Source organism: Wolbachia endosymbiont (group A) of Sturmia bella (genome assembly GCF_964030905.1).
Taxonomy (GTDB): domain Bacteria; phylum Pseudomonadota; class Alphaproteobacteria; order Rickettsiales; family Anaplasmataceae; genus Wolbachia; species Wolbachia pipientis.
This window is the reverse complement of the sequence record NZ_OZ034988.1, coordinates 979,835-1,095,177: the sequence shown is the minus strand read 5'-3', so window position 1 is coordinate 1,095,177 and position 115,343 is coordinate 979,835. Positions and strand designations below refer to the sequence as shown.

The 115,343-nt window shown below is 34.6% G+C and carries 111 protein-coding genes, 1 tRNA gene, 1 other RNA gene and 4 pseudogenes (2 of these 117 running past the window's edge); 40 read left to right on the top strand and 77 right to left on the bottom strand.

Annotated elements, in window-relative coordinates; all coding sequences use genetic code 11:
• Positions 1 to 145: the 5' end (the start) of a hypothetical protein gene (locus ACQH3L_RS05165; protein ID WP_012673225.1), read on the bottom strand. 779 nt of this gene lie to the left of the window's left edge; only the first 145 of its 924 coding nucleotides appear in the window; it begins with the start codon at positions 143 to 145; its stop codon lies beyond the left edge, outside the window.
• A gap of 198 nt (positions 146 to 343) precedes the next feature.
• On the opposite strand from ACQH3L_RS05165, the gene ACQH3L_RS05160 reads away from it, so the two are divergent.
• A complete protein-coding gene (locus ACQH3L_RS05160; RefSeq protein ID WP_012673224.1) occupies positions 344 to 1,426 on the top strand; it encodes a hypothetical protein in 1,083 nt (360 codons plus the stop codon).
• A 136-nt stretch (positions 1,427 to 1,562) separates the two neighbouring features.
• Here the strand turns inward: ACQH3L_RS05160 and ACQH3L_RS05155 are convergent, their stop codons facing one another.
• The 7 genes from ACQH3L_RS05155 to ACQH3L_RS05125 all read right to left on the bottom strand — a co-directional run bounded on the left by ACQH3L_RS05155 (position 1,563) and on the right by ACQH3L_RS05125 (position 6,667).
• Positions 1,563 to 1,934 carry a helix-turn-helix domain-containing protein gene (locus ACQH3L_RS05155; RefSeq protein WP_041582616.1) on the bottom strand — a complete coding sequence of 124 codons (372 nt, stop codon included), beginning with the start codon at positions 1,932 to 1,934 and terminating at the stop codon, positions 1,563 to 1,565.
• 34 nt (positions 1,935 to 1,968) lie between these two features.
• Positions 1,969 to 2,301 carry a helix-turn-helix domain-containing protein gene (locus ACQH3L_RS05150; protein WP_041582615.1) on the bottom strand — a complete coding sequence of 111 codons (333 nt, stop codon included), beginning with the start codon at positions 2,299 to 2,301 and terminating at the stop codon, positions 1,969 to 1,971.
• Between the two features lie 103 nt (positions 2,302 to 2,404).
• Complete coding sequence (locus ACQH3L_RS05145; protein ID WP_012673223.1) at positions 2,405 to 3,064, bottom strand: JAB domain-containing protein; 660 nt, start codon at positions 3,062 to 3,064, stop codon at positions 2,405 to 2,407.
• Between the two features lie 294 nt (positions 3,065 to 3,358).
• Complete coding sequence (gene lgt, locus ACQH3L_RS05140) at positions 3,359 to 4,150, bottom strand: prolipoprotein diacylglyceryl transferase (RefSeq protein WP_010962823.1); 792 nt, start codon at positions 4,148 to 4,150, stop codon at positions 3,359 to 3,361.
• A gap of 6 nt (positions 4,151 to 4,156) precedes the next feature.
• Positions 4,157 to 4,606 (bottom strand): SsrA-binding protein SmpB, encoded by a 450-nt coding sequence (smpB, locus tag ACQH3L_RS05135; RefSeq protein WP_007548863.1) that lies wholly within the window; start codon positions 4,604 to 4,606, stop codon positions 4,157 to 4,159.
• A 120-nt stretch (positions 4,607 to 4,726) separates the two neighbouring features.
• On the bottom strand, positions 4,727 to 5,026 hold the full coding sequence (locus tag ACQH3L_RS05130) for a hypothetical protein (RefSeq protein ID WP_274979368.1): 300 nt from the start codon (positions 5,024 to 5,026) through the stop codon (positions 4,727 to 4,729).
• Positions 5,027 to 5,182: 156 nt separating this feature from the next.
• Entirely contained in the window at positions 5,183 to 6,667 is a 1,485-nt protein-coding gene (locus ACQH3L_RS05125) for an ankyrin repeat domain-containing protein (RefSeq protein ID WP_425384712.1), read from the bottom strand.
• A 169-nt stretch (positions 6,668 to 6,836) separates the two neighbouring features.
• Between ACQH3L_RS05125 and ACQH3L_RS05120 the strand changes: the two genes are divergently transcribed.
• Complete coding sequence (locus ACQH3L_RS05120) at positions 6,837 to 7,367, top strand: Na+/H+ antiporter subunit E (RefSeq protein WP_010962821.1); 531 nt, start codon at positions 6,837 to 6,839, stop codon at positions 7,365 to 7,367.
• Here the strand turns inward: ACQH3L_RS05120 and ACQH3L_RS05115 are convergent.
• On the bottom strand, positions 7,360 to 7,776 hold the full coding sequence (locus ACQH3L_RS05115; protein ID WP_010082489.1) for a hypothetical protein: 417 nt from the start codon (positions 7,774 to 7,776) through the stop codon (positions 7,360 to 7,362). The genes ACQH3L_RS05120 and ACQH3L_RS05115 overlap by 8 nt on opposite strands.
• 304 nt (positions 7,777 to 8,080) lie before the next feature.
• Here ACQH3L_RS05115 and purN point away from each other — a divergent pair, with 304 nt between their 5' ends.
• On the top strand, positions 8,081 to 8,641 hold the full coding sequence (purN, locus tag ACQH3L_RS05110; RefSeq protein WP_010082490.1) for a phosphoribosylglycinamide formyltransferase: 561 nt from the start codon (positions 8,081 to 8,083) through the stop codon (positions 8,639 to 8,641).
• Positions 8,642 to 8,650: 9 nt separating this feature from the next.
• Here the strand turns inward: purN and ACQH3L_RS05105 are convergent, their stop codons facing one another.
• From ACQH3L_RS05105 to ribF, 4 genes are read right to left on the bottom strand one after another with little or no spacing between them, the layout of a single operon-like run.
• Positions 8,651 to 9,970, bottom strand: a complete 1,320-nt coding sequence (locus ACQH3L_RS05105) for a M16 family metallopeptidase (RefSeq protein WP_425384711.1) — start codon at positions 9,968 to 9,970, stop codon at positions 8,651 to 8,653.
• Positions 9,957 to 11,297, bottom strand: coding sequence for a M16 family metallopeptidase (locus ACQH3L_RS05100; RefSeq protein ID WP_425384710.1), 1,341 nt, complete (start codon positions 11,295 to 11,297; stop codon positions 9,957 to 9,959). Before ACQH3L_RS05100 ends, ACQH3L_RS05105 begins: the two co-directional genes overlap by 14 nt.
• 29 nt (positions 11,298 to 11,326) lie before the next feature.
• On the bottom strand, positions 11,327 to 11,803 hold the full coding sequence (gene lspA / locus ACQH3L_RS05095; protein ID WP_006279329.1) for a signal peptidase II: 477 nt from the start codon (positions 11,801 to 11,803) through the stop codon (positions 11,327 to 11,329).
• A complete protein-coding gene (gene ribF / locus ACQH3L_RS05090) occupies positions 11,800 to 12,732 on the bottom strand; it encodes a riboflavin biosynthesis protein RibF (protein ID WP_010082493.1) in 933 nt (310 codons plus the stop codon). Before ribF ends, lspA begins: the two co-directional genes overlap by 4 nt.
• Positions 12,733 to 12,800: 68 nt before the next feature.
• Here ribF and grxC point away from each other — a divergent pair, with 68 nt between their 5' ends.
• From grxC to ACQH3L_RS05065, 5 genes are all read left to right on the top strand, one after another.
• The gene (grxC, locus tag ACQH3L_RS05085; RefSeq protein WP_425384709.1) at positions 12,801 to 13,139 is read left to right on the top strand and encodes a glutaredoxin 3; all 339 of its coding nucleotides are present in this window, start codon (positions 12,801 to 12,803) and stop codon (positions 13,137 to 13,139) included.
• A 115-nt stretch (positions 13,140 to 13,254) separates the two neighbouring features.
• Positions 13,255 to 14,127: a hypothetical protein gene (locus ACQH3L_RS05080; RefSeq protein ID WP_070356897.1), complete on the top strand. Its 873-nt coding sequence runs from the start codon at positions 13,255 to 13,257 to the stop codon at positions 14,125 to 14,127.
• A gap of 948 nt (positions 14,128 to 15,075) precedes the next feature.
• The gene (locus ACQH3L_RS05075; protein ID WP_012673206.1) at positions 15,076 to 15,675 is read left to right on the top strand and encodes a peroxiredoxin; all 600 of its coding nucleotides are present in this window, start codon (positions 15,076 to 15,078) and stop codon (positions 15,673 to 15,675) included.
• Complete coding sequence (trxB, locus tag ACQH3L_RS05070) at positions 15,662 to 16,609, top strand: thioredoxin-disulfide reductase (protein ID WP_038199041.1); 948 nt, start codon at positions 15,662 to 15,664, stop codon at positions 16,607 to 16,609. Before ACQH3L_RS05075 ends, trxB begins: the two co-directional genes overlap by 14 nt.
• Before the next feature lie 91 nt (positions 16,610 to 16,700).
• Positions 16,701 to 18,335, top strand: a complete 1,635-nt coding sequence (locus tag ACQH3L_RS05065) for an ankyrin repeat domain-containing protein (protein ID WP_425384708.1) — start codon at positions 16,701 to 16,703, stop codon at positions 18,333 to 18,335.
• On the opposite strand, the gene ACQH3L_RS05060 is transcribed toward ACQH3L_RS05065, so the two are convergent.
• From ACQH3L_RS05060 to ACQH3L_RS05050, 3 genes are read right to left on the bottom strand one after another with little or no spacing between them, the layout of a single operon-like run.
• Positions 18,332 to 19,261 carry a tyrosine recombinase XerC gene (locus ACQH3L_RS05060; protein ID WP_208571627.1) on the bottom strand — a complete coding sequence of 310 codons (930 nt, stop codon included), beginning with the start codon at positions 19,259 to 19,261 and terminating at the stop codon, positions 18,332 to 18,334. The genes ACQH3L_RS05065 and ACQH3L_RS05060 overlap by 4 nt on opposite strands.
• A 2-nt stretch (positions 19,262 to 19,263) precedes the next feature.
• On the bottom strand, positions 19,264 to 20,643 hold the full coding sequence (gene lpdA / locus ACQH3L_RS05055; protein WP_010082459.1) for a dihydrolipoyl dehydrogenase: 1,380 nt from the start codon (positions 20,641 to 20,643) through the stop codon (positions 19,264 to 19,266).
• Positions 20,636 to 21,745 carry a PQQ-binding-like beta-propeller repeat protein gene (locus ACQH3L_RS05050; protein ID WP_038228167.1) on the bottom strand — a complete coding sequence of 370 codons (1,110 nt, stop codon included), beginning with the start codon at positions 21,743 to 21,745 and terminating at the stop codon, positions 20,636 to 20,638. Before ACQH3L_RS05050 ends, lpdA begins: the two co-directional genes overlap by 8 nt.
• A gap of 359 nt (positions 21,746 to 22,104) precedes the next feature.
• Here ACQH3L_RS05050 and ACQH3L_RS05045 point away from each other — a divergent pair.
• Positions 22,105 to 23,023: pseudogene (locus tag ACQH3L_RS05045) on the top strand (IS5 family transposase).
• A 106-nt stretch (positions 23,024 to 23,129) separates the two neighbouring features.
• On the opposite strand, the gene ACQH3L_RS05040 reads toward ACQH3L_RS05045, so the two are convergent.
• The 18 genes from ACQH3L_RS05040 to ACQH3L_RS04955 all read right to left on the bottom strand — a co-directional run bounded on the left by ACQH3L_RS05040 (position 23,130) and on the right by ACQH3L_RS04955 (position 40,095).
• Positions 23,130 to 23,216, bottom strand: a tRNA-Ser gene (locus ACQH3L_RS05040).
• 31 nt (positions 23,217 to 23,247) lie between these two features.
• On the bottom strand, positions 23,248 to 24,054 hold the full coding sequence (locus ACQH3L_RS05035) for a DUF2163 domain-containing protein (RefSeq protein WP_010962809.1): 807 nt from the start codon (positions 24,052 to 24,054) through the stop codon (positions 23,248 to 23,250).
• 436 nt (positions 24,055 to 24,490) lie between these two features.
• Complete coding sequence (locus tag ACQH3L_RS05030) at positions 24,491 to 26,470, bottom strand: WD0745 family porin (RefSeq protein WP_425384707.1); 1,980 nt, start codon at positions 26,468 to 26,470, stop codon at positions 24,491 to 24,493.
• Between the two features lie 207 nt (positions 26,471 to 26,677).
• Positions 26,678 to 27,499 carry a 3'-5' exonuclease gene (locus ACQH3L_RS05025; RefSeq protein ID WP_425384706.1) on the bottom strand — a complete coding sequence of 274 codons (822 nt, stop codon included), beginning with the start codon at positions 27,497 to 27,499 and terminating at the stop codon, positions 26,678 to 26,680.
• Complete coding sequence (gene era, locus ACQH3L_RS05020; protein WP_010082484.1) at positions 27,492 to 28,376, bottom strand: GTPase Era; 885 nt, start codon at positions 28,374 to 28,376, stop codon at positions 27,492 to 27,494. Before era ends, ACQH3L_RS05025 begins: the two co-directional genes overlap by 8 nt.
• A 250-nt stretch (positions 28,377 to 28,626) precedes the next feature.
• Positions 28,627 to 28,887: a hypothetical protein gene (locus ACQH3L_RS05015; RefSeq protein WP_425384705.1), complete on the bottom strand. Its 261-nt coding sequence runs from the start codon at positions 28,885 to 28,887 to the stop codon at positions 28,627 to 28,629.
• Between the two features lie 25 nt (positions 28,888 to 28,912).
• The gene (locus ACQH3L_RS05010; protein WP_425384704.1) at positions 28,913 to 29,281 is read right to left on the bottom strand and encodes a head decoration protein; all 369 of its coding nucleotides are present in this window, start codon (positions 29,279 to 29,281) and stop codon (positions 28,913 to 28,915) included.
• A gap of 77 nt (positions 29,282 to 29,358) precedes the next feature.
• Complete coding sequence (locus ACQH3L_RS05005) at positions 29,359 to 30,414, bottom strand: S49 family peptidase (RefSeq protein WP_425384703.1); 1,056 nt, start codon at positions 30,412 to 30,414, stop codon at positions 29,359 to 29,361.
• Between the two features lie 14 nt (positions 30,415 to 30,428).
• Complete coding sequence (locus ACQH3L_RS05000) at positions 30,429 to 31,832, bottom strand: phage portal protein (RefSeq protein ID WP_425384702.1); 1,404 nt, start codon at positions 31,830 to 31,832, stop codon at positions 30,429 to 30,431.
• Positions 31,833 to 31,934: 102 nt separating this feature from the next.
• Entirely contained in the window at positions 31,935 to 32,216 is a 282-nt protein-coding gene (locus ACQH3L_RS04995; RefSeq protein WP_010962706.1) for a type II toxin-antitoxin system RelE family toxin, read from the bottom strand.
• Positions 32,207 to 32,467: a hypothetical protein gene (locus tag ACQH3L_RS04990; protein WP_012673197.1), complete on the bottom strand. Its 261-nt coding sequence runs from the start codon at positions 32,465 to 32,467 to the stop codon at positions 32,207 to 32,209. Before ACQH3L_RS04990 ends, ACQH3L_RS04995 begins: the two co-directional genes overlap by 10 nt.
• Positions 32,468 to 32,507: 40 nt before the next feature.
• A complete protein-coding gene (locus tag ACQH3L_RS04985; RefSeq protein ID WP_155968603.1) occupies positions 32,508 to 32,741 on the bottom strand; it encodes a gpW family head-tail joining protein in 234 nt (77 codons plus the stop codon).
• Between the two features lie 13 nt (positions 32,742 to 32,754).
• Complete coding sequence (locus tag ACQH3L_RS04980) at positions 32,755 to 34,098, bottom strand: IS110 family transposase (RefSeq protein ID WP_262986668.1); 1,344 nt, start codon at positions 34,096 to 34,098, stop codon at positions 32,755 to 32,757.
• Positions 34,099 to 34,451: 353 nt separating this feature from the next.
• On the bottom strand, positions 34,452 to 36,296 hold the full coding sequence (locus ACQH3L_RS04975; protein ID WP_425384701.1) for a phage terminase large subunit family protein: 1,845 nt from the start codon (positions 36,294 to 36,296) through the stop codon (positions 34,452 to 34,454).
• Positions 36,293 to 37,777: an ankyrin repeat domain-containing protein gene (locus ACQH3L_RS04970; protein WP_425384700.1), complete on the bottom strand. Its 1,485-nt coding sequence runs from the start codon at positions 37,775 to 37,777 to the stop codon at positions 36,293 to 36,295. Before ACQH3L_RS04970 ends, ACQH3L_RS04975 begins: the two co-directional genes overlap by 4 nt.
• Positions 37,778 to 37,795: 18 nt before the next feature.
• Positions 37,796 to 38,287, bottom strand: coding sequence for a hypothetical protein (locus tag ACQH3L_RS04965; RefSeq protein WP_425385017.1), 492 nt, complete (start codon positions 38,285 to 38,287; stop codon positions 37,796 to 37,798).
• A 16-nt stretch (positions 38,288 to 38,303) separates the two neighbouring features.
• Positions 38,304 to 39,515: a DNA modification methylase gene (locus ACQH3L_RS04960; RefSeq protein WP_425384699.1), complete on the bottom strand. Its 1,212-nt coding sequence runs from the start codon at positions 39,513 to 39,515 to the stop codon at positions 38,304 to 38,306.
• Between the two features lie 103 nt (positions 39,516 to 39,618).
• A complete protein-coding gene (locus ACQH3L_RS04955; RefSeq protein ID WP_425384698.1) occupies positions 39,619 to 40,095 on the bottom strand; it encodes a crossover junction endodeoxyribonuclease RuvC in 477 nt (158 codons plus the stop codon).
• A 217-nt stretch (positions 40,096 to 40,312) separates the two neighbouring features.
• On the opposite strand from ACQH3L_RS04955, the gene ACQH3L_RS04950 reads away from it, so the two are divergent.
• Together ACQH3L_RS04950 and ACQH3L_RS04945 are read left to right on the top strand one after the other, a co-directional pair.
• Positions 40,313 to 41,545 (top strand): hypothetical protein, encoded by a 1,233-nt coding sequence (locus ACQH3L_RS04950; RefSeq protein ID WP_425384697.1) that lies wholly within the window; start codon positions 40,313 to 40,315, stop codon positions 41,543 to 41,545.
• Complete coding sequence (locus ACQH3L_RS04945) at positions 41,511 to 42,626, top strand: hypothetical protein (protein WP_425384696.1); 1,116 nt, start codon at positions 41,511 to 41,513, stop codon at positions 42,624 to 42,626. The genes ACQH3L_RS04950 and ACQH3L_RS04945 overlap by 35 nt, the downstream gene beginning before the upstream one ends.
• A gap of 761 nt (positions 42,627 to 43,387) precedes the next feature.
• Here the strand turns inward: ACQH3L_RS04945 and ACQH3L_RS04940 are convergent.
• From ACQH3L_RS04940 to ACQH3L_RS04910, 7 genes and pseudogenes are all read right to left on the bottom strand, one after another.
• Complete coding sequence (locus tag ACQH3L_RS04940) at positions 43,388 to 45,514, bottom strand: AAA family ATPase (protein WP_425384695.1); 2,127 nt, start codon at positions 45,512 to 45,514, stop codon at positions 43,388 to 43,390.
• Positions 45,515 to 45,545: 31 nt separating this feature from the next.
• Positions 45,546 to 46,034 (bottom strand): helicase RepA family protein, encoded by a 489-nt coding sequence (locus tag ACQH3L_RS04935; RefSeq protein WP_264707835.1) that lies wholly within the window; start codon positions 46,032 to 46,034, stop codon positions 45,546 to 45,548.
• Between the two features lies 1 nt (position 46,035).
• Entirely contained in the window at positions 46,036 to 47,751 is a 1,716-nt protein-coding gene (locus ACQH3L_RS04930; protein WP_264707833.1) for a recombinase family protein, read from the bottom strand.
• Positions 47,745 to 47,921: a hypothetical protein gene (locus ACQH3L_RS04925; protein ID WP_182319925.1), complete on the bottom strand. Its 177-nt coding sequence runs from the start codon at positions 47,919 to 47,921 to the stop codon at positions 47,745 to 47,747. Before ACQH3L_RS04925 ends, ACQH3L_RS04930 begins: the two co-directional genes overlap by 7 nt.
• Positions 47,922 to 48,067: 146 nt before the next feature.
• A pseudogene (locus ACQH3L_RS04920) lies at positions 48,068 to 48,268 on the bottom strand (AAA family ATPase); the annotation flags it as partial.
• Between the two features lie 23 nt (positions 48,269 to 48,291).
• Complete coding sequence (locus ACQH3L_RS04915) at positions 48,292 to 49,104, bottom strand: ATP-binding protein (protein ID WP_264707821.1); 813 nt, start codon at positions 49,102 to 49,104, stop codon at positions 48,292 to 48,294.
• A 52-nt stretch (positions 49,105 to 49,156) separates the two neighbouring features.
• Entirely contained in the window at positions 49,157 to 49,645 is a 489-nt protein-coding gene (locus ACQH3L_RS04910; RefSeq protein ID WP_264707737.1) for a sigma-70 family RNA polymerase sigma factor, read from the bottom strand.
• Positions 49,646 to 49,896: 251 nt separating this feature from the next.
• On the opposite strand from ACQH3L_RS04910, the gene ACQH3L_RS04905 reads away from it, so the two are divergent.
• From ACQH3L_RS04905 to ACQH3L_RS04835, 15 genes and pseudogenes are all read left to right on the top strand, one after another.
• Positions 49,897 to 50,580 carry a hypothetical protein gene (locus tag ACQH3L_RS04905; protein WP_425384694.1) on the top strand — a complete coding sequence of 228 codons (684 nt, stop codon included), beginning with the start codon at positions 49,897 to 49,899 and terminating at the stop codon, positions 50,578 to 50,580.
• A 6-nt stretch (positions 50,581 to 50,586) separates the two neighbouring features.
• Positions 50,587 to 52,524 carry a DUF4815 domain-containing protein gene (locus tag ACQH3L_RS04900; RefSeq protein WP_425384693.1) on the top strand — a complete coding sequence of 646 codons (1,938 nt, stop codon included), beginning with the start codon at positions 50,587 to 50,589 and terminating at the stop codon, positions 52,522 to 52,524.
• A gap of 11 nt (positions 52,525 to 52,535) precedes the next feature.
• A complete protein-coding gene (locus tag ACQH3L_RS04895; protein WP_425384692.1) occupies positions 52,536 to 53,717 on the top strand; it encodes a hypothetical protein in 1,182 nt (393 codons plus the stop codon).
• A 4-nt stretch (positions 53,718 to 53,721) separates the two neighbouring features.
• Positions 53,722 to 53,916, top strand: coding sequence for a hypothetical protein (locus ACQH3L_RS04890; RefSeq protein ID WP_214303255.1), 195 nt, complete (start codon positions 53,722 to 53,724; stop codon positions 53,914 to 53,916).
• A pseudogene (locus ACQH3L_RS04885) lies at positions 53,913 to 55,329 on the top strand (hypothetical protein). The gene ACQH3L_RS04890 and the pseudogene ACQH3L_RS04885 overlap by 4 nt, the downstream one beginning before the upstream one ends.
• 6 nt (positions 55,330 to 55,335) lie before the next feature.
• Entirely contained in the window at positions 55,336 to 55,896 is a 561-nt protein-coding gene (locus ACQH3L_RS04880) for a hypothetical protein (protein ID WP_425384691.1), read from the top strand.
• Positions 55,889 to 57,064: a phage tail sheath subtilisin-like domain-containing protein gene (locus ACQH3L_RS04875; RefSeq protein ID WP_425384690.1), complete on the top strand. Its 1,176-nt coding sequence runs from the start codon at positions 55,889 to 55,891 to the stop codon at positions 57,062 to 57,064. Before ACQH3L_RS04880 ends, ACQH3L_RS04875 begins: the two co-directional genes overlap by 8 nt.
• Before the next feature lie 11 nt (positions 57,065 to 57,075).
• Complete coding sequence (locus ACQH3L_RS04870) at positions 57,076 to 57,582, top strand: phage major tail tube protein (RefSeq protein ID WP_253303116.1); 507 nt, start codon at positions 57,076 to 57,078, stop codon at positions 57,580 to 57,582.
• 46 nt (positions 57,583 to 57,628) lie between these two features.
• Complete coding sequence (locus tag ACQH3L_RS04865) at positions 57,629 to 57,886, top strand: phage tail assembly protein (protein ID WP_425384689.1); 258 nt, start codon at positions 57,629 to 57,631, stop codon at positions 57,884 to 57,886.
• A gap of 109 nt (positions 57,887 to 57,995) precedes the next feature.
• The gene (locus ACQH3L_RS04860) at positions 57,996 to 60,311 is read left to right on the top strand and encodes a phage tail tape measure protein (protein ID WP_425384688.1); all 2,316 of its coding nucleotides are present in this window, start codon (positions 57,996 to 57,998) and stop codon (positions 60,309 to 60,311) included.
• 1 nt (position 60,312) lies between these two features.
• Positions 60,313 to 60,660, top strand: a complete 348-nt coding sequence (locus ACQH3L_RS04855; protein ID WP_208571688.1) for a phage tail protein — start codon at positions 60,313 to 60,315, stop codon at positions 60,658 to 60,660.
• On the top strand, positions 60,657 to 60,866 hold the full coding sequence (locus ACQH3L_RS04850; RefSeq protein WP_208571687.1) for a tail protein X: 210 nt from the start codon (positions 60,657 to 60,659) through the stop codon (positions 60,864 to 60,866). Before ACQH3L_RS04855 ends, ACQH3L_RS04850 begins: the two co-directional genes overlap by 4 nt.
• On the top strand, positions 60,867 to 61,817 hold the full coding sequence (locus ACQH3L_RS04845) for a phage tail protein (RefSeq protein ID WP_425384687.1): 951 nt from the start codon (positions 60,867 to 60,869) through the stop codon (positions 61,815 to 61,817).
• Positions 61,818 to 61,829: 12 nt separating this feature from the next.
• Positions 61,830 to 62,367 (top strand): annotated as a pseudogene (locus ACQH3L_RS04840) (ankyrin repeat domain-containing protein).
• A 214-nt stretch (positions 62,368 to 62,581) separates the two neighbouring features.
• Positions 62,582 to 62,803, top strand: a complete 222-nt coding sequence (locus ACQH3L_RS04835; RefSeq protein WP_143688910.1) for a hypothetical protein — start codon at positions 62,582 to 62,584, stop codon at positions 62,801 to 62,803.
• On the opposite strand, the gene ACQH3L_RS04830 is transcribed toward ACQH3L_RS04835, so the two are convergent.
• On the bottom strand, positions 62,804 to 63,325 hold the full coding sequence (locus ACQH3L_RS04830) for a phospholipase D family protein (RefSeq protein ID WP_425384686.1): 522 nt from the start codon (positions 63,323 to 63,325) through the stop codon (positions 62,804 to 62,806). It abuts the gene before it with no gap.
• On the opposite strand from ACQH3L_RS04830, the gene ACQH3L_RS04825 reads away from it, so the two are divergent.
• A complete protein-coding gene (locus ACQH3L_RS04825) occupies positions 63,324 to 64,238 on the top strand; it encodes a patatin-like phospholipase family protein (RefSeq protein ID WP_425384685.1) in 915 nt (304 codons plus the stop codon). The two genes, ACQH3L_RS04830 and ACQH3L_RS04825, sit on opposite strands and share 2 nt — an antisense overlap.
• A gap of 78 nt (positions 64,239 to 64,316) precedes the next feature.
• On the opposite strand, the gene ACQH3L_RS04820 is transcribed toward ACQH3L_RS04825, so the two are convergent.
• The 5 genes from ACQH3L_RS04820 to ACQH3L_RS04800 all read right to left on the bottom strand — a co-directional run bounded on the left by ACQH3L_RS04820 (position 64,317) and on the right by ACQH3L_RS04800 (position 68,975).
• The gene (locus ACQH3L_RS04820) at positions 64,317 to 64,649 is read right to left on the bottom strand and encodes a WD_0736 family protein (RefSeq protein ID WP_425384684.1); all 333 of its coding nucleotides are present in this window, start codon (positions 64,647 to 64,649) and stop codon (positions 64,317 to 64,319) included.
• Positions 64,650 to 65,077: 428 nt separating this feature from the next.
• Positions 65,078 to 65,983: a WO male-killing family protein Wmk gene (gene wmk / locus ACQH3L_RS04815; protein ID WP_425384683.1), complete on the bottom strand. Its 906-nt coding sequence runs from the start codon at positions 65,981 to 65,983 to the stop codon at positions 65,078 to 65,080.
• A 38-nt stretch (positions 65,984 to 66,021) separates the two neighbouring features.
• Positions 66,022 to 66,936, bottom strand: a complete 915-nt coding sequence (wmk, locus tag ACQH3L_RS04810; protein WP_425384682.1) for a WO male-killing family protein Wmk — start codon at positions 66,934 to 66,936, stop codon at positions 66,022 to 66,024.
• 78 nt (positions 66,937 to 67,014) lie between these two features.
• Positions 67,015 to 68,211: a hypothetical protein gene (locus ACQH3L_RS04805; protein WP_425384681.1), complete on the bottom strand. Its 1,197-nt coding sequence runs from the start codon at positions 68,209 to 68,211 to the stop codon at positions 67,015 to 67,017.
• 107 nt (positions 68,212 to 68,318) lie between these two features.
• Entirely contained in the window at positions 68,319 to 68,975 is a 657-nt protein-coding gene (locus tag ACQH3L_RS04800) for a JAB domain-containing protein (protein WP_425384680.1), read from the bottom strand.
• Positions 68,976 to 69,440: 465 nt separating this feature from the next.
• On the opposite strand from ACQH3L_RS04800, the gene ACQH3L_RS04795 reads away from it, so the two are divergent.
• Positions 69,441 to 70,310: an Rpn family recombination-promoting nuclease/putative transposase gene (locus tag ACQH3L_RS04795; protein WP_208571569.1), complete on the top strand. Its 870-nt coding sequence runs from the start codon at positions 69,441 to 69,443 to the stop codon at positions 70,308 to 70,310.
• On the opposite strand, the gene ACQH3L_RS04790 is transcribed toward ACQH3L_RS04795, so the two are convergent.
• Positions 70,294 to 81,762 carry an ankyrin repeat domain-containing protein gene (locus tag ACQH3L_RS04790; RefSeq protein ID WP_425383801.1) on the bottom strand — a complete coding sequence of 3,823 codons (11,469 nt, stop codon included), beginning with the start codon at positions 81,760 to 81,762 and terminating at the stop codon, positions 70,294 to 70,296. The genes ACQH3L_RS04795 and ACQH3L_RS04790 overlap by 17 nt on opposite strands.
• Positions 81,763 to 81,964: 202 nt before the next feature.
• Positions 81,965 to 83,212, bottom strand: coding sequence for a hypothetical protein (locus ACQH3L_RS04785; RefSeq protein WP_208571571.1), 1,248 nt, complete (start codon positions 83,210 to 83,212; stop codon positions 81,965 to 81,967).
• Positions 83,213 to 84,002: 790 nt separating this feature from the next.
• Here ACQH3L_RS04785 and ACQH3L_RS04780 point away from each other — a divergent pair.
• The 3 genes from ACQH3L_RS04780 to ACQH3L_RS04770 are packed head-to-tail and all read left to right on the top strand — an operon-like array spanning position 84,003 to position 86,513.
• Positions 84,003 to 84,929, top strand: a complete 927-nt coding sequence (locus tag ACQH3L_RS04780) for an ABC transporter substrate binding protein (protein WP_208571533.1) — start codon at positions 84,003 to 84,005, stop codon at positions 84,927 to 84,929.
• 6 nt (positions 84,930 to 84,935) lie between these two features.
• Positions 84,936 to 85,775, top strand: coding sequence for an ABC transporter permease (locus tag ACQH3L_RS04775; RefSeq protein WP_208571534.1), 840 nt, complete (start codon positions 84,936 to 84,938; stop codon positions 85,773 to 85,775).
• A gap of 9 nt (positions 85,776 to 85,784) precedes the next feature.
• Positions 85,785 to 86,513 carry an ATP-binding cassette domain-containing protein gene (locus tag ACQH3L_RS04770; RefSeq protein WP_208571703.1) on the top strand — a complete coding sequence of 243 codons (729 nt, stop codon included), beginning with the start codon at positions 85,785 to 85,787 and terminating at the stop codon, positions 86,511 to 86,513.
• A gap of 606 nt (positions 86,514 to 87,119) precedes the next feature.
• Here the strand turns inward: ACQH3L_RS04770 and ACQH3L_RS04765 are convergent.
• The 21 genes from ACQH3L_RS04765 to ACQH3L_RS04665 all read right to left on the bottom strand — a co-directional run bounded on the left by ACQH3L_RS04765 (position 87,120) and on the right by ACQH3L_RS04665 (position 101,338).
• Positions 87,120 to 87,707 carry a hypothetical protein gene (locus ACQH3L_RS04765; RefSeq protein ID WP_341813300.1) on the bottom strand — a complete coding sequence of 196 codons (588 nt, stop codon included), beginning with the start codon at positions 87,705 to 87,707 and terminating at the stop codon, positions 87,120 to 87,122.
• A gap of 31 nt (positions 87,708 to 87,738) precedes the next feature.
• Entirely contained in the window at positions 87,739 to 89,229 is a 1,491-nt protein-coding gene (locus tag ACQH3L_RS04760) for a recombinase family protein (protein WP_425384679.1), read from the bottom strand.
• A complete protein-coding gene (locus tag ACQH3L_RS04755; RefSeq protein ID WP_236514648.1) occupies positions 89,222 to 89,662 on the bottom strand; it encodes a DUF2924 domain-containing protein in 441 nt (146 codons plus the stop codon). Before ACQH3L_RS04755 ends, ACQH3L_RS04760 begins: the two co-directional genes overlap by 8 nt.
• A 5-nt stretch (positions 89,663 to 89,667) precedes the next feature.
• Positions 89,668 to 90,120: an ankyrin repeat domain-containing protein gene (locus tag ACQH3L_RS04750; protein ID WP_236514651.1), complete on the bottom strand. Its 453-nt coding sequence runs from the start codon at positions 90,118 to 90,120 to the stop codon at positions 89,668 to 89,670.
• A 33-nt stretch (positions 90,121 to 90,153) separates the two neighbouring features.
• The gene (locus ACQH3L_RS04745; protein WP_425384678.1) at positions 90,154 to 90,849 is read right to left on the bottom strand and encodes an ankyrin repeat domain-containing protein; all 696 of its coding nucleotides are present in this window, start codon (positions 90,847 to 90,849) and stop codon (positions 90,154 to 90,156) included.
• 168 nt (positions 90,850 to 91,017) lie between these two features.
• Entirely contained in the window at positions 91,018 to 92,184 is a 1,167-nt protein-coding gene (locus ACQH3L_RS04740; protein WP_425384677.1) for a phage tail protein, read from the bottom strand.
• A 271-nt stretch (positions 92,185 to 92,455) separates the two neighbouring features.
• Positions 92,456 to 93,247, bottom strand: coding sequence for a baseplate assembly protein (locus tag ACQH3L_RS04735; RefSeq protein WP_425384676.1), 792 nt, complete (start codon positions 93,245 to 93,247; stop codon positions 92,456 to 92,458).
• Between the two features lie 2 nt (positions 93,248 to 93,249).
• Positions 93,250 to 93,585 carry a GPW/gp25 family protein gene (locus ACQH3L_RS04730; protein ID WP_264376986.1) on the bottom strand — a complete coding sequence of 112 codons (336 nt, stop codon included), beginning with the start codon at positions 93,583 to 93,585 and terminating at the stop codon, positions 93,250 to 93,252.
• A 2-nt stretch (positions 93,586 to 93,587) separates the two neighbouring features.
• On the bottom strand, positions 93,588 to 93,842 hold the full coding sequence (locus ACQH3L_RS04725) for a PAAR domain-containing protein (RefSeq protein WP_425384675.1): 255 nt from the start codon (positions 93,840 to 93,842) through the stop codon (positions 93,588 to 93,590).
• A complete protein-coding gene (locus ACQH3L_RS04720; protein WP_047759504.1) occupies positions 93,839 to 94,303 on the bottom strand; it encodes a phage baseplate assembly protein V in 465 nt (154 codons plus the stop codon). The genes ACQH3L_RS04725 and ACQH3L_RS04720 overlap by 4 nt, the downstream gene beginning before the upstream one ends.
• Complete coding sequence (locus ACQH3L_RS04715) at positions 94,290 to 94,769, bottom strand: hypothetical protein (protein WP_425384674.1); 480 nt, start codon at positions 94,767 to 94,769, stop codon at positions 94,290 to 94,292. The genes ACQH3L_RS04720 and ACQH3L_RS04715 overlap by 14 nt, the downstream gene beginning before the upstream one ends.
• Positions 94,770 to 94,778: 9 nt before the next feature.
• Complete coding sequence (locus ACQH3L_RS04710; protein WP_425384673.1) at positions 94,779 to 95,270, bottom strand: phage tail protein; 492 nt, start codon at positions 95,268 to 95,270, stop codon at positions 94,779 to 94,781.
• Positions 95,255 to 95,569, bottom strand: coding sequence for a head-tail joining protein (locus tag ACQH3L_RS04705; RefSeq protein WP_425384672.1), 315 nt, complete (start codon positions 95,567 to 95,569; stop codon positions 95,255 to 95,257). The genes ACQH3L_RS04710 and ACQH3L_RS04705 overlap by 16 nt, the downstream gene beginning before the upstream one ends.
• Before the next feature lie 97 nt (positions 95,570 to 95,666).
• Entirely contained in the window at positions 95,667 to 96,671 is a 1,005-nt protein-coding gene (locus tag ACQH3L_RS04700) for a major capsid protein (protein WP_425384671.1), read from the bottom strand.
• 37 nt (positions 96,672 to 96,708) lie between these two features.
• A complete protein-coding gene (locus ACQH3L_RS04695) occupies positions 96,709 to 97,080 on the bottom strand; it encodes a head decoration protein (RefSeq protein ID WP_425384670.1) in 372 nt (123 codons plus the stop codon).
• Positions 97,081 to 97,147: 67 nt separating this feature from the next.
• The gene (locus tag ACQH3L_RS04690) at positions 97,148 to 98,197 is read right to left on the bottom strand and encodes a S49 family peptidase (RefSeq protein WP_425384669.1); all 1,050 of its coding nucleotides are present in this window, start codon (positions 98,195 to 98,197) and stop codon (positions 97,148 to 97,150) included.
• On the bottom strand, positions 98,194 to 99,612 hold the full coding sequence (locus ACQH3L_RS04685; RefSeq protein ID WP_070356858.1) for a phage portal protein: 1,419 nt from the start codon (positions 99,610 to 99,612) through the stop codon (positions 98,194 to 98,196). Before ACQH3L_RS04685 ends, ACQH3L_RS04690 begins: the two co-directional genes overlap by 4 nt.
• Positions 99,613 to 99,714: 102 nt before the next feature.
• A complete protein-coding gene (locus tag ACQH3L_RS04680; RefSeq protein ID WP_010962706.1) occupies positions 99,715 to 99,996 on the bottom strand; it encodes a type II toxin-antitoxin system RelE family toxin in 282 nt (93 codons plus the stop codon).
• The gene (locus ACQH3L_RS04675; RefSeq protein WP_012673197.1) at positions 99,987 to 100,247 is read right to left on the bottom strand and encodes a hypothetical protein; all 261 of its coding nucleotides are present in this window, start codon (positions 100,245 to 100,247) and stop codon (positions 99,987 to 99,989) included. Before ACQH3L_RS04675 ends, ACQH3L_RS04680 begins: the two co-directional genes overlap by 10 nt.
• 40 nt (positions 100,248 to 100,287) lie before the next feature.
• Complete coding sequence (locus ACQH3L_RS04670) at positions 100,288 to 100,509, bottom strand: hypothetical protein (RefSeq protein WP_425384668.1); 222 nt, start codon at positions 100,507 to 100,509, stop codon at positions 100,288 to 100,290.
• Positions 100,506 to 101,338, bottom strand: a protein-coding gene (locus ACQH3L_RS04665) for an IS5-like element ISWpi1 family transposase (RefSeq protein ID WP_425384643.1) whose coding sequence is annotated in 2 segments (ribosomal slippage) — positions 100,506 to 100,969 and positions 100,969 to 101,338 — 834 coding nt in all. Because the reading frame shifts where the segments join, the coding sequence is not laid out codon by codon here. Before ACQH3L_RS04665 ends, ACQH3L_RS04670 begins: the two co-directional genes overlap by 4 nt.
• A gap of 344 nt (positions 101,339 to 101,682) precedes the next feature.
• Here ACQH3L_RS04665 and ACQH3L_RS04660 point away from each other — a divergent pair.
• Complete coding sequence (locus ACQH3L_RS04660; protein ID WP_010082437.1) at positions 101,683 to 102,303, top strand: superoxide dismutase; 621 nt, start codon at positions 101,683 to 101,685, stop codon at positions 102,301 to 102,303.
• Positions 102,300 to 103,571: a M16 family metallopeptidase gene (locus ACQH3L_RS04655; protein WP_425384667.1), complete on the top strand. Its 1,272-nt coding sequence runs from the start codon at positions 102,300 to 102,302 to the stop codon at positions 103,569 to 103,571. The genes ACQH3L_RS04660 and ACQH3L_RS04655 overlap by 4 nt, the downstream gene beginning before the upstream one ends.
• 6 nt (positions 103,572 to 103,577) lie before the next feature.
• Here ACQH3L_RS04655 and ACQH3L_RS04650 read toward each other — a convergent pair whose 3' ends face one another.
• From ACQH3L_RS04650 to nuoE, 3 genes are all read right to left on the bottom strand, one after another.
• Positions 103,578 to 103,895 carry a WD_0736 family protein gene (locus ACQH3L_RS04650; protein ID WP_010082444.1) on the bottom strand — a complete coding sequence of 106 codons (318 nt, stop codon included), beginning with the start codon at positions 103,893 to 103,895 and terminating at the stop codon, positions 103,578 to 103,580.
• A 191-nt stretch (positions 103,896 to 104,086) separates the two neighbouring features.
• Positions 104,087 to 105,301, bottom strand: coding sequence for a tRNA guanosine(34) transglycosylase Tgt (gene tgt, locus ACQH3L_RS04645; RefSeq protein WP_010082445.1), 1,215 nt, complete (start codon positions 105,299 to 105,301; stop codon positions 104,087 to 104,089).
• Positions 105,302 to 105,802: an NADH-quinone oxidoreductase subunit NuoE gene (gene nuoE, locus ACQH3L_RS04640; RefSeq protein ID WP_010962799.1), complete on the bottom strand. Its 501-nt coding sequence runs from the start codon at positions 105,800 to 105,802 to the stop codon at positions 105,302 to 105,304.
• A gap of 224 nt (positions 105,803 to 106,026) precedes the next feature.
• Between nuoE and ACQH3L_RS04635 the strand changes: the two genes are divergently transcribed.
• Both ACQH3L_RS04635 and rnpB read left to right on the top strand, forming a co-directional pair.
• A complete protein-coding gene (locus ACQH3L_RS04635; protein ID WP_095742742.1) occupies positions 106,027 to 108,153 on the top strand; it encodes a hypothetical protein in 2,127 nt (708 codons plus the stop codon).
• A gap of 157 nt (positions 108,154 to 108,310) precedes the next feature.
• Positions 108,311 to 108,660: RNase P RNA component class A (gene rnpB / locus ACQH3L_RS04630), an RNA gene on the top strand.
• 51 nt (positions 108,661 to 108,711) lie between these two features.
• Here rnpB and ACQH3L_RS04625 read toward each other — a convergent pair.
• The gene (locus ACQH3L_RS04625) at positions 108,712 to 109,482 is read right to left on the bottom strand and encodes a response regulator transcription factor (RefSeq protein ID WP_010962797.1); all 771 of its coding nucleotides are present in this window, start codon (positions 109,480 to 109,482) and stop codon (positions 108,712 to 108,714) included.
• A gap of 325 nt (positions 109,483 to 109,807) precedes the next feature.
• Between ACQH3L_RS04625 and ACQH3L_RS04620 the strand changes: the two genes are divergently transcribed.
• From ACQH3L_RS04620 to ACQH3L_RS04605, 4 genes are read left to right on the top strand one after another with little or no spacing between them, the layout of a single operon-like run.
• The gene (locus ACQH3L_RS04620) at positions 109,808 to 110,791 is read left to right on the top strand and encodes an NAD(P)H-dependent glycerol-3-phosphate dehydrogenase (protein WP_010962796.1); all 984 of its coding nucleotides are present in this window, start codon (positions 109,808 to 109,810) and stop codon (positions 110,789 to 110,791) included.
• A gap of 19 nt (positions 110,792 to 110,810) precedes the next feature.
• Complete coding sequence (locus tag ACQH3L_RS04615; protein ID WP_425384666.1) at positions 110,811 to 111,293, top strand: phosphatidylglycerophosphatase A family protein; 483 nt, start codon at positions 110,811 to 110,813, stop codon at positions 111,291 to 111,293.
• Positions 111,283 to 112,062 (top strand): GNAT family N-acetyltransferase, encoded by a 780-nt coding sequence (locus ACQH3L_RS04610; RefSeq protein ID WP_006280097.1) that lies wholly within the window; start codon positions 111,283 to 111,285, stop codon positions 112,060 to 112,062. Before ACQH3L_RS04615 ends, ACQH3L_RS04610 begins: the two co-directional genes overlap by 11 nt.
• Positions 112,063 to 112,104: 42 nt before the next feature.
• Entirely contained in the window at positions 112,105 to 113,241 is a 1,137-nt protein-coding gene (locus tag ACQH3L_RS04605; RefSeq protein WP_010962793.1) for a hypothetical protein, read from the top strand.
• Between the two features lie 3 nt (positions 113,242 to 113,244).
• On the opposite strand, the gene ACQH3L_RS04600 is transcribed toward ACQH3L_RS04605, so the two are convergent.
• Both ACQH3L_RS04600 and ybeY read right to left on the bottom strand, forming a co-directional pair.
• The gene (locus tag ACQH3L_RS04600) at positions 113,245 to 114,033 is read right to left on the bottom strand and encodes a succinate dehydrogenase iron-sulfur subunit (protein ID WP_425384665.1); all 789 of its coding nucleotides are present in this window, start codon (positions 114,031 to 114,033) and stop codon (positions 113,245 to 113,247) included.
• 86 nt (positions 114,034 to 114,119) lie between these two features.
• On the bottom strand, positions 114,120 to 114,572 hold the full coding sequence (ybeY, locus tag ACQH3L_RS04595) for an rRNA maturation RNase YbeY (RefSeq protein WP_010082473.1): 453 nt from the start codon (positions 114,570 to 114,572) through the stop codon (positions 114,120 to 114,122).
• A 24-nt stretch (positions 114,573 to 114,596) separates the two neighbouring features.
• Here ybeY and ACQH3L_RS04590 point away from each other — a divergent pair, with 24 nt between their 5' ends.
• Positions 114,597 to 114,728: a hypothetical protein gene (locus ACQH3L_RS04590; protein WP_255322244.1), complete on the top strand. Its 132-nt coding sequence runs from the start codon at positions 114,597 to 114,599 to the stop codon at positions 114,726 to 114,728.
• 228 nt (positions 114,729 to 114,956) lie between these two features.
• Here ACQH3L_RS04590 and ACQH3L_RS04585 read toward each other — a convergent pair whose 3' ends face one another.
• On the bottom strand, positions 114,957 to 115,343 hold the 3' portion of the coding sequence (locus ACQH3L_RS04585; RefSeq protein ID WP_007549395.1) for an EVE domain-containing protein. The gene runs 12 nt beyond the window's last position; the window shows 387 of its 399 coding nt (coding positions 13–399); its start codon lies beyond the right edge, outside the window — the gene reads right to left on this strand; it ends in the stop codon at positions 114,957 to 114,959.

The following is a 115,343-nucleotide window of genomic DNA, read 5'->3' as shown; positions in this document are numbered from 1 at the left end:
TCAACTTTGCAATATCATCTCTTGAGTTTTCAAGTATATCTTTAGCCTTGTCTAGCAGCTGCTCATATAGAACTATTTTTTCTTCATCATCAAGTAGCTGACAATGCTTTTTCAGCTTTTCAGTAGAGTAAGATAGGATATCCATTTTTTTCAATTTTACGATTACGATACCCCATTTTTGTTGAAACTGAAATAATTTTTATAGGATGTGTTTTTCTAGTGTAGATGCCCGCAAAACTTGTTATTATAATATACAGTAAATCAATAAGTCGTATAATATTAACAATTAAATAATATTTATCACGATATGATCGAATAGTAATGAAATTAAGTGAGGGTTACAATGAAAAAAATAAATGGTAAAAAATTGTCTAGTAAAATGTTAAAAGCGGTAGAGCGAATAGCAAAAGAAGGGTTATTACCTAATTTTATAAAAGCTGCTCCAACAGCAAATAAAAAGATTAGTAAATTACCTGTCTTAACATATCCTGAGGAGCTCAATCCATTTCGATCAGCTTTATGCAAGATAAGGCTAAGTGAATATGAAAATGTGAAATTAAATGAATTCTTGGAAAAAGCTATTGCAGCTGAAAATCTAGACAAATTAAGTAAAATCGTCGATGAAGCTTTGGATTTAGGAATAAGAGTAAACGCTCGCAACGAAGATGGCTTTAGCTTCACTAACGTTACAATGTTTAAGATGTATCGTGATGAATTCAAAGAAAATAAACAAGAAGATATAATCAGAAAGTTAGCCTTACATGGAGCAGATTTTAATGTACAAGTTGATAAGAAAATAGCTGAAATGTATCAAAAAGTGCAAAAAGAAATTGAGCCACAAATATATAGTAGGCTCAAGAAACTTAGGGAAGTTGGAGAAGACGCTACTATAGAAGGAACTGTTGAAGATGTAGAAATCGATAATAAGACCTTCTATATTGAATTTTCACATAGCTGCATAGTTGATGTTGCCAAAGTTGTAGAAGGTGCAAAAAATTTGGGCTTAAGTAAAGGAGACTTAAACCTTGGCGGTAGTATCATAAAAATAGGTGATGGTGAAGTTGAGGTCAAAACTGGGAAAGACGGTAAAAGAAATTACGTAGATATATCCGATAACAGCGCTTTTACAGTAACACTTTGCACTAGCCTAGGAGAGCTAAATTTAATGGTATATCATGACACAGAAGACTATCATCAAGTACAAGTTGAGGTAGAAGATGAAGAAATGTGGAACGAGTTGCAAGAAATAGGAGAAATCGTAGGAAAGGGTTGTTTATTTGGTGGAATGTCTGTTAAAGAAGTAGTGGAAAAAGGCAGCTTTACTAGATGTGGAAGGTGGGGCGACCAAAATTCTAAAAGTAGTGAGACCTTTTCTTGGGTGAGCAAATTAAAAGATACCAAAACGACATCTGTAGGACGTTCTTGATTGGTGGCTATGTTTTTACATAGCCATAATTATTGCAAAGTAAAGTAGTTCTTGAAATTTAATCAAAATTACCATAAAAAATTTACCTTAACTAGCATTGCTTGTAGAAGTGGATTGAAGATATATTCAGGCAATATTATTTATTGGCAAGCGCTTTTATCACTGAATGCACAATATCACGCAACGTTTCATCCTTAATTTTCCTGTATTCCCTCACTAGCCTTGATATTTCTTCACTACCCACATCGCTACAAAAGGCCTTATCGTGTAAGTCTTCAGAAGCTTTGGTAAAAAAATATGACATATCAACGGACAAAGCTTCTGCCAAATTATACAATCTATCAATTACAAGCCTTACCTCTCCAGTTTCATATCCTTGTATATGCTGAAATGAAATTCCGAGCTTTTTTCCTAAGTCTCTTTGGCTAAAACCGCATATTAACCTTCTCTTCCTTATTCTTTCACCTATTTGTTTATCAATAGGATGTTGTTCATCTTGTACAATCATTTATTAATATATTAACTGAGGTATTGAAGCAATACTAACTCTCATTGTAACTTTGAGAAAAAGATTTTACCAATATATAAACTACGCTACGTAACCTTTTGCTTTTAATTTCATTATATCCTTTGACTAATTTTAGTATTTCTTCATCATAAGTTTCATGTGAGTCGACATGCACATCAGTAAAAAAATCAGCCACATTAATCGATAGTGCTTTTGCTAAGTCGTATAGCCTACTGGCCAAAATTTGGTTTGAACTATTTTCGTACCTTTGTATTTGTCTATACGAAACGCCTATTTTCTTTCCCAACTCAGTTTGTGTTAAACCACAGTATAATCTAAGTTCTTTTATTTTTTTGCCTAATTCCACCTTTCATTACTAATTTTAGCTGCTCAAGCTTATATTGAATTTTTTAATTTATGAAGTGAAAAAAAAGAAGGAGAGCTAGAGAACTCTCCTTCCAGTCTACAGATTACAATAAACCACTGTCATAAAAACTAAAGTGGCTCTTCTGTGTTACGATTATATGATCTATCAATTTCATCCCTACATTTTCACAGGTTGCAGCTAATGTAAGTGTGTTATCCTCATCCTCCTTTGATGGTTCTGTATCTCCACTTGGATGATTATGTGAAATTGCAATAGATGATGCATCGATCAGTAATCCCTGTTTGATTATTTCTCTCACATATAGAGGTACTCTGTCTATAGTTCCACAGTCTTGAATATACTCGTATATCAAATGACCACTTCGATCTAAGTATATTACTCGCAAGCTTTCCTTTCGTGACTGCCCTATTGCTGTTTTAAAGTATTTTAGTAGCTCTTCTCTGTTATCAAGAATCGACAGCTTTTTTAACTTACCTTTCAGTATCCTATCGAAAATCTCTTTCAGACAAAAGATACTTGCTATTGCTCCATCATTCATTCCTGTAACATTTTTTAGCTCATGAAAGTCAGCGTTAATTACCCTTCCTAAACTACTAAAGAGCTCTATTAGCTTTTTGGCCACTTCTCTTCCTTCTTCACATTCAGATAGAGTACGTTCCAGTAGCTCATGGTCAAGTAAAGACCTGCCTCTACTTGATAAAATGCGAGTTTCCAATTTTTCTTTTCTCTCACTATTATTCATAAAAACCTCCAAGGTCAACATTATATACAAATTCAACGCCAGCTTTCTGACGCAGTAGTTCTCGAGGAATAACCCTTTTGAACTCTAAATTTGCAATGTTGTCCTTGTTGCTTTCTTGTTATAAATACCAGAATAATAAGCTACTGATATTCTCCACCTTTTTTATCTTTAATCCATCATAGCTAGCGATGCAACAAAGCCCACCGATTCATTCTACTGCAACGCAGAAAATTCGTACAATTGTGCATAATGTGGGGCTTCTGGCTACATTTTTCTATTGAACTCACCTTTTCTCTATGTGACAGATTTCGTATTAAATTTTAAATTTAATGCGCCTAGATATACAAGCATTCCTAGCAAAACCATAGGTATAGAAAGCAACTGCCCCATAGTTAAATCAAGCCACAAATAGCCAATTTGATAGTCTGGTTCGCGAAAAAACTCAACGAAAAAACGTGCTATTCCATACCACATAACTGCAATACCAGTTAACGCACCGTGATACAGTCTTATTCTAGTTAAGAAAAACAGTGAATTTGCAACTGCAAAAAGTAGCAGTCCTTCAAAAAGTGCCTCATAAAGCTGGCTTGGATGATGCAGCAAATTATCACCACTCTCTGGAAATACCATACCCCATGGCATAGTTGTAACTCTGCCAAATAACTCTCCGTTTATAAAATTGCCTATGCGACCTAAAAATAAACCTATGGGAACTCCGCAAGAAACTAGGTCCAGTGCATAAAATGTAGGGATATTATGTCTTTTACACGAAATTATTACTGCAAGCAAAACTCCTATAGCACCACCATGAAATGACATCCCTCCTTCCCAGGTCTTCAATATCTCAATAGGGTTGCTTATATAAAGAACTGGATCATATATCAATACGTAGCCAAGTCTACCTCCAAGGATAATACCTACAATAGTGGCTGTTAATAACGAATCGTAAAAATTCTTAGTAAATATTTTTTGGTCATCTAGCTTATGTAAATACCAATATGCAAACACTATACCCAAAACGTAGGCTAAGGAATACCAATATATAGAAACAGGACCGATGCTGAAAATTACTGGATTTAAAGACATATTTTGCTATAAATTATTCTTAGACAATCTACTTTTTTCACGATCCCACTCTCTCTGTTTTATGGTTGCTCTCTTATCGTAGAGTTTTTTTCCTTTTACAATGGCAATTTTAGTTTTTGCAAATCCTTTATCGTTAAAATAGACCGAAAGCGGCACAACAGTTATCCCAGCAGTCTTGATTTGACCAATTAGTTTATTTATCTCCTTTTTATGCAAGAGTAATTTACGTTCCCTTTTTGGTTTATGATTTTTTCGGTTCGCAGCTTTATATTCTGCAATATGCATATTGTGCAGCCATACTTCGCTATTCTTTTCAACAACGTAGGCGTCGGAAATATTTACTTTTCTTTCTCTTAGCGATTTAACTTCACTGCTTAATAAGACCATACCCGCTTCAAATTCTTCTAAGATGAAATATTCAAACCTTGCTTTCCTATTTTCTGCAATAACTTCCATATCTAAAGATATCTTTAAGCTTCAATATATTACAGAGTTTTTGACTTAATTCATAATAAAACAGTTATCCCAATAAATATAAGGTGCCAGGCTAGTCTGATAGCAACAGGATAACAAAAATCAAGTAAGTGCTTTTTCTGTCTCTCTAGGCACAGGTTCCTTTACTTCTTTCATTTCAGGTTTAGGCTTTGACATTATATATTGACCAGCACCAACTATGAGCGCAGATCCTGCAGCTAGTCCAATTATTGCTGGTACAGATAGGGCAGTAGCAAATGCAAGTGCAACACCAACTATCACTGCAGTTACAAAACACACAATAACACCTTTTACAATTGCATTTTTTGCAGATTGTTCTTTTTCTTTCACAATTGCATTTTTTCCAATTTGTTTTTCTTCCTTTTTCTCTGGAAGCTGCATTACATCTTTATTTTCAGTAAGATCCTTTGGCGTTTTTTTATTCTCATTTTTTAACGTTTGCTTTTTTTCCGCTTCCTCTAAAAGCTGAATTATACCTTGATCTTTAGTGAGGTCTCTTGGCGTTTTTCCATCAACATCTTTTAATGAAGGGTCTGCTCAAGCTTCTAGCAGAACTTTTACTATACCTTCGTGGCCATTTTTAGCAGCAAGATGTAAAGGAGTACGTCTATCACCATTTTTTGCCTTAACCTTTGCTCCTTTTGCGATTAGAGTTTTTACTACATCTTCGTGGCCATTTGCAGCAGCAACATGCAAAGGAGTCCATCTATCAGCATCCTTTATATTAACATCTGCTTTCTCAACTAGAATTTTTACTACCTCTATGTGGTTCCCTTCAGCAGCAAGATGTAAAGGTGTACATCTATCATCATCTTCTGCATTAACATTTACTTTGTTTGCAATTAGAGTTTCTACTACATCCTTATGGCCCTTTGCAGCAGCAAGATGTAAAGGAGTCTTGTCCTCAATACCTTCTGCATTAACATCTGCTTTCTCAACTAGAATTTTTACTACTTCTATGTGGTTCTTTTCAGCAGCAATATGTAAAGGAGTATATCTTTTATTATTTTGTGCATTAACCGTTGCTCCTTTTGCGATTAGAATGTCTACTACATCTTTATGGCCCCCTCTGGCTGCAAGATGTAAAGGAGTCTCGTCCACAATACCTTCTGCATTAACATTTGCTCCTTTTGCAATGAGAGTTTTTACTACATCTTCGCAGCCCTCTCTGGCAGCAAGATGTAAAGGAGTACATCCATCATCATCTTTTGCATTAACGTTTACTCCTTTATTTAATAGGTTTTTCACCTCCTCCTCATTATTATGTTTAACAGCTGAATGCAAAGCTTTGATGTTCTCTTGTGCCTTTAATAGAGCTCCTTTTACCACTTCATGGCCTTTTTGAGAAGCAAATGTTAAAGGAGTCCATTTATAATGATCTTTCGCATTAACATCTGCTCCTTTTTCAATTAGAGTTTCTACTATATCTTCGCGGCCATTTGCAGCAGCAAGATGTAAAGGAGTCCACCCATCACTATTTTTTGCATCAACGTTGATTCCTTCTGCTTTTGATAGAACTTGTACTATCTCTTTGTGGCCATTTGTAATAGCAAGATGTAAAGGAGCCCATCCTTTATCATTTTCTGCATTAACATTTGCTCCTTTTCCAATTAGAGTGTTTACTACATTTTCGTGGTTCTTTTCAACAGCAAAATGTAAAGAAGTCCATCCATCACCATTTTTTGCATCAACAATTGCTCCTTTTCCAGTTAGAATGGTTACTACATCCTCGTGGCCATAGTGAGCAGCAATATGTAAAGGAGTAATTTTATTATCATATTCTGCATTAATATCTGCCCCGTTTTCAATCAGAGCTTTTGCTACATTTGCACAGTTCCAATAAGAAGCAAGATGTAACAATTTGACTTCCTTAGAATTTTGACCACGAGATATAGTAAATATGTAATTTATGCCAGATCCACTATCGTTGTCAGGTTTACTCTTTTCCCACTCTTGACATAAATCTGGATCTTCTTCTTGTAACTTAGCTTTTATTTTTTCAACTATATTGTCCTTGCTCAAATCTGAAAGGTCATTTATTTTTTTAATATTTCCATAAATTTGTCATATTTCATAACTTCCTCACTTAAAATACATAACTTAGTTGTTATATCTTTTAACATAGAAGTCAAGAACCTAAATATTCGTTATTATCTTTCCTTAAAGAGTCATTTAAGTTATATTACAGACTATGAAAAACCTCAACTTTAGGAAGGAAATCAAGTTTTTTTCTCTGTCATTTATAATTTTATTTGTTCTATGGACTGTATTGTCTGGTTATTTTGAGCCGTTTTTTATTTTTTGTGGAGTGTTTTCCTCTATATTCACATCGTTTATCTTTAGAAGGTTGATAAACGCTGAAAGAGCTCTTAGCCAGATTTTAAATAGTACGAGTAGACTGTCGTTTTATAAGTTAGTAAGTTATATACCATGGTTAATGTACCAAATCATTTTATCAAGTGTTTATGTAACAAAAAAGGTGCTACAACTCAAATCTAAGCTTGAGCCAATCATTATTCTAAGAAAATGCAAAGGGCATAATGATGAAAGCATTGCGTTATTTGCCAATTCAGTCACAATCACTCCCGGAACTTTAACTATCAATGTTGAAAGTAAGCAGAAAACATATTTCTCTACCATGTATTTGATAGATAAAGATCTTGAAAGCGGCATTTCTGAAATAGAAAATAAAATCTTAAAAATACTACGTTCAGTTAAGTAATTGCTTTAAATAAGTTAACAGCATCCTTATATTCCCTTACAAGACTTTCAAGCATTTCTTTTGGAAGGCTATTGTTAACAATAGAACATAAATAATTATACAAATCTTCTAACCTTAATACGTTATTTCTCTTCTTGCTGTTGAATTTATACGGAAAAATACCTTCCATAACTTCAATAGTAGTAGCCTTGTTTAAAAATACATTTTCACTTGTCACGCTTATTCTTGCTAAAACAGTGTTAATTTCAGGTTCGTCACTCGTATAAAAATCTGATAGCTGAGTTATTCTAATAACGTACAAAGTTACTATTTTTGACAAGCAATTATCAGCATATTCACAATTTTTTATTACCTCCCACTGAGTAACCTGAGATTTACCTATTTTTGCATTGTTCGGTAATTTACTCATTGAACTTTCTCCATTTAATCCAGTGTAATAAATTATACTAATACTTTGTTAAATAAATAATAACGCGATTACAAAAATATATACTTATAGTAGTATATTATACAAAAATAGCACAATATCTAAGCATTAAAGCTAGTTTTAGCTGGGTACATGGGGCTATTCGTTATTTTGTGTTGTCCAGTGAGGTCCAAAATTAGAGGTCCACTTATATAAAGAGTTTAGTCTGCCTTCTTTGCTATAAAATAAGTTTTCCTTTTGAGCTGTTTTGTTAGTATTAACTAAATTCTAAACTAACTGTGCTATAATGAAAAAGATAAAACTCGGAATACTAATTTCAGGTAGGGGGTCGAATATGCAGGCCTTAATAGAAGCATGTCAAGATCAGAATTTTTCCGCAGAAGTTGCATGTGTTATCACAAATAATAGCGAAGCTGCTGGTCTGAAAATAGCAGAGCAAGCAGGAATCTCAGCGTTTATTGTTAAAGATAAACCGCTTGATGCTGGTAAAATTCACGAAATACTTGTTCAACATAAGGTTGATTTAATTTGCCTTGCAGGGTTTATGAGAATTCTCAAAGCTGATTTTCTGAGTAAATGGCATAACAAGGTGATAAATATTCATCCCTCTTTACTTCCGTCTTTTAAAGGCCTAAACGCTCAAGAGCAAGCTCTAAAAGCAGGTGTAAAAATTACAGGTTGTACTGTACATTATGTCACTCCTGAAGTTGATGCTGGAGCCATAATTGCTCAAGTTGTTGTACCAGTGTTACCAGCTGATGATATTCAAAGCCTCTCAGAACGCATTCTAGCTGAGGAGCATAAGTGTTATGTAGAAGCAGTAAGGTCAATAGCAGAAGATATATGACTGTAATAATTATTGACCTTGAGCGTTTTTTCCAACTTCAACAAAAAATAAATTTTCAGGTTCCAGTAAAGAACTTGCCAGTTCGTTTACTTCCTCTAATTTAACATCATTAATGATATTCGCATAATTATTTATACGGTTAACATCACGATCATTTATCTGCATATTATCTAGCAGCGTTGCTGTATTTGTGTTATTGGACAGGAAAAGGACAAGATTATTTACCAAGCCAATTTTTGCATCCTTGAACAATTGTTCGTCAATTCCTTGCTTTTTTATTCTGCTAAATGTATCTCTTACTGCTGATATAGCTTTGCCAGCAGTAGAACTATCAGTACTTATAAATCCAGATATAATATTTCCATGTTTATTGGAAATAATACTTGCATAAACACCATAAGTAATACCCAAGTTTTGCCTCAGTTCTGTCATTAATATTGAATTCAGCCTCATGCCACCAAGTGCATCAATTAAGACACCAGCGTTATAATAATTAGGATCTTCATAAGCTATACCTTTTTGAGCAAAAAGTATCACACTCTGTGGTATATCCATAAAAATATTCTTACTTTCTGCAGAACCAAAATTATTTTTTACAGGTATTTTTCTAACTTTTGATCTTTTTGACGGCAATTTAGATAAATATTTATCTAATAGCGTAATAATTTCTTCTTTTTTTGTACAACCAGCAACACTGATAACTATGTTATCTTTAGCAAAATTACGCTTTATGTATGTTAAAACATCGTCTCTAGTAATGCTCATTATAGTATCAAGAGTACCGTACACACTTTTTGAGTAAGGATGTTTTTTAAACAATAACGTATCTAATTCTTTTCCAGCAACAAAATAAGGATTTTTTTCAAGATTATTAAAATCAACTTTGGCTTTCTCGAAAACTCTATTCAACCCTTCAGGGTCAACTTTAGGACGCATTATAGTATCGCTCAGTAATGAAATTGCTTCCTCTAGATTGTCAGACAAAGTATTTAATGAAACCCTAAATGCTTCTAAATCAGCAATAAAATTTAAACTAATCCCTTTATCTTCAAGCTTTTTCGCAAAATCTTTGGCATCATTTTTTCCTGCCCCTTCTTGGATTACAAGAGAAGTAAACCAAGCAAGCCCCTGTTTTTCCTTATTCTCATACACATAACCTGCATCCTTGAACGATATATTTAGTGAAACTTTTGGCAAATCATGATTTTCTACAAATAAAAACTTAAATCCTTTACGGGTAGTGACCTCCTCTATATTTAGGTTACCACTTGCTTGTAAATTAAAGCCTAGACAGAAAAAAAATAGAAATATAATTTTACTTATTCTCATTATTATCTCCTTTTGGTAATAAACGACCAATTAACTTATTAGCAGAAAAAATAGCACGGATTTTATTATTTACATCCTCTAGATTGACATCATTAATCTTGCTATATGAAATATCTATTTCATCAAGTGGAATACCAAGTGCAAGGTGTGGCACATAGAACATCGCTATATGAGTTAAGTCAGATAGATTATCAAACTGTGCTGCCTTATACCTATATTTTGAGCTTTGTAATTCCTCGCTCGTCACCCCTTTAGATACGAAGCCATTAATAGCATTATCTAACTCTCTTTCAACAATATCTAAATTAGCGCCACTTTTTGGAATTATCATAATATCAATGTAGCCATCACTAAAAGCTAGGCTATTATAATAAGCAAACACTGATACTGCCACATCTTTATCTAAAACCAAATCTTTATACAGTTTGCTGGATTTGCCGCCACCTAAAATGTCAACCGCTAAATGATAAGCAGAGGCTTCATTTATGTGATCAAATAAGGGAACACGATAACGAAAATATAAAACTGATTCTTTTACTTCAGTGCTCTCTAAGGTCACCGATAGACCTGCATTATGCACTGGATCCTGATTTGGGTAATTTCTCATTACAGGCTTAGCTTTAATTTCGCCATATTTTTCTTCTGCTAATTTCACTACTTCATCAAGTTCCACATCACCCACAATCAGTAATATTGCATTGCCGGAGTGATAATAGTTATCATGAAACCTCGTTATGTCATCCAAATTGTAAGTTTTGATATCGCTCTCCCAGCCGATAACAGACCTACCATAGCCAGTACGGTAAAATGCACTATCCATTTCTTCCCATAACAAGTTATGAGGTTGGTTATCAAATCTCATCTTTCTTTCTTCTAATACGATGTTTTTTTCTCTATCTATTTTGTCTTGAGTAACATTAAAGCTGCCCATTCTATCTGCTTCAACTTCCATTGCAAGTGGTAAATCTTTTTTGGGGATCAACTCAAAATAACAGGTATATTCTTTAGTGGTAAATGCGTTAAATTGAGCCCCAATGCTACTCATAGTGGCTTCTATATCTGTGAACTTCCCTGTAGTTTCAAACATTAAATGTTCAAAGTAGTGAGCCAATCCTGCTTTGCCGATTGGATCATCCATTCCCCCAACTTTGTATATTACTGCATGTAAAACGGCTGGAATCCGATGATTAGAAACAACATAAACATCTAGTCCGTTACTGAGTTTAGTATATTTTATGTTGTGCTCTATGTTTAAAGCATTCGAAGAAATTGGGTAAGTAAAAAAAAGTACAGGTAGTATAAGAAAACTAAAAAACTTATGAAGCATTATTTCGACCTAATATAAAAACAATTATTTTATTCCTCATTTTGTTTGGAAATAAGCATATCGTATATATACCACTTATATAACAATGTAAACATTCCACAAACTATAGATAAATCTGCTAAATTAAAGGCTGGCCAATACCAATCATCAATATGAAAATATATGAAATCATATACAGCTCCCCAATAGATCCTATCAACTACGTTTCCGATTGCTCCACCAATCATCAGAGAAAAACCAAGGTAAGTTGACTGATCGTCAGACTTGTATATCAAATATGCAAGTATACCAATTATTAGTATTGAAAATGCTGAAAAAAAGAAACCGCCATGTGGTAAAGCGCTACACATTCCAAAACTAATACCTGAATTCCAAACTTCAACTAGTTTTATAAAACTAGCGATCTCAATTGATTCTCCTTCATCAATCAATGAGTTTATGTACAATTTGCTCGTTTGGTCAATCAATACTATAATTAATATAACAACTAAGCATAACTTTTTCATAAATTTGCCTTTAACCTATAAACTTTAAGTATATCATAATTTATCTGTTTTGTTAACTCCTCAATACTATGGAATTTTTTTTCTGACCTTATGAATTTTAAAAGTTGTATATTGACTTTATGACTATATACGTCTTCATCAAAATCGAATATGTGCATTTCTATTATAGGCTTTTTCAGATCCTTAAAAGTAGGTCTCATACCAATATTGACTACTCCATATAACCAATTTGGATTACTATCAGGAAAAGTCACTCTAGCGTAATATGTGCCAAACTTAGGTTTTATCATGCAATCTTCTATAGGAATATTTATGGTTGGAAATCCTATTTCTCTACCTCTACATGCACCTTTTGTCACAACACCAGAAACTTGATAAGGCCTGCCGAGCAATTTATTAGCAATTTCTATTTCGCCCCTTTGTACATACTCCCTTATTGAAGAAGAAGAGCAAATTTTGCCGTCAATTGTTAATGGCTCTAATTTAGTCAAAGAGTATCCATATATTTCAGAATATTTCTCTAGAGTTAATATATTACCCAATCGTTTATGACCAAAAGTGCAATTTTCTCCGACAATTATGTGTTTAGCGCCATATTTATCTATTAAAATCTCACTGATAAAGTCATCGCAGCTAACCTCAGAAAAACCTCTATTAAAATTAATAATATATAAGTAATCTATACCATAGCTGCTGATTAGTTCCTTTTTTTGTTCTTGGTCTATTAACCTAAAATTGTTTCTACCAAATAAAACAGTTGATGGGTGAGGCTCAAAAGTTAAAACTGCAGAGGGTAATCCTCTTTCTTGTGCTACCTTCTTTAGAGTAGAAATTGCAAACTCGTGTCCTAAATGAATGCCATCGAAATTTCCGAAGGTTAGTGCTATATTATTTTCTATTCCTTGCTCACAATTATAAATAATTTTCATACAATTTGATGTTTTTACATGTTTCTTATATATAATAACTATATTTTAGTAAGCTACGGAGATAAATTGTGAAAAATGTTGTGATATATGTAAAGAAGGGCTGTCCATACTGCATAAGGGCAAAGGATTTACTAGATAAAAAAGGTGTGAAGTATGAAGAAATTGATGTGCTCAAAAACTCAGATCTATTTAACGACATAAAATCAAAGTATAACGTTAGAACAGTTCCACAGATTTTTATCAACGATAAGCACATTGGGGGGGGTGACAAATTGATGGATCTTGAAAAAGAAGGAAAGTTGGATGATATGCTAAATAATAATGACAATCACACTGATGTCACAACCTACACAAACAGCAATGATGAATGTGGAGAGTGTGTTATACCACATGATGATTTTATGTAACTTTTTATCTTGTTTTGTCGTGTAATACGTAAATGAAAACTAGTATGCTCACTTTAAACAATTCTTAATGAATTAAAAATACAATTCATTCAGTGAGTTTTTTTAGTGGGAAAAAATGACAAAAAATATTTCAATTATTAGCAGAAACTTAATTAGTATCGAATTAGTTAACAAACAAGATTTAGAGAATTTCATCAAGATTTTCACAGTGCTTGATAAACATATAGCAGCTAAAACACTTTTTACAGAAGAAGTGAGAATAGAGTATAAACAACACAACGGCATAGAAGTTGTTGAATTGCTAAAAGATACAGACTTTACATATCATGAGGTTGAAAATGTATTGAACCACCTGAGTAAACATGGAATGAAGGTGCCCAGCAGTGTTATAGCACACACCCTTTTTGCTGCATACAATCATGCACTTGAATTTAAGGATGTAGCATTTTCCTTTTCTGAAGGCTCTCCACAATTTAACATCAGAGTGAGTAAGAACACCTTCATAATAACTCCTATGAGTGAAGAGAATTTGGAATTGAATTCACAAAATAGCAGAACGCTTATAGAGTCACTAAAGAGCGAAAAAAGTATTTATGATTGTATAGTAGAAGAAAATACCATTAAAGTTATAGTGCATTCTGAAATGCATCAAGCTATAAATTTGATTATAAAATCACTGATAAAGTCTCGCCTTTTAGCAAAAGAGGAAGAAGGAAAATTCAAAGAGAAATTGAGACAACTTGCTTTTAAGGATCAAGCTTTTGTTGAGTATTCTAGCATCAGAACCATCAATAGGTATCCACATAATCATCCTCTGAGGAAGCATGAAAGTGTTACTAAGGATATAGAAAATATTTTATGTGATTTCATAACAAATGAGAACAGCGAGTTTGCTATAGAGCGACTAAATAGGCTGAGCTCAGCAGTTTCTCCGGATACTCCAAGAATCATCACTAAAACTATAGATAAACTTGTTAAGTTTCACTAAGGTATACGAGAGCCAATAGACTTCTTATATTACCTTCTGTCATCCAAGTAGCTTGGCTACTTGGTTCTTTTTTTGGGTTCCAGCTATGTACATAGCTGTATGAACATTGTAGCCGTTATTCAAGTAGCCCGCAGAAGCGAAAAACTTACTTGACAAACTCCGCCAACTCCCTTATCATAAAACTGAAGCTATTTATTTATCTTCTCTGTACAGATTAAATGACAAAAAAACTCACGTATCTGGCGTCTCATGTTTAATTTTTTGCACTATGTGCACCTTATGTCTTTATGAAACTTCTAGGTTTTTACCTAATATAAGCTAAAATGCGCTTATAAAGCATTTAAAACATAAAAAAACGCCAACTTAAAAAATGGATAGTGAATAACTAGCTACCCTAGAGTTTCTTTTGCCTTTTTTTCTGTTTAGTAAATTTCTTAATGTTTATAATTTAGATTAGTTGCGGCTTAAAAGCAACTGAATCGCGGTTATTAAACGTTTAGAATAAAAAAACGCCATACTTGAAAGTATAATGTAAGTAATTAGCCAACCACGGGGCTTCTTTTGCCTTTTTTTTCGTTTGGCAAATTTTTTAACATTTATAGCTAAACGACAACCGTCATCCCGCTACTTGTTAGCGGGATCTAGAGATACCGCGAATGAATCGCGGTATGACGGTTCGTGGCGGTATGACGGTTCGCGGTGGCATGACGATAAGCTCGTCATCCCGCTACTTGTGAGCGGCTGAGATACCGTGGCGGTATGACGGTTCGCGGTGGCATGACGTAGAATTTTATACTCACCAACTCAGTATTCCAACCTGGATTGTATCTTATCGGTAAAAAAGAAGAGCTATTTTAGGAAGTTTTTATAGGACTAAAACCAAAGAAAACTTGCATATAAGTTTATCAAGATGTAAAATTAAAGTTATTTTAAAAGAATAGGTTAATTATGAATCTTGTAACAAAATCTGCTATCGATTTTACTGCTTCATCTGTTCTCTCTGACGGAGAAATTGTTGATGATTTCTGTCTGAGTAAGCGCATAAAAAATAAGTATGCTGTCCTTTTTTTCTATCCACTTGATTTTACTTTTGTTTGCCCAACTGAATTGATATCGCTCAATAATAGAATAAATGAGTTTGCAAAGCGTGGTGTTGAAGTGATAGGAATAAGTGTAGATTCAAAATTTTCACATTATAAATGGCGAAACACTCCAGTTAATGATGGTGGTATTGGAGAGATTAGCTACACTTTAGTGTCTGATATCAAAAAGTCTATATCAAGAGACTATGGGGTCTTATATGATGACTCAATTGCGCTGAGAGCAACTTTCGTTATTGATGATAAATTTATTGTACGTCATCAATCGATAAATGATTTGCCTTTAGGGCGTAATATCGATGAATTCGTTAGAATCGTTGATGCAATTAAACATAATGAGGAGCATGGTGAAGTATGTCCAGCAGGGTGGAAGAAAGGTAAGCCAGCAATGCAGGCAAGCGATGAAGGAGTAGCTGATTATCTAAACTCATACAGTGAAGAATTATAAATTTAGTACAAAAGTTCTTATTATTGGATCTGGGGCAGCGGGTTATGCTGCCGCTATATATGCAGCACGTGCAAACTTAGAGCCAATTGTAGTAACGGGAATGCAGCCTGGTGGTCAGCTTACAATTACTACAGATGTTGAAAACTATCCTGGTTTTGTTTCAATACAGGGTCCAGAACTAATGGAGCAAATGAGGTTTCATGCAGAAAAGGTTGGAGCAAAAATAATAGATGATGAGATAAAAAGCGTTGAACAACTTGAGGACTTTAATGAGTATAGATTTAGATCTTCTGGTAATATCAATGACTACTATTCAGATGCAATGATCATTGCATCTGGTGCGCAAGCGAAGTGGCTTGGTTTAGAAAGTGAAAAGAAATTTCAGGGTTATGGGGTTTCAGCTTGTGCGACTTGCGATGGTGCATTTTTTAGGAATAAAGTTGTAGCTGTGATTGGTGGTGGAAACACTGCTGTTGAAGAAGCAATATTTTTAACTCGATTTGCCAAAGAAGTGATATTAATACACAGGCGTGATAAATTAAGAGCGGAAAAAGTAATGCAAGATAGGCTCTTTAAAAATGATAAAATAAAAGTAATGTGGAACCATACCGTAGAGCAGATTCTTGGAGAAGAAAATCCAAAAAGGGTTGCTGGTATTGCGATTAAATCAGCAGAGATCGATAAAACCCAAGAATTAAAAGTGGATGGAGTGTTCATTGCAATCGGGCATGCACCAAATACGGGTATTTTTAAAGGCTTTGTTGAAATGGATGAGCAGGGTTACATCATTACAAAACCTGGAACAACTTTAACTAGTAGGGCAGGAGTGTTTGCTGCAGGTGATGTTCAAGATAAGGTATATCGTCAGGCAGTAGTTGCAGCAGGAACAGGATGCATGGCTGCGCTTGATGCAGAAAAGTTTTTAGAGTCGTAGTTAATTCTAGGATTTTGAATAAATCGCTTGCAATTTTCCTTTTCCTTTTCTTTTTCATAATTATATTAGTAAATTATTAGGTAGGTTTAATATGCTTTATGGAGGGGATGGGATAAATACTAATGGTTATAGATATAATCAGACAACTTCAAGACAGCTCGATGAACCAACACAAAAGTTATTTAAGGCTATTGATAACGAAAACCCGGAAGCTTTTAAACAAGCTCTGAAAGAAGGTGCGGATGTTAATGCGTTTGATAAGGAGGGCATGACACCTTTGATGTCTATTGTCAATGTCTGCGCTGTCAGCGGTGATGGACAGGCTACGTTAGAGAAAATGGCTAAATTGCTTATACAAAACAGAAGTATCAATATTAATGCTCAGAGTAAGCAATCTGTGTCTACAACACGGACGAGATATGATCCTAGTACACAAAGTGAAATATCAGAATTTATAACAACATCTAATATGCGCAAAGACACAGCTTTACATATTGCTTGTCAAGTTGGGGCTAAAGATGTGGTAAAAATATTGCTCACGCACCCAGATATAAAAACTGATATCAAAAATTATGAATATAAAAGCCCTGAAGATTGTATTGCAAGAGGATTTGAGCGCGTAATAAAATTAGAATTTAAAAAAGCACAAAAAGTAAACGAGTTGTTAGGTGCTCTTTCTAGCAGAAACATTTACCAAGCGAAAAGACCATTAAATCAAGAGTTTAACCCTAATTGCTGGAAAAGAAGCCGAAGTGAAGAAATAGAAACGCCGCTTAGCTTAATTATTCAATCATGTTTACAAGGAATAACATCAGATAACAAAGAAGTATTGACAAAACTTTTAAAACATAAAGAGCTAGATTTTAGTCAAATAAAGCCAATACAAGCTATAGAGCAAAATTCGTGGGTGAAGCAAATAATTGAACAAGCCATTACAGAGCGATTAACCGCTACTATTAATAAAAAAGATTTAGATGATGTAAAAAAATTAGTAGAAGATAATTGCTTCATGAGTCATGCAATTGTTACTGCTGCATTGAGGGGTGTTAATAATCCAATCGAATCTATTACAAATTATCTAAATGAAAAATTTCCTGCAAATACATTACAACCTTTGGCAAGTACGAATGATATACCGGTAGGTTCTGAGCAAGTTATACAAGAACTTAAAGGCGAACTTGAAAGAACGAAAGCTCAACTCATAGAAAAAGAACGAGAGCTGGATAGGGTCGTACGCGAAAGAACGAGAGGCATTAACAAAATTTCACAGTTAGAAGAAGATTTAAGGCAGGAAAAATCGGCTCAAAAAACAAAAATCAATGATCTAAATAGTGAAGTAACTCGACTTAATAGAATTGTGTATGGAAGAGCAAGCGACACTGTCGAAATTTCACGATTAAAAAGAGATTTGAAACAAGTAAGGAAAGAAAGAGATAGGCTTTCATCAGAAAATAGACTGCTCCGTAGTAATAAAAACGAAAAATCCTCGCAAGCAATTTCTTCTGGTAGAAAACTGAGCAACTACGCTTCTGCATGTTTTATATTGCTTGGAGTATATACTGTTGTTGCATGTTTAGTAATAGAAGATTATCCAGGGATAATAAGTGCTTTCTTTACAGCAGTTGCACTGGCTTTTTTTTTATTAGGATGTTGTAGTTTATATAAAGCAAACACAATACTTAGTGATGTTGAAAGCACTCAGCTTGGTGGTTTAGAACGAAGTTAAAGTTTTGATTTCTTCTCCAGGCCCTGCTGAAAATTTTTGTACATGTTAAAAACATCTTGATAATTGAGGTGAGTGTAAATTTGAGTAGTTTCCAGGCTTGAGTGACCAAGCAGTTGTTGTATTGATCTTATGTCAATATCTTCCTGAAGCAAATGAGTAGCAAAACTATGGCGAAATGCATGTGGAGATAAAATTTCTGGTAAATTTAACATTCTCCTTATTTTTTGCAAACGATTGGCCACATAAGTTCTTCCCAATTTTTTTCCTCTTACTCCCAAAAAAAGATATTGTGTTTCATTATTAGTGCCAAGATAAGGACAGGCTTTTACATATTCTTGTATACACTTTTTTACTACCGGAAGAATGAATACCTGCCTTTGTTTATCTCCCTTACCTGTTACTATTAAACTTTCATTGTTAATATCACTAACCCTAAGGTTCAACGCTTCGCTGATTCTTAAGCCTGTACTATATAGCAGGACGATAATCGCAATTTCTCTTTTTACCACCCAAGATTCGCCCAGATCGGATAGTTTCATTTCTTTCAATAAAGTTTTTATATCAGGTATTGATAATGCTTTGGGCAAAGTTCTTCTCTGAATTGGCCTTGATAAGGAAAATACAGCTTCATTGTCTATATTGTGGTTATTTTTTATGTACTTGAAGAAATTTCTGATTACTGAGAGTGCTCGAGTGTTGGATCTTGCGTTTACACCTCTTGCGTAACGAGAGGTAAGCCAACTTCTTAACTCAGGTACGCTCAATTTTTCCAAAGTGCCGACATTTACTTCTCCACCAATGTGAGTATTTAGGAAACTTATAAGATCCTTCAAGTCCCTCATGTATGACTCTAAAGTGTTTGGTGAATAAGATCTGTTGCACCTCAGCCACTCATACCATTTTTCAATGATTGAACCGAGGTCCACAATTATTTTTTAAAGAAAGCATCGATGCACGCATCTCGAAAGGCTTCATTTATATCAGGATGAGAGTGACAAATTCTGTATATATCCTCTGCTGCTGCGCTATATGCCATTGCAACTGCTGCTTCGTTGATTAGCGTATCAGCGTATGCTCCTATGATATGCACACCTAGTATTGTATCTGCTCTGCTACAAGTCAGCACTTTCACGAATCCTTCAGCATCATCAGTGATTTTTGCTCTGCCGTTTGCAGCAAATTGACATTTACCAACTTTGTACTTACGGCCAGCATTTTTGAGTTCCTCTTCGGTTTTACCAATCGAAGAAACCGCAGGGTGAGTGTAAATGACAGATGGTATGATTCCATAATCAACGTGAGGTGACTGTCCTGCTATTATCTCTGCAACTGCCACTCCTTCTTCCTCTGCTTTATGAGCAAGCATTGCTCCACCGATCACATCACCAATAGCAAATATTCCTTTCACATTAGTTTCATATCTGTTGTTAACTTGAACGAAACCGCGATTATCTTTTTCTATTTTTTCATCAATACCAAGATTCTCAGTGCATGGTTTGCGTCCTGCTGCCACCAATACCTTATCCGCCTCTATAGTGTTTGTTTGATTATCTTTTACAGAGCAAACTTTCACACTCAAAGAATTACTACTTTGTTTTATCTCCTCAACTTTAGTGCTAAGTAAAAATTTTATTCCTTGTTTTTGTAGACTAGAAAGTAGAGACTTACTTAATTCTCCATCCATTGCTGCAGCGATTCTGTCAAAAAATTCTACTACAGTGACTTCAGACCCTAGCCTCCTCCATACAGAAGACATTTCAAGCCCTATTGCCCCGGCTCCGATTACGACAAGTTTTTTTGGTACTTCAGTTAAAGATAATGCACCAGTTGATGAAATAATACTTTTCTCATCGATATTAATTCCTGGCAAAGAAATAACGTCAGAACCGGTTGCAATTACTATATTTTTTGTCTTCAGCACCTTACCTTCAACTGAAACTTCAAGATTACCTTGGTCAAAAGAAGCAAGCCCATTGATTTTAGTGATTTTGTGAAGGTTAAACAGATATTCTATACCTTTTCCAAGTTCCTGAACTCTGGCGTCCTTATAGCCTAGCATTTCTTTTAAATCGAAACTTGCATCCTTAATTTTTATGCCAAGCTTCGACAGATCATTTTTCGTGTGAGCATACTGATAGGAAGAATGAAGTAGTGCTTTGGAAGGTATGCATCCAACTCGCAAGCATGTACCACCAAAAATGCTATTTTTATCTATGCAGGCAACTTTCAATCCAAGTTTTGCAGCAGCGATAGCACACTTATAGCCTCCTGGGCCACCACCTATAACAATTAAATCATAATCAGTCATAAAAAACAAACCTATTTTCTAAAGAATAAACACCTTTTCCCTCAGTTGTTACATATATCTTATTGCGAGTAAACACTGGAGTGTGAAACACATTACCAGGTACTTTGACTACCTTTCCTGCACTTTCAGATCCCGGAAAAGCAAACATTGAACCTTTATTGCTTGTCACCCACAGTGTATGGGCATGCATAATTGGAGCAAACAATTGCGTATTTTCTATTAAATCAGATGCCCAGACTGTTTCTCCATTTTTTATATCCAGGCCAATTATTTTATCGTCTTTAGTAACTATAAAAATTCTTCCGCCTTCTTTTTGTTTCTCTGCAGGAATAAGAGGACTATAATATGACTCAATGTCTGATACACTTTTTACTTGCAGTGACTTTGACCATAAAATATTTCCTGATTTCACGTCAATGCTATAAATATAAGAATTATTTGTAGCTATTAAAGTATCGCCAAGCACTCTCGGTGTAGTAGTTACATCTGTGAGCTGTGTATCCAAAAGGTTTGTAGCCAATTTTTGGCTCCACAATTTTTTACCGTCTTCATTAAAAGCTATTAACTCACCATTTGAAAATGGTGCTATTATTTTATCATTAGAAATTGCTGGCGATATGGAATACAAACCTCGAACCTCATTGATGCCGTTTTGATAAGTCCAAACGAAGCTGCCATCTTTTATATCAAACACGTACAGATAATTATCAATAGTCAATACTACCAATTTATTGTTTATTACTGCTGCTTTCCCTCTTACTGGAGCTCTCAATTCTTTTTCCCACTGAATCTCGCCGGTTTTTGCATCTATTGTGTGTAGAACGTTATCCACTATAAAGAAAACGTTTCCTCTGTGACGCAATAGGCTCATGTTACTAATTTTTTTTCTGTGTGAGAGGTGTAATTTCCAATTCATAGCCTTTGAGTTATCAATATCAAAGGAATATAAAGCGCCGTGCTTGTCTGATAAAATAACGCTATCTTCTGTAAGCACTGGAGCTACATATCCTTGAGATAGTTTTTTATCCACTAGACTTATTCTCTCGCTTGCCATTGTGTAACTGCTACACAATAACATTATCATGACAATTATTACTTTCATTATTTATTGAAAACAAGATTCATTAATATACATCTTAAGAACCTTAATTACAACGGAAATGTTCTTGCTGCATGTTAAAAACGTTGATTTATGAACGAAATATTATATTATTATGTGAGATAATGTATACTCTTAGAGGTAGTACACCTCATCCACTATGCGGCAACGTGCATAGCTGTACGAACATTGAGATATAAAAGTAATTTATACCAAGAAGAAAGATGTCATCCAAATAGCCTCTTTTCCTGTCATCCCAGTGCTTGACACTGGGATGGCTCTGTTGCATCGCAACTGAAAAAATCTGGTGGCTACTGACAAAATTCATTATAAAATAGCCATTTAACCGCTTAAGGAAAAATATGCCACAAAAAATGAGAGTTAGTAACTGCCATGAATATAACAAATTTCTAGAAAAAAGAGGAAATATTTTTCGTTACATCGATAAAGCTATCGAAAATTGGTATGAAAATAGTCCAAAAATGCAGGGCGGCAACTATATTTATAGTGATAAAGTTGTGATTTTAGTGCATATAATCGTTAATCTTTTTAGAATTGGCTTAAGACAAACAGTCGGGTTTATAAAAGGATATTTGCAACAAATAGGAAGAGATTTAGCAGTTATCAGCTATTCGCAAGCTTCAAAAAAAACTTAATATTAAGATCAATGATTGCAGAAAATAATATGGAAGATATCGAAATTGCCATAGATAGCACAAGCATCAGCATTTATAACAACACACAGCAAGGAAAATAGCGCTGACAGAAAATATCGTGGTTATGAACAGACAAGAAAATTGCATGTAATGTTGAATATAAACAGCAAAAAAGCCATAGCTGCAAAATACAGTAACGGTCTGATCACTATGGAGCTTGCGATTTACTTAAAGGAGTTAATTTTCAGCATGCCATAAAAGCACTATATGCAGACAGAGCATATGACAGACATAAACTCTATAAATTGTGTGATGAATGCGGCATAAAGACAAAAATTCCTCCAAAAAAACAATGCAGCAGAGCATCCAAAGTATGGCAGAGAGAAATGCTGCAATTAGACTAATAAAGTCATACAGCGAAGATGGAATGAAGAGGTGGAAAAGGCAAACAAACTACGGAAAAAGATCTTATGTAGAAAGTTTTTTCTCGCGACTGAAACAAACATTCGGGTTTAATTTTCGGAACAAATCTGAAATTAATCGTGGGAAGGAACTGCTACTCAAGTGTTATTTGCTTAATCAATTTACTGACATTGGTATGGCTAAATTTGAAATGGCTACATGAATTTATCGTAAATTACCACCGCATAGTTGTAACATTGTACCATATTACAATGTTCGTACAGTTGTGTGCGCGACCGGGGGTTTTATACTATTCTAGAAGTAACATACGGAAAAGGGGGGATTCGAACCCCCGACATATTTTCATATGTGCACGCTTTCCAAGCGTGTGCTTTAGACCACTCAGCCACCTTTCCATGCTTATTCATAATATTGAAAATTGTACTGCTAAACAATATAAAAACCTGGTATATAGGGTTCACCACGAAAATTCACAGTATTGTTAAACTTGCTTCTGCAAGTTGGAAATGTTTTATCGCAACCTGCGAGTATTGAATATTTATCTCCAGCAAAAATTTGGTATGGAGGCGAAGTAAACAACGTAACTACTTTATTTTTATATTCTTTTACTACACCTTCAAACGCTATTGAGCCAAAGAATTTTACTACTCCGTGCTTATAATATTCATCACTCTCAGTTAAATTCGTGTCTTCAAATCTTCTTTCGTCTATTACTTTAGTGATTGTACTTATTTTACTAAATTTTTTAGTATCGGCTTTACATTTATCATCGCAAAATTGTGCTCTGCATGCAGGAGAGTATAATTCTGCTATGCTTCTCTCAAGCTTTGCTGAAAGCCCTCTAATTTCAACAATAAATCTTCCACTACTTAATGTCACTTTACCAAAAATTCCTGAATGTAGATTCATTGTTCCCTGGGTCAAGTCTTTATAATTCACAAGAAATATTTCAATATTTGCAAAGTCGTACTTTCCTGATAAAACATCTTCTTCTTTAATATCAGCACTATTTAATATCCCTTCAATTTCTAGATTATCAGTTTTCAAATCGCTGTTTAATATTATACTACTGGCTGTAAATCCACTTGAAGATTTATAGAGTATATTATCAATATTTAAATCTTCATCATAGTCAGTGAATCCCATTACTTCTCCACCTGCGAGCTTTAATTTCCAGCACGTAGCGGTGGTAAGTAATTCTCCAGCTAAATGATTTTTTAGTGTGGTTTGTATAGGGGCCTCCTGCTTAATTGATTAAATTTGAAAGTAGCTATACGGCCAGTAGAATAAGGGCAGTGTGTTCTTTTCTCATCATCTAAGTAGCCATAAAGCGTCATTCCGGTGACCATAGGGTGTCATTCCAGTGCTTGACACTGGAATCCAGGAAATTTTGCTTGTAAGTAAGCAAACTGATTTGGTGAGCATAAAAAGTGGCTGATCTTATGCTGAATAAACGCTTTTGATGAAGTTGCATGGAAAGCTGGATCCCAGTGTCTGGGCACTGGGATGACATCCTTCTTGGTGGAGTGTCCTCAAATCACAATGTTCGTACAGTTGTGTGTCACGCACTGGGATGACAGGAGAGAGGACACCATATGTTTATTTGATCGACAAATAAACACTAACAGACAAGAATACACCACAGTTAACTGTGGTGTGTACTGGCTGGTTAGAAAGAAAACTTCACACCAGTAAGAAGGAGAATTCCTTGGTTAGAAGGTACATCATCATCAGACTCATCTTTCAGCTTACCTGTTTCGTTAGTCATAAAATAATGGAGAGCTGCGTAAGGAACAAATTTGCTCTTACTGCATGCAGGAGACAGATCATATTGAACGCCAAGTGCACCATCATGAAGCATATCTTTGTCATTCATTCTGCTGCCAAAATACGTCAAACTTGTGTAGATATTCTCATGTTGATACCCAGCTCCTACAGTCCAATACATGGTATCTATACTATCTTTACCAAATTGAGCTTTCAGCCCTTCCACTCTTTTGCCATCAGTAGCATCTTTACTATCAATTTCCGTGTAGGTATCACCAATTAATTTTTTAATACCCTTCGGTTGACCAGATTTGCCCAAGTATGCAAAAGAGGCAGCAAACTTTACGCCTTGATCTTCATTAATCTTATAATCAGCGCTTACACCAAAATTAACACCCATCAGGTCATTATACTCCACAAATTCCTTATAAAGATGCTTATCTTTACTTGGTTGCTTTGGAAAGCCATATTCACCAACTGCAGAAGTTTTAACTTTTATGTTATGTTTATCAAAGTCATATTCATATGATGCACCAGCACTTACTATGTGCTCATAGTCTGGGCCGACATGCTTTATCGTTTCCTTATGTTCTATCTTACCGCCTTTATCTTCTGAAACTGTTTCTTTTACAGTAAACAAACCACTATCATAACGAGGTGAGTAGCTGATACCAAATCTTGCGCCCATATAATTTGGTGAGTAGTAAGCAACTCTAAATGGCAGTGTAGTCATAACGCCTTTGTTATATTTCCCTGCCATGCGGAAAGAGAATTTTTCACTTTCACTCGAAAAACTTTCAGTGTAAAGACGTGGTGTTACATAAAATGGAAAGCTAGCAGCGCTTCCTTCTAAGTTCACTTTTCTGAACCAGTCACTATCTGCAGCTCCGTCAACAGTCGCAATTCTTGTTGCATCAAGCCTCATCAGAGCCTCAGGACCAAATTGGTAACCAAGCTTCACGTCACCATATTTTGAGTTAACAAACACATGCGCACTTCTGCCTTTTGCAGCATAAACACCCTGTGAAGCTCCCTTACCTTCGGTCACTGGAACATGAAACTGCACGTCAGCACCATAAAGAAGACCTAAATCTTCATTCTTATTTTCTGCTCTGAGGTGCAATATTGCATCAGCAATCATACCCATATCGTTGCTGTAATCACCAATATTTCCTATTCCTTCATAGAATATTGGATTTGCTCCTCTTGTTATATCTGGAGTGGCATTATAATACTCTGTAGATCTGTTTGGCATAACGTTATAACGTTTATAATCTGCGCCACTTGGTCCAGCTTTGCCATAACCTTGAGCATCAACAACACCACCAAAAGTTATTCTTAAATTACTTTGCCCTTGATTGGTATCGATAATATCAACTCCACCAACTGAAACAACAGGACTTGCCTTACCTTTTTCCTCTGTATTTTTGTTAACAACTTTTATATCCTTCTTTACATCTTTAGCTTCAACTTTAGCATTCTTAGTTTTAGAACGCTTAGTTTTTGAAACTTTACCTTTTTCTATATTAGAATTCTTAGCGTTTAGAGCTTTCGCTTTTGAATCCTCTATAAGCTTTGCTTTTTTCTCATTTGCTAGCCTGATCTCCTCTTTTTTCTTCTGCTCGGCTGCTAATCTTAGCTCCTCTTTTTTCTTAAGCTCTTCAGCTTTTTTTCTTGGATCAGCATTACATATTCTGTCCATCTTTTCTTTCAGTTTTTTATTTGATGTTTTCATAACTTCCACTTTTCCAGAAGTTTTTGTGCTCTCTTGCTTTTTTATTTCCTTCATACTCTCATCAGGAAAGTCAGCTGCAAAACTGCTGAAAGAACATAAAGTTAATAAAGAAACTATAGCAGTTCTAGTATACATAGACTTTTTCATGAAGTGCCCCCAAAAAATTTCGAAATCATATCTTAAACGTAAATAGTATAAAAATGTTGAAAATTCAACTTAAAGCAACCTTATAACGAAAATAAAAGTAAAATGCAATACCTTAAAAGCAACTTTCTTAATATGCTCAACGTGTATATTAACCAAAATTTAGTACAGAGGTTCGCTTGTTAGTGCATTATAACTCGACTATTTATTCTATGGAAGTAAAATTTTTCCACCACAAGTTATTTGCCATTCTTCTTTAAATTTCTTTAGGTATTCTTTTTTTTCGCACTCTAAAAGTAGCTCTTCCACACTTTTGGTGTAGCTTTCAGTAGTAATCCTTCCCTGATGATGCATGAACCTTAAGTAAATCAAATAAGTGTTAATTACATCTGTTTCACAATAATCTCGAATCTCTTGTATCTTGCCGCTATCGTATAAGTCCATAACTTGTGACCCATCAACTCCAATCTTACCAGGAAGATTAAATGCTGCACAAACTTCGTTCATTTTTACTCTCGCAGAAGCTCCAAAATCAGAGAGGGATTCAAGCAAATCACAATGCCAATCACTGCTATATCTCTGATTGTAACTATTCCACTTATCGCCAGCTTTATGAAAATATTCTGCTTGAATGCCATGGACCATAGCACGATACTTCAGCACTGGTATATCAAAAGTGCGTCCGTTGAACGAAACTAATCTTGGCTTTTTCTCTGATATGTAGTTAAAAAATCCTTTCACTAGCTCCTTTTCACTGGAATTTAGTGTGCCTCCAGATCTTATTTCTTGCAGTGTGAACACCTCATAACCACTCTGGTAGCTTATATTGCAAAGTAAAAAACTAATAACTACAACAAGGTGAAAAGGCTGACGCAGAAAAGAGTTTTGCCCGTTTGTTATTTCAAGATGATATTTTGTTAATGCATCCCTCTTCTCTTCTACACTACTATCATCACTAATATTGAGTAAATTTTTGCAGGAATTTACATCTGGTATAGTTTCAATATCAAATACCAATAAAGAATTAAGCATTGCCTATATACTCCTCCGGACGGTCGATCCAAGGTCGCACTTTCACAAATAAAAAGAGGTGTACCTTGCACTCAAATAATTTTTCTAGTTCAGCACGCGCTTCGATATTAATTTTTTTAATATTACTGCCATCTTTTCCTAGTACTATTTTTTTATGACTATCTTTCAACACAAATATGATCTGTTTGATGACTAAACTCTTATCTTTTTTTTCCTCAAATTGTTCAGTTATAACAGCTGTAGAGTATGGCAATTCTTCACGCAAGTTCAAGAATAATTTTTCTCTCGTAATTTCTGCTGATAAAAAATTTGTCGAGGAATCGGTTATTTGATCTTCTTCATAAAACCAGGGGCTCACCGATGCAACTTCAGACAAGTAATTCATCAAATCAGAAAGTCCATCATTCTTTAATGCTGATATCATAAAAACCTTTTCAAATTTATAAAGCAAATTCAGATGCTCATGCGCCATCTTTAATTCAGGCCTTTTTACCAAATCAGTTTTATTGATAACCAAAATGCATCTGCCTTTTGTGCGCTGCAGCCGCATAAATATAGTCTTAATTCTTTCTATATTTTTCAAATAATTGCTTACATCAACAAGCAACAAAGTGATGTCACTATCCTTAACTGCCGACCATGCAGATTTGACTAAAGCTTTTTCAAGTTTTGTTTCTGCTGAGAAAATTCCTGGGGAGTCAGTAAAGACAATTTGTGTGTTGTTGCATGTTGCAACACCCCTTATTTGCGTCCTTGTTGTTTGCACTTTAGGGGTGACAATTGCAATTTTCTTGCCTATGATGCTGTTAATTAATGTAGACTTCCCAGCATTTGGTAAGCCAGCTATGGTTACAAATAAGCATTTTTGTTCTTTCACAAAGAAAATTATAAAGAAAACTGAATGCCCGCGTCAAGCTACTTATATGACAAGAAGGATGACAGAACCCTTTTTGGTTAGCATGCAAAAAGGAAAAAAACTTATTCTACAAATTAAAAATACAATATACTCAAAAACTTTTCAGAAAATCCATAGGAAGGTTTGCTAATGAAGGCTCTTGAGTTGACGCCATTGCCTGAACGACTGCTTGATTTAAGGGTAACGTTTTAACCATAAGGTCACTAACTCCTTAATATGTGTGTTCATAATTTGATTTTCCACGAAAGACATAATAGCAATAACCAGTGTAAGTTAAAATGATTGGTAAAAGCGGTATTATAACAATGAGCATTAAAGATAAACTTGGCCCAGAAGCAGCTGCATCCAGAATGGTATATTGAATTGGAAACAAATTTAAATTTTCAACACGTCCATAATTTATCGGCAATATATTCATCGCATTTGTTAGTGCCGTCATGCTAAATGCTGTATTCGTAAATGGATTTTGCATTCTTTTTCCCCCTTATTAATTTAAGTTACACTCCCTTGCGGACAATGATCCCTCGTCCTTCAAGTTGCTTTATTGCTGCAGCTTTTTGCTCTTCAGTGATACCTGTTGGCCACACAATTGCATGATCTGCTAGCATTGCTATACGTGTAATGATTACTGCTTTGGCATCTTCTGTCGCATTTACATCACTTACTATCGCACCTATTGCTGTTTGTGTACCATCTGTTGCAGTTGGATTTATTATCTTAATCATGTTATCCTTATCACTACCAACAACTGTACCAAGTTTAAGATTTTGTCCCTTGGCTACCGTTATTTGGTCTCTTGAATATAGACTTGATGCCTCATACTTTAATAAGTCACCTAGATTATTTTGTTCGATTATACAACTCATAAAATTTCCTCATTTATTTTCCCCTTTAGTTTTACCGCCATGTTTGTAATTGTTGTACGCGGCGGTTATAAAAAAACTTAAATACTTGATTGCGCTCTAGTCCTTGCTACCTCCATCATCAACTCTTCTCCTGAATTCTGCGGTATTGCACTCAGTATCTCTGTCTTTTTCGTTCTCTCTGCAAGTAATTCCATTAAAACTTCCCTGGCTTGCTCAATACTTACGCCTTGCTCTATAAATTCTTCTATTTTCTCTGGCATTCGTGATAAGTTACATAAACGTATTAATTCAAGAACTTCAGTACGATACTTAGTTAAATTATCAGTTTCTAGGTCAGTTGTAGTTTGTTCATTCATAGTAATACTCCTGTTTTTATTAATAGATGAAAGAATTGTAATTCCATCTGCAAGACCTATTTCTATTGCTCTCTCGCCAAAATATAGCCCTGCCTCCGTTGATCGAATCTTTTCAATTGAAAGACCTCTGTTCCTCGCTATTAGCTGCACAAACATTTCATATAGTCGGTCTACTTCTTTTTGTAAGCTTTCCAGACTTTCAGACGTCATTGGCTCATGTGGATTTAAATCATTTTTTCTACTTCCTGCAAATACTGTGGTATATTTTATTCCACATTTTTCATTAAATCCACTTTGATCTATATGACTTGCAATTACCCCTATGCTTCCTACTCCTGAGGTTCTGCTCACAAATACCTTTTCAGCGCTAGAGGCTATAGCGTACGCAGCAGAATATGCATCATCATTTGCTATCGCTATTATCCTCTTTTTTGCTCTTGATTCATAAATAAAGTCAGCTAGGTCAAATATACCGTTTACCTCTCCTCCGGGGCTATCTATTTCCAGTATAATTGTCTCTATGCTACTATCTGCTAATGCTTGTGTAATTTGTTCTTCTATTTGCTCATATGATGTCATTCCGAGCATTTCATCAAATGCACCAGGTTTTTTAGTTAAAATGCCATGTATCGGTATTATTCCTCTTTCACTATTTCTTACTGCATGTTTTATATTTTTAAAGATAGGTTGTTTTCCGTTATATAGTGACAACAGGTCAAAGCTTTTTTGCTCTATCATCATCGGCCTACATAGCCAGTTGGTTTGTAAAATTTCCATAAAGTAAACGAGATTTATTTTGTTTGTGTCCTGACATCAGAATCAAAGAAAAGGTTGAGAGAATCAGCACGCTTTTGATCTTCTGCTATTTCTTGGTCAATTTCTTCAACATCGTAACCCATTTCTGATACTACTTCCGATCGACTCTTAAATCCATTCCTTACTGCCATTTGCTGTGCTTGCTGATCTTTTAGTGGATCCACCCAATCAAATCCCTGCGGTATCCATTTTACATCTTTAAATATTTGATTATCTGTTGTAGGAAGCTCTCCAGATAAAGTGGCAAGTTCTAGCCATCTACTCCATACTGGTCTGCAAAATTGAAATACCATAATGTTATGTTGCAGCATAGCGCATCGACGACGAAACTCTATTAATCCAGCTCTGATTGATGAATAATTAACGCCTGTTAAATCTCCTGTTAGTTGCTCATATGTTATCCCTGTGCCTATTGCTATTGCCCTCAGCTGCTGTCTCATGAATGCTTCATAACTTCCTCCTACATCAGATGGCTCTGAAAATTTTATGTCTTCTCCTGGGTCTAAAAGCTGCATTGTTCCTGGCTCTAAACCTGATAGTGCTACTCCTTGCTCATTACTTTCACCTTCTCCTAAAATATTTGCTTCAGGATCTAGCCTTGTAATAAACCCTGCAAACATCGCTGCTGTCTTTTTTCTCACTAATTCTGCATCATCATATTGATCAAGTTCATAGAGCTTTAGCAGTATACTCGAAAGCCATGGCTCTCCTCTAATTTGCCCAGGTCTTAATGGTCTATAAATATGTAAAACATCATTTGCTGGCACTCTCACTGATTCACCAAATGAGCCTTCACCAGGGTGTTCTTTAAATAGGTAATATGCTTCTCTTTGCCCAAGCTTGTTAAACTCAATCCCGTTTCTTATTACATTACCATTTCCTAAAGTTTGATTTGTTTTATTATCTAAATGTTCAGACTCAAGTACTTGCAGTTGTAATGGCACAGAAAATCTATCTTCCAGCTTTCTCGTTCTTAAACGTACAAAACATTCTCCTCCCTCTATCATACTTCTGCATACTAGAGCTTGTAATCCATAAAAATCACTTACTCCGTTACTGTCTGCTTCATCTGTCCATCTTAGCCATAATTCTTGCACCCTCTTTCGAAATTCCCCACCCCTTGCTTTTGATTGCGGTTTTATTCCTGTTCCAATAGAGTTACTTACTATTGTATCAATAATATTTGCTGCATATGGATTTTTTCTCACCATATCACGTGATCTACTACGTAAAGTTTCAAGGTTTTGAGACAGCAAATTGTTTATACTTCCTAACTCTGGTTGAAAGTGAAAAAATCTTCTTCCTGAGCCTGCAGCATCCCAGGCTGAGCTTTTTATCTTTGGTTTGTTAAATAGTTGTTTGAATGATTTTAATAACATTTTGCCTCTTTGATTATGCAACAAGTTGTTGCACAATTTGACATTGAAAAATTATAGCAAGTTGCTAGAGAATTTGGTCAACAGATTGTATGTAGAGAGTCATTACTCTGGACTACGTTTATAAATTTCTTTTCGATGTCCTATTGCTGCAATTTTGACCATGTGCTCTGAGTTATCTATTAAGTATATGACTCGATAATCGCCAACACGCAACCTAAAGTAGCCTACCCATTTATGCGATAAAGCCTCACCTACTTTATCAGGAATAATTGTGAGACGTTTTTCTATAGCTTTTTGCACCCTTAACCGTATTGTTTTCGGAAGAGAAGGAAGATCTTCGGTATCTACACCTTCTAAATAACCAATTTGGTAAATTATTCCCACTTGATATCTTCATGTCTAATTATTTTTGCTCCAGGAACATTACGTTTAGCAGCAAGTTCAAGTAGAGCTATTTCTCCTTCATCCATTTCGTCACCTTCAGATAGTTTACTTACCTCAAGTTCTTCTTCTACTAGATCTTTTACAATTTCTTCAATAGTTCTATTTTGAACTTTTGCCATTTCTGTAAGATACTGAGCAAATTCCCCCTCAAAATTTACATTAACATTAAGCCTTCCTTGACTTTGATCCATATTATTCACTGTAAGATATCAACTCTAAACTATAACATTTTTACATAATTTTGTCAACCCCTTTATTTGTTGAAAAAACAATTTTTCTCTTTGGCTTCATACCTGCAATTTTCAATTCAGCCTTAATACGTTGTCTTAAGCTTAGTAAATCATTTATATCTACTTCAGCATATCTCACCACATGGTCACCATATGCAATTGATACCACTCTTTCGCCACTCTGAAGCTTCTTTATTGCTTGTTCAACTTGAATTAAATAATCTTCGTTATACATTTATTACTTGCTTCTAAGAAACTTCCCCTATCAGCTCATCTTTTTTTATCAGGATATAACCAAATTCATTGGCTTTTTTACCCAGATTCTTTACTACTCTTTCCTTATATAACTTTTCATAATAATCCATTCCTTTTTCTACATATTCTTGTCCACATTTCAGCATTTGATAAAAAATACATGCTAATTTTCTTGCTGTAGCAGTTATTGCTTTTGGTGCTCCCAATCGATTTTTCAATCTTCTACAGTACGCACCTAATGCACTTTTACTGTGCAACATAGAATAACCAGCAAGTCGAAAAGCATTTGCAGCACGGTTAATTACTTTACGAGTTCCACTTCTAATCACTCTTTCTCCTGTAATCCTATTAAATGGACATAATCCCAACCAAGAAGTAAAATGTTTTTCTGATGGCCATTTATTAGCATTAAGACCAACTTCTGAGAGGATGGTCTGTATATTTGATGTATTAAGCCCTGGAACTTTGGTGAAATCCATGCCAGTTATTCGATACAATTCTTCGTGTGCAGCAAAGTTTGGTTTGTTTCCTGCAGACCTCTTTACTTTACTGCATTGCTTATTTTCATTTGATCTTGTTTCAAGTGTTTTATAATAGTTTTCCATACTTTTATCACATTCTTTTATTTGCTCTTGAAAAAAAGTATATGCTTCGTATTCTTGCTTTAATGTAAACAAATGCTCTTCTCTATAGTCACCTGTTAGTGCTTTTGCTATGGTTGATCTGTCATTTTTTATTCGTCTATCACTCAATTCAGCCAATCTATTAGAGTTTCTTTCACCCGCAATTATTGCTTTAATGATTCGCATACCAGTTACACCTGTAATATCACTAATAACCTTGTGTAATTGAATGTTCATTTGAATTAATGCTTTTTGCATACGTTGAGTGTGTACAGCTGCACTTTTTATCAGGTTGTCATGTTGTCTATTATAACCACGTAGTACACAAATTTGGTTATCAGGCCTAAATGATCCTTGAAGTAACCCATAGCTATGTAATTGCTGTAACCACTGGCAATCTTGAACGTCTGATTTTCTTCCAGGTACATTTTTTACATGTCGTGCATTTACCAGTTTAACTTCGAATCCATATGATTCAAGTATTTGAAACAAAGGAATCCAATATACTCCTGTTGATTCCATGGCTATCGTTCTAACTTCACACTTTTTCAACCACTTTGCTAGGTTATGAAGATCTACTGTAAAGCACCCAAATTTTTGAACGCGTTGTTTATCTCTCCCTTCTGGTACGCATGCATAATGTACAGATGAACCAATATCAATCCCTGCTGCATTAGGATTCACTACTTCTAATTTACTTTTTGCTTTTGCCATATAAAATCCCTTATATATACCTTACAATGAAGAAGTGCTTTAGCTTGGGGCGGTTATATTACACAATCTTCTAAACGAGGTAGCTAAGAAGCTCCATCAATGGTTTGACCGTCCCTTCCAAAATCATACTGATCCACGGGCATTTATTGCACCATTGCGAACTCGATTATAACTGCAGAAGCACTTCTTCATAAAATTATATCCAAAAATTACTGCAATGTGCATTAGGACGTTTCTTTCTGGTTTAACAGATTTTGTCTGTTCCGGTGCTGATCCATTTGCTTTTCACTATTTTCTTTGATTTTTTACTTTCTGGTTTTTCACTTAAACTATTCCATTTACTCTCTGGCCATCTATCTATTCCCAGTGCTATCGATGCTGCTGATCCATTTGCTTTTCACTATTTTCTTTGATTTTTTACTTTCTGGTTTTTCACTTAAACTATTCCATTTACTCTCTGGCCATCTATCTATTCCCAGTGCTATCGATGCTGCTCTTGCATAAATCCTACAGTCTAATACTTCATTTCTTTCTCTTACCTTTTGCCACTCTTGTTTGGTATAACCTTTTACTACTTTGCTGACTAATTGCTCTGCCGTTAGCTGCTTAAAATACTCAGGTGCATACTCGGGAAAATGACAATACCCTGGCGGTGTTTCTTCACCTTCTTTTAAAATATTAAGTAATTGAAAAAGCTCTGACTTTAATATCGATACTCCGACTGGCCAGAGCTTTATTCCTCTTTTCAGCTTTTGCCCTCCAACTGTTATATCTACTCTACTTGGGCTGCTCAGCGGCACTAGTGCTTTATTTACACCTTTCACTGCCATTACTCTTCCAGACCCTTGATGACTTCTCACCCAGTTGTAAACTTCCTGCGTTGCATACCCTGCATCAACCGCCATCATACTTATCATGTATTCAAGACCATTTTCACCGATAAAATGATGATTTAAGAGCTCAGAGAGTTTTCCCCATACTTCTCCTCTTCCAGTATCACCTTCAAATACTCGGTATTCTATTGACCAACTTTCGCGGCTTTTTCCCCATGCTACAACTTCCACCTCTAAACGATCTTTTTGGACATCTACTCCTGCAGTAAGCACCACTTCTCTCCTAGGTACTGTGCCTACGGGAAAAAATTCTCTCCTGTTAAATAATTGCTTCCAATCTGGTACTTCTCCTTTGTCTACCCAGGTTTCTCCAAGCGTAGTATTTATCCATACTTTTAGTAATTGTTCACTTTCTTTTGCATGAAGAAAATCTTCTACTGCTTGAGTCCAGCTATACCAGCCTACTGGACTATAAAGACTTGAAAGATGAAATCCTTTTTTCTCACCTTTTACTCTATTAGTAGGTCTCCATTCTCCACGCTCAAGCATCTCTGTCTTTTGATGATTTTCTATTTTGCCGCTACATTCAGTGCAGACATAATGTGCTGTTCTTGAGTCGTTGTTTTCCCATTTAATTTGTGACCATTTTAGAACTTGATAGTAATTACAATACGGACATGGTACAAAAAAGTACTGCTTATCTGTTGCTTCAAATTCTTTCTCAATTCTGCTTATTCCATGAATCGTTGGTGTTGATACTAAAAAAATCTTTCGCCGTGCAAATGTATTGGTACGAGCTATGCTGAGTAAAACTGGATCTCCTTCTCCACCTGAGTCTCCTGGATAGGCATCTATTTCATCAAGAAAGAGGTATTTTACTGGCATAGATCTCAGTCCTACACTGCTATTTGCTCCAGTTATTACTACTATTCCACCTGGAAATTCCTTACTTTGTACAGTATTCCCTGAATCTCTTGATCTTGGGTCTTTTACTTTACTTTTTAAACATGGTGTACTTTCAATCAGTGGCGCAAATCTTCCTTTTGACCAACGCTTTCCCATTTCAACTGTTGGCTGTACTACTAACATTGGACCTGGTGTTTGATCTATAATATAGCCAATCCAATTATTTCCTGCTTCTGTTCCTCCAATCTGCGCTCCTTTCATGAATACTACTTTTTCTGCTGGTGAGGACGGAGAAAGTGAATCCATGATTTCTTTTAAATAAGGAGTTCTTTCTGTTCTCCATTTACCTGGCTCTGATGCTGCAGTTGGCGCTAAAACTCGATACTCATTTGCCCACTCTGATACTTTAAGCTCTGGATCTGGTTTTAAACCTTCAGAAAAAGATGTGGCGTATATCATTGTCTGCATCTACTCATCATTGGTTCTATCTCAACATCATTAACAGTAGAACTACACTCTTCCAATTCCATAAACATCTTTTTCTGAAATTCCTTTTCTATATATCTTTTGCTCATCTCACTTATCATTAGTGCTATAATAAGCGCAAATATCCCTGTTGTTGTTGCAAAAATGATTGCACTGCTTATTGTTGTTGCTGTTAAACCTATATATGCTGCCATTGCTACTGCGCTAACTGTAATACAGATGCAGATAATATTATTATGTTTTTTCATCCTTTTATCTGCTATTTCTCTCTGTGCTATATATTTATTATGAAGGGTTGGAAAATTAATAACGGTATCTCTGCAGAGCAATGCACCATTTTTTTCAGTAAATAAAACTTTAAGTAACTCTAAATTGTTTGATTTAATTGCTAAATGTAAAACAGGTGTATAATTTGCTCCTTTTTTCAGCAATAACTTTACTACATGTAAATGCCCTTTTTCCGCAGCAAGGTAAACCGGTGATAAACCTTTATTATTTACAATATCAATATCGATTTCTTCTTTTAAGATAGACTCTACAAGCTCAATTTCTCCTCTTTGTGCAGCTAAATGTAGTAGACTATTCTTTTCAGAACCGTATTTATTACTCATCAAAGCCTTCTTTATCTCAGGTTTAGCGTAATCAAATGGTGTCTTACCATTATCATCCCTGATTAAAGGATCTATATCCTCTCGAGTTAGTAAAACCTCTATTGTTTTAAGTCTTTCAGCGTAATGTAGTGGTGTTTTACTTTCGTAGTCTTGCAAATTGACTTGAGCATTAGGCTCCTTTATTAAGCATTTGAGGATATCAAGACATAAGTCTCTTTCATCGTAATTAGTATTACTTACAGCTATATGAACAGGTGATAATTTCATCGAGTTTTGTCCTACACGTGCGCTATTTACATCTGCTCCTAGCTCCAGTAATAACTTTACTATCTCCAATTTGTTGTTGTTAACTGCATAGTGCATCGGTGTCTGATTTCGTGCATCAAAAACCTCGATTTCAGCTTTTCCTTCTCTTATCAAAATCTTTACAACTTCTGCATGTCCTATTCCTGCTGCTAGATGTAATGGAGTATGGTGCAAAGCATTTCGTACATTAACGTCAATACCTTTTCTGATCAAATATCTAACTGCATTAACTTCACCTATCATTGCAGCTAAATGAAGTAAGCTATCTTGTTCTGACCCGTACTTGTTATTAATTAGCGCTTGTAATATTTCTGCTTTTTTCCCTTCTTTGGCGTAATCAAGAGATGTTTTACCTTCATTATCTTCCACAAAAGGATTAATATTCTTCTTCGTGAGTAACAAATCCACCATGCTTAATTCATCAAACTCTATAGCGCAATGCAGTGGAGTTTTTCCGTTTAACCCTCTGACATTAACATCTAATCCAGGTTGATTGATTAAACACTTTATTAACTCTAAACTTAAGTTATCAGCCATTTTGTATTCAAAATCTTTTTATATTTTAAATTTAGCGTTAGATAATTCTTCAAGTGAGTTTGTAATCTCTTCAGTTAGCGTCTCGTGAATTTTTTCAGTGTCACTCAGTGATGCAAGTAGTGCTGAAACTCTATTTGGAATATTAAGCAAATTATTACGTACAACTCTTGCTACGTTAAATGCATCGCGCTTTACTTCCTCTACTGCTACAAGTTCTCCTATTTCAGCTTTTGCCTTTGCTTCTAGCAACCTTCCTCGCTCCATTTCATTTTTTATTCGCGTTTTTAGCAACATTGTAGAAAGGTTATTTGTATTTTCGTTTTCTGGATTTTTTCTCCTAAGTGGCTGACTTGGATCTCTTATTGCTGCCACCGCTTCATTTGCTTGTTCTCGGTCAATCAAACCATCCTCCAGCTCAACTATTCCTTTCTTTACTAAGTAACAGACGTATTGCTTTGAAACTCCTAGTTCTCTTGCCCATTCCGTCTGCGTGATTTTTCCTCCTTCCACTTTTTTCTCCCTTCTTTTACCGTTTTTCTTCTTGAATTTGGGCAAAGGTTTTGCCAGTATTGGAAAGTATCGCTTCTCTTCCCGTGTATACTTGCCAACGTTTTATGGTCACATCTACAAACGTAGGATCTAGCTCTATCGTTCTACAGATTCTTCCTGTCCTCTCACATGCAATCAACGTACTCCCAGACCCGCTAAATGGATCAAGAACTATGTCCCCTGGTCTACTGCTGTTTACTATCGCTCTCTCCATTAACTCCACTGGTTTCATCGTTGGGTGCAGTGAGTTGTACGTTGGCTTATCATAAAACCACAGATCACTTTGATTTCTACCCCCATGCCACTCACGTTTATTGCCGCTTTTCCATCCATAGAGCATTGCTTCGTATTGTCTTTGATAATCTGATCTTCCTAGCGTAAAGTGATTCTTTGCCCAAATGATAAATGTTGACCATTTCCCTCCCGCTTCCTCAAATACTTTTTGTAACGTTGAAAACTCTGATGATGATATGCAGATGTAAATTGCACCTTTCGTATATGCTAAAATATTGGAACAGATATCGTAGAGAAAAAGTTCGTACTTTTCACCTTGATTATCGTTTAATATCTTTTTGTCTTGACTGCTACCATAGTTAACGTTATATGGAGGATCACAAACAGTAATGTCTGCCATTTTATCATCTAACAGCACTTTATATGATTCAACTACAGAGCTATCACCACAATAGATTCGATGATCACCTAAAATCCAAAGATCACCTGGCTTTGTTATTTCTACCTTTTTGTCATCAACAACTAAGTCAGAAAGATCTTCTTCTTCACCATCTAAATCATCAAGAAAGTTTTGAACTTTTTCTAGCTCAAATCCAGTCATTTTAAGATCAAACTGCAAATCTTCTAATTCTTGAATTTCCACTCTCAAAAGATCATCGTCCCACTTTGCCCAATTAGCTGATTGATTTGCCAGTAACCGAAAAGCTTTAGTTTGTGGTTCATTTAAATTATCACTTAAAACCACTGGAATACTTTCCATACCAAGTTTTCTTGCTGCTTTAAGTCTTAAATGACCATCAACCACAGTACCATCACTTTTTGCAACTATTGGAATACGAAAGCCAAATTCCCGAATAGAAGCACACATTCTGTTGACCACATCGTCATTTTTACGTGGGTTACGCTCATATTCGACCAGATTTTGAGTAGGATAATAGTGGATTGCTAAATTCATATCTTAATAATTAAAAAGTTAATATTCAAAATATCTCTGACGCTAAAGAAGGCCTGGGGTCTGACCCACCAAACCCGCCATTATGGCCGAAAGGACCCACTTTTTATGGATTTTTCATCTTATTAGTATCTTTACTGAAATCCATAACATAGAACATTAATGCTAAAGCATCAGATTCATTATCATCTTTAGGCAAACCCCCTTTTTCCTTTACAGCTTCAATAACTTCACTCTTACTTGCATTACCTTTGCCTGTTATAAAGCGTTTTATAGTTTTAACATTAACACCTTGGTAGGGAATATGATTCTCTTCACACCAAGCAGAGAGAACTGCAAGAAAACCACCATAACAATGCGCTGCATCAGTTCCAAGGTGTCTTCTCACTTCCTCAAAATAAACTGTTTCAATACTTGGAAATTTTTCTTTCATTTCATTCAACCACTTATGAAACTTTAAAAATACCATTCCACCGCCACTAAACCGACTAGAATGAAAACTCTCACTTCCACTTTGAATTATTCCATCAGACAGAATTACCCATCCTGTTTGTTTGCCTAGATCTAGTGTTAAAACGGACATTTATATTCAGAGTTTGTTTCGCTAGAGTGCTATATAATATATATTCAGGATTTGAAAAATTTTTGTCCAAAAAATCTTCTTCTTAAGCAAACTTTTTAGAAAAAACTTAGTTAAAAATCAGTAAACAGCCATTGTATAATTATTAGTCAAGATTTTCAGATTTCTATCTTAACTATTTAAATAATTTATTATTCTATTATGGTGTGATTAGTTTCTTATGAACATTTATCCAAATCGTAAATTTTGGGAAGATGATTTAGAAGTCCCTGTTAACCATTTGCTTGACCGTTTTCACAATACAAAAATACGTCAGTCCTGGATAAATTCACTTTCAGGTAGGCAGTTAAATATTATTTTTCAAAATTCCTTTAAAGATAAATTAAATGCTCAACTCTTTGATGATGAAAGTTATGATAATACATCTGTACAATACAAACGTAAAGTGATTGCTAATTATTCCGATTCTCTCGTTACTTACTACTTGATTACCTGTTTTGACCGTGCAAAACTAGAAGTTACTGTCAGTGAAATTGCAAGATCTGCATTAACTACGGAACTCATGAAATCCTACCTTGTAAAAAATAATAATAAATATGATAAAAAGTCTTTGCTGTTTCTACTGTTTCATGCAGATTACAATCTTTTAAAGTCTGTCTATCACTTTGAAAAAATACAAAGAAAGAGTTTCATGTCTTTTGCCTTACAAAAAATACCAAGACGACCAAGTACTCCATTTAAGGACTTTATCTCAGAGGAAATCATACAACAAATACTGAAAGAAGATAACATTAAGAGAAATGACAGTTTCGAGAATCAACTACAAGGTTTCTTCTATCATCAGAATCGTTTATATGTGTTAATACGAAAAGCTAGCGATATAGATTTGTTGTTAAATTCAAACAAAGTTATTCATGGCCATAAGGCAGAGTGGATGATTTTGGATTTTCTACTAAATGGCACTCAGGTAGATCTTGGTGCTAGAAATATTGATCAAGCTATAGAAATAGCAAATAGCATTGCAAGTTGTTACTTTGGCTGCGAATGTATTTTTGTAGATGTGCAGGATAAAAACTTCGCGGAACAGGTGCATAAATTTATAGAAACTTGTATTAATGAATCTGATTCAAATATTCGTGTTTTTGAGTTAAAGTTTCAGTCAAATCGTTTCAATTACAGCTATACTAATATCACTTTGACTGTCGCTCCATATGATCCTATTGCACCGGAATTGCATGTTTTAAAGCCATTTGTAGGAAACATAGTGCCATTTATAGAGTCGATTAAAGTAATATTTCAAGGCAAAAAGATAGGCTTATTTTTCAAGAGAAGTGATGAGTATATAGCAATTTACTACTCTGAACATCCTCTGAATAAAAGGGAAAGAGAGGATTTTAAAGCATACATAAAACAATTTTATGGTCTTACAATCTTGCCAAGAGCAAATCTCTGATCTTCTTAATTCTGGCAGCTCTTGGGTTAATCCAAATCAAAATTACATCAAAGCAGCAAGGTATTTGTCAGATCTTGAATTAATTAAGATGCAAGAGAGGTCTTACATTATCTGCTCTCGTAGACAAGATAAATTAGATTGGCCAAATATAGTTGATCCATACTGTAACAATGAGATTTTCATTGATGAGGACTTTAACGAAGCATGCGATAATATAATTTGTGAAAATTGTAACCGTGATATTTTACCTAATACCTACAAGAAGCAAAGATTTCACCGCTTATCTGTATATTTTAACCCAGAGAAATTTATGAATTGGTTTGAAGGTCAGCTAAGTGATACAAATTTTATGTGGCAAAAAGTGGAAAGTGGAGTTTATCATGTTGGTGGACAAGGTAAGATTGTAAGTTTAATCATACTTGATTTTTGCACCAATCCAACATTCTTAACGATAGATAAGCTTAAAGCTAATCCAACTGTATTAATAATACTGAGAAAAAATCCATCAAACATACCTCTTGATTTGCCCATAGTAAAAATGGTTGACCTTTTCTTTCAGCATCAGACTTTAATTGAAGTATTTCAAGAAGCAGTACAAAGAGGAGTACCAGAGTTAATACCAAATACTTCAATGCAAATTTTGCATACTTCACTTAATCTAATTGAACCTCCTAAAGAGAAGGAATTACTAAAGTTGCAATTGATAGAGGGCTCACTTTACGTAAACAATATAGAGATTCTAAATAAGAAAGCTGTAGCATGTATGAAGGTTTTTCGCATATTATTTGAACAGTTTTTGCATGATTGTAAAAAAGAATTACCTCCTGAAAAACACATGTTGCTTAGCATAACTGAAATAGAAAAGCGCCTAAATCTTGATCCAGAAGCAGATCCAGAACATCACATCAGAAAACCACTAAACACAATCCAAAGAACAATAAAAACCACCTTAGCTAAAAAATTAGGACTAAACATCGAACGTAATGATGTGATTCAAACAGTTGGTTGGCCTGGATCATCGCGTAGAGATTATGGTTACCGTATTAACCCTTTTACTTTGGTTATAAAAGCAACTCGTTAAGTTTTAGAGATACTAAATAACCAATTAAACGCCATAAGTTACGTAAAATATCGACTATACAAATCTGTCATACATTAAAAAAATTTCTTTACAACTAAAGTAAAACGTGATAAAATTAGCATAAGGTCTTTCTTATAAGTTAAGACATGGTGTTAATCGGCTTTTAAGGGCTGTTATAAGCGTTCTTTAGGTCAAGGTGGTATAATTTACCCTTGGGTCATAGAGTCTTTTTAAAACGCTATTATAAATTGTTTTGTCTTTCACTTTTAGGTCCTTCATCTTTTTTTTCAAGTTGTTCAAAATGCAATAGTAGGTTTTTCGTATTTTTGTCTCTGTGTTGTATTTCTATTAGTGACTACTTTTCCAAACTTCTTTCTTTTTGCTCAAAAGTTACTATGAACCATTACTATAGTTATTGTATTTTATATTAGTTTATTATTATATCATTTATTATTATTTATATATATATAATATATAAGATTCTCGGAAAGTGGAAATCAGCCACTGTAGCGGGTTTGAGTATTACCAAATTAGCTAAATTTTTTGGAAATGGAAACGTAATATTTCTTATATTAGATGGCTAAAAATCAACGAATTTCAATAGTTTAAGTGTGAATATACTCTAATTTCCAAATCTTGATAAATTTTCCGGAAATCATGGAAATTTGGTCGTGTGGAATTCATTTTTTGTTCTTAAAACCTTACTTTCAGAGAGACAAAATGAACCCACAAAACTTTCATAAGTGAGCTTTAAGTATTTTTTAGAAGTTACCTATTTCAAACCTTTCTGCACCTAGCTTAAACTTACCTTCTCCTCTGGCAAAAGAACCAGTTTTGATATCAAGCCATTTATCCTCTTTTGAGTTTGTAGCCATACCTTTTACTATTTTTCTTTCGTTTAATAGTTCCTGTGCTAAACGTTCAAGTCTATGCCTACTAACACCATGAAATGCAGCTGGTAATCTATGCCGTTGTTGAAACACTCCTGGTCCACCTGTATGAGTAAACGGATGACCTTCTTCTGCTGACACTGCAATAGCTTGCATCAGTATCTTTTTTAAGTATTCATCAGATAATTTTCCAAGCTTAAATTCCTCAGATATATCCTCAAGCAAGCCAGTTGAGGAGCGTAAGTAAGTTCTTATATTCCTATCTGTTGCTCCATTAGACTTAACTATAGCTCCTTGGTATACTGCATTATTAACTTTACTAACCTTTAATGTATTAAACACAGTATTCTGATGCTCTTTTGAAGCAGGCCATAATGCAAAAGAACACCTCACACCATCAACAAGTGCAGTTGTACCTCTTATCGCATCTCTTGCCTGTTCCACAGTCGTAATCGGTTCACTGCACTTGGGTTTTCTCATATGATGTGCTACAATTACAGCTGCTCCTGTTTCATTTGCTAAGTTTGCAAGTAACCCCATTGCGTAATATCCCATTTCTGGATCTGAGTTTATATTAGCATGGACAAATGATACTAGTGGATCAAATACTATTAGTTTTAGATCTTTTACTTTATCTAATTGTCTACAGATGTCTTCAAATTTATCTGAAGTTTCAGGACATTTACCACGCATGTTGCTTTTCACTATAGAAAAGGGCTCTCCCGTATTTGGAATAGGTATAATAAATAATCGATTTTGATATTCTGCTCTCTTGCTACTAGGATCAAGACGATCAAGACGACGGTGTATCTCACCTGCATCATCTTCTGCTGAAAAAATCACTACTGATCCATGCTCTGTAACAAGGGAACCAAAACCACATATCTGATCTGCATCACTTGCAACCTTAAGTGCCAAGTCAAGGAGTAGCATACCTTTACCTGTATCTCCCATAGCAGCTACTATTGAGGTAACACCTAAAGGAAATAAACCTTCAACAAGAAACCTTTGTATTGGTACTGAACCTAAATAACGACTCACACTCCAGTCTAAAATGTTAAGCGGCTGTTTTGTAGATCTTTCTAAACTTTTCATATTTGAAGTATTTGGAATGTCAGTAGATGGGGTATCAATAGTAAGTAAAGGAATTGAAGCTAAAAATTCTTCAATGCTTATACCCTCCTTTACACAATCAGCAGCATCCCAACCTTTCGGCCTATCTTGTGGTATCTTAAGCTTAACAAGTGATGCAACTCCGATCTCTAAAAGCTTTTTTGCAGCATTTTCAGCATATCGTTTACCTGGTTCATCATTATCTGGCCATATAATAATGTGTTTACCTTTAAGTGGAGTCCAATCTGTCTTCTCAATAGGTGCATTTGCTCCTGACATTGCTGTTGTTGCAATTATTCCTTTCTCTATCAGCGCTTCTGCACATTTTTCTCCCTCAACCAGAACAACTTTATCGGACTTCAAAATACCTGGAATATTATAGAGTGGCCTTATCTTCGGTGCACCAAAGTCGGACTTTTTTATATCAAAAGGAAGATATCGCTTCCCATTATCATCATCGTAACGATAGATTCTAACAATAGCTTGGCCGTTTTCACCGTAATAATCCCAATATGCAGTTGGACTACTTGAATTTTTGAAATGACCAAGCCACTCAGCTATAGAAGCCATTACTTCAGGAAACTCTATTCTTGTACTTTTTCTATTTACTCCCGCCCAAAGGTCGATAATGTCACCACCTTCTCCTGTTGCAAAATCATGCCATAGGCCAGCTTCACTGCCACTTAATTCTACTACTAGACTCTTTCCTTTATCACCTTGTACATTGCCTACATAAAACTTATCACCACGAAAAATCCCTCTTGGCAATAGATAAGAAAGGCATGATCTGATATTTAACAGAAGCTGAGCTTTAAGCTGTTCTTTTTCTACTAACGATGCATTTTTTCGTGAAGCTGCAGTATTAAAATTGCAATAGATATCCATAAAATCCTCTGAATATATTTTCAATTTAAAACTAAGCGGTAGCTATAACTTTAGAAGTCTTCCAACATCCATTAACTTTGCGAATGTATTTTGTCATAGGCTTGCTATTTCTAAGTTCATACACCACTTTCAGAGTATTTGTACGTTCGTTTGGTTTAAATATAACGATGCCAGATGTATAAACACTTCTCAAAATGTTTGAGCCGCTTAAAGCTTGAAATGGATTTTTCTCCAATACAGTCGAAGACACTTTTTTGGTACAATGTGTGAGCACTATCCCGGCCATAGGATTAGTTATTGAACGTAATTTCTCCATGTCACTTCTTACAAAAGAGATTATCTCCCTATAATCGAGAAAAGAATCAATAACAATAAGATCTACCGTTTTTGCATCAAGTTTCTCTGTTATTATTGCTCTTACCTCTTCAGAATTTAAAGTTAATGGCATTTTATTGGTAATAAATAAATTTTCTTTCCAAAGATTTTGATCAATTTTAAGCTGAAGTAAGCGTTCTTTCATATCACCATATTCCATCTCGTTTTGCAGATAAAATATTTTTAATGGTCTTGGAGGCTTCATGTTGAGAAACGGCACTCCTACCCCTACAACAACATTGCAAGCATTGATTTTTCTCCATATGAAAAGAGTCTGGAAGCTCTTTTACTCTAAACACGATGTTTACATCCTCAAAATTAATCTCAATTCGCTTAACTAACGTTCTAATAATATCACGTTTAGTTAGCCAGTCTGCATTATTAAGACTTGAGTTAATACTAGAGGAAAACCCCTCTAAATTTGTTACTACTAGAGTTAACTCTTGTGTGAGTTTTTTCTGATCAAATATCTTTTTCTTTTGTTCTTCAACCATTTTTAAGTTTTGTTTCATTGCTTTAATTCTTGGCTCAAATTCTTCTTGATCAATATATTCTTGAGCATAACTATCAATTAACCTTGCAATACCTCGTTTTAATTTATCTTCTTGTGTTTCAAGCAAAGCACTTTTTTGATCTAGTGGTGATTTTTTAAGTTCTGAAAGTCTACGTTTATACTCCTCTAATATTCTATTTGGATTTTTTAATAGATGTTTTACCTCTTCCCACACAGCCATGTCTAATGTATCTGTACGAATTAATTTGTTGTTACACATTTTATTACCGCCAAAACGGTATGAATCCGTGCCAACACAACGATAATATACCTGATTATTAGTTTTTTCCCCCTCCTTATTCCTTGCAGTGCTAGTACCATAATATGCATAATTGCAAAGCTTACATACTACTAAACCTTGCAATAAATGTCTTGCTCCTCTTTGTCTTGTTCTTGCTATTTTTCTATTCTCAGCTAATTGTTCTTGAACGATTTCAAATAAATCTTCGCTTACTATACTAGGTACTTTAATATAAATCCAATCCTCTTTTGGAACAGGATAAGTAGAATAATTATCTTTTGGATGCTCGCAGGAGTTTTTTTTCGGTCTTATATGTTTTAGTTTGACACCAAACCTTGTTTTACCAAAAGCTGCTTGTCCTTTATAAGCAGAGTTTTTTAACATACTCAAAACTACAGCCCTATCCCAATACTCTTTTCCAGTTCTCGTCATAATGGACATAGCACTTAGCCTACGACATACTTCTCCTATACTGGCTCTTTCTCTTCCTACCCAAGAAAATACTTTACGAACAACTTCAGCTTCTTCTTCATAAATCTCAAATAAGGCCTGTCCTGTTTCTGTATTTTTGTTTATATAACGATAGCCATAAGGAGCAGCACTCATTACACTTATACAACCCTTATTTGCTGCATAAATCTTTCCTCGACGACTTCGTTCCATGATTTTTGCACGTTCGTATTCTGCTATCATACCTTGCATTTGTAATAGTAATTGAGATTCTGGATTATCGCTAATTTGATGATTTAAAAAAATGACTTCCACTCCTAATTTCTTAAACTCTTCAAGTAATATCATCTGATATGCATACTTACGAGATAAACGATCAGGAGAATGAATATAAACCTTATCAATGTTACCTTCTGCTATTTTATCACGTAATTTTTCCAAACCAGGACGGATTATGTTAGAACCACTATAACCATTATCAATAAATTTATATTCATTTAATAATTTATGTCCATCCATACTAATTTGATTCTCTATAGCAGCAATTTGGCTTGCTATTGTATCTTCTTGTGCTTGCTTCCCTGAAGAAACTCTTGCATATAAACTAACTGTTACCATTTTACCGTCCTCAAATCTACTTTCTTATATTCAGAGTTTTCTTCCTTTTTGCTCGCTTTTATTGGTTTACTTAACACTAATTTTTCATACGCATCTAATAGATACAACTCTGCTAATCGATTTACTTCATAACTACAACTAATACGAACTATTAATTTCTTGTTGCCCATGAGCTCTACCATATATTATCCATCGAGACATATGGTTATTTGATCATTAGCTCTATAAATAAATTCAACTCTCCGTTCTTTTTGTAGAAGCTTTCGGGAAATAGTCTTCTCAAGTTTCAGGTTTATTGCAATATTGTTGGCGGAGTCCCAGCAGCCATGTGGACAAGCCATGAAATTAGAAAATCGCTTTTGCCAATTTTAGGTGGGCCACCTAGTACCAATAGACCTCTTTTTGTTAAAATCCTTGGTGAGATTATATCTTCTGGTATCGGTGCTTTGTCGTTTAAATACTCTTTTACGCTGAAAAAGGGAATTTTTTGACCGATATTGAAAAAGCTTTGTTCCATAATAACTATTCTCCAATTTTTAATTAAGCAATAGGCGCAAAAGTTTTGGCTTTAATTTTCGCAAGTAATTTACCCAGATGCGGTTCTTCAACCATATCAAGGCAGCCACTTCGATCTTTAGCAGGGTATCCCCAAGTATTAATAGTCTGACAGACAAATGAACGTTTCTCCGTGCCATCATCTTTCTTGATTCCAACCATACTGATTACTTCGTCAACTATCCCTGGAATCTCACTAGCAGTTTTAGCCCCTTCACATTGAGGTAGCCATGTTGAACGATTACAGTCATCGAGATATTGACCTAGTGTGCCAACTATGATGATGTCTTTATCTCTGATGTGTTGAAACTGATTGAGCCATGCCATCATCTCTTGAGCAAGCAACCCATAAGCAGCTCTTTTATCTTCTTTTCCTGATCTATCTGAAAAAGCTTCAGGTTGCATCCTTGCCCATAATAGACATAAACGTGAAGCAACGGTTATACTATCCACAAAGATGCATCGGTATTTAGACACTTCAGAAAGAAGATCTTTGTGCTTGCTACAGACATGCTCATAGTGTTTTTGACTATACGCCTGATCAGATTTTAGTGCAGGGTTCGGACCACCAATTAGGCAGGCAATATCCCGAGCTTGATTCCAAGTACGAACACTAATTGAATCTCCCTGCCAATCTTGAACAGCAAGCAGACCTGCTTCAAAGTCAAGACATAGTGTTGGTTCACTTATAGTCTTTAAGAGGCTGGTTTTACCAATACCGTAAGGACCAAAAATTACTACTTTTATGCCTGTAGTTGTTTTCAATCTTTCATTATTGTTTAAAATTTTAAAAGTCATTTATTCACCTCAATGGTATATGTTATATATTCAGGAAAGGTAGAATTTATGTTCAATTTTTCTTTTTGCCCTTGTAGTAGATGGAAGAGAGTTTTATACGTATTTTTCTTACCATAGTATTTAAAGTAGTTCTTGATATGTTATTCATCTTAGCAACTTCATATAAGTTAAAGTACTTGAGTTGTTCGCATATCTTTTGCATCTTTCTTGGTAGTGTTGAAATCATGTAATCTACATCAGTACGTTTTGCTACTTCATCTTCAAAAGCTTCTGTTTTCTCAATATTGACGTAGTTATTAATATTGCGTTTAATACATAGTTGTTTCTCCAATAAGTTATTGGCACGACGTTCAGTTAATCTTGCTACAAAAGTGTTAAAGCTACCTTTACTTTCGTCATATCTATCAAGATAAGTCCAAATTTCACAGAAAAGTTCTTGCTCAAGATCTTCATGAGTTTCATGAGCAAAGCATTCAAAAAGTTTTAATCTCTTAGCTTGATACCGTATATTTTGAACAACTATGGCAGTTTTTAGTTTCATAACTTTTCCCTAAAACAATTAATGCTTTAAGGATGAGAACTTATAGGTGCACTTTGTAGGACAGGAGCAAAAATAAATAATACAGATGCAATTTTTAACCTATTGATATTCTATTGTTTTTTTTCGAGAATAATACAGTTCGATTTTTAAATAATACTGCAACAAAAAATTAGGCAAAAATTCATTTTTTTTGGACAAAAATTTTCCAAATCCTGAATATATATTATATAAGCCTTTCAAACTCATCACAGGTGTCAATTCTTACACAATCAGGAAGAGCAGCAATAGCAGCAAGTATAAAAGAGCAGTCTATCCACCTTGCTTGGGGAACAGGTGATACGAGCTGGGAAAGTAGCCATCAGGTCGAAAAAGTTTTTATTGAGGGTGAAATAGCTCTAGATCACCACACTATTAAAGATGTAAGGGTTTTTACAGGACAAACAGTGTATCAGTCAAGTGTTGACTATACAGTTGATAGCAGTACTGGTGTAATAAAACTTACGGAAAATAGCTCTATCACGGCAAATAGTGCAGTTACTGTAGAATATACTCAAAGCACACCACCTGAATCTATAAATTCTATAAAGCTCTTGAATGAACTTGGCAGACGTACTGCAGATGAGGTTCTCTTCTGCACGGGTGATGAGAATGGAGAACTTGTAACTCCTTCTGGAAGGTTTAGACCCTCAAATGTACCAACCAATAATCTTTTTCTCAAATTCACTTTCGATTTCACGGACGCAGCAAATCAAGTTATACGGGAATTAGGGGTTATGGTTGGTACTAAAGTAAAAAAAGAATTGCCTGAAGGACAGAGATATTTTGAACCAAAAGAAGTGGAAAATCCTGGAATTTTGTTAGTTTTAGAACACACCGTACCACTTATCAGAACATCTGCAACTCGGGAAACTTTTTCATTTGTTGTAACTTTTTGAAACAAAATGACCTTAAATAGTTATTATAACCGCTTTAATCCTGACAAAGAATACGAAAAAAGCTTATTTCTTGCTGGAAGAGGTTTGCAATCTGCAGAATTAAACGAGACTCAGGAGTATGCTCTCTCTAAGCTTAAAGGCATAGGCGATGCAATATTTCGTGATGGTGATGTTATAATAGGAAGCAATTGTATTATAGATAGAGAAACTGGTAAAGTTACGCTTGAATCAGGAAAAATCTATCTTCGTGGAGCGGTTAGAAAAGTCGAAAAAGAAGAGTTTGTTATTCCACTGAGTACCACAGTGCGTATAGGTGTTTATTACGTAGAATCTACCATTACAGAACTTGAGGATGAAAATCTTCGTGATCCTGCTGTTGGTACAAGAAATTATCAGGAAGTAGGAGCAGCAAGACTTAAAGTTTCTACCATTTGGGGTTATCAATCTGAAGGTGTTTCTTCCCCTTTTTCTGTAAATGGAGAATTTTATCCAATTTATAACATTGAAAATGGAGTATTAATAGAACATTCACCGCCACCACAAGCAAATATAGTAACTACTGCTCTTGCTCGTTATGACAAAGAAGCCAATGGTTCCTATGTCGTAAATGGTCTTGAAGTAATGTTCCTGCAAAAGGAAGAGGGAGAAGGAGGAAAAAAAATATTTGTGATTAATGAGGGTAAGGCTCATGTTGATGGTTACGAGATTGAACTTCCTCACAGTATTCGCATTTCTTTTGATGAAGATCCAGACATAAAAGCAGTTGAATCAGAACCACATACTTTTCAGCCAAATAGCCAAAGAGTAATGGAACTGAAGGTTAATGATTTTCCAATAAGTGAAATTAAAAAAGTAGATATAACTGTTCAAAAAACCATTACTGTTACTCACGGTTCATATTCTGGAGCTATTGATCCGATACCTGACTCTGCAGTACTTGAAATTATTCAAATTAAACAAGGCAATGTTATTTATGAAAATAGTATAGATTACGAACTAAACGCAGGAAACGTTGATTGGTCATTACCTGGTAAAGAACCAGCTCCTGGAAGTAGTTACCTGATAACCTATCGCTGCCGCACTCATATAAGCCCTGAAGATATAAGCGAAGAGGGATGTAAAGTAAAAGGAGCAGTTGATAACAGCTTGGTTCTGGTTGATTACACCTGGAAAATGCCACGCTATGATTTAATTACTATCGATAGCAAAGGAGCAGTAAGGAGAATAAAAGGTATAGCTCACCCTTGGCGACCATCGATGCCTAAAGCACCTAGCGGACAACTTTTGCTCTGCTACATTCATCAGACATGGAAAAACGGAGAAAAAGAAGGGGTAAAAATAGTGAATAATGCTATTCATGCTGTACCGATGAATGAGCTTGAAGCAATGAAAAAAGGAATAAATGATCTTTATGCTCTTGTTGCACAGGAACGTCTACGCAGTGATGCAAATTCAAGAGAACCTACCACCAAAAAAGGAGTATTTGTTGATTCATTCTTTGATGATGATATGCGCGATCAAGGAATTTCGCAGTCTGCAGCAATAGTAAATAGAGAGCTAGTTCTGCCAATAGATGTAGAAGTTGCAGATATTGAAAAAGGTGGGGAAAGATATCTTTTGCCATATGAACTTGAACCGGTACTGGAGCAGCTTTTACAGACCAAAGGAGAAAAGATCAATCCATATCAAGCTTTTGATCCAGTCCCGGCACAAATTACTCTAAATAAAAATATTGATCACTGGACGGAGGTAAAAACAAATTGGAAAAGTCCAGTAACCAGAGTATTTAATGTTAAAGAAACGACAGAGCTGCTGTCAAGTACTTCATATGAAACTGAATTTATGCGAGAAGCAGTACAGAATTTTGAGATCGAAGGTTTTGAGCCAAATGAAAAACTTAAAGAAGTAAAATTTGATGGCATTTCTATTATACCTATGGCATAGAGGAAAAAAAAGTGGAAGCGAACAACCAGGGAAAATTAAAGGGAAAGGTGAAAGTGCCAGCAAACATTCCAGCAGGTACTAAATTAGTACAGTTTTACGGTGATAAAGGCAGTTATGGAGAAGCAACTTATACTGGTAAAAAAACAATTACCATAGAGGAAAGAAGAAGAGTTATCGCAGCAAGAAGAGTTGATCCTTTAGCGCAAACATTTACGCTAAATGAAAGTAGGCACATAGGAGGCGTGGAACTATGGTTTGTAAATAAAGGCAAAAAACGTGTTGTTGTGCAGATTAGAGAAACAGCAGTGGGAGTGCCCTCGCAAACTGTCATTGCTGAAAGCTATATTGAGCCAAAAGATATAAAGATAGATGGCACAGCAACACGTATAGAGTGGTCACCAGTGTTTTGCCATGCAGGAGAGGAGTATGCAATAGTACTGCTTACTGATGATCCTGGTACTGCAGTAAAGATAGCAGAACTTGGCAAATATGATGCAGTAAATAGCCGTTGGGTAACAAGTCAGCCATATCAAGTAGGAGTATTACTTTCATCTAGCAACGCAAGTACTTGGACTCCACATCAGAACTTAGACTTAACGTTTCGGCTTTTGGCTGCAAAATTTAGCGAAGTTTCTCACATTATTGATCTTGGCAAGGTTACTGCAAATAACGTATCAGATTTAATTGTTTTGACGAACGTCGAAAAAGTAGCATTTGATACCAATGTAGAATTTATCTTAACAGATGAAGAGGGAAGAGAAAACTTTTTGTCTGATAATTTGCCGCTTGCACTGCGTGAAAGAATAAATGGGGAATTAACGGTAAAAGCAAGCCTAAAAGGAGGGCGAGAGAAAAGTCCAGTGCTATATCCAGGGTTACAGCTAGTTCTAGGTAATCTTTTAGAGTCTGGAGATTATGTTACAAGAAGTATTACAGCAGGAGCTAACACTAAGATTACCATAACATATGATGCGCTAATACCTGGCACTGCAGATGTTAAAGCATATGTACAAAAAAACGTGGATTGGCAATTAGTAAATTTAACATCAGGAAAACCAATTGGAGAAAATTTGGTAGAGAGAACTCATGTGCTATCAAATTTTAATGGTAATGATACAAGGATAAAATTGGTTTTAAGTGGAACAGTTGTTTATCGCCCTAAAGTCAAAAATCTACGAATCATTATCACTTAGCAGAATGTCAGATGATAAAACAAGTAGAGGATATTCTTTGCCTCATCCAGAAAATATTGCTGTGCAGGATGTTGTTCGTATCCGTACCACAATTGAGAAAATAGATGAAGATATTACCGAAAGAGAAGATGAGCATAATCAACTTAAGAGTAATTTTGAGCGGTTTAATTTTGAGACTTTTTTAAATTTTTGGAAATGAAAGAAGCAATATACCAAAGGATAAAGGATTTAGCAGCAAATAGCACACCTGATCAACTGGCATATCTTGCAAAATCGCTGGAATTGATAGCAGATAAAAAAGCTATTGCTGACATTGTGCAGATGACTGAGGTAAAAGAGATAATTGATGCACTACAAAAGAGGCTTAAGGATTTAGCAGCAAACAGTACACCAGATCAATTAGCATATCTTGCTAAAGCACTTGAATCAATAATCGGCAAAAGTTCAGTTTCTGAAATTGTACAGATGACTGATGGTAAGCTAAAAGAACTTCTTGATAGTGCAAAAAAACACTTAACTGATCTGGATAATAAAAAAGCTAGTTCTTTAGCAGTGATCTCTGAATCAGAGAAGCAGTTATTAAAGAGAATTGATGAAAAAGGAACAACAAATTTATCGCTACTTGATACGAGAAAGAATGCCAATATTGCAGCAATAAACAGTGTTGGCAATGATCATAAAGATGGTCTTAAAGGTTTAGTAGAAGATTTTCGTGCTGTTACCACTGGCTCATCAATTATTAGGGAAATAGAAACTCGAATTAAAAACATCCCTGATAAATGAGGTAAAAACTCGGGATGAACAGTTAAAAGCGTCTCTTATAAATGAAATAAGAAAGCGCAACATGGTTGAATCAGGGTCATTACCTTTCTTATTTGGTGTACTTGGAAGAAAAAATAATTACTTTGGCCACGGAACTTTTACAACAGAGCTTGGAAAGTGGAGTAGTAATATAACAAAAACTGACTATATGTTACAACTACTAGCAGGTAGCCATAAGTACGATACAGATTACGTTAGTTTTTATCGGCCAAGACAACTAAGTTTTATAGAGGGAAGTAAGGGAACATTTATTTACGGAGAGTTATACACAAACAGTTTTTCTGGTAGTTATGATCAAATATACTATTACCCATATGCTGCACTTGGAGTAGTATTTATAAAAAATACAACGAATGTGAACATAAATAAAACTATAGAGTTTGTTGGATCATCGTATTCGAGTACGGAGTATGGGGGAGCAGGATTATTTGTGGGAACTCCTGATAACACTAATTCTAATAAATCAAGTATTTCAAAAATAGTATGGAAAAATGTTTACCAATACATGAGTTCTGATAGCAAGTTAGCCGGATCTGGTAATGTGGAGATTCCAGCAGGAAAAACAGTTGCAATATTACTTTACACATCATCTTATCTGTATTCCAGAACACAAGTTAGTCAAGGTATGCTTGCATCAAATTATGTACACAACTATGGTCAATTTATTCAGTGGGGGATTTATAACATACGTAGCAATGTTCTAACTACAGGACTTGAAGTAGATGTGGAGAGAACGCTAAAAGCTTGGCAATGTCCAGGATTATCTAACACGTATGAGATTTGGAGGTAACAAACAATGTCTATCTATATTAGATTTGAAAATGATAAACAAGTAGAAACAACAACACTTGAAAGCAAGCCAACTGGAAATGATTGGTATGAAGCACCAGAAGATTTTGATTGGCAAAAAAGTTATTGTTTAACAGAGGGAGGCAAAATTGCTCAGCGAAACCAAGAAGATATTGAATTGGAATTACTGCAAAATGCGAAGTTTTCTGCACTTTCTAATCTTCGTGCTTATTATGATAACTATACTAACCAATACACAGGAGTATCTTATCAAAAGTCTAAATCGTATCAAATACAAGAAAAAGCCGCAAAAAGCATTCTAGCAGCACCAGAATCTATGAATAAAAAGGATAAAGAAATTATAGAACCTTTAGCAAAAGTCCGTGGTATTACGGTTATTGAAATGGCAAGAATAATTGAGGAAAAAGTGAAAAAAGCAGTAAAAGCAATAATTAAATGTGAAGAGCTTGAAGATTTAGCCAAAAGAAAGATTGAAGAAGCCAAAAGTGAAAATGAGCTACAGACTTTGCTAGATGATTTCAGGAAAAAAATACAAAGAAATGGCTGAAGAATTTTTACACGGAGTAAATGTTATTGAGGTAACCTCAGGAGCAAGAACAGTACGCACAGCTAAATCATCAGTGATAGGTATAATTGGTACTGCACCTGAAGCTGATGAGCAAAAATTTCCACTGAATAATCCAGTACTGATAGCAGGAAGCTTAAAGGAAGCAGCAAAGCTTGGAAAGAGTGGCAGTTTACCTTCTGCAATAAATGGAATATTGTCCCAAATTGGTGCAACAGTAGTGGTTATTCGAGTTAAAGAAAGTGAAAACAGCGATTCAAAGCTCAAAGAAAGTGAAACTATTCAAAATATAATTGGTGGAGTTGATAAAGAAACCGGAGAATATCAGGGAATTGAGGCATTTCTCAGCAGTGAAAGCATAGTTCATGTTGCGCCAAGAATATTAATTGCACCTCAGTTTACTCACCAACTACCAGAAGATGCAGTGGTTGCAGCATTAATTCCTATAGCAGAAAAGCTAAGAAGCATAATAGTAGCAGATGGACCAAATACCAATGATGAAGAAGCAATAAAGTGGAGAAAAAGTGTAGGCAGCTCAAGAGTTTACGTGGTTGACCCATGGATTAAGTTATTTATTGAAGGAAAAGAAAAAATCTTGCCATCGAGTCCATTTGTAGCTGGTTTAATAGCTAAAATAGACAGCGAACAAGGCTTCTGGCATTCACCTTCAAATAAAGAGATAAATGGTATTGTTGGAACAAGCAGGCCTATTGATTTTACGCTCGGTAATACAAATTGTAGAGCAAACCATTTAAATGAAAATGAAGTAACAACGATAATTCATCAAAATGGCTACAGGCTTTGGGGAAATAGAACATGTTCAGATGATTCGAAATGGGCTTTTCTGTCAGTGAGAAGGACTGCAGATTTAATCAACGATAGTTTACTTCGAGCTCATCTATGGGCAGTTGATCGCAATATCACCAAAACTTATATAGATGATGTGATTGAGGGGGTGAATTCTTATTTGGCCAATTTAAAAGCGCAAGGAGCGATTATCAGTGGAAAATGTTATGCAACTCCAGAACTCAACACACCGGCAAACATTGCAAGCGGGAAAGTATATTTTGACTTTGAGTTTACACCACCATATCCGGCTGAGCAAATAACATTCAAATCTCATCTCATAAATAATAGTGTAATAAGTTAGGAGAAAGCAAAGTGTTACCGAAAATACTGAGAAATTTTAACGTATTCGTTGATGGTCGTGGTTATGCAGGAAAAATAGATGAAATAACTTTGCCGAAGCTTACCATAAAAACAGAGGAGTACCGTGCTGGTGGTATGGATATCCCAATAAATATTGACATGGGCATGGAAAAGCTTGAAGCAGACTTTACTTTCGCTGAGTATGATTCAGAACTATTTAGACTTTTTGGCTTGATAGATGGAAACTCAGTATCTTTGACGCTCCGTGGAGGAATGCAAGGAAGTGGTAGCAATGATATTGAAGGAGTAATTATCAACCTCAGAGGCATATTCAAAGAATTTGATTTTGGTAGCTGGAAACCTGCTGAAAAAGCCACTCTCAAATGCACTGTAGCTGCCCATTATTATAAACTTACGATAGGTGGTAATGAACTGATAGAGATCGACGCTGAAAATATGATTAGAAAGATAAATGGTGTGGATCAAATGGCCTTGCTGCAAACGGTTTTAGGTATTTAGGTTTAGTTTTAAAAAGATTTTAGAATTTTATTTTTTAGGAGAAAGTATGACAACAGTAAAACTTGATAATCCAATAACAGTTGATGGTATTTCTGTCTCAGAACTTACCGTTAGACGTCCAAAAGTTAGGGATTATCTTGCCATAGATCGTCTAAATGGTAGTGATTTAAGTAAAGAAGTCACTCTGACAGCGAACTTAACATCAGTGGCAAAAGAATCAATTGAGGAGTTAGATATTGCTGATTATGTGAAAGTTCAAGAGGTATTAAAGGATTTTTTTTCACCGATTATCCAAAAAACTTGAGATTAGAAATACTAGTGCTTGGCTCTATCATAGGTGGTGGAGTTGAGCACATTCTTGATATGGAGATTAGTGAGTTTATTTCATGGAGCAAATCAGCAAAGGAGCTTAAATGTCAACGTTATCTATAAAAATCGGAGCTGTTTTAGATGGCAGCTTTAATACTGTAATAAAAGGAAGTAGTAGTCAACTTTCTCATCTTGGTGAAAATATAAGACGTCTTGATTCGTCTTTAAAATCAGTATCAAAGTTTAAGCAGTTGGGTAGTGATGTTTTGACTAGCAAGAGATCATGGAAAGACTTTGAAGATCAAGTAAAATCCTTGGCTAAACAAATGAAAGAAGTGGAAAAGCCGAGCAAAACTTTAAAAGCTGAGTTTGATAGAGCTAAGTTTTCTGCAACAAAAGCAAAAGAAGCATACTTAAAAAAGAGAGATGTTTTACATTCATTCAATGAAGAAGTAAGGAAAAGTGGAAGAAATATTAAGTCATTAGTAAGTGATCAATATAAACTTGGTTCTTCTATTGAAGTGCTAAAAGGTAAGTATGGTAAGCTTGGGTCTGCAATACGTAGTCACCAAAGTTTTTTAGCAAGTAAGACACATTTTAAGTCACAAATTATAGAGACTATTGGACTAGGGCTTTCACTTGCAGCACCAATTAAAGTTGCTATTGACTTTGAAAGTGCTATGGCTGATGTTACAAAAGTAGTTGATTTTGATGAAAAGACAAAGGAAGCTGATAAATTTGCAAAAAAGTTAAAAGAGATGTCACGTACTGTACCATTATCAGCCTCAGAACTGGCACAAATAGCTGCAAGCGGTGGTCAACTTGGTATCAAAAAAGAAGATCTTTTCAAATTTACAGAAACGGTGGCAAAAATGTCTACAGCATTTGATATGTCTGCAGAGCAAGCAGGTGATTCCATAGCTAAACTCTCTAACGTTTATGGAATTGATGTTAGTGAAATGGAGCACGTTGGTAATGTAATCAACCACTTATCAGATAACACTGCTGCTAAAGCAAAAGATATGGTTGAAGCTCTAGCAATAGTTGGTGGTACTGCAAAGCAGTTTGGATTAAAGTTTGAACAAACAAGCAGTTTAGTAAATGTTTTCATTAGTTTAGGCAAACAACCAGCAAAAGCTGCAACTGCTATAAATGCTTTACTTTCTAAGCTTCAAACTGCTGAAGGACAAGGAGGGGATTTTAAAGCAGCACTAGAGCAAATGGGAATAACTGCAGAAGAAATAGTACAAAGAATAAGCGAAAACGGCGAAGAAGCATTACTCTACTTTTTTCAAACTCTAAAGAAAATGGATAACCAGGAACGTTCTACAATCCTTATGAAACTTTTCGGTCAGGAATATCAAGATGATATTGCATTATTAGCTGGAAGTTTTAATAAGTATGAGGATGCAATAAAGTTATTGGCTAACACAGAAAAGTATGGAAGCTCTCTGCAAAAAGAATTCAAAAATCGTGCAGACACTACAGCCAATAAATTAAGACTCCTTCGAAATGCAATAGCTGAAGTTGGTATGAACCTGGGCTCGGTGATGCTGCCTACTTTAAAATTTATAGCTGAATTTTTACAAGAAAAAACTAGGAGCATAGCCTTATTTGCAGAAAAATATCCAACCTTAACTACAGCAATCATGGGAACTATAGCAGCTTTAATAAGTTTGAAAATCTTAGTAGTAGGCTTAGGTTATGGGTTTACTTTTTTAGCAAGTACAGTTCTCGGTTTAAGGGCAAAAATACTTGCAACATTTTCATTTTTATCAGCTACAGTTTTTCCTGCAGTAATAACAGGGCTAAGAGCAATAACGCTTGCTGTAATGAGTAATCCTATAGGGCTTTTAATTGCTGGACTTGTCACTGGTGCAGCACTTGTTATCACTCACTGGCAAAAAGTGAAGGAATTCTTTGCTAGTTTTTGGAAATCAATCATAAAACCGATAGGAGAGGCTTTTTCATGGATGGGAGATACAGTTAGTAGCGTATTTTGGAAAGTATCAGAAAATAGTCCAATAAAAGAATTTGAGAAGAGAAAAACTGTTATTTCGTTAGTTGATGGAGAAGCTAGCAATTTACTTTCTAAAAATAGTGTTTTTAATAATGGGAATCCTTTATCAAATAATAGTGTGATGAAAGGAATTTCTAAAAATAGCTGGAATAATGTTAAAATTAAACATGCTATCGCAGAAAAGAAATCTATAGCAGATGAGAAAGATCTCAATCTAAAAGAGTACGTAAAAAGCAAATATGAAAATAAAACTTTTAACCAAACTCAACATAATTATTTCAACATAAGTGTACAAGCAGCACCAAATCAAGATGTTCGTAGCCTTGCTGATGAAGTAATAAAAAGGATAAGAGAAAAATCACGTGATGTTCTGTTTGATACCATAGACCCTGTTTATTAAAATGTTGTCTCTTGGCCCGTATAAATTTGTTCCAAGAAGTTTAAAGTATAATAGAGAGAATCGTTGGAGCACAATTGAGTGTATTGAAAATATGCCACTATTACAAAATATCGGTCAAGGTATAGAAGATATAGATTTAGAAGGAACGATTTATCTACATAATCTCAATGGGCTAAATCAATTAAAGAATATGAAAGAAGCTGAAAAACCACATATTTTAGTAGATAGTTTAGGTAATATTTTAGGACAGTTCGTAATTACCAGGTTAGAAGAAAAGCAGATGTATTTTTTACCTAGTGGACTACCAAGAAAAGTTGAATTTAGTTTGAGTTTGAAGAGCTATAGATGATTATATATTACTTAGCCAAAGAAGGAGAAATGCTAGATCTGATTTGCTGGAAACATTACGGATTTACGGATGGAGTAGTGGAATTAGTACTAGCAGAGAACTTAGGTTTGGCAGAATACGGAAGCTTTTTGCCTGCAGGATTAAAGATAAAGCTTCCTACTATTCAGAAACCAGTACAAAAGTCAAAATTAAAGGTCTGGGAATAAATGCAGCCAGATTTTATAATAGATAAATGTGAATCAGTTAAAGATAGAGTCATATCATTGCGCCTTACCGATGAATCTGGGACAATAGACGATTTAGTTGAAGTACATGTTGATTATAGGGACAAAGACATAGATATTCCGAATGAATTGAATATTTCTTTAGGGTACAGGGAAATCGGAGTAATGCCAATGGGTGTATATACAGTTAATGAAATTACGGTGCAGAGTCCACCTAAAACCTTACTAATAAAAGCCCATGCAACAAATTTAAGACTGTCATTAAAAGAGAAAGTATCTAAGGAATGGCATCAAATTACTTTAGGTAACTTGGTTAAGGAAATAGCAGAAAAGCACGGATATGGGTACGGAGTTGCAGAAGAGTTTGAAAATGTGTTGATTCCACATATTAACCAAATAGAAGAAAGTGATATAAGTTTATTAACAAAAATAGCAATAGAATACGGAGCAATGGCAAAACTAGCTGGCGGATACATACTCTTTATTCCCAAAGGCAAAGCAAAGTCGGCAACTGGAAAAGCTTTAGGAACAACAGCTATTAGACCTCAAGACACAATCAATTGGAAAGTGCATTTTACCGTGAGTAGGTACAACTCAGTGGTTGCAAAATGGCATAGCTATGAAAAGGGTGAAACTATATCAGAAACAGTTGGCTCTGGTAGTCCAAGTTATACCATACAAACGCTTTACTCTAATGTAGAATCAGCACTAAGTGCAGCAAATGCTAAGTTAAAACAACTAAAGCGAAATAATGCAGTATTGGATATCACTATGCCTGGTAATCCAGAACTATTTGCAGAGGCGAAACTTAGCTTGTTAGGGTTTCATCAAGATATAGACGGTGAATGGATAATTGACAGAGCAGAACATGTGTTAGATAGTTCAGGTTATCGCACTGTGTTATCAGCATCAACGTTAAGAAAAAATCAGTAAACCAAATGTTTAATGTTGAAAAAAGTATTGAATATGAACAGAGACTCAAGAAATAAGCTACATTTTTGGTGGTTTATAGTAACAGTAGTATGTGTTATTATTACCTATTGCTATACGAAAGCAAAAGCTACAGATAATTATAAAACAATATTGCGGATTGCATCTGAAAATTGTAACTTAGAAATTGCGAAGTTTTCAGTAAAAAATTTATTAGATATAGATACGCAAATTTTTAAACTTACTACACTACATTATGCTGCAGGAGAAGGATGCTTAGAAGTTGTCAAATTTCTGATAGACGAAGGAATTAATGTAAATATTATCAACGGGTATGGAAGTACAGCACTTCACAATGCTGCGTATCGAGGGGATTTAGAAATCATAAGGTTTTTATTGGAGAAAGGTGCAAATCCTACAATCAGAAATAAAGATGGAAAAAAACCCAAGAGATGTAGCTGTGCTAAGATCACGGCACAATAAAGATAAACCATACGATGAAATTATACACTTGCTCTATAATGCTGAAAAGGAACACAAATCTGAGCAGTAATATTTCGTAACTGGGAAACAATAGGAAATATTTATACATGTCAAGTTTAAGATAATTTTTTTAGATTGATCCATAAATTACTAACCTTATTACTCAATTTCTAAAATAGTTTTTTCCATTTTCCTTCTTATGCCGCTTGCACTTAACTTGACGCTTATGAACACTACCAAACAAGAAATAATTGAAAGTCTTTTATTATACAATCAGGAAAAGCATGCAAAAACAAAAAATCCCAATCACAGTAATAATAACGATGGTAATACAGACCATAGCAACAATTTGGTGGCTCGCCAAGCTAGACTTACGGGTACACATGCATGATAAATTTATAGAGCAGAACAATGGATTGGCCGTTACGGTATATCGTCTGGAAGAACGGGTAAAGAATCTTTCTGAGGAATTAGATGAATTCAAAGCTAATTTGAAGTACAAGTAATTATTCTTCTACTTTTGGTGTGTAAGCATCAGATTGAGATTGACGATCCTTCCAGTTTTTGATGTATTGCTCGACTAATGGAGGATCTTCTGTTATAATTAGTAGATTCTCAGTGTTTTTTTTCTGTGCGGCGTCAGAGAAATTGAAAGACCCAGTTATGATTTTTTGGTTATCAATAATCATGACTTTATTGTGAGCGATTGCTGGTTTGAAATCAATATAAATCTTAATACCTTGCTCGAATAACTCATTGATGACACTATATTTTGAATGAATTTGCGACTTATCAAGAATTATCTTAACTTCTACACCTCGTTTTTTGGCTTGAATCAAGGACTCAGCAATAGGCTTTGAGGTAAATTGGTATGCTTGAACTAACACAGACCCTTTAGCATGCTCTACGGAATCAATTATTAGATTGGTGCAATTTTCCCTAGGAGTGAAACATACAGTAGTACTAGGACAAGAAACACAACCTGATAAAAGAGAACAAGTTAATAAAATTATTAAATATCTAAACATGATTAAATATATCCTTTCAGTTGATGGCGGAGGCATAAGGGGCATAATACCAGCCATCATTCTAGCAGAAATAGAAAAAAGAACAAGAAAGAGAGTAGCTGAAATCTTTGATCTTATGGCAGGGACCTCAACCGGTGGAATTGTTGTAGCTGGATTATGTAAAAAAGATAAACCTCAATATTCTGCTAATGATTTAGTCGAGTTCTATCGGGAATATGGACCATATATTTTTAAGTCTTCATTTTTTAGGCGATCAATACTATCTTGGTTTAACTGCGCACAATATCCACATAAAAATATTGAATCTGTACTGGATAAATATTTTGGCGATGATATCCTTAAAAACACTTTAAGTAATGTGTTGATTACGAGTTACGATATTCAGAATAACTGCCCATTTTTCTTTAAAAGCTGGAAAGAAGGTAATATTAAGCTGAAAGATGCACTCAGAGCTGCAACGGCTGCACCTACTTATTTCATACCAAAACATCTCAAAATTAACCAGATAGACAGAATATTAGTGGATGGCGGGGTATTTGCAAATAATCCAGCGGCTTGTGCATATGCAAGTGGTAAGAGGTTATTTCCAAATGATGATATTCTACTGTTATCGATAGGTACTGGAAGAACAGATAGAAGCATAGAGTATGCTAATTCAAGGAAATTTGGCAAAATAGGCTGGGTAAAACCACTATTACATGTGATGTTTGCCTCAAGTTTAGATTCAGTAAATTACCAACTTGATCAAGTTATAGGTGATAAATATATACGCATACAATCGCAATTAAAAATAGCATCACCCGACATGGATAATATTACATCAAAAAATATCAAATCTCTTCAGCAAGAGGCAAAGGCAATGGTAGAAGGCAATCAAAAAGTAATCGATAAATTTTGTGACATTGTATCTTAATTTACATCAAGTAAAATCTAAAGCTTTAGTTGAGCCAGAAAAGTAAAATAAGCAAATTTGCCTTGTTGAGAAATCTTATTATCTTTGTGTACTACTTTCTTTTTCACTACTAAAAAATCCACATAAATGGTTAAAAACCTTTTCAATAAAAAGCTCGCTTTCCTTTCCTGTAAAAGCTTCTTTTATTTTATGCAAACTACTTGTTACCTTATTGCTATTTTTTATGACTGAGTAGCTTTCAATAGCTTGACAAGCAGACAAAATAGTTATTGCCCCTATTATAGTTGAAACAATTATGGCAATTAAAGGTGCTATTTTTGTAAGTACTGCTGCAATTAATGAGATGCCAACACAAAACGCAATAGCTGAAATGCAAAATGCTACTGTATGTTTCTTTTCATGACTAACCATACACACCTTCTTAATAAATCTATTAAAAGGATAACTTATTTTTTTAATACCGTCAATATTTTTAGAAAAATTGGCATACTCAAGATAATCATTTGTGATACCAATGAATTACATTAAGCAAATTTCTGGTACCTAATTTAGTTAATTCACTTCAATCTATTTGAACATTATATATTAAATACACAAGCACAAGAATTTCATTCAGTAATTTAGATATATTAAATATATAATTATTTTTTATTGATATTTTAATGTATTATTTATGAGTAAGTAAACTACTGAAATCTTTAATCCAGGTTAAGTTTTGAAAGCATGATTTTCAAGCTCCTCGATAGAAATGTCCAGCATAAGTAGATTATTTGCAACCTTTATCTATATTAAGTATATAACTACTTTTACTTGTATCTTAATATATTATTTAACACAATTCAATTTTCACACTCATCAGCAGTTAGGCCACTTGCTCGCACAATAATATCACTAGCAACACCTGCCTTTGCTAGATCTTTCGCAATCTTGATTTTCTCTGCTTTTTTAACTTTTTCCTTGCCACTTTTCATATCTTCAGATAGAGATTTGACTAATGATTCTTGTTCTCCGTACTCATCCATTAAACTCAATAGCTTTTTGCTTTCTCTTGTTTTAGGTAGCAGAACTTTAATATTCACTGATAATCCTTCTGCTATTTGATATAATTTATCAAATGATATGGCAGTGTATCCTTTTTCATACTCGTGTATTTCTTTGAGTGTTAAACCAACTTTATCCGCCAAATCTTTTTGAGTATACCTTCTTATCAATCTCCATTCTCTTATTCTTTGCCCTACTCTGTAATATATAGAATCAGTGCAGATTTCTCTCTCTGTATTATCATACTCGTAGATAGATAAGCCGGTTGCTTGGGAAATTATGTCAACTGAAACCCCTTCTTTCACTAGATTTTTTGCTATTTCCAACCTTGCCTCTTCTTGATTGATTTTTTCGCTGATATGAACAAACCTGATTAATGAAGGTACTATCTTACCTAACTTTTGATTCTCGTATATTTTCGTTAGATAGAGTATTTCTTCGTCTTCATCTTTATACTCTCTTACTGTTATTGGTTTAGGTAATAGATCTACAGCATTAACTGATAATACTCTTGCTATTACATATAGTACTCCAATTGGAATAGGAGTATAACCATTCTCATAGCTGTTCACTTCTTGGTATGTTAAACCTACTTGACCTGCTAATCCTATTTGAGTATGACCTCGCATTAACCTACAATTTTCTATTTTTTGCCCTATTCCATAACTAACATTGCTTGCAGAAACAAACACATATACCTCCATTTAAGAAAAAAACTCTATTACTATAATTTTTCCACGAGCTACCCATCTAAAACTATATCAACAGGTAAACCTACCGATTGCAAAATAATATCAATAGAAATTCCCCCTTTTACTAGATCCTTTGCAACTTTAATTCTTTCTATCTCTCTCACTTTCTCCTCACAAATACGTATTCCCTCAAACAGAGATTTTATTAGTGCATTACGTAGTTCTTGGCTCTCAATTTCTTTGTATTCTTTAATCAAATCAGGTAGCTCATTTTTCACTTTACTCCCTTCCTCTATTAGTAGATCCGTAATATTAATCGATAATGCTTCTGCCATTTCATATAATTTATCAAGTGGAACAGCAGTCCTTCCTTGCTCATAGTTGCTTATTTCGTCACGTGTTGTATCCATTTTCTCAGCCAAATCCTTTTGAGTATACTCCCGTAATACCCTCCATTCTTTTATCTTTTTTCCTATTTGGTAGTAGATAGAACCAACTTTTTCTTCAACACATTCATCAGCAGACAGACCAATTGTTTTTGCAACAATATCAACAGAAACTCCTGCTTTAACCAGACTCTTTGCAATTTTTATTTTTTCCGATTTTCTACTACTTTTCTCACTAACTTTGACAAATTTGGTTAGCAAACAAAACATCTTACGTAACTCCTGATCGTTAATCTTTTTATATTTTCTTACTAGATTTAATATTTCCTCTCCCTCATCTTCAAGACAGCTTTTTGATACAGGAATAAGATCACTAATACTGATTGATAGTGCCTCAGCTATAGCATACAACCTTTCAATTGAAATTCTACGGTTCCCTTTCTCATATTGCAGTATCACCCAATACTTTACACCAACTTTCTCAGCTAAATCCTTCTGAGTATAACCTCTCTCTAACCTCCAATTTTTTACTTTTTCCCTTACTTCACAGTCTAGACTTTTTTCCACGAAAACAACCATGCGTATAATATTTTCTACTATAGCTCAGATATAACGGTAGAAAAAACCTCTGGAACCTTAAAGTTTGCTGTAGACGCATTAAAGTTCCCTAAAGGTTTCTTTACTACCTCCACATACCCTATTTACCCATGAAGACAATACTTCATCATTGCTAATCTCTTTTATAGCATACTTTTCATTCCATATGCCACATCTAGTGAAATTACCTCTTTCTACCACTTCCTTAAGCTTCACTCCCCCAAAGAGGCAATTTTTTCCAATTTCTTCGCCTCTTTTTTGTAACTCAGCCCACATTTCCTTGTTTTCTACTCTGACTTGTACTTGATCATATTTTTTTACATCGTGGTACAATATAACATTTAGCTTACCAATGCTCGTAGGAAACTCTAACATGACAGAGCTGCCATTTGACATATCGGTATAGTTTCTTACACCTCCTTTCTCACTTTTAACCTCAACTGCATCATTACCAATTTTTAAAATATTACTTCCTAACTCTCTCAGTATTTTGGCAACCTCTACTTTACTGTCCTCAGAAAATTCTATATATAATGTTGCATTGTCTATCTCGATATCTATTAATTCTCCTTCTTGCACAGCACTTTCGCTAGCCTTCTCTAGTTCTTCTAGCTGCCTATCTATCTGTGGCTGAACTTCTGGTTGTAGCTCATTATAGATTTCACCTATCAGTTTATTCTGTAGTAGAGTATCATGAAACTCTGCACCGCTTAACATTAATTTACGTATTACCTTTTTACGATCAACCTTATCAAATTTATGAAAATGTGTACCTAATACTACATACTCTGCGAAACTCCATTCCCCATCATTACATGCATTTAGCCTTGCTCCATCATCTATTACTTCATCTATAATTTTATTCATCTCTTTTAAACTTTTTGCTCTTACCACAGCACTCTTAAACCAGCTCAACTTTTCGCTTTCGCTTATACTTGGCTTTATTTTTTGCAAAGCTGAAGTAAATGGATTTAAATCTTCTGCTTGATCATTTAAAGGTTTTGTGCCATATATGTAGTCAAGTCCTTTCCCATAGTTGATTTTGTTTTCGCGAACTTCTCTACCAGGGAAAGGTGCTATTTCTTGAGACTTTTTAGCCTTATTAATTTTGCTTACAAAGGTAGGCTGCTGGCTAGTACGACCAATTCCTACAATAGCATTTAACATCTCACCTTTTGATAATCTATCAAGATCAACGTTTAATTCGTAGATGCTTCCTTTTTTGTCATCAAAAGGTACAATTATTTTATTACCCATATTATCCTCACTATTAAAAATACTTTTTAAGCGTACAATAAACTTTATTATTATACATTTTATTACTCATTATAAATTATAGTGAGTAGATTTGCAAATACTTTCTGCTATAACAATCCGTTTTCTCGAAAGCTAAAATAGCCCGTACTTGTGATGATAATGTGATCAAATAATCTAACGCTTACAGTACTACATGCTGCCGCTAAGCTCTTCGTTACTTCTTGATCTTCTTCTGATGGTTCTAAACTCCCTCCAGGATGGTTATGTGACATTATTACTAATGTTGCATTTTTTATTAATGCTTTTCTTGTAATTTCCTTTATGTATACTGGTGCTTTTTCCATTTCACCAATATACGATTCTTCTCCGATTAATTGGCGCCTTTTATTCAAATACAATATTTTTACACATTCCCTCTCTGCATGACCTATACTTACGTTCAAATATTCTACTAGCCCTTGTAAGTCCATTATTGGCTCACTCTTAAGCTTTTCTTTCAGTACCCTTTCTAGTGTTTCCTTAACACACATAATCATTGCTACTGCAGAATCAGTCACTCCTTCTATAACTTTCAGGTCATCCATTTCTCTACCTAAAATCCTTCCTACTCCCGTATAAGTATTCACCAGATTTTTAGCAATTTCTTGAGCTTGTGGCCTTTCATGCACTGCACTTAGAAATGTTTCCATTATTTCATGGTCAAGTAGTGCTTTGCCTTTGCTTTCTAATATTCTGAATTCTATTTCCTCTTTACTTTTATTCATATAATTTACCCTTCACTAACAACAAACTTTTTTTAAATATTTACTGCTGTTTTTTTTATCAGCATTGGCATAGAGCCATAGCTTTCGAGTGAAGTCAAATCAATTTCTCAATCTTTTTTATTTATTTTTTTATGAATAAATTAATATATTAATAGATACTGATTTCCTTAAGCGATGTCGTTGTAGATTCGTGTTTTTATACACCAATTTGATGTCTCCCACAGCTTTAAATTCATGATATCCATTTGCTGGTCTTTTAAGGCACTTTACAGAAGGGTGATAAAAAGATATAGAAAAGGACAGTCTAAGATGCGTAGTAGCATTCTAGGGTCATCTATGAAGGTAGTTTTTTGCCAACTCTTGAAATTTAGCTAAATTTACCACTTTAATAGACTTCAGCATAAAAACGTTGAACATTTCTTCACAATTGTGTATAATCATTAATACTTTTTAACTTACTTTCTCATGGCTCTTTCGAAGTTTCTTGATGCTCGCAATGATATAGCTTTTCGCCGTATCTTTGGTACCGAAAAAAATAAAGATATTCTTATTCACTTTCTTAATGATATATTAGGTCTTACCGATGACAATAAGATTAAAGATGTCTCCTTTCTCAGTCCCATTCAAGACCCTGTCATTGCTTCTCAAAAGCAAAGCATTGTTGATGTTCTCTGTGTTGATTCTACAGGCATAAAAACAATAATTGAGATGCAAGTCGCTAAAACTACTGGCTTTGAAAAACGTGCCCAATACTATGCCGCTAAGGCCTATTCAAGTCAAGCTGATGTAGGTGATCAGTATCATGATCTTAAAGGCGTTATCTTTATTGCCATTGCCGATTTTATCTTATTTCCTAATAAGCTAGCTTATAAGTCTGATCATGTTACTTTTGATAAGATAACTTTTGAACATGATCTCAAAGACTTTAGTTTTACTTTTATAGAGTTACCTAAATTTAAAAAAAGAGAAGATCAATTAGAAAATGTAGTAGAGAAATGGTGTTATTTTTTTAAACACGCCGGTGAAACAAGTGAAGATGATCTAAAAAAAATAATAGGAAGTGATTTAATTATTGGCAGGGCTTATGATGAGCTGAACCAATATAATTGGAGTAAAGAAGAACGTCTTGCTTATGACCAAGCTAAGAAACGTACCGATGATTATTTATCTAGTCTTGAAGAAAAACTTCATGAAGGCATCCTCATCGGACATCAAAAAGGTAAAATTGAAGGTAAAATTGAAGTTGCAAAAAACTCACTCAAGGCCGGTGTATCTATTGATGTTATCGCTGAAATAACCGGCCTTTCTTTAGATGAGATTAAGAAATTAATTTAACCTTATTCCGAGTCAAATGGCCTTGAATAGAAGTATTATTTAAATAACTCCTAGGTCCTTGCTGTTCTTCTATATTATTAACCTCTAATGTATCACCTCCATTGTGTAATATCTGCTCTATTGATTGATTTAATGTTACATCTAATCCTTTATTAAATTTAGCCATAAACTCATTAAACCTTTTCTCGCTTAATTTACCAGGGCATCCTGCTTCTCTACCAGGGCACGCTTTCTCTACATATGAGCTTAAAATCCCTGAAACCTCATCAAATTTACCACTCATGACTTTTCTAGTAATCTCTTTCTGCATTCCCATATAATCAATATTTAACCGGTGCATTGATACACCACTTTTTAATCCAGCTTGCTCTACTACTTTCTCAAATTCCTCTATAATATTTAATGCATAGCCCTGTGCTTCTAATGGTGATATAGACTGAACTACTGTGGAAATATACTTCTGACCTGTAACCCTTCTAATCAATAAGTCAAATAACATTATTGAACCATTTACATCCATTTTTGCATCTACTTGTGATATTGGACTTGAAGTGCTTGATGTTTCCTCAGGTAATGTAGGTTTAGAATTTAATAATCCACCTACAGAGCTTTTTACCCAACTAAACAAATTATTTATCCATGAAGATGGTCTTGCTCCACTACTTGTTGCTATCTCAGGTCGATCACCTAAATCTATAGCAAGAGGTTTACGCGATAGGTGATTATGATGACGACTATGATCTCCATGGTGATGACGGCGTTTGCGTTGAACAGTTTTGTCTTTTTCTTCTTTGATTTCCTCTAAATATTTTACAACATCATTATGTTTTTGCCAAGAGGCAAGATCCAACGGTGTTTTATCATCTTTATCTTTAACATCAAAGTTAGCACCTTCTTCTATAAAGTATTTTACTACATCTAAATGACCATTTCTAGCAGCATAGTGTAGAGGAGCCCTACTAGTGTTATCCTTAGCATTAATGTCAGCAACTTCCTTTATAAGATACTCTACTCCTGGTAAGCAACCTTCAAATGCAGCCCAGTGTAGAGAAGTCCTTCCATTACTACTCTTAGTATTAATATAAGCACCCCGTTTTATACATTCTTTAACTTTATCAAGGTCTCCGCTTTTTGCAGCATTCAATAATTCTTTATCTAGATCTAATTGTGCTTGCCTTAAAACTTCCTCTATATCTTTGTAACCACTTTGAATAGCCAATTCTAAAGGTATATCACCATCCATGTCTTTAGCCTCAATGTTAGCGTGCTTATCAAGAAGAAATTTTACTATATCCAATCTGTTCACCCTAACAGCAAGATGTAAAGGTTTGTTATTATAGTCGTCTTGAGACTCAATATTAGCACCTTTATCAATAAGAAATTTAACCGTATCCAAATTACCCTCTCGAACAGCAAAATGTAAAGGTGTTCCCTGATACGTTATTTCATTATTAAATTTAGCACCCTTACTAACGAGAAGTTCTACTGCATTCCATTTACTTTCTCGAGCAGCAAAAAGTATAGGTGTCCAACCATTCCTATCTAGAAGCTCAATCCTAGCACATCTACTAAGAAGAAGCTGAATCATACCTAAGTTACCTTCTTGAGCAGCATAGTGTAAAGGCGTAGAACCATACATATCTTGAGCATTAATATTAGCACCATAATAAAGAACAAGACTCACTACATTCAATTTTCCTGATCGAATAGCGAAAAAAATTGGTGTACAACCAAAATTGTCTTGAGCTTCAATATTAACACCATAATCACAAAGAAGGTTTATTTTGCTCAGATCACCTGCTTTGACAGCAAGATGTAAGGGGGTTCTACCAAGTTTGTCTTGAACCTCAATGTTATTACTATTTGGGATTTCTAAAGACGCAGAATTTTCTTGTAAGTTACTTATCAAATCTAAATTATGTATTTTATCAAGGTAGTTTACTACATTAGAATAACCACTACAAGAAGCATAATATAGAGGCGCCCAGCCACCATGATCTTTAATATTAACATCAATTTTTTCTTCGTCTATAAAATATTTTACTATATCTAGTTTACCATTGTAAGCAGCATAGTGAAGGGGAATTCTACCACTATTATCTTTAATTTTTAAACTACTCTTTTCACCTACCACAAGATATTTTACTACATTTAGCTCGCCCCCATAAGCAGCACAATGCATAAGAGTTCGGCCATCGCTATACTTAGCACTTAAGCTAGCCCCTTGACTTACAAGATCTTCAACTTTGCTAAGATTTCCATATTGTGCTGCAATCAATAATTCTTTATCTAATTGCACTTGTTTTAAATACTCTACAATATTATTGTGTTTTTGATCAGTAGCAATATCCAGCAATGTTTTACCACCTTTGTCTTGAGTATAAACGTCAGCTCCCCTATCTACAAGGTACTTTACTATACCCAAGTGACCATTCCAAGAAGCACAGTATAGTGGTGTTCGACCATATCTATCAAAATCATCGATGCTCATTCCCTTGCTGAGAAAAAAATCTATAATGTCTTTGTTATTGTTTTCAGCGGCAATGTGTATAGGTTTTCTGCCAAAAATGTTCTCAGCGTTAATATCAGCACCCTTTTCTATTAAAAAGTTAGCAACTTCTAAGTAGCCTCTCCATGCAGCAAAATGTAGCGGTGTCCAACCATTTTTATCAGTATCATTAATATCAACACATTTGCTAATAAGGTACTTTAGTATATCCAAATTACCACTATAAGAAGCATCACATATAGAGGGACCACAACGATGATCTTTACCCTCTAAACTAACACCATTTTCAACAAGGTATTTAAATATACCAAAGTGACCTTTTAATACAGCATTGCGTGCAGGGGTATTACCATCTCTGTCTTCAGTATTAACATTAGCTCCTTGATTAACAAGGCCTGTTACTTCACTAATATTGCCAACTTTTGTTACATTCAACAATGCATGATCTAATTGTGCTTGCCTTGAAACCTTTACTATATCTAAACTAGAACCAGCATCTGCATTTCTCACTTTTCTTACATTAGACCCACAATCTTCAATCACCCACATCCCTTGCGGAACCTGACCTCCTGGAATCCAAGTAAATACTCTACGCCTATCATTGTCATATTTAGCATAATTAGCAGCATATAAATATTCATTAAGCTTAACATTCATTATAGAACAGTTATCACCATCAGGTCCAAGCTTCCACACATCTCGTGCAACTCTTCCTCCTGAAATACAAGTAAATACCATTCGTCTATCATTATCATAATTAAAATAGTTACTAGCAGCATACAAGGTTTCATTAAATGCAACATTCACTATATAAAAATTGTCACCATCAAGTTTAATCTTCCACCTAAACTTATCATTTTTTTCATTCTTTGGAGTCCAAGTAAATGCCATTCGTCTGTCATTATCATAATTGAAACATTTGTTAGCAGCATATAAATATTCACCCTGATAAACATTCTTAATACATACTTTTGAAGCAAATATTGCATTCCTTACTGATTTTGGTAATCTATTTTCTAGCTTTTCAAGGCTAGATCTTTTTTCTAAAGGAACATTAGGATAATCCTTCATCTCCATTGCTTCTTTAATGTAAGAAGCTAACTTAAATATTGCATTATCATTTAGATCACCACTCTTTTGCATTGCATCAAATACAGCTATGTAACCTGAAATCAACTGACCAATATCACCATGATTATGTACACAGCTTAATATTTTTTTCGTATCTACTCTTCCATATGCATCATCTACAACTTCTTTAATTATATCATCAAACAGCTTTCCATCTGATTTATAAATTTCATTAGCAAGTTCATTAACTGAACTATACCTATTATGCAACATGCCATCCTTTAGCTTCTCTTTTGCTACACTTTTTATTGAATATCTTAACTTCTCTACAAAAAACTCTGCCCATCTTTTTACATTAGGTGCAGTATCTGCTTGGTTAATAATTTCGTTCTTTACGCCCTCAACTACTCCCATCACCTTATATGGATCATTATTTTTAACCTCAATATTCATGTTCCTATCAAAAAAAAATTTGACCATATCTAGGTCACCACTATAAGCGGCTACACGCAGAGGAGTTCTACCATTATTATCTTTAGCTCCAATATCAGCACCTTGATCCACAAGAAACTTAGCTATATTCAAATTGCCTTGCTGAGCGGCCCAGTGCAGGGGATGGATGTCTTTATCTTTAACACTAAAATGCTTCCTATCAAAAAGAATTTCTACTATGTCCAGCCTACCTGCTTGAATAGCAACGTACAAAGGTGTTAATTCATGCCTACTTTCAATATTAATACTTTCAATTTTTCTAATTAAATCTTTAGCTTCATTAATATTATCTCGCACTATAGCATCAAACATTTGCTCCTTTAATAAAGTCACTTTCTCCTTATTAAAGTCCTCTATAATATCTTCTGAATTACAAGCAGAGAATATGCATTCCGCATTAGAAACCATTGTATCATTAAAAGCGAACATCATTTCTCTTGCAGGCTGATAATTACTCCAATTCTCCACTTTTGCAATGGTACTATTTCCATATGATAGCACTAAACTATCATCAACAATCTCCATATCAAAACCCAATATAGACTTATCTCTAAAATCAACCAACCCAACATCATTCTTGTCAATAGGTTGATTATGATAAATCTGTAATCCTTGTTCATCTGGCTGATAGTATCTGAAAGAGTTAGGATCCATCTCTACATGCTCAAGCTTTAAATTTGTACTGTCAATTTTATAAAGCTTATTGTTCATTTGTAATACAATTTGCTGATGCTCTGGACTTTTAAAGTAATCAACTAAACCAATAGACAAAGACCACTTAGTACCTTTGCTATCAAGTACTGTAATATCTTTTATCTCTAAACTGTCCTCTGTAAGGTCAGAGATTGATTTGTTATAACATTCATTTATATAACTCCTTTCACCTTCTTCTATACCTATACTATCAATATCTGTTACATTCAACCCAGCAAAATCAATAATATTGTAAGGTACGTTCTGATAAGGCACTGCTTTGCTTTTTATTTTTAAATTAAGTCTTATGGGGAATAACGAGATTTCGTGATTTAATGTATCTGGTAGTCTGATAACATACTGATGTTGCCCTTTTTCTCCTTCTACCGTCACATCTTGATAGTGATTACATGCTACCATATAGCGATCATAATTAAGGCTTCCTCCATTATTATGATATTTCTGATAACTACTTGTAACATCAGAATTATTATAGCTAAAATCAACAACTACCTGACCTGAGTACATATCAGCAATTATCACTTTTTCACTAGGTATTCCCATGTGATTTTTGATGACTTCTATTTGAGATATTGGTATGTCCAAATTACTCTTACTAGCAATATCTTTTGCAATTTGGTAAGTGCTAGGCAATTCTTGACCTAGAATACTTGCTTGTATAAATGCTTTTAACTTCTTTTCACTATCCTGTATAACTTCTCCACTAATATCATTGCCTGAATTTTTCAACTTTTGATACCTAATATCCTCCGCCGTATCAAACAAAGACTTGTCTTGTATTGCAACAGATTCTGTTACTCCACTACAGTTTACTTGAATTATTAGATTTTTAAAATCATCGATTTTAGTACTTGAAACAATACTTTGTGTATCATTAGCTAAAAGATCTAAGCTATAGCCGACCTTTTCTATATCTTCACTTATTCCCCACTGTGTGATATTAGCAACTTGAACACTTATTACGTCAATATTCCCCTTTATTTTTCCTGTACTGCCTAAATCACTTACTATCCTAGCACTATCACTGTTTTCATTAATAATAAACACTGTTTGCTTCAATCCTCTGTGATGTACATTTTCTTTGTTGACCACTCTAACTTCATAATCTTTATCTGTGCAGTTAGATGAATTTTGCCAAACTTCCGCGTTTTTTACATTAATTAATCTCGTTTCACAGTGAGTAGTAATATTTTGCTTGTTGTCAGAGTTAGATACATAGTTATATGTGTTAACCAATCTTATGTTATTACTATTACCATAACGTATAGTTCCACTATGCAAATTTGCAGCGATATTATTAGCTTTAACATTCATTACTAGAGTATTTTCTTTTCCTGCTCCACCTTTGAGGGTACCAGACATAGAATTATTAATAATAAAAATAGTTTCATTGTTTTTAGAGCCAATATAACGTATATTACTACCCTCTGGAATATGCATTACTGCTGGATAATTTGCAGCTGCTGTCAATGTTTTCGGTCCTGAAATGTATAATACTGATCCTTTAGGAAAGGTTTGCTTTTTTGTATTACTAGGGTCTTTTATTGTTGGACTAGTAAAAATAAAAGGTTCACCTGAGAGAGTAAAGCTCTCTTGACAGTTTCTATAGGTTTTGCCAGTATTGCAAGGCATATATACCTTATCCAAAGCGTAGGGCCGGAATATACGTTGTTCATTAATTATGCCACTACATTGATGTTGTGGTATTAAATGTCCTGATGGGGCCATTACGACTCTCAGCCCGCTATTGTACTCGTCTTGAGTTATATGGGGAAGGTACTTTGCCTCTTTACTAATCAAATAAACTTTTTTCTTTTCTTGTTTTGCAAGAAACTCTTCATATTTTTTAGTACTCTTAAATCTTGTAGCGCCTATGTCATCCAGCTGATAAAATTCTAAGTAGAGAGGTCTAGATATATTTAATGAAGATAAATCAGTTTTTATATTAGAAGTTACATCAAAGGAGATGCCATCATATTTTTTTTCTAATTCACACTCCCACACAGTATTGCAACCAATCCCGCTACCCATACAAATGGTCCTTTCTTTAATGGTAGTAATTACCTCATGGTACTTTTCCTGAATGGAAGAAACATATTGTACAACTGCAGCTATATTAGGGTCAGAATTAAGGTAATTTATGGCATTGCTTTTCACAGTATTTAAATAACCCTTTATCCTTATATAGTCTTCGTATATTGCTTTTTCGGAATTTGAAAAAAATATTTTAGTACGATCGATATTAGATATAGGAATTTGTGCTGCTATTGCTTGCGCTTCCATTGTTCTACTGTATAAGGACTGATGCAATGAAAACACAATATCAGGAACCATAGTAAATACTGACATCCTACCTAAAACTTTGCCTGCAGCAGATAACCCTCTTAAAATCTTAGTAGTAGCACTTACACTTTTTATTGTAAAACTAACTCCTGCACTTATAGGCCTTATACTCATGCTTGCTAGTTTTATACCACTACTAGCTGTCCAATAATAATTTAGTGGATGATGATTACCTTGAGCTATTTCGTTTATACTATATCCAAATTGATAAGCAATAGTTGCAAATGTAATACTTTGAACTATAGGATTACTGATAATCTTAACAAACGTTTGACGTACAGGCTGTGGTACCTTACTAATCAATTTTCCCACTTTACTATTAGGAGAAATACTTACGCTTGTCCTAACATCATCCATAGCATCTAGTATACCATTGATACCAAATACTTGCTTTAAAGCATTATTATCATGTCGTCCAAGTGTTGCTGTATCACTTATACTATCAAGCAAGTCATATATAGCCATCATGGAAAAAAACTTTCCACCTTTTGCTCCTTTTATTTTCGCTGAATCAAATTTATCACGATCAAATGCAATTCCTTTTTCTTGAAGGCTGCTTTCTACATTACTAATATAATCTGCAAAAACTTTTTCACCAAGATCATCAAAATGATTTTTAAACGTATCAAAAGTATCTTCCCTAACACCTTTTGCTAGCAAGTTCTGTTTAATTTCCTCTACAATATTAGAGTAATCTTGATTAGTTTGAACATCACCTATATCTTCAATGTATTTTTTATTCTCTAACAACTGCTTATCATTTGATAGTTGATGTAATTTATTATGAATTTTCTCTCTTTCTGCATCTGTAGTAAAATTTTTAATTATATCATCGAATTTTACTTCATAGCCATCGATGCTTAAATAATACTCAATATTTTGTCCTTTTATTTTTTCTTTTATAACGCGATCCTTATCTCTGCCTACTTTTACTAAGATCTCAATACCATCACTATAATCATCTACAAAATATCTTTCTGCATTCTTCATTTCTATAATATCACCTATTATCAATTTTTTATCATTACCATTGTTATCTTTTACTTTTACATATACATCAGTCCTATCAGCATTGCCTATCATATCAAACACTTGCTCACGACCTATATCTACAATTTCATTAGTTAAATCCTTAGCATTATCAATATCAAATAGCTCTTTAACACGTTGCTTTTTTTCTTCCTTTGTAATCTTTTCTTCATCAAACGAATCTATGCAGGCCATACTTACACTTCTTTCTCTTCTTGGCTTTTTACTTGGTGGATACTCCGGCGATGAAGATTTTCTTTTAGAACACTGCCCTACAGTAGGCAACATATGATGTGAACTATGAACTACTCCAACAGGAATAAATCCTTCCTCGGTTGTCCTACTTGTTAAAATAAGTTTATTCGGATTATTAGATCCTTTATCGAAAACAACACCGATAAATTTTACCTCATCACCATCTGTAAGTGTTTTATAGGTAACACCTTCTTTGTACTCTTCATTTATTTGATCATTTGCTTCCCTCAATAAAGCTTGAGCCCCTTTACCCTGCCTTGATGCCTTAAGTTCTAACCCTATTGGAGTGTACTCCTCAGCATTTCCACCTTGAGCCACAAACTTAATACCATGAACTAGCATGTCAATACGTTCCCCTCTACCAGTTTGAAACTCAGTTAAAACTAATGCTCTAGTTTCTGGTGATTCCTGTAATTTTAAGTCACTATAATAACTAAACACTCCATTCAATATTCCCTGGAAATGAGCTTCTTTATTAACGAGACTCTTAAAAGGAAAGATTCCTTCTCCAATTTTTTCTAATAATCTACTATATCCTCTTATTGATAAGGATTGGATATCTAGTGCTTTATCAAATGTTTCTTTTAACTCATTAGGATAAGTAACTTTTTTGAAAGTACCTTGAAATCTCTCAGCTCCATTGTTGTATTCTTGTAAAGAATTATATTTTTCAGTCCAAACAGTAAGATATCTTTTAAAATCTGACTTGTATCTAGTATCAAAATTAAGATTTAATTCGACTATTTCTCTATTTCCTATTTCTCTGTTTAACCTCTCAAGAGGGAGCACTTCATTTAGCATGTTCAGAACATCTTTTCTATTAGCTTCAATAATATTTATCACATAAACCAACTTCTCTATATTTTCTGGAATGAGCACCATCGTTACAACTGCATGGCTTGCATCAAGATTAGCTGACAATCTTTCTCTGGCTCTTTCAGCTGCTGGACGTCTAAGCCTACGAAGATTAGGATGCACTTCAGTAGGTATATTGTCTCCATAGATAAAAATGTATTTTTTAAAACCAGTTTTTAAATCTTCAACTCTATTTAACAATAGTGATTGCCCTAGTAAAAACCTACTAAAATAATGATTATCTCCCTTCTCAGGTGTACCAGGAAACGTATGATAAATACGTTCTAGATTATCTTTCACCTGTCCCTTTAATTCTATTGTTCCAATCCTTTGCGTATCCCAGTCATCAGCAGATTTTAGCATATCTTGAAAAAGAGGAATTATTTCTTCTCCACGATTTGATACTTTAATATCAGAGATAGGAGATGGATTATCAAGATTGACACCAACACATAAAATGTCATCTGCAGTGGTTAGAACTCGCTGAACATTTGGTTGAAAGCCTTGTGCATACTTTTCTGCTTGCTGCAAAGCCTTATCTGGAGTAGCATTAGAACCTGCTCCCGCTTTTAATTCAATAATAATGGGAATAGAATCCAATGCACGATCAGGACCACGAGCCAGCAAGATAATATCTGCATAACCCCTTCCTGCAAATTGCTCTGGGTAAACTCTAAGATTATACCTATAGTGGAAATTCATGAAAACGCCTACCATAAATCCATGATGTGCTGCTTCACGTGCTCTGCTAGCATAGATTAGTGAGTCTGCATATTCGGAGTGAATTGTGTAAATCTTATCAAGAATTCTCCTTAAAGATGCTTTAACTGTTCGCTGATTGGAAATAGCTAGCTTCGCTATATCGACTTCGGGATCCCTCCATAACCCTTTTCTCACTTTTTTAAATTGAACTTCAGAATTATGTTCTATGTCTACTCCTTTATCTTTCACATCAACAACTATTTCTCCCTGATGACCGGCATCTTTAATGATTTTTATTGATTTAACTTTAATTTTATCTAGGTTATTTTCAATAAGAGAGTAAAGCTTGCCTAATACCTCCTTCAATTCACCTTGATCAAACTCTTGAGTGTAAGAATGAGAACCACTTTCTGATATAACAAATAATTTTACTTTATCGATCACATCTTTTTGACTCTTCATTTCACCATTTTTTATAATAGCTACCTTCAAAGTCTTTGCACCGTCAAAGCTAAAATAAATCTCCTTGATGTCTAGCTTTTTTGCCATCTCTGTATCCAACAAAGTAGAAAAACTACCTAGGAAGAAGTGTGTAAAAAACCCTGCTTTTTCTACAGAGTGTAAATAAGATGGAATCTGATCCACAAATGACTGAAATCTCGGTTCAAAAGATTTAAAATCCTCATCTTGCCGGCTTATACCAACTTCTTTATCTGCTTCCTCTATCAATAACTGTATTAACTCAAAGTCTTGTGGTCTTACTTTACCCATGACTCTTTTTAAGCCTTTTGCAAGCTCTTTATCATTATCAATAATATTCCTTTCAAGACCAAAATTATAATGGTTTCGTTTACCTGGTGCACCAACATGAAATAATTGTATTTGAATATCCCCATTACCATATTGAGTCTCAACTTCACCAGAAACACTAATCGTTGCGCTAAGCATTCCACTCATTGCTCTTATTTCAGGTTCACCTCCCCAAGTATCAGGGTTCCTCATGTTTTCCAAGTAACGCTCAAAATCACCTTCAACAAAATCTCTGAACTCATTTCTATAAGAACTTATGTGATCAACTACTCGATTACGAAATAAGTTTCTTACTAAATTTGCAAATGTATCATCATAATTCGCAGCACCTAAATTCCGAACCAAACCTCTAATATGATCTAAATTTTGGGTTACAGTTCCATCATTTCCAAATAGTACTTCATACCTTTGTCGAAATAAAGCATCGTCGTTTCTGACGGGTATTAAGTAAGCCATAGTAACAGACCAAAACAAGCAACTACCGTCTCCTGGAACATCGATTCTCTTAATCTGACTTCCACTTTCGGAATCAACATCAGATCTCCGATAACGCTTAAGTTGAGAAAATTCTCTAGCTTGCTCTATATATTGCACTTCATCCGATAATTCAGTAATCTTTGAATTAACATCTTCTTTTTTTAGATGATCTGTTGGATATTGTATCTTGAACATAAACCCCCTTCATTATATTATACTAAACCCACTATACCAAGCTTATTGTATAACCATCAGAGATATCAATAATAAAAGCTATTTTTGCCTACATGCTGACTTGTGTATATAACATTTGTATTACAATGCAACATCTTTTTGACAGAAGCTAAAGTAGTAACAAGAAACCACCACCTACTTTATAGAATTGCCTTATAATACCTTAATTGCTTAACCCTAATTGCTCACATGCTTTGCTTAATTCAACTTCAGTTAAGCTAGTGAACTCTTCATCTGTAGACTTTCTATATGCTAGAAACTTATTCAATGAATCAGCATCTCTTTTTTCCAATATAGATCGTATGTAGCCTGCCTGTTTAGAACACATAAACTCTTTAACCTGATCAGAATTAGCTTTATTTAATAACGCCCATACTGGTTCCATACAGCCCTTTTCTACTAAAGGTGTTAATAAAACTGTACAGAAAAGAGGTGATTTATCCTCTAGTTCCTCTCTTATCACTAAAGCACGATGGCTATCAAATCCTTCCTTCATCCACATATGCATAAAAAGCTTTACACTTTCACTTACATAAGGCTCTGAATGTTTTTTGATTTCCATGTCTAACCAGATATTATAATCATCTTCTGGAACATCATTTGGCTTTAAACAATCAAATAATTCCTGAAATTGATCAAAGCGAAGTGCACCCTGTAGCGTGTTTAGACTACCATAATAACCATTTTCAGCTAAGTCTCTTTTTAGAAGTTCTGGATATTTATCAGGACTTATTTGACTAAAACAAAACTCGAATATTTCAGGATAACTATTACAACGGTTCCCTGCTACATATACTGCTGTCTTCATCAAGATTTCATCCTTTTTCTGTTCGCTCATCTCACTTTCAGGTAATGATTTTATTTTATTCCAGAAGAATTCCACTGCCTGCTCTTGCTTAAGACTCACAGCACATTTAAGCCCGTACTCATATGGATGACAGCCATCTAAATTTAGTTTAGAGATGTAACCACTAACAAAATGTGACCAAAACTGCGCTAAAAGACCAGATCCGCAACACCTAACTAAGTGCTCATACTCCAATAGACTACTCTTACCTTGAGCTGATAATTCCTCTTTTCTTTCCTCAAACAAAGCAATAATATCTTCTTCTAGACAGCAACGACAGGCAATGGCATACTTATCAAAGAGATTACCTGAATCTGGCGCAATTAACTTTTTGCCTACGACTTGCCTATCAAGCTTAACTCCATGTAAATTGTCTACTTTTTTCCAACAATCCTCACTAGACAATACCTGTGCAAGAAAATTACGTCCTTTTTTGCCACTTTTTTGGTGCAGATGCCAATTTGCATAGCACCAGCGTTCAATTTGAAAAAGCTTAGATGCTCTATAAGGATCATCCTCTTTAATAGACGAAAATAAAACTTTTGGAATATCTGAACGTAGCATGATCACCTCTTTATGAATGGAAAAAAATGGAAACTGTTACGTCTAACATACACTATAGTAACTTGATGCCATTTCAAGCAAGATATCACGTTTTTAGGTTTTGTCAATCCTCAATTTGAAAATTTTTTTTAGACTTGAATAACTCTCAACAAAAGCCTCTTAATATGAGAGACACATGACGTTTTGTTTATTTTAAATTCTGTTTTTTATAAGTTTATCTTAATACTTATTGTCAAATGAATTACTATTAATTTAGTATTATATATTGCTAATAACTTAAATAATCCAACCATTTCCAGCAACAAAAACCGCTACCCGTGAGAACATTTTTCTTTGGGATGGGATGGTCTACCATGTGTACCCTACGAACTTTTTTATATGGTAATTTCACTGTAAGCTAAAACCAGCTATATTGGATCACTTTCGCTAAATCTACGTACGAACTGGTTTGCCTAATTTTGTTGTAACAATCTCAAGCTTTTATTTTTACAACCCTATTTTTACGCAACGCGTTCTCGTAAATATACGTACTATTTTTGTGTTTTTGGGGAAAGTAAATAATTAAATCCTTTACGACGCTAATTCGCAGTATGTTTCTAATGCTATTTTCACTGCTTCAAATATAATTGACATTATATTTAAAACATATTAGACTTAGTTATATAATAATAGAATTTATATATATGATATCTGTAGAAATTAATAATTTAAATCAAGGATGGCGTTGGCGTAAATAATTTTACATCAATTTTAGGCTTTGTTTGAATTGTAGTTTTTATAGGGTATCACGATGTTGTTTTCCGTCATTTTTAAAGCTTTCTATTATAAGAAGTATCTTTTAGCGTTTCTATCTGTCCTGTTTTTTACTGTTGCAGTTTATGCTAATCATAAAAATATTGGTATTATTGTACCTCTTGAACATGAAGCAATGACTCAGATTGTTAATGGAATTAAAGAATCGTTGCAAGACCAGAGTGTTAAAATTACAGTTAAAAATGCTCATGGGGATCCTAATGTTTTACTCACAATAATTAAGCAAATGCAGCAGCAAGACATACTCATGCCTATTGGTTCTTCTACCTCTCTAATGACTATTTCTCATATAAAAAATAAACCTATCGTTTGTGTAGCTGCAGCAATAAATAACAAAAATCATCCCTTGGTGACCGGGGTTAATGATGAAATATCGATAATAAAGTTAGTTGATAAACTACCATCGTTGTATGATATAACATTATTATATAGTAGTAGTGAAAAAGTAGCACCTGCAGTAAAAGAATTAAAATTATATGCAGAAAAAAATAATATTGTTCTCCATAAAATGATGATAAATAACTTGACTGATCTCCCGCTAGCGGTAAAAAATAGCCCTAAAAATACGCAAGCTTTTCTAATCTTAAAGGATCATTTACTAGCAAGTGGCATAAATATCTTAAAACAAGAAGCGGATAATAGATCAATTCCTATAATTGCTTCAGATGAAGGGTCAGTAATTGACGGTGCAACTATAGCAATAGGGGTACGAGAAAAGGAAATTGGAGTTAATAGTGGATTAATTGCCAAAGATGTTTTAAACGGCATTCTCCCTAAAAATATTCCTTTTAAGCTTATGGATAGTTTAATGCTCTTTATTAATTCTAAATCATTTTCTAGACAAAAGATTCTAACTAAACTTGAAATATCTTCTTTACCATTTCAGCGTATAGAAATTGAGTAACAAATAATGGACATACTATTTATAGCGTTAGAACAGTCCTTTTTAATACTACCTCTTATTTTGGGGATGTATATAAGTTATGAAATTATGAAAATTACAGATTTAACTGTTGATGGTACTTATGTTTTAGGGGCCGGTATATTTGCCCGTACCATTGATTTTGGGCTATTTCCAGCATTAATATTTAGTATGCTTGCAGGTATGATAGTTGGAAGCATAGTTAGTTTTATGCAAAAAAATGACCGTATTGATAGTTTAATAGCCGGAATACTTGCAAGCTTTATGCTATATTCGGTTAATCTGCGAATACTTAGACGCCATAATATATCAATATTAGGAACGCCAACGATCTTATCATTATTTAATTTAGAAAATTGGTTGATTCCACTAACTATAATCAATTGTATTATCATTATATCACTAGTATTTTTACTAAATGGAAGGTTAGGATTATTACTTCGAGCATTTGGCTATAATAAAAATTTATTGGGTATTTTAGGGAAAAGACCGGAAGTTTATCGAACTATAGGTCTTGCATTAAGTAATGGATTCGCGGCTCTAACAGGTGCGCTTGCTGCTCAAGTAAATGGATTTGCGGATATTAATATGGGAATAGGACTTGCGCTTACTAGTGTTGGAGCTATTGTCATCGGATTACATATTTTTAGAGGTAATCCTCAGTATTTTCATATTTTTATGCAAGTAATTGCATGTTTTGTCGGAATATTTTTTTACTTTGTAAGCCTTAGCAGCATATTGCATATAGGAATTGATCCTGTAAATTTGAAGCTTGTTTTAGGGGTAATATTATTTATATCCTTGCAACGCAATAGGAATTATGGATAAAGAAAAAATATGGAATCTTATTTATATGCTAAAGAAATTGAGTTTAAAGTAACGAACCGTGATAAACCAATAATTTATGATACTACCCTTAATATTGACAAAGGTGAATTTGTAGTGTTACTTGGGGCCAATGGAAGCGGTAAATCTACCTTAGCTAAAATACTAGCCGGCTATCTTGCACCAACGAAAGGAGAAGTATTTTTAAATCAATTACCTATTGATAAAATCTTACCTATCCAAAAGGCTTTTATGGTTGTTACTTTAACCCAAAAAGCTGAAGATAGATTATTTACTGAATTAACTCTGGAAGAAAATATTCTTCTATGGGAAAGTAGGTTCCCAAAGAATGAGCGTTTTACAAGTAAAGAAGTAATTTCTAAAACCTATGCCCCTAAAAAATTTTTATCTCTTTTAAATCAACCGATAAATAATTTTTCTGGAGGAGAGAAACAAGCTATTTTATTAGCCCTTGCAATTAGTCATCCACCTCAAATTTTATTTCTGGATGAACATACAGCAAGTTTAGATCCGAAAGCTTCTAAAGAAATTATTGCGATAACAGCTAAAGTAATAGAAGAACATAACATCACTTCAGTAATGATAACTCATAATTTAGAGGATGCTGTAAATTATGGCAAAAGGATTATAGTATTGGATAATGGGCGAATAGTAATAGATAAAGTAAAATCTTTTAATTTTTACTTAAAAGAGTTAAAAGAAATTTTGAACTCTCTATAACAAAATTGATTTATTAGTAAGTATGGTTGTAGCTTTACTTTTGGAATATTCAAAAAAGCATACGCGTCAAGTTAAGGAAAAGTAGCTGATAAAAAGGGGCAAATGCTTTGAAGTAGAGTATCATCTCTTTGCATTTGATGGCGGTAAATAGGCACAATGTTGTTACTGGCAGGTGTAGCTAATTAAAAGTAGAAGCATCAATGTCAGTGAAGTTTAAAAAATACAAAAGTTAGAAAAATTATGCTTGCATTGGTTTTCTATCTACTATACATAATATTTCTATAAGCTGGGGAAAGCGTATTAAGTGAAGGTATTTTAAAACTTGAGCATGGTTATGGTAAGGCAAAAGTAAACAATCAAAAAAGCCAGAGAAGAGTAATAGTTTTAATGCGGTGGGCTAAGAATGGGGCTTTGTTATGGTGTTTGTCTATATAATATTTGGTGTACTTTTTATTGTTATCTTCTCTAATTTGTTAGACTCTTAATAAATGGAGTAGAATGTTAAAGGCTCCATAAGCTCAAATTAAGAAAAAATGACAGTGGGGCTAAGGTAAGTGATATTAGGTTAATAATTTAAGAGATTTTTTAGAGAAGTTATCTTGGCACTTATGGTTTTTGAGTATACGCTGGATTTAAAGAAGACTGAATATCTTCCACTTTCTCGAGCTGGGTATTGGGCTTTATAGCATTATACAGGGCAAAACCCATACAAACCAACCCAATAATCCCGCCAACTACCGCTATAACGTGTACTTTGGAATATTCAATCAGTAGATAAGATGCAACACAACTTACCAATAATACCGCACCAACAACACCAGCCAGGATTGCTTGTCTTTGCTGCGTTGTTTTTGTTAATGATTTCTCTTCCACAGCATCACATGGCTTTATTTCATTTGAAGGAAAGTCATTGGGTACATTGGACGTCTCTATTGGAGCATCTTGAGTCTTTTCGCTGGTTTCACATGTAGGCTGAGATATATTAATATTATCACTATTTTTATTGATATTTTTACATAGCTGAGTGTCAATTTCTGCAGCTTTATCAGCATTAGCGATCTCTTTTACCTCAACTTCTTCTGGAATATTAGAGTTCCTTGATTCCTCTATGACAGCTTCTTTTGCAGTAGTGGTATCTTTTCTATTTTTTAACTTTCTGGTAATACCTCTCCATATTTTCTTCGGTGTTCTCATGATGTTTTTCTCCTTGTTACTTTTATAAACGTTACATCGCTAATCCATAAAATTTTTCTACCTGCTCACTCCACAGCATCGGTATTTCCCTCAAGTCAGATAGCTTCAAACCTCTTGGCTGCCTCCCCTTTACTATATCTTCTTTAATCTTCGGAGCTAAATAATTCAACCTTAAAATTTGCTGTATACGTCTTGTACCTATACTAATTTTGGCACTCAGCTCCTTCACACTTTCGTATTTTCCCTCTTCTAGTTGCCGTTTCCACAGATGGGCTCTTACCACTGCTTTCAGTAATGCATTGTTTGTTTTTCCTTCTGGCTCTACTACTGTGCATTTGTTTCCTTTCTTTTTTAACCACATTGGTATAAATTCCACCTTATCCTCTAAACACACTTCTATTTCATCTTCTTTTACCATTACTCCTTTTATTAACTTTTTCACTACTTCTTTCTGTCTTCCAAAACTTAAATTTTTCCACTCTTCCGCTTTTTCTCCCCATTTTTCATATAGCTGCTCTGTTTTTCCCATTACTTCTTTTTCTATTTCTCCTGCTACTACTGTTCGATTTACTGATTCACAATTCTTCCCCCTTAAGTGATTATTACATATGTAGTATCGATACCTTTTATTCTCTTTTTTTGAGTACGTTAGCGTCATATTTACATCACAGCTTTTGCACTTAATTATTCCCCTAAGTAGCGCTTCTTCATATTTTGCTTTTCTATATGGTTGATTCCTTATCAATTCCTGCGCTTTTTGCCACTTTTCTTCCTCTATTATTGCTTCATGTTTTCCTTCATACTCTTTCTCATAATGTCTGATTTTTCCCATATATATTGGATTTGTTATTATTCTTCTCACCGTCGCTTTTTTAAAGATATCTGATTTTGTTCTGTAACCTTGACTATTTAGCTCCCTTGCTAGTTCTGCCATTGACTTCAGCTCTATATACCTCTCAAATATATGTTTTACCAACTTTGCTTCTTTCTCATTTATTATTAATTCCTTATCTTTTGCATCATACCCAAGCGGTAAAGTTCCACCCATCCACAATCCCTGCTCCTTTGATGTTGCTATTTTATTTTTTACTCTCTCTACTATCATTTCTCTTTCTAGTTGTGCTGCTCCTGATAACACTGTTTGTACAAATTTTCCCATTGGCGTATTATTGTCAAATATCTGCGTTACTGCTATAAAATTTACTCGATGTCTTCTAAAAAATGATGTTACTTCAATGCTGTCTTTTGTTTCCCTTGATAGCCTATCCAGAGTATACACCACTACACAATCTACTTCTCCTTTTTTTACATCTTCAAACAATTCCTTTATCGCTGGTCTTTCTAAATTTTTCCCTGAGAAGCCTCCATCGTCGTACCTTTTGGCCGATACTACCCAGCCTTCTTTGCTCTTTATATATTTTTCACATGCTACTCGCTGCGCATCTAAACTGTTAAACTTTTGTTCTAGACCGTCTTCATTTGACTTTCTCGTATATATTCCACATCTTATCCCTTTACACATTTTCCTTTCCCTTTTGATCACGCAAACCAAATAGGAGCGGCCCATTGTAACTCATTCCCATTATTTTTCCGGCTACTGCTGACAATGACGTGAAAAATTCTTCTCTGTAGATTAAACCCTTATCTGTTACCATTACTGCATGCGTCTCTTCCCCTCTCTCTAATATTAGCTCTGTTCCTTCTACTGGCAGTTTGTCACTACTTATTCTTTTTCCCTTCTCCAGCCGATCTGCTAAATAATCTAGTCTTTTTGACCCTTTTCTTGACATTTCTCCATACACTTTTTCCTGCATTCTATAAGCTAATCTTGGTATCAGATATTTCTTTGAATGTTTAGGTGCCTCTTCCCCAAATACCTTCTTCCACGTTTTTCTCAGCTCACCCAAAGGTTTTCTCTCTAAATTCATTACTTTCTTTTCTGTTTCTTCCTCCATATTTTCTATCCTCTCATAAATAACTTTTCAATTCTGTCTATTTCTTTCCTCAATATTTCAGTGATCTCTTTGCTATAATCCATCGCTGTCATTCCAAATTTATCTGCTTGCTCTATTTCTGCTCCTGCTTCTACTAGCTCCTCCACTATTTCTTTTTTTTCCACCATACATGCAAGGTGCAATGGAGTGCATTTACTTCCATATTCCTCAGCATTTACATTCCCTCCTGATTTTATTAATTCTCTCACGGTTTCTAGGCGTTTTTCCGTTACCGCTAGGTGCAGTGCTGTATATCCTTCTACATCTGCTGCATTCACATTCGCTCCTTTTTCAATTAATAACTTCACTGTTTTTGCGTCTACTGCATAATGTAGAGCTGTTCTTCCCTTTTCGTCTCTTGCGTAAATATTTTTGTATGAGTACTCTAATAGTGACTCCTCTTTTCCTTTTTTACTCATAACCTACCTCACCTTTTTTTTGAATTTAAATTCCTAAGCCCTCCTTTTCACCACCTCATCTATCATTTCATTTACTTGGCTCATTATCTTGCTTGCTAAATTTTGACATTCTTTCTTTATTAGCGATTTGTCTCTCTTCCTTATTTCTCCTATCTCTATTATTTTTAGCTCCGGCATGTAGCTCCCATTCAACATGTCTGCTATTTCTCCCACTAGCCTCTCTATTCCATAGCACGTCAGTTCTCTACTTTTTGTTATTCCTCCTTTTTCTCTCAAAAATTTACTCGCCTCTTCACTCTCTTTGCTATCACATAGACGATACTTTTCACTTTCCCAGATGTAATACATTGGTGTTGCACCATATTTATTCAGTTGATTAACTTCAGCTCCAGCCTTTACTAGCTCTTTTATTATTTCAACTCCTCCTATTTTGCACGCAGAGTGCAGTGGCGTACATCCACTGACATATTGAGTGGCATTTACTTCTGCTCCCGATCTTAGCAGCACTTTTATATTTTCTAAGCTTTTCGCAAATACTGCACAGTGTAGTGGTGTATAACCATTTTTATCTCTTGCATTAACCTCTGCCCCTTTTTTTATTAATAATCTCACTGTTTTGTAATCAGAGATTTCTACTGCTTGGTGTAATATCGTCTCTCCTTCTTCATTTCTTTTATTAATATCGTTACTTGATACTTCTTTAAAAAACTTACTCTTGCTAAAACTCATTTCATACCTCACAAAATTAGCTTTTCTAGCACCAGACAAATTTCTTATATTTACCTGCTGCTATTCAAGTCATGTCCTTTTTAGCATAAGAAAGCAAGTCTTTTTCTGTTTATTTCATACACTTTAACCTGTTATTAATATAATATATGAGGATCTAAATATAAGTACTTAACTTATTAGAGATATTACTTGACTATTTTTCCAACTTCTGTGCAAGTGTCGATGTTCGTGCCACTTCAGTACTCCTGGGTAAAATACTAAAATGTAATTTTCTAATTCGTGTATTGAGTCTTTTTGCTCTGAATCTGAGTCATTTTTATAGTAAACGTTGTGTTCTGCTAAACCATATTTTGTAATCTTCTGATCTGTATAGTTTTCTATTTTGTAGTGGTGAGTAACGCTAAACCTTTCTAAAATTGGCTTGTGTTTTAAACTCCAATGTTGCCCTGAAAGTTTATCGTTTCCCAATACAAATTTATTTCCTTCTTCTTCTATTCTACCAACTGGAAAACAGCTATTTATTTCTCCTAATTTCCAGCTATCTGACAGTACAATCTGCGCTTTTGCAAATTTAATCGATGGTAATAAACTCTGTGGTAATGGATATAGTGCTTTTAAGTTGTACCACAAATGATCTCTTTCATAGATGCCTTTATAATCCCTTGTGTGAGGCTCGGTTTCTCCAAGGATTCCTACATCTAGGCGATATATATCATTGCTTAAAGCTCGTTCATAATGATCGCGTAGATAGTTTTCTATAATCCTAATAACTGGACCACTAGACCTGAAAAAATTTACTCTTCCAAACGATAACACTGGTCCATCTTTTTCTATTTTTACCCCTGAATAATCAGAAAGAAGATCTCCAAATAAACTCTCATCCAATATAAATCTCTGCACATTATAATAATCGTTAAAAATCCTCATTAATCTGGATCTTACAGGCAGTGATAGTTTTGCCAGCTCTACTACTGCATCTACGAAGAAGTCATTTGGTACCTCTTTTATCCCTACTTGCAACTCAAAAAAGTGTTTACCGGGTGGCTCTTCAATAATTGTAATATCTTCTATATTTGCCCACTTTAGTGCTATTTTGAGTGATGCTGGGGTTCCACGTAGTCTTTGAAATTTTACTCCTTCTACTACGGCTTTTCTTCTATCTTTTACCCAACGCAGTATCTCTTCTAAACCATATTCTTCTATTATCCACGGCAATGTTTCTTCTTTAAGATTAAACTTAAATCCTTTGATACAGCTTGGATCAACCTTATAATCTATTGCATCAACCAGTGCTTGCTCTTGCTTTGTTGCGTTTGGCGGTAATAAACTTTTCATTTGTCTTTTCTTTCCAGTTGCTTTAATTTCCTTTATTTAGGTAGCTTATGAGTGAGCAAGAGATCATTGCAAAACTGATAAAAAACAAAAATATTCTCGGTATTAAAAATACTTTCTTTGATATTTGACTATATTGTTAATACCTTAAAAAATAAGTTGCAACAGCTAGGAGAAGGAGAGTCTTTTCGTCTGCATAACATTGGTCGTTTTTATCCAGTAAACCACTTATTGCACGTAATCCTCTCACTGGCACAAAGCAAAAAAATACGTTTTAAATCCTATCTAACTTGACGTAGCTAAGCACCGCACACTCATTCCCCAGTACCACAACATCCTCTTTTGGTTCTATTAATTCTACATTCTCTACACCCTCTACAAATAGATTTGCTATTATCCAAGATCTTGTAACATTCCATCCCAGCCTTCTATTTGCTTCAAACTTCTTAATGAACTGCTTCTTGATTTCTTCCTCTGATATTACAGGACTTATGCTCATTCTACTGTGGATATCTATTTCCGTAATATTGCAACCAATTACTGTTACTGTATCGGTTAAAACCCTTATATCATCTCTAGTAACCTGCTTTTTTACAATTTCTAGTAGCTCTTCTGACACTATGCCAGTTTGTGTTGATAAGATTGAAATTTGTACTTTCCCTGGTATAGGTGATTCCACTAGTGCATCTTTTACTCTACTATCTGCTGACAGTGCATGATATTTATAATATTCCTTACTTCCTCCTGTTGACCAACCTGCTATTTTTGCTTTTACCCTCTTTCTAAATCTTTCATCCTCTTCTTCTTTTTCTCTCTCTACTCCATAAAATTCAGCTAAGTTATCAAGATCTTCTCCCGTTGCAAATTTAAGTAAATTACCCTTTACAGCTTCGTTTATCCTTTGTCTGAGTAAAAGTTCTCGCCATGCTGCTACCTCCAGAACTTTCATTGCTGGATCCGATTCTACTAATCCTGAAAAGGTTTCATCTCTACGGACTAACTCTTCTTTCATTCTTGAAAAGATTTCCTCGAAATTTGGCTTTTCTACAATATTTAGCTGCTGCATCTTTAAACTACAATTTCATCAAAATGAATGTTTTTCCCGCTTGGTAAGTATAATCCTTCTAGGTCAAGCGTTACTTTTCCTTCTTTCACCTCTGTCATTTTTACTTTTTCTAGCTTAAATCTTTCCTCCCACCTTTGTAGAGCTTCTGCTACTGCTGAATAGATTTCCAAAGTTAAATCTCTATTTATTGGCTTATCTACTAATTCAAATAGTCTTGACCCATAATCTCTCCTCATTATTCTACTGTTAATAGGAGTGGTCAATATATCAATTATCGACTGCTTTAAGTGCTCTATTCCTTCTAACGTTTTTCCTGTTTTAGCATCCATACCCTTCATTTCTATTTTGCAAAGACGCTTTCACTGCCTTTTATTACTTTAAACCCACATGAAACTATATCTCCTACTCTTCCTACACTAAGACCATTTGCAAACACTGTTTTTGATCCTTGAATCATTACTTTTCCTTCACTAAAACTGTCTCCTTTTCTACATATTGACTTACCGTTTACAAAAACATTATTACTTCCGCTAATGCAGAAATGTGGTATAGCTTCTCCACAGTAGTCTCCTAACCTCACTATTCCTTTGTTCAATTTAAGTCGATCCTTTCTGCTTTCAGTTTTATTCCACTTTTTGTCATTTCTATCTCTGATTTTCCTACTTTGAAATTTAATTTATCCACTACAGAAATTTCAAGATTCTTGCTCTCTTTGTCATACAATAACTTTGTTCCATCTTGAAATACTAAACTGTTAATCATTTCACTATTCTCTGGAGCAGAATAATTTTGCTGATATATTCCAGCTAGTACTACTCCTAATGATAACTCTCCCAATGGTGACAATATTACTACCTGTTCATTTATGCTTGGTGGTAGCCAGCTTCTTTCCTCTCCTGCTCTAGAAGTTATCCATGGAAGAAAATCTGTTAAAAGTTCTCCTATCTTCACTCTTACTTTTGCTTTCTCATAATCTACTTCTTTTACAACTCCTATTCGTACAATGTTTGCTAACTTTCTTTGCAGCTCTGAAATTGCAAAATTACTCTCTAACATTTTCTTCTATTATAATCGTATGTGGCTTAATCTTATTTTCTGTCCATATCGATTTACCTAAATGAAGCTGATGACTCCAATCAACCATCCACACCAAATATGCATCTAATTCGGGTCTAAATCCGTCAATTTCTGCAGAGATAAATTCTCCTGGTGAAACATTTTTTATATTCCATGTATTTTTGTTTACAACTTTTGCCACCTCAGCAGCTAATGTTCTGACAATAATAGCTGCATTTTCTATTGTGCTATCAATCACAATTCGTGCTTCAAATCTTGCTTTCAGTGCTAATTCTTCTGTTCCTGGATCTTTTCCCGATTCTAAACTCACAAGCTCTACAAATAACGCTGGCGCTACTAATTCTTTCCTTATTGCTGGATAAATTTCACATGTCTGTATAGCCAGTATTTCTTCCTTCAGTGTGCTGCAAATTGCTTTATGTAAATCTTTCCAGAACTTTGTCATGCATATAATTTAACTTATGTAATGTATAAAATATTTTTCAAATACCTTTTCAACTTCATAATTAACAAGATTCCCTATTATCCTTGAAGCCTCAGGTTCGAGTGGCAACTTAACTTCCTTTATTGGCAATGCTGCTCTTCCTTCACGTTTAAACATACCGTTATTTCCTTTTGGCATAACTGCTGCAAATCCTCCTATAAACTCATGCTTTCCTACTTTCGATCCTCTTCTTGTTTTTTGTATTTTACCAATTATCGATGCTCTAATGTCATAGAGATTTGCTCTAATTAACACTTCTAATCTGCTAGTTTTCGCCTTAAAAATTCTTAATCTCTTTCTTATCAAACTTAATTTTATCTTCTTTTCCTCACTAATTTCTTTTGCTGTCTTCAATTTTAGCCATAGTGCTGTTCTGTTTAACGCTCTCACTATTGCTAATTCTATTTTTTTTCTTTTAGCATTTACACTTTCTGTTACCTCAACTTCTATATGAACAGACATTCAGATGCTTCGATTCGCCAGACCATTCCAGATTTATCTCTAAGTGGTGGTGTGTGTATTTTGTATTTGCAATCACCTATAACAAAAATATCTCCTACAATTGGCCTCAGTATATCAAAAACGCTTACCTCAAGAAAAAGCATCTTTCCCACAAATTGTCCTTCACCAATCTCGTATAATTTATCTGGCTGTTGCTTTAGTACTTGCACCATATATGACTTACCCTTTGACTCATATAAAGCCAGCTCCCCTAAATGGGCAAGACAATCTTCTAATAATCGCTTAATATTCTCTTGCATATTTCTTTTTGATATACTAACCTTTACATGCTAAGAAAGCGCATACCGGTAGAGTCGTTCTGTGCCTCACCACCTTGTAGTTACTCTACCAGTATTGTTATGCTGCAACGATCTTGACCAAAACGGCCGGGCGGTGGCACACTGGCAGAGGATTTGACTGCGTATGTAAATCGGTCCCTCTATCAAATCTCCTTGGTTCTTGTTTTACATATAGTGGCTGTCCAAGAGTATTCACTGTTTCATTAAAATCTGCTGGTGCAAAATATGTTGTAAATGTGCTTGCTGTTCCTACTGGAAAACAGTGTCCTGTATCTCTTTCTATAAACCTTCTTACGGTTCCTTCAGGGTCAGTTGCTTGACCTCTATATTCCTCAAATGTGATTCCGCAGAATGTAAATCCTGACCTCATATCATTCCTTAGCGCTGCTCCTTCTTGCCATCTCTCATATGCCTCTTTCACCTTACTATGGGAAGTTAATGCATCAAAAAACTCAGGGCTTACCAGTGCATGAATTCCCGTCATATATTCACCACTTAGATTATCTTCTATATGCCGGAGTACTTCCAGACACTTACGTTTTACATCTGTTGTTGCAGTTCCTAGTGCAAAATTTACTACTTTTGGTGTGATTTCAAATTCGTTGTACAGATTTAATAATTCTGACCCATCAGCATCTAAAATTATTCCTTTCAGCGCTCCCATCCGCAAATGTTCCAACGTTATCGCATGTTTGTTTCTCATCAATTGCAAATGGTCCGTTATTACATCTGCCAGCGCTTTCAGTTCACTCTCTGATCCAAATGCTCTTATTCCCTGTACTTCCTCTGGTAATACTACATCATCATGTGGAATATGTGGAATCGTAAATGTTCTTACCTTTCTTTTGCCACGTTTTCCTACTGTTGCTGGTGCCCCTGGTACTTGCGTTGGTAGTAAACTTAAAACTCCGTTATGTTCTTCTATGGTAATATGTCTAAATCTTACTGACCTATTTGGAAACAAGTTTAAATTTTCAACACGTCCATAATTTATCGGCAATATATTCATCGCATTTGTTAGTGCCGTCATGCTAAATGCTGTGTTTGTAAATGGATTTTGCATTTTTTATTTTCCCCCTTTTGTATTTTTAATAGTTTTTTTAAGCTCCCTTGCGGACAATGATTCCTCGTACTTCAAGTTGCTTTATTGCTGCAGCTTTCTGTTCTTCAGTGATATTTGCTGGCCACACCACTGCATGATCAGCAAGAAGAGAAATACGAGTAATTATTATTGCTTTAGTATCTCCATCTTTGCTATTTACATCGCTTGTTATTACACCTATTGCTGTTTGTGTACCATCTGTGGCAGTTGGATTTATTATCTTAACCATGCTATCTTTATCGAGAGCCACTACTGTACCAAGCTTTAGGTTCTGCCCTTTTGCTACTGTTATCTGATCTCTTGAATATAGACTTGATGCTTCATACTTTAATAAGTCACCCAGATTATTTTGTTCGCTTATACAACTCATAAATTTCTCTCCTTAACTGCTTACCGCCACTTTTATCAATGCTATATACGGCGGTTATAAAAATACTTTAACTCCTACGACTTTTCGCTACCTGCATCATCAATTCTTCTCCTGAATTCTGTGGTATTGCACTCAGTATCTCTGTCTTCTTTGTTCTATCTGCAAGTAATTCCATTAAAACTTCCCTAGCTTGCTCAACACTTACACTTTGCTCAATAAATTCTCCTATCTTTTCTGGCATCTTCGATAAATTACATAAACGTATTAATTCAAGAACTTCAGTACGATACTTGGTTAAATTATCAGTTTCTTCTTTTACGTTATTTGTAGTTTGTTCATTCATAGTAATACTCCTGTTTTTATTAATAGATGAAAGAATTGTAATTCCATCTGCAAGACCTATTTCTACTGCTTTCTCGCCAAAATATAGCCCTGCTTCTGTTGATTTTATTGCCTCTACAGAAAGGTTTCTATTGCGTGCTATTAGCTCAACCAGCATTCCATATAAACGATTCACTTCGCTTTTTAGGCTTTCTAAACTCTCAGAAGTTATTGGCTCATGTGGATTTAAATCATTTTTTCTACTTCCTGCAAATACTGTCGTATATTTTATTCCCTGTTTTTCATCAAACCCACTTTGATCTATATGACTTGCTATTACTCCTATGCTTCCAACTCCTGAAGTTCTAGTTACCAATACTTTTTCAGCACTTGATGCAATTGCATACGCCGCAGAATACGCATCATCATTTGCTATTGCCACAATCCTCTTTTTTCTCCTTGCTTGGTAAATAAAGTCGGAAAGGTCGAATAAACCGTTTACTTCTCCTCCGGGGCTGTCTATGTCCAAAATTATTGTTTCTACTTCTTTATCTATTAAAGCTTCTTCTATCTCTTCACTTATCTTCTCATACGATGTCATCCCCAATACATCATCAAAAACTTCTGACTTTTTCGTCAAGATTCCATGTATTGGTATTATTCCTCTTTCACTATTTCTTACCGCATGTTTTATATTTTTAAAGATAGGCTGCTTTCCTGTTTGTAGTGACAGTAATTCAAAACTCCTTGGTTCTACCATTACACATCTGTTTAGCCATATCGCTTGGTTTTTCATATTATCTCTTGATTAGTAGTAACGTCGGAATCAAAACTTAAACCCAAGGAACTAGCACGTCTTTGATCTTCTGCAATTTCTTGGTCTATTTCTTCTACATCATAACCTAGCTCTGAAACCACTTCTGATCGACTCTTAAATCCATTTCTTACTGCCATTTGTTGTGCTTGCTGGTCTTTTAAAGGATCCACCCAATCAAATCCCTGTGGTATCCATTTTACTTCTTCTTTCGCTGCTTTTGCTACTTTTTTATCTATACTCAGTTCTCCACAGAGTACTGCTAATTCTAGCCATCTACTCCATACTGGTCTGCAAAATTGAAATACCATAATGTTGTGTTGCAGCATAGCACATCTACGACGAAACTCTATTAATCCTGCTCGAATGGATGAATAATTAACGCCCGTTAAATCTCCTGTTAGTTGCTCATATGTTATCCCTGTGCCTATTGCTATTGCCCTCAGCTGCTGTCTCATGAATGCTTCATAACTTCCTCCTACATCAGATGGCTCTGAAAATTTTATGTCTTCTCCTGGGTCTAAAAGCTGCATTGTTCCTGGCTCTAAACCTGATAGTGCTACTCCTTGCTCATTACTTTCACCTTCTCCTAAAATATTTGCTTCAGGATCTAGCCTTGTAATAAACCCTGCAAACATCGCTGCTGTCTTTTTTCTCACTAATTCTGCATCATCATATTGATCAAGTTCATAGAGCTTTAGCAGTATACTCGAAAGCCATGGCTCTCCTCTAATTTGCCCAGGTCTTAATGGTCTATAAATATGTAAAACATCATTTGCTGGCACTCTCACTGATTCACCAAATGAGCCTTCACCAGGGTGTTCTTTAAATAGGTAATATGCTTCTCTTTGCCCAAGCTTGTTAAACTCAATCCCGTTTCTTATTACATTACCATTTCCTAAAGTTTGATTTGTTTTATTATCTAAATGTTCAGACTCAAGTACTTGCAGTTGTAATGGCACAGAAAATCTATCTTCCAGCTTTCTCGTTCTTAAACGTACAAAACATTCTCCTCCCTCTATCATACTTCTGCATACTAGAGCTTGTAATCCATAAAAATCACTTACTCCGTTACTGTCTGCTTCATCTGTCCATCTTAGCCATAATTCTTGCACCCTCTTTCGAAATTCCCCACCCCTTGCTTTTGATTGCGGTTTTATTCCTGTTCCAATAGAGTTACTTACTATTGTATCAATAATATTTGCTGCATATGGATTTTTTCTCACCATATCACGTGATCTACTACGTAAAGTTTCAAGGTTTTGAGACAGCAAATTGTTTATACTTCCTAACTCTGGTTGAAAGTGAAAAAATCTTCTTCCTGAGCCTGCAGCATCCCAGGCTGAGCTTTTTATCTTTGGTTTGTTAAATAGTTGTTTGAATGATTTTAATAACATTTTGCCTCTTTGATTATGCAACAAGTTGTTGCACAATTTGACATTGAAAAATTATAGCAAGTTGCTAGAGAATTTGGTCAACAGATTGTATGTAGAGAGTCATTACTCTGGACTACGTTTATAAATTTCTTTTCGATGTCCTATTGCTGCAATTTTGACCATGTGCTCTGAGTTATCTATTAAGTATATGACTCGATAATCGCCAACACGCAACCTAAAGTAGCCTACCCATTTATGCGATAAAGCCTCACCTACTTTATCAGGAATAATTGTGAGACGTTTTTCTATAGCTTTTTGCACCCTTAACCGTATTGTTTTCGGAAGAGAAGGAAGATCTTCGGTATCTACACCTTCTAAATAACCAATTTGGTAAATTATTCCCACTTGATATCTTCATGTCTAATTATTTTTGCTCCAGGAACATTACGTTTAGCAGCAAGTTCAAGTAGAGCTATTTCTCCTTCATCCATTTCGTCACCTTCAGATAGTTTACTTACCTCAAGTTCTTCTTCTACTAGATCTTTTACAATTTCTTCAATAGTTCTATTTTGAACTTTTGCCATTTCTGTAAGATACTGAGCAAATTCCCCCTCAAAATTTACATTAACATTAAGCCTTCCTTGACTTTGATCCATATTATTCACTGTAAGATATCAACTCTAAACTATAACATTTTTACATAATTTTGTCAACCCCTTTATTTGTTGAAAAAACAATTTTTCTCTTTGGCTTCATACCTGCAATTTTCAATTCAGCCTTAATACGTTGTCTTAAGCTTAGTAAATCATTTATATCTACTTCAGCATATCTCACCACATGGTCACCATATGCAATTGATACCACTCTTTCGCCACTCTGAAGCTTCTTTAGAGGTTGTCCGGAAACTAGTAAATTCAAGCATATTCCCTCTTTAACATAACCCTACTCATAGCTAGGTATATGAAATTCTCAGTGGATGTTGTGAGTAAATCATACTCCTTCGATAGCCTTCTATTCCTATTAACCCAAGCAAAAGTCCTTTCTACAACCCATCTTCTTGGCTGTACTTTAAACCCTTGTTCTCTTGTTGGTAGTAGCTCAGGTGGCGTATCTTTGTGCACCCAAAATCTACATGGAGGCCTTTTAACAATTTCAATATCTATGTCATATTCTTCCTTTGTGTGATTCTTTAAATTTCTTCCTTGGTATCCCATGTCAGCCCACATTTTTTTAACTTTAGTATATTTTGTTCTCATATTGTTTAATGCTATTTTAATACCATCTCTATCATTTTCGTTAGCAGCGCCTACGTAACAACCTAGTATAAAACCCTGAGTGTCTGTAATTATATGCCTTTTTCTACCCTTTACTTTTTTACTTCCATCATAGCCTTTGATCCCCCCTTTTCTGTAGTCTTTACAGATTGACTATCTACTATACAGGCACTCGGCTGCTCATTCCTTCCTATTTTTCTTCTACTATATTTTGTAATTTCATAATTCATTTTCTCAAAAATTCCCTGCTTCTTCCATTGCCTGAACTGCTCATACACAGTCTTCCATAGCGGAAAATCATTTGGTAAATACCGCCATTGACACCCTGTACGCAATACATAGAAAATTGCTTCTAATATTTCTTTTTTGCTATACTTTGGCAGCCTTCCTCCTTTCTTGTATGATACTCTGAAGTGTTTTTCTATTCTTGCCCATTCCCTTTCGCTTAGATCTGTTGGATACTTTTTTCTCATCTTTACCCCGTACTAAAATTTCAGATATTATAGCCTTTTACTTGTTTCCGGACAACCTCTAAGTTTCCTCTTTTGGAACATAGAAACACCCTAGGAATAATCCTACTGAATTCTATGATATTATTTTTTGTAACATTGTTATAGACATCATGATAAGGGGGTTGGCGAAGGGTGTCAAGTAACTTTTGCATTTAATCCATTTCTATGGCTTATATAATAATCGTTATTGTAGTATAATTTAGAATAATGCAATAGATACCTAAATGTTTTAGCTATTAATTATATGTTGCACAAAAGCATATATTGCCCTACCATCCAAGTAGGTTAGAAATAAAGAGGTTTTTATGAGTTTTACTTTACCTGAATTACCATACGATAAAACAGCTTTGGAGCCTTATATATCTGCAAAAACCTTAGATTTTCATTATGATAAGCACCATAAAGGATATTTAAATAAACTCAATGAGCTAGTTGAAAATACGGATTATCAACATGTAAAAATTGAGGAATTAATAACAAAAGTGCATGGTAATAGCGGCAACTTGCCTATATTTAATAATGCAGCACAAGTTTGGAACCATACTTTTTATTGGAATTCAATGAAAAAAAATGGTGGTGGTAAGCCTAAAGATGGTAGTCTTCTAGCAAAAAAAATTCAAGACGATATCGGTGGCTTTGATAAATTTTATGAAGAATTTTCGAGTCATGGAGTAAGCCAGTTTGGCAGTGGATGGGTATGGTTAGTGCTCGAAAAAGGTAGGTTAGGAAAGCTCAAAATCACCAAGACTCCAAATGCAGATTTGCCAATAATTTATGGCCAAGTGCCACTACTCACTATGGATGTGTGGGAGCACGCCTATTATTTAGATTGTCAAAACCGTAGAATTGACTACATAAAAGTTTTCCTTGATCATTTGATTAATTGGGATTTTGCAGAAGAGAACTTAGAAGAATATATGAGATGAATATACCCCGGGTAACAAAATTAGATAATGGTCTGCGCATAATAACTGAGCAGGTGCGTGATATTGATTCCGTAGCTTTAAGCATACGAGTTGGTGTTGGCAGTAGAGCAGAAAGTGCAAAGCAAAATGGAATATCCCATTTTTTAGAACACATGGCTTTCAAAGGGACGAAGACAAGAACTGCCTTTGAAATTGCAAAAGCTTTTGATGACATAGGTGGAGTTTTCAACGCTAGCACCGGTAGGGAAAGCACCACCTATTATGCAAAAGTCCTCAAGAAAGACATAAAAACTGGTATTGATATATTAATAGATATATTGATGAATTCCACGTTTCCAGAAGATGAATTGGAACGTGAGAAGGGTGTTGTAATACAAGAGATTTTTCAAACTAATGATTCACCAAGTGACATTATTTTCGACAAATATTTTGAGGCAGCTTATAAAGATCAACCATTTGGTAGGTCAATCTTAGGCACGCAAGATACTGTAAAATCTTTTACTCGAGGAGATCTAGATAATTACATAAATGAGCATTACTTTGGTGAGAATATGCTATTTGCCGTTGCAGGAAATGTTGAACATGAAGAAGTTGTTGCATTAACCAAAGATTTTCTCTCAAAGATTCATTCTAAAAAGCTGAAAAAAAGCCAAAATGCGAGCTGTACTGGTGGTGAGTATTTAGAACATCGTAAATTAGATCAGGTACACTTGCTAATTGGTCTACCTAGTGTTTCTCGCCATGACGATAAATATCACACGTTTCAAGTGCTTGATTCTATATTAGGGAGCGGAATGTCATCACGTTTATTTCAGGAAGTAAGGGAAAAGCAGGGATTAGCTTACTCTGTTTATTCATTTAATTCCAGCTATACTAATACAGGAATGTTTTCCATTTTTGCTGGTACAGACAGTAGTAACTTAGATAAGCTTTTAAAATCTATAACGACAGAGTTGAAGAAGTTGTCTACAGATGATCTGAAGGAAGAAGAAGTAAATAGAGTGAAAGAGCGAGTAAAATCCCAAATTTTAATGTCACGCGAAAGTGTTAGCTCACGTGCTGAAACATTGGGACACTACTACGGTAACTATAATAGGTACATCAGTAAAAATGAATTAATAGAAAAAATTAGTGCAGTTACCAATGCTAACGTAAAAAAAGCAGCAGAAGAATTGTTATCTCAGCATGAAAAAACCACTCTAGCTGCAATTGGAGAAATTGAATCATTGCCAAGTTACGATAAAGTGGTTTCTATGCTTAAAGCTTAGTGTACTTTAATTATGTTGCTTAAGCTCACTAAAAAGTTCAATGAACGGTTGCAAAATCCTTTCTATAAAAAGTTTGCTTTCTGGTTCATCGCGTATATTACTTATCAGTTTATTCAAAGTTTTCTCGCTGTTTCGTAAAAATAAATAGCTTTCTACTGCTTGCACACCAGACAAGACAGTCAAAATTCCTCCTATCACTAGACAAGCAGCTATAGCAGGTACGGTACCCACTGCAATTGCAGTTGCGATTAATGATAACCCAGCTAAGAATGTAACGGCTGAAACGCAAAACGCTATTTGATGTTTTTCTTTATTGTTAACCATAAATACCTCACAAAAACTATATTTTTAACATACCAGTGTTGTCATGTATTGTCAAGTTTTTAAAGAAGATTAAAAAATGCAACGCACATGTGCAAAAAACGCTAACTATGGATTAGCCAAGGAAGAAAGAGTAGGAAGAGGAAGGCTTTTTCTGTTTTAGGGAATATAAAATAAGCGTAGAAAAATATGAACTAGGTGTATAATTCACAGTGTAGTGGTGTCTCACTAATCCAATTATTTTTCTCCCGATCTAGCCTATCATCTAATATAGCCTGCCTTATTGATGCCATTAACTTATTCATAAAGAAAATATTATGAATGGTAACGAGCGTGTAAGCCAGGAGCTCTTTAGCTTTCAGTAAATGGTGTATATAAGCTCTTGAATGTTTTCTGCAGGTAAAACATAAACAGTCACTTTCAATTGGGTTGTTGTCCAGCTCAAATCGTTGATTCCGCAAATTAATATGCTCTTTGCACTTTGAAGAAATAGAATTTCTGTTTTTTACTTTAACAAGTGCGCCACCATGCCTTGCTAAGCGGGTTGGATGCACGCAATCAAACGTGTCAATTCCAAGCTCTACTCCGCGGAAGATGTCCACAATTCCACCAATACCAAGCAAATGAGTAGGCCTGTCTTTTTTCAGGTGGTCCATAGTGAAAGAAACTACATCATGCATCTGCTCTTTACTTTGACCAAGTGATCCACCTATTGCTTGACCAAAAAATGGCAAATCGTTGATAAAATCACAACTTTCTCTACGTAAATCTTGATACACTCCGCCTTGACTAATTCCATACAGTGCCTGCTTGCCATTATTGTTTTTTTCAAATTCATTTAAAGAACGTTCAGCCCATCTGTGGCTCATGAGCATTGATTTTGCTGTGTATTCTTTGCTTACGTGAAATGGAGTGCATTCATCTAAAACTAGGATTAAATCTGCACCTAATTTCTGTTGAATTTGTACAGATTTTTCAGGAGTTAAGCAATAAATTTTACCATTAATGTAAGAACGGAAAATTGCCCCATCCTCATTAATTTTGATCAAAGTTTTTTGTTTTTTTCTTATTCCTTTTATCTCTTCCGAAACTGATCCGTGGCCTAAGCTAAATATCTGATATCCACCTGAGTCAGTTAGCATTGGCCCATTCCATCCTATCATCTTGCGCAAACCACCAAGTTTTGCAACAGTATTCTCTCCTGGTTGAAGCATTAGGTGATAGGTGTTGGAAAGTATGATTTGGGTACCAGCTTCACTTATTCTTTCAATATCTGCGGCTTTAATTGCAGCTTTTGTTGCGCAGAATATAAAAGCGGGGGTTTCTACGCTTCCATTTGGAGTTTTAATTGTTCCAACTCTTGCAGAACCTGATTGCTTGATTCTCTTGAATGAAAATTCTTCTTTCATCTATTTGCCCGAAAGTTCTGTTATGATGTTTTCTACTTTCTCAGGAGTAAGATTTTCATAGAAGTCATTATTGATCTGCACAACGGGAGCATTAACGCATGCACCTAGGCATTCAACTTCTTTTAAAGTGAACAAATTATCTTTAGTAGTCTCACCGATATTGATTCCAAGTTTTTTTTTAAAGGTATTTAAAACTTCTTCACTATTGCACAACCAGCAAGGAGTTGTTCTACAAATTTGTATTAGATATTTGCCTACTGGTTTTAAATTATACATGGTGTAAAAATTTGCCACTTCATATACACGAATATGTGGAATATGCAGCATATCAGCAACATAACGCATAGCAGATTCAGAAACCCATCCGCATTGCTCTTGAACCAGATATAGTAAAGGCATAACAGCACTACCTTCTCTACCTTTGGGATACATCTCTATAAACTTTCCCGCTTTCTTGAGGTTTTCTGATGTAAAACTAAACTGCTCTTCTTTTTCTATCATTCATGAGACTCGTGTAAACTTTAACAGATTATACCTGTAGAACCAATGATTGCAATTGTTGGTTTTTTGAGAAATAGCATAAAGCTTCTTAGCCCTCTTCAAGCTTATATTTACCTTTTAGTATAAAATATTATATTAATTTTTTAATTTTAGTTAAAATTTTCATTGACATTAACACACAGGAGTAATCATAATAGCATTTTATTAATATTTTAAATAAAATTATGTCTATATTAAGAAGATTGCTCGGGATCAACTCAAATACACCGGAAATTAAAGAAGCGATAGGTTTTAATCCAACAAACGTAGAATTAATTGAGGGGAATGGAGTTGCTTACGGACTCAGCTATCAAGATAATGGTAATGGGAGCAGTAAAGTAAAATTACTTATTAGTCCATTATATCAATCAAAAACATACGAATGTGGTACAAATATCAGCGTAGCAAATGAATTCAAAGATCAATTATCTCTCACATTAATAGAAGATTCAGCTGAAATAGATAAAGTTGGAGTTATCTTTCCTGAAGAAGGAATTAGCGAAGAAGGAGAAAAATGCGTTAAAGGCTTATCTTTTAACACTTACGGAATTAAACAATCAGTTAATACTCCTTCAGTTGAACATTTAGATAAAAGAAAATTACAAAAGAATATTGATAATAATAGTCTTGCAAATGTGGGCAATAGTTACTTTCAACCAAGAGCAGTGAAAGTTGGTAATGGTGACGTAATTGTAATCGCCCATAACTTAAAGGATCAAACTTTAGTTTCTTGGTACTTAAAGTCAAGCGAGAGCGGAAAATTTAAGGTATTGACTGGAGAAAAAGGTGTTACAGAAAGAAAATTGTTCAATTTTGATAATCAGGGGCAATTGGCATTAAATGGAAACACGATGCTTTATTCGCAAGTGAGCAAAAGGATTACTAAGGAAAATCAAGAGGTGAGAAAAACACGTATTTTTAAATTTGATATGGCTAAAGTGATTCAGGGTCTGAAGGATAGAGTTAATGGCTTTTTACTTGGTAATCGAAAAGGTCAAATAGATAATAAAGCACTATCTCTTTCTAGAGAACATGAAATAAGCTTTTTGCAGTATGTTGAACAAACGGAAGGAAATGATCTAGTTGCTTTTCTTGAAAATGACCAATCAGCTAATGAGCAGAGGTTACATATAGCAACTCTACTTAAAAATGGATCAGTGTCAGATTTTCCTATCTATCAATTTACAGATCCTATAGAGCAATTATATATTAAAGGCAACGGTCAGGGTGGTTTTATCGTAACTGCGGTAAGTGGAGAAAATATTGTAACTTTTAATCAAAACGGCTCTGGAAAATCTTCTGAAGCAACAATAATACCGGCAAATAGCATCAAAACTCTCAGTGATTTTGTTAATATCATTAACGGTCGATTAACGCCAGATATTATTTCTAGTAGTACCGTGGCTCCTATAACTGTTGCAGAAACGGTTGTGACTTCTAAGAAGACGCCGACTGCTGCAATTACTAGCACAGCAGAAACCGACGCTGTGAAGACTACTAAATTGACAACGGAAGCCGTTGCACCTACTTCTACAATGAATAAACCTTCAACAGAGTCAACGACTCAAACAAGTACAGTAACAGTGGAGCCAACAACAGCAACAAAAACAACTGCTACTTCACAAGCAACCACGATTACTGCAACGTCAACTAATGTGCCTTCGGAAACTGAAATAAGTACTGTAAAACCTACAGCAGCGACTGGTGCGTCGACTTCTACGATGAGTAAACCTTCAACAGAGTCAACGACTCAAACAAGTACAGTAACAGTGAAGCCAACAACAGAAGCCGTTGCACCTACTTCTACAACGAATAAACCTTCAACAGAGTCAACGACTCAAACAAGCACAGTAACAGTGGAACCAACTGCGCCAACAACAAGCTCAGAGAAAACTACACAAACAGTATTTAGTATACCAAGTACTAGAACAAAAGAGTCAACAACTCCTATATTCACCACGACTTTACTTCCTCAGTCTACTTCTTCACCACAACCTACTCAACTTGCTATAGGGTCTAATAAGGCAGGAATGATAGGGGGATCTTTGGTTGGAGCAATAGGTATTGTTGGAATTATAGGATTCATAGCATATAGATATGTTAAGGGTCGTAATGCTGCTCCTGTATTAGAACTAACTGATTTGGGTTATAGAAGGCGATCATCTTCAAGTAGCGATGAAGAAATTTTTACCACTGGTAACAGAATGCGAACTATATATCAATCTGAAACAGTGCTAAATAGTATATCAGTAGAAAGTAGTAGTCGATCAAGAAGTAGCTCATCGTCTTCAAGCGGTGGACCAGGCTCTTGACTAACTGAAGCGGAGTCTAAAAGTGAAAAAAGCTTATCTTGGGATAGTGATGATGTGCCGGAATATCACCTTTAGCTATTTGTCTAAATGTTTTTAATATGTAGACTGTTAGGAAATTGTCTTTTGCTTTTGTGATTTTCATGTTAAAGTATAATTCCTAGGTGAAATAAGTAGCTGCTGTTGTGTGATAAACATAGCAGAGGAAAGTCCGGGCTCCAAGGAAAAATAGTGACGGGTAATGCCCGCCGGAGGTAACTCCAGTTATAGGGCTACAGAAAATTACCGCCTAAAATATTTTTAGGTAAGGGTGAAAAGGTGTGGTAAGAGCACACCATGGCAATGGCAACATTGGTAGTCAAGTAACCAACACTAGGAGCAAGATTAAATAGAAGTAGATTTTATGTTTTCCTCATATCTACTCGGGTAAATCGCATGCGGTAAATGGTGACATTTACTCCAGATAAATAGCTACATAAACAGAACTCGGCTTATATTCCACCTAGGCGTTCACATGATACGTGCGATATAAGCCATGCTATATTTAAATGTGTAGGCATTTCATGCGTTGTCCTTCACTTGTTCTGCTTGATAGCCATCACTACTTTCGCCTACATTAACATTAGAATATTCATCATCATCAATATACTCTTTCAGAACATACCCTCTGCCCCAAACGGTTTCTATATGGCTTTTTCCATCATTTGCACTTTCAAGTTTCTTACGTAATTTGCACATAAAAACATCAACTATCTTGTTATCTGAAGGTTCATCCAAGCCATTGTAAAGATGATTTAAGAACATTTCTTTTGTTAGTACTGTTCCTTTACGCAGTGCTAGCAATTCTATCATAGAATACTCTTTATTAGTAAGGTGAACCGTTTTACCTTTCACCTCAACAACCCTGTGATCAAAATTGATATTTATATTACCAATCTTTATCACCGATTCAGGATGGCCTTTAGTACGACGCACTATGGCCTTAATTCGAGCTAATAACTCGCTTTTATGAAATGGCTTGGTTAAGTAATCATCGGCACCATACCCGAGTCCTTTAGCTTTGTGATTGACAGCGGATATGCATGAAAGTATTAAGACAGGAACTTTGATTTTTGCACTTCTTAGTCTTAACAATATATCATATCCGTCAATATCACCAGGTAAGTGTATATCTAAAATAACTAGGTCATAGTAATCTCCGTTTGAGGAAACCATATTATTGTTATAATCTTGTGCAGAAGTAACAACGTCACAGAAGTGTCCATCAGAAGTTAAGGCGTTAACTACAGTCTTTGCACTTACTTGATCATCTTCAATTAATAATATACGCATATTTTACACCCCATAAATAATTTATAATTTTAGTAATATATATAACTAAGGAAAGTAATAAATCAAATTTTTATTAACAAATGATCAAAATTACACTTATTAATTAATAGTAAATATATTGTTCCAAAGTTATATAAATAGATCTAAAATATAATAGACATACCATGATAGTAATAATATTTTTAGTAAATATTGAATTAAAGTTACTATTATTAAAAGAATACTTCGGTTAATAAATATTTAACTATTCTATATGTCTGTGTTATATTTTTAATTTACTTATCCTACTATTTTAAAGTATAAGTAATATTTTCAGGAATATTGTGTGGCAATATCAATTTTAGGTGCTGGTGCATGGGGTACAGCAATCGCAATTTCATTAGGTAGTAAGAAAGATGTGATTTTGTGGACTCACAATGAAACTACATTTGAATCAATCAACGGGAAAAGAGAAAGTGACAAGCTACCCGGTTGTCGAATTTCTGATAATGTGTCAGTAAAATTGGCTATTGAAGACATAATTAATGCTTCAGTAACAATCCTCGCTGTTCCCACTCAGTCTCTGAGGAAGGTATGTCAGCAATTGCATAATTGTAATCTGAAAAAAGATGTAGCAATAATTTTAGCTTGTAAGGGAATAGAAAAGTCTACATTAAAATTACCTAGTGAAATAGTAAATGAAATTTTACCTAACAATCCTATTGCTATTTTTTCAGGTCCTAGCTTTGCTGTAGAAGTTGCAAGAAAATTACCCTATTCAATGGTTCTTGCATGCCAAAATAACACATTAGGTTCAAAGCTAGTATCAGAGCTGCAACAAGAAAATGTTAAATTGGAGTTTAGTAACGACATTATAGGAGTACAGATTTGTGCAGCGTTAAAGAACGTTTTTGCTATAGCGTGTGGGATTGTTCTAGGTAGTAAACTTGGGTTTAATGCTCATGCAGCATTGATTACGAAAAGTATGAGCGAAATTAAGGCTTTATACTCAGCAAAAATTGGTGACGGTAGTGTGGATATAAATACACTACTTGGGCCAGCATGTCTGGGTGACCTAATTATGACATGCACATCCTTGAATTCAAGAAACTTATCTTTTGGGTTTAAAATAGGTAATAGTGACAATGGCTTTAATGTTCAGCAGATTTTGTCAGAAGGCAAGTCAGTGATTGAAGGTTTTAGCACTGCTGAGTCCATATTTAATTTAGCAGGAAAGCTAAAGATAAAAATGCCTATATGTGAAGCGGTCTATAGATTATTGTATGAAAGCGCCTCTATAGAGGATACTCTTTCTGTTCTTATAAGTTAATTTTGTATTTGGATATATTGTGAAATTTTTATATAAATTAATATCAACGTGGTGGCTGTCTGGAACAGTAAAAAAAATGCCAGGTACTGTGGGTAGTTTGGCTTCTTTTCCGCTTGTTCCTGTAACCCTGAGCAACAAAATTTTAGGTGCAGCAATTATTTCTTTTTTATTCTTAATTGGATTATGGTCTACAGGTAATTATATAAAACATTACAAGACTTCATGTGATCCAAAAGAGGTAGTAATTGACGAAGTGGTTGGTCAATTGCTGACGATACTTTTAGTTTCGATATTGTTAAGCCAAGAGATGAATTGTTCTTCATTGTTGTTGTGCTTTTTTTCTTTTAGGTTTTTTGATATAATAAAAACGTGGCCTATAAATTTAATCGATAAAAATACCAAAGGTCCTTTAGGTATTATGCTAGATGACGTTATAGCTGCAATTTTAGCCTGTGTTCTTATAGGAGCCTTTTATTGTTTATTGTTGGTGTATGCAGGATAAAAAAATTTATTATTCAAGCTTAATTGTTCAAAATCTAAAGGATTATATACTGTACACAGCGAATTTATCTGAGTGGGAAGTACACGATGAATTTGATAACATCATATTTACAATAAATGGTACCAGGGAGTCATTATTTAATTTTGTGTTCTGTGGAGATCAATGTACCGAGCTTTCTATACAAAAAACTCTAGATTATCTCAGAACAAGAGATATAGAAGCAACATGGGTAATAAATTCACATATGAAAATAAGAGATATTTTAGAAAAGTGTGAAATAAAACACGTTAGCACACCAAAAAAAGCTTTACTTAATATGAAAAATTACTTTTTACCTGCTGATGTTATTCCAAACTTGAGGTTAAATGCTGTGAATGGTAGCAACCTCTTAGAACAGTTAGATCTACACACTTCTAAAATTTTTTATCATGGCGTTGGAATTGTCAGCACATTTTTTCGCGGATTATCAAATTATGATGATAAGAACTCAAGATTAAGATTTTTTCTTGTAACACTAAATAATGAAATTATTGGGACATGCGGTCTTTATGTTCAAGATAGCGTAGCTGGTTTTTATAGTGATGGAGTTTTACCAATTTACAGGAATCGTGGAATAGGTACCCAAATGGTTTTAGAAAGAATAAAGATAGCTAAACAGCTTGAATGCAAATATATAGTAGCACATTGTATGAAATCTTCTGTGAACCTTTATAAGAGATTGGGCTTTCAAATGTTAGGCAATCTTTACTTATATACCTCTTCAGCATAATTCTGAGCGGTTACAAATTTTTACATTTGTTTTAAAAGTGCTATGTTTTTTTTGTATGAAGTGGTTTTAATATTGATTCTAATATTATTCTTTCTCTCTTATTCTAAATTAAAAATTAGTAATAAGATTAAGAACTTACAGCATCAAAATGTTATCATAAATAATTTAATTGATACTGTGAATGATGGGTTTTATATTTGGGATGCAAAAAAACGTATAGAAAAGTTCTCTCCCAATTTACTAATTTTGCTTAATACTGTTTTTTACTCATTTAATGAGTTTGTGAATTTTTTTGAGCAATCAGAAAGCTTAATCAAAAATTTTGTTGAGGCAAAGGAAATAAATAAATCTTTTACTCTAGATTTAAAGTCAAAAGACAGTGAGGTTTATTGCATATGTTACGGTAGAAGCATAATAGATGATTCTAACAATGTGATAGGTGTGCTGTTATGGATAAGGAATGTCTCAGACTGTAAGATAAAGGCTAACGGACTTGAGTTAGAAAATAGTAAGCTTACACAGGAAGTGGAGAGCTATAAAAACGTTTTCAACTCTTTACCATTTCCAATACTAAGATATAACAAGAGTAGAAAGGTGGAATTTTATAACTTGTTTTATGATAAATATGTAGATGGTTCTAAGAAATTTGCTATTACCGGTAGCGCTCATAGCACAAAACCAGGAAGACATGTCATAACTTATAAGAACGAACCTAAGGTTTTCGATTTTGTTAAAATTCCAATACAAGGTTCTGGTAGCATAGTAATGTATGGGAAAGATGTTAGTGATGCAGAGAAATTATATACTGAATTAAACAGTTATTTAGCTACACAGAAAAATTTGCTTGAGAGGTTACCGGTTGCTATAGTAATATATAGTAAGAATCAAAAGCTAAAATTTTATAATAATGCTTTTATAAAAACCTTTCAATTTGACCCAAAATTTTTGGCATCTTACCCAACTTATCACGAAGTTATGCTTTACCTCTTCGAATCTAAAAAGCTTTTAGAAAAAGAGGATTTTCAAACTATTAGTAACCAAAGACATGAGTTGTTCAAAAAATTATTTGAATCGTACGATGATACGATGCACTTCACAAACGGAAAAGCGTTCAGGGTATTAACAATACCCTACGCTTCGGAAGGTTTGCTGTTCTCTTACGAAGAATGCAAAAGATAATACTTAAACTCCTTCTCTCTCTACCATGAGTTGTTTTACTTTCGCTATTGCTCTTGCTGGATTAAGTCCTTTAGGACAAGTTTTTGTGCAATTCATTATTGTATGACAACGATACAACTTGAATGGGTCGTTTAAAACATCAAGTCTTTCACCTGTCTTATTATCACGGCTGTCAGCAATCCATCTGTAAGCTTGTAATAGTATTGCTGGTCCTAAAAATTTATCACTATTCCACCAGTAGCTTGGGCAACCAGTCGAACAGCAAGCACATAATATACAGTCGGACAAGCCATCTAATTTTTTTCTATCTTCAGAAGATTGAGAGTATTCTTTATTTGGTAGGGCAGGCTTATCTGCTTGTAACCAAGGTTTAATTGATTTGTATTGCTCATAAAATTGGCTCAAATCCGAGACTAGGTCCTTTATTACATACATGTGAGGTAATGGATATATTTTTACGTCACCTTTTATATCATGTATAGATCTAGTACATGCAAGAGTATTGATTCCGTCAATATTCATGGCACAAGATCCACATATGCCTTCTCTACAAGAACGTCTGAAAGTTAAAGTCGAATCTATTTCATCCTTTATTTTTATTAATGCATCAAGTACCATAGGGCCACAACTATCCATATCAATAAAAAATGTGTCTATTCTAGGGTTTTTCTCGTCATCAGCAGACCAACGGTAAATTTGAAATCTTCTGATGTTTTTTGCTCTAGCAGGAATAGGATAAATTTTGCCCTTTTGATTAATTTTAGAATTCTTTGGCAAAGAAAACTGAACCATATCACTTACCTTTTATTGTTTATAGCTAAAACCCTTTATAGATAACATATTTTATTATCATCTACTATATTTTTATTAAATTCCTTTTAAATCGCACACATATTGTAGCCAAGCGAAGCTAAAATCTCTCTTTCTAGATTTTTCATTATAATTTCTTCATCTTTTTTTTGGTGATCATAACCAAGTAAATGCAGTAATCCATGCACTAACATGTGTGCAATGTGAGCAAGAATGGGTATATAATACTCATGCGATTCTCTTTTTATTGTGTCTATTGAAATTGCTATGTCTCCTAAATCGCACTCATTAGACAATTGTTCATACGGAAATGATAGTACGTTAGTTGGCTTATCCATTTCTCTAAATTTTAAATTAAGTTGATGTAGCAAGTCATCATCAGCCAGAGCTATTGATATATTTGGTTTATAGTGGTCTATTTTTAATTCTTTTAGAGAAGCATTGATGACACCTAATACAAAATTTTTAGGATTTTCTATAATGCTGCACCATTTCTTGTCAAGAATATTTACTTCTAACATGAGTGACACATCAGTAAGGGTGTCATGCAAATAGCTGACACTGGAATCCAAAAAAGAAGAGTTATAGACCCTTGTGTCATGTACACAACTGTACGAATATTGTACACTAGAAGGATGTCATCCCAGTGTCTAGGCACTGGGATCCAGGAATTTTGATTAGACATCAAGTTAGTGAATATAAAAGTAGCTAATCTTATATTAAAACACAACGGCTTTAATGTGGTTGCATTAAGGCTGGATTCCAGTGTCAAGCACTGGAATGACACCTTTGTGTTTGATGCAAAATCGGCTATAACGTTTAATGCACTGCCTTCGAGACAAATATTCATACAGCTGTGCGTTGTGTGCTGAGATGACATCATTTAGGAACTGAAATGACAGGTATTACACATCACTCATCCTTATTATTTCATTCCATTCAATTTCCGAAACTGGGGCAATTGATAAACGTGGTTGTTTTAATATAGTCATATTTTTCAAAAGTGGGTTTTGTTTTATATTATTTAACGTTACTTGGTTATTTAAAGGTTTCAAAAACTTTACATTCACTAATCCGAACTTGGGATCATTAACATGATAATACTCTTTAAATACTTCAACGATTCCAAGTATTGCTTTCTCTTTACCTGTATGATAAAAAAACGCAAGATCGCTTGCTTTCATAATTTTCATGTAATTTTGAGCTTGATAATTGCGCACACCATCCCACTCAACTACCTGCTCCTTTTCCATTTTTTGCCATGAGTATTCACTTGGCTCTGACTTAAGTAG

What these genes read in the sequence shown, in the direction of transcription:
- smpB (WP_007548863.1), bottom strand. Translation starts at nt 4,606, where the DNA reads ATGGAAGTTATTGCAGAAAATAGGAAAGCAAGGTTTGAATATTTCATC.
- ACQH3L_RS04915 (WP_264707821.1), bottom strand. Translation starts at nt 49,104, where the DNA reads ATGACTTTTAAAATTTTAAACAATAATGAAAGATTGAAAACAACTACA.
- lspA (WP_006279329.1), bottom strand. Translation starts at nt 11,803, where the DNA reads ATGAAAAAGTTATGCTTAGTTGTTATATTAATTATAGTATTGATTGAC.
- ACQH3L_RS04655 (WP_425384667.1), top strand. Translation starts at nt 102,300, where the DNA reads ATGAATATACCCCGGGTAACAAAATTAGATAATGGTCTGCGCATAATA.
- ACQH3L_RS04910 (WP_264707737.1), bottom strand. Translation starts at nt 49,645, where the DNA reads ATGAAACTAAAAACTGCCATAGTTGTTCAAAATATACGGTATCAAGCT.
- ACQH3L_RS05065 (WP_425384708.1), top strand. Translation starts at nt 16,701, where the DNA reads ATGCTTTATGGAGGGGATGGGATAAATACTAATGGTTATAGATATAAT.
- ACQH3L_RS05030 (WP_425384707.1), bottom strand. Translation starts at nt 26,470, where the DNA reads ATGAAAAAGTCTATGTATACTAGAACTGCTATAGTTTCTTTATTAACT.
- ACQH3L_RS04760 (WP_425384679.1), bottom strand. Translation starts at nt 89,229, where the DNA reads ATGTGTAAAGGGATAAGATGTGGAATATATACGAGAAAGTCAAATGAA.
- ACQH3L_RS04930 (WP_264707833.1), bottom strand. Translation starts at nt 47,751, where the DNA reads ATGGTAACAGTTAGTTTATATGCAAGAGTTTCTTCAGGGAAGCAAGCA.
- ACQH3L_RS04685 (WP_070356858.1), bottom strand. Translation starts at nt 99,612, where the DNA reads ATGTTATTAAAATCATTCAAACAACTATTTAACAAACCAAAGATAAAA.
- nuoE (WP_010962799.1), bottom strand. Translation starts at nt 105,802, where the DNA reads ATGATAGAAAAAGAAGAGCAGTTTAGTTTTACATCAGAAAACCTCAAG.
- ACQH3L_RS04610 (WP_006280097.1), top strand. Translation starts at nt 111,283, where the DNA reads ATGCAGGATAAAAAAATTTATTATTCAAGCTTAATTGTTCAAAATCTA.
- ACQH3L_RS04900 (WP_425384693.1), top strand. Translation starts at nt 50,587, where the DNA reads ATGACCTTAAATAGTTATTATAACCGCTTTAATCCTGACAAAGAATAC.
- ACQH3L_RS04805 (WP_425384681.1), bottom strand. Translation starts at nt 68,211, where the DNA reads ATGGGTAATAAAATAATTGTACCTTTTGATGACAAAAAAGGAAGCATC.
- ACQH3L_RS04600 (WP_425384665.1), bottom strand. Translation starts at nt 114,033, where the DNA reads ATGGTTCAGTTTTCTTTGCCAAAGAATTCTAAAATTAATCAAAAGGGC.
- ACQH3L_RS04855 (WP_208571688.1), top strand. Translation starts at nt 60,313, where the DNA reads ATGTTGTCTCTTGGCCCGTATAAATTTGTTCCAAGAAGTTTAAAGTAT.
- ACQH3L_RS04790 (WP_425383801.1), bottom strand. Translation starts at nt 81,762, where the DNA reads ATGTTCAAGATACAATATCCAACAGATCATCTAAAAAAAGAAGATGTT.
- ACQH3L_RS04945 (WP_425384696.1), top strand. Translation starts at nt 41,511, where the DNA reads ATGGTCTTACAATCTTGCCAAGAGCAAATCTCTGATCTTCTTAATTCT.
- ybeY (WP_010082473.1), bottom strand. Translation starts at nt 114,572, where the DNA reads ATGTTAGAAGTAAATATTCTTGACAAGAAATGGTGCAGCATTATAGAA.
- ACQH3L_RS04980 (WP_262986668.1), bottom strand. Translation starts at nt 34,098, where the DNA reads ATGGCAAAAGCAAAAAGTAAATTAGAAGTAGTGAATCCTAATGCAGCA.
- ACQH3L_RS04660 (WP_010082437.1), top strand. Translation starts at nt 101,683, where the DNA reads ATGAGTTTTACTTTACCTGAATTACCATACGATAAAACAGCTTTGGAG.
- ACQH3L_RS05120 (WP_010962821.1), top strand. Translation starts at nt 6,837, where the DNA reads ATGAAAAACCTCAACTTTAGGAAGGAAATCAAGTTTTTTTCTCTGTCA.
- ACQH3L_RS04705 (WP_425384672.1), bottom strand. Translation starts at nt 95,569, where the DNA reads ATGCAAGAGAATATTAAGCGATTATTAGAAGATTGTCTTGCCCATTTA.
- ACQH3L_RS04690 (WP_425384669.1), bottom strand. Translation starts at nt 98,197, where the DNA reads ATGAAAAACCAAGCGATATGGCTAAACAGATGTGTAATGGTAGAACCA.
- ACQH3L_RS04730 (WP_264376986.1), bottom strand. Translation starts at nt 93,585, where the DNA reads ATGAAGGGTATGGATGCTAAAACAGGAAAAACGTTAGAAGGAATAGAG.
- ACQH3L_RS04675 (WP_012673197.1), bottom strand. Translation starts at nt 100,247, where the DNA reads ATGGATCAAAGTCAAGGAAGGCTTAATGTTAATGTAAATTTTGAGGGG.
- ACQH3L_RS04635 (WP_095742742.1), top strand. Translation starts at nt 106,027, where the DNA reads ATGTCTATATTAAGAAGATTGCTCGGGATCAACTCAAATACACCGGAA.
- ACQH3L_RS05160 (WP_012673224.1), top strand. Translation starts at nt 344, where the DNA reads ATGAAAAAAATAAATGGTAAAAAATTGTCTAGTAAAATGTTAAAAGCG.
- ACQH3L_RS04960 (WP_425384699.1), bottom strand. Translation starts at nt 39,515, where the DNA reads ATGAATTTAGCAATCCACTATTATCCTACTCAAAATCTGGTCGAATAT.
- purN (WP_010082490.1), top strand. Translation starts at nt 8,081, where the DNA reads ATGAAAAAGATAAAACTCGGAATACTAATTTCAGGTAGGGGGTCGAAT.
- ACQH3L_RS05155 (WP_041582616.1), bottom strand. Translation starts at nt 1,934, where the DNA reads ATGATTGTACAAGATGAACAACATCCTATTGATAAACAAATAGGTGAA.
- ACQH3L_RS04710 (WP_425384673.1), bottom strand. Translation starts at nt 95,270, where the DNA reads ATGTCTGTTCATATAGAAGTTGAGGTAACAGAAAGTGTAAATGCTAAA.
- ACQH3L_RS04755 (WP_236514648.1), bottom strand. Translation starts at nt 89,662, where the DNA reads ATGGAGGAAGAAACAGAAAAGAAAGTAATGAATTTAGAGAGAAAACCT.
- lpdA (WP_010082459.1), bottom strand. Translation starts at nt 20,643, where the DNA reads ATGACTGATTATGATTTAATTGTTATAGGTGGTGGCCCAGGAGGCTAT.
- wmk (WP_425384683.1), bottom strand. Translation starts at nt 65,983, where the DNA reads ATGGAGGTATATGTGTTTGTTTCTGCAAGCAATGTTAGTTATGGAATA.
- ACQH3L_RS04605 (WP_010962793.1), top strand. Translation starts at nt 112,105, where the DNA reads ATGTTTTTTTTGTATGAAGTGGTTTTAATATTGATTCTAATATTATTC.
- ACQH3L_RS04830 (WP_425384686.1), bottom strand. Translation starts at nt 63,325, where the DNA reads ATGTTTAGATATTTAATAATTTTATTAACTTGTTCTCTTTTATCAGGT.
- ACQH3L_RS04720 (WP_047759504.1), bottom strand. Translation starts at nt 94,303, where the DNA reads ATGTTAGAGAGTAATTTTGCAATTTCAGAGCTGCAAAGAAAGTTAGCA.
- ACQH3L_RS05015 (WP_425384705.1), bottom strand. Translation starts at nt 28,887, where the DNA reads ATGCAAAATCCATTTACGAATACAGCATTTAGCATGACGGCACTAACA.
- ACQH3L_RS04845 (WP_425384687.1), top strand. Translation starts at nt 60,867, where the DNA reads ATGCAGCCAGATTTTATAATAGATAAATGTGAATCAGTTAAAGATAGA.
- ACQH3L_RS04700 (WP_425384671.1), bottom strand. Translation starts at nt 96,671, where the DNA reads ATGCAAAATCCATTTACAAACACAGCATTTAGCATGACGGCACTAACA.
- ACQH3L_RS04695 (WP_425384670.1), bottom strand. Translation starts at nt 97,080, where the DNA reads ATGAGTTGTATAAGCGAACAAAATAATCTGGGTGACTTATTAAAGTAT.
- lgt (WP_010962823.1), bottom strand. Translation starts at nt 4,150, where the DNA reads ATGTCTTTAAATCCAGTAATTTTCAGCATCGGTCCTGTTTCTATATAT.
- ACQH3L_RS05050 (WP_038228167.1), bottom strand. Translation starts at nt 21,745, where the DNA reads ATGAAAGTAATAATTGTCATGATAATGTTATTGTGTAGCAGTTACACA.
- ACQH3L_RS04770 (WP_208571703.1), top strand. Translation starts at nt 85,785, where the DNA reads ATGGAATCTTATTTATATGCTAAAGAAATTGAGTTTAAAGTAACGAAC.
- ACQH3L_RS04820 (WP_425384684.1), bottom strand. Translation starts at nt 64,649, where the DNA reads ATGGTTAGTCATGAAAAGAAACATACAGTAGCATTTTGCATTTCAGCT.
- ACQH3L_RS04825 (WP_425384685.1), top strand. Translation starts at nt 63,324, where the DNA reads ATGATTAAATATATCCTTTCAGTTGATGGCGGAGGCATAAGGGGCATA.
- ACQH3L_RS04875 (WP_425384690.1), top strand. Translation starts at nt 55,889, where the DNA reads ATGGCTGAAGAATTTTTACACGGAGTAAATGTTATTGAGGTAACCTCA.
- ACQH3L_RS05075 (WP_012673206.1), top strand. Translation starts at nt 15,076, where the DNA reads ATGAATCTTGTAACAAAATCTGCTATCGATTTTACTGCTTCATCTGTT.
- ACQH3L_RS04950 (WP_425384697.1), top strand. Translation starts at nt 40,313, where the DNA reads ATGAACATTTATCCAAATCGTAAATTTTGGGAAGATGATTTAGAAGTC.
- ACQH3L_RS05105 (WP_425384711.1), bottom strand. Translation starts at nt 9,970, where the DNA reads ATGAGAATAAGTAAAATTATATTTCTATTTTTTTTCTGTCTAGGCTTT.
- ACQH3L_RS04955 (WP_425384698.1), bottom strand. Translation starts at nt 40,095, where the DNA reads ATGTCCGTTTTAACACTAGATCTAGGCAAACAAACAGGATGGGTAATT.
- ACQH3L_RS04775 (WP_208571534.1), top strand. Translation starts at nt 84,936, where the DNA reads ATGGACATACTATTTATAGCGTTAGAACAGTCCTTTTTAATACTACCT.
- ACQH3L_RS05000 (WP_425384702.1), bottom strand. Translation starts at nt 31,832, where the DNA reads ATGTTATTAAAATCATTCAAACAACTATTTAACAAACCAAAGATAAAA.
- ACQH3L_RS04715 (WP_425384674.1), bottom strand. Translation starts at nt 94,769, where the DNA reads ATGACAAAGTTCTGGAAAGATTTACATAAAGCAATTTGCAGCACACTG.
- ACQH3L_RS04850 (WP_208571687.1), top strand. Translation starts at nt 60,657, where the DNA reads ATGATTATATATTACTTAGCCAAAGAAGGAGAAATGCTAGATCTGATT.
- ACQH3L_RS04735 (WP_425384676.1), bottom strand. Translation starts at nt 93,247, where the DNA reads ATGCAGCAGCTAAATATTGTAGAAAAGCCAAATTTCGAGGAAATCTTT.
- ACQH3L_RS04890 (WP_214303255.1), top strand. Translation starts at nt 53,722, where the DNA reads ATGTCAGATGATAAAACAAGTAGAGGATATTCTTTGCCTCATCCAGAA.
- ACQH3L_RS04745 (WP_425384678.1), bottom strand. Translation starts at nt 90,849, where the DNA reads ATGAGTTTTAGCAAGAGTAAGTTTTTTAAAGAAGTATCAAGTAACGAT.
- ACQH3L_RS04880 (WP_425384691.1), top strand. Translation starts at nt 55,336, where the DNA reads ATGTCTATCTATATTAGATTTGAAAATGATAAACAAGTAGAAACAACA.
- ACQH3L_RS04835 (WP_143688910.1), top strand. Translation starts at nt 62,582, where the DNA reads ATGCAAAAACAAAAAATCCCAATCACAGTAATAATAACGATGGTAATA.
- ACQH3L_RS05080 (WP_070356897.1), top strand. Translation starts at nt 13,255, where the DNA reads ATGACAAAAAATATTTCAATTATTAGCAGAAACTTAATTAGTATCGAA.
- ACQH3L_RS05005 (WP_425384703.1), bottom strand. Translation starts at nt 30,414, where the DNA reads ATGGAAATTTTACAAACCAACTGGCTATGTAGGCCGATGATGATAGAG.
- ACQH3L_RS04990 (WP_012673197.1), bottom strand. Translation starts at nt 32,467, where the DNA reads ATGGATCAAAGTCAAGGAAGGCTTAATGTTAATGTAAATTTTGAGGGG.
- ACQH3L_RS05010 (WP_425384704.1), bottom strand. Translation starts at nt 29,281, where the DNA reads ATGAGTTGTATAATCGAACAAAATAATCTAGGTGACTTATTAAAGTAT.
- ACQH3L_RS05145 (WP_012673223.1), bottom strand. Translation starts at nt 3,064, where the DNA reads ATGAATAATAGTGAGAGAAAAGAAAAATTGGAAACTCGCATTTTATCA.
- ACQH3L_RS04985 (WP_155968603.1), bottom strand. Translation starts at nt 32,741, where the DNA reads ATGTATAACGAAGATTATTTAATTCAAGTTGAACAAGCAATAAAGAAG.
- ACQH3L_RS04865 (WP_425384689.1), top strand. Translation starts at nt 57,629, where the DNA reads ATGACAACAGTAAAACTTGATAATCCAATAACAGTTGATGGTATTTCT.
- ACQH3L_RS04765 (WP_341813300.1), bottom strand. Translation starts at nt 87,707, where the DNA reads ATGAGAACACCGAAGAAAATATGGAGAGGTATTACCAGAAAGTTAAAA.
- ACQH3L_RS04590 (WP_255322244.1), top strand. Translation starts at nt 114,597, where the DNA reads ATGCAAATAGCTGACACTGGAATCCAAAAAAGAAGAGTTATAGACCCT.
- ACQH3L_RS04970 (WP_425384700.1), bottom strand. Translation starts at nt 37,777, where the DNA reads ATGGCTGATAACTTAAGTTTAGAGTTAATAAAGTGTTTAATCAATCAA.
- ACQH3L_RS05115 (WP_010082489.1), bottom strand. Translation starts at nt 7,776, where the DNA reads ATGAGTAAATTACCGAACAATGCAAAAATAGGTAAATCTCAGGTTACT.
- ACQH3L_RS04795 (WP_208571569.1), top strand. Translation starts at nt 69,441, where the DNA reads ATGGCTCTTTCGAAGTTTCTTGATGCTCGCAATGATATAGCTTTTCGC.
- ACQH3L_RS04625 (WP_010962797.1), bottom strand. Translation starts at nt 109,482, where the DNA reads ATGCGTATATTATTAATTGAAGATGATCAAGTAAGTGCAAAGACTGTA.
- wmk (WP_425384682.1), bottom strand. Translation starts at nt 66,936, where the DNA reads ATGGTTGTTTTCGTGGAAAAAAGTCTAGACTGTGAAGTAAGGGAAAAA.
- ACQH3L_RS04785 (WP_208571571.1), bottom strand. Translation starts at nt 83,212, where the DNA reads ATGCTACGTTCAGATATTCCAAAAGTTTTATTTTCGTCTATTAAAGAG.
- ACQH3L_RS05100 (WP_425384710.1), bottom strand. Translation starts at nt 11,297, where the DNA reads ATGCTTCATAAGTTTTTTAGTTTTCTTATACTACCTGTACTTTTTTTT.
- ACQH3L_RS04975 (WP_425384701.1), bottom strand. Translation starts at nt 36,296, where the DNA reads ATGATATACGCCACATCTTTTTCTGAAGGTTTAAAACCAGATCCAGAG.
- ACQH3L_RS04925 (WP_182319925.1), bottom strand. Translation starts at nt 47,921, where the DNA reads ATGGGCAACAAGAAATTAATAGTTCGTATTAGTTGTAGTTATGAAGTA.
- ACQH3L_RS04650 (WP_010082444.1), bottom strand. Translation starts at nt 103,895, where the DNA reads ATGGTTAACAATAAAGAAAAACATCAAATAGCGTTTTGCGTTTCAGCC.
- ACQH3L_RS05025 (WP_425384706.1), bottom strand. Translation starts at nt 27,499, where the DNA reads ATGCTTAATTCTTTATTGGTATTTGATATTGAAACTATACCAGATGTA.
- tgt (WP_010082445.1), bottom strand. Translation starts at nt 105,301, where the DNA reads ATGAAAGAAGAATTTTCATTCAAGAGAATCAAGCAATCAGGTTCTGCA.
- ACQH3L_RS04940 (WP_425384695.1), bottom strand. Translation starts at nt 45,514, where the DNA reads ATGGATATCTATTGCAATTTTAATACTGCAGCTTCACGAAAAAATGCA.
- ACQH3L_RS04935 (WP_264707835.1), bottom strand. Translation starts at nt 46,034, where the DNA reads ATGAAAGAACGCTTACTTCAGCTTAAAATTGATCAAAATCTTTGGAAA.
- ACQH3L_RS04740 (WP_425384677.1), bottom strand. Translation starts at nt 92,184, where the DNA reads ATGAAAAGTTTATTACCGCCAAACGCAACAAAGCAAGAGCAAGCACTG.
- ACQH3L_RS04780 (WP_208571533.1), top strand. Translation starts at nt 84,003, where the DNA reads ATGTTGTTTTCCGTCATTTTTAAAGCTTTCTATTATAAGAAGTATCTT.
- ACQH3L_RS04860 (WP_425384688.1), top strand. Translation starts at nt 57,996, where the DNA reads ATGTCAACGTTATCTATAAAAATCGGAGCTGTTTTAGATGGCAGCTTT.
- ACQH3L_RS05130 (WP_274979368.1), bottom strand. Translation starts at nt 5,026, where the DNA reads ATGCAGCTTCCAGAGAAAAAGGAAGAAAAACAAATTGGAAAAAATGCA.
- ribF (WP_010082493.1), bottom strand. Translation starts at nt 12,732, where the DNA reads ATGAAAATTATTTATAATTGTGAGCAAGGAATAGAAAATAATATAGCA.
- ACQH3L_RS04800 (WP_425384680.1), bottom strand. Translation starts at nt 68,975, where the DNA reads ATGAATAAAAGTAAAGAGGAAATAGAATTCAGAATATTAGAAAGCAAA.
- ACQH3L_RS04750 (WP_236514651.1), bottom strand. Translation starts at nt 90,120, where the DNA reads ATGAGTAAAAAAGGAAAAGAGGAGTCACTATTAGAGTACTCATACAAA.